This is a genomic window from Kordia jejudonensis (assembly GCF_001005315.1).
In the GTDB taxonomy this organism is placed as follows: Bacteria; Bacteroidota; Bacteroidia; order Flavobacteriales; family Flavobacteriaceae; genus Kordia; species Kordia jejudonensis.
The window spans coordinates 57,672-173,014 of record NZ_LBMG01000006.1; the positions used below are offsets into that span (position 1 = coordinate 57,672).

Sequence of the window (115,343 nt, forward strand, 5' to 3'; positions counted from 1 at the left end):
TAGTTCAAGTTTATCTTAAAAAATACTGTTTGAAAGTATCTAAATACATACTATTACTTCTTCTTTTGTGGAATACAGCTGTATTCGGACAAGAAACCTTTGCTGATTGGTCTGCTTTTGAAACTGCTTTTGTGAAAGACTTTAAGCGTTTGCATATTAATGAATTACAAATTTCTTACCGAGACAATCTAGAGCTTATTCAAAGTGAACGAAACATTATCAAGCAAGAAAAAGTATTTGTAAAGTATAAAAAAGCGTTGGAAACTTTTGATCGGACTGCGCTGACAAAAGCACAACAATTGGATTATGCGCTGGTTTTATATGAAATCAATTTGCATTTAGAGCGCATTTCCCTTGAAAAAGAATGGTTAACTGTAAAACCCAAACGAATTTCTCCAGAAGGTTTGCAATACGTTCCTATGGGAAAAGAATGGTATGTGTACTTTTTAAAAAAATGGGTTGATGCTTCCGTAACTCCAGATGAATTATTTCAATTTGGATTGTCGGAAATCCATCGTGCTAAAAAAGCCATGAAAACATTGCAAGAAAGTTCAGGTTTGGATAGTATTTCATATCAAAAACTGATCAACGCATCAAGCTTTTTTTATACGGATGTTGCTACGATTCAGGACAGTTTTGAAACGTATAAAAAAGAACTATTGCCTAAATTGATTCATGCGTTTCCAAAAGTAAACGAACTGCCAGATGTACACATTACACAAGGAAAAAATAAAGCTTATGCGCAAGTTCCTGCGTATTATGCGGAAACTCGAAATACATTTTATTACAATTATTTTGACAAACCATTCAACAAGCGACAAGTGGCGTGGATTTACTTGCACGAAGCGATTCCTGGACATCATTATCAAATAAAATTTGAAGAAACACTGGAGAAGTCAAAAATCAAGCAATTATTTTCATACAACGGGTATCGAGAAGGTTGGGCAGCATATGTGGAAGAAATTGGCAATGATTTTGGCGCGTACAAAACACCTTATGATGAACTCGGAAAGTGGGAATGGGATATTATTCGTTCGGTTCGAGTGGCAATGGACGTTGGAATCAATTATTATGGTTGGAGTGATGATGAAGCCTTGCACTTTTGGCAACGACATATCAACGGACAAGATGCGATCGCGCAACGCGAAATTGCACGCATGAAACGTTGGCCAGCGCAAGTAATTACCTATAAATATGGCGCACACAAAATAGTACAGTGGAAAGCGGATATTGATGCTATTTTATCTAAAGAAAAACCATTTCCTTGGTTGTCATTTCACACACGAATTCTTCAAAATGGCGCGTTGCCGTTTTCGGTGATGGATAAAGAGATTTTTGGAAATTAGTTTTTGGGTCGCTTTGCTTTTGGTAGGTTAGTAGTTTCAAAGTTACCAATTGACAACAAACAAATGGATAACTCTTTAAAATATTCACTAAGTTTATAGCATGCAAGCATTTCGTCATTTCTTACTATTCTTTTTTCTGCTTGGCGCGAAAGGTTTTGCACAGCATCAGGCTTCACATACAGTTGAAATATCGGAAGCAGTTTCTTCTGAAAATTATCAATCGATGACAAGTAATGGTGTTTGGAGTTGGTTTTCCGATCCGCGAGCTGTGTATTATGAAGGAAAATACAAACGTACCTACGCAGGTTGGATAGACAATTATGGCGACGTTCATATTGGTTTTTACGATCATGATACCAAAAAAGTTGCGTCAACCGTCATCTATGACAATTTAGAAATTGACGATCACGATAATCCTTCCATTCTGTTTGATGATGATGGAAGATTGCTCGTATTTTTCAACACACATTTACAAGACGATCGTCCGTTGTTTATGCGAACATCCACAAATCCAGAAGATATTCGTGATTGGTCTCCAATTAAAGAATTGTATTTGAATGATACTGAGAAATATAGGAATTCAACGATAAATAGACATACATACACAAATCCTGTACGCTTGTCCAAAGAAAACGGAAAACTCTATATTTTTTGGCGCGGAATTGATTTAAAACCTTCGTATTCAGTTTCTACAGATAATGGAAAAACTTGGTCAAAAGGTACAATTCTATTTATTCCTGATGAAACAGAAACATTGAAATCGCCATATACGAAAGTGTATTCTGATGGAAATTCTAAAATACATTTTACATTCACAGACGGACATCCAACCAAAGAAAAAAAGAACGGTTTGTATTATATGTATTATGAAAATGGCGCCTTTTACAAAGCAAATGGAACTAAAATTAAAACCATTTCACAATTACCGATTTTGCAAGAAGAATTGGATGTTATTTTTGAATCTGACACGGTAAAATCATGGAATTGGGATATTGCCGAAGATGCAAATGGCAGTCCGATCGTAACGTATGTAAAATTTCCCAAGAAAGATCAGCATGTATATTCGTATGCAACATTTGCTACAAACGAATGGAAAAGTTATGATTTGACAGAAGTGAACGGTTGGTTTCCAGAAACACGTCCTAATATTGCTGAACCCGAACCGCATTACGCAGGTGGAATTGTCATAGATCATGAAAATCCAAATACGGTGTATCTTTCTGTAAAACGCAATGGAATCTTTGAAATAGAGCAGTGGACAAGTCAAAACAAAGGGAAATCATGGAACGTGAAGGAAATTACTAAAAATTCTACAAAAAATAATGTGCGACCTGTTGCCGTTCGTGGAGCTCAACAAGGAAATCCGTTGCAAGTTTTATGGCTTCAAAATACAAAGTATATCTATTATGCGCATGATACACGTGGAAAAACAATTTCATTGCCGTTTAAAAATCGTTATCATACGGCTGTGAAGATGAATTTGCAGAAATCCGCTTTACGAATTGCAGTTACCAAGCAAAATTTGGAAAAACTATTACGAAATGTAGCAGAACGTCTGCTGGAAAATCCAGATCATTCTTTAGACGTGAATGGTTTTCGTTACGGAATTGCTTGCGCAGGATTGGAAGCATTTTATAAAGTTTGTAAGGAAGCTCGTTACAAAAATGAATTGTTAAACATAAAACAATATCAAACGGAAGAAGATGAAGATGAAGATGAAGAAAACTTCTATACTCTTGATATAGTTTGGTCATATTCATCAAAAAACAACCGAGAATATCTTCAAAAAATAGAAAAGGTAACTTCTAAAGAATTAAGTGAGTTTCGAGTAGATTTACAATGTGCTTCCATGATATATTTGCTTCGAAATTTTGAAGAAAACATTCTTGATAGTAAGCGGTTAAAAAACGAATTTAGTAAAATCAGTACTACAATCTTAGCAGAATTAAACGCTGAAGCATTCCATAAGCGATTTACAACAGGAAAAGTATTATTAATTTACAGTTTGGCAGCAGGAATAAATGATGGTTTACTTGATAAAAAACATACGGAAATTGTTGTAAGCGCATGGAAAGATATTCAAAAAGAAATACTTCCAGAAAGCACGATTATTAATTTAAACACAGAAACCAAAGCAGCAATTTTACTAGCTGGAAAAGAAATTTATCAAATTTTGAATGCTAAACACTGAATTTAAAATCATTTTGGCATTTTTATTGCTTTATTTAGCGTAGCATAACTTACACAATACATGACAACACAAAAGAAAGACAAAAAATTTTTAAAACTATTTCTAGGAATCATCTTTGATTTAATTGGATGCATTTCATACATACTTCCAGGTTTTGCTGAGGTTTCAGATGTTATTTGGGCACCGCTTTCCGCGTGGCTTATGACCCGATTGTACAAAGGAAATTCTGGTAAAATCGGAGCCGTAATTACATTTGTTGAAGAAGCTTTACCGTTTACGGATGCCATACCGACATTTACACTCATGTGGTTGTATACATATGTAATTCAAAAGGAGAAAAACGATGATGACGATGGAATTGTAATTGACGCTACAGAGGTAAAATAAAAACTCATGAGTTTTAAACTAAAAAAATCCTTTAGTACATAGCTAAAGGATTTTTTTATATAGTATTGTATGTGTAATCAATTACTGTATTGTTACATTCGTAAAGGTAGCCGATACGTCTGTTTCTCCGCCAGCATCTGCCAATCCTGTGTTTGGTTTTGTTGGTTCATGACGAAGTGTTACTGTAAAAGAACCTGTACTTGCAGCACCAGTAGTTAATTGAAATGTAGTTCCTAAAATATTACCAGCTGAGTCTAAATTGAAGTTAGATGTTGTCAAATCTAAATTTCCTCCTACAGTGTAAAAAAGTTGGTGTTCTAAATCTTCTTCTGTAACTTCAGTTGTAATATTTTCAGCAGGCGTTTCTGTTTCGTTTAATAAAACAACGCTTCCCAAATATGTAGTTGAAGCTGCTAAGTTTCCAGATATTGTAAAAACAGGATCATTTGGACCATCGCCATCTAAATCACGAGAAACTAGAGTAATTGTATTTCCTCCATTAGTTAGTGAAACCGTAACTGTAGTAATTACTTCTTCTTCATTTACTGGTGCAGGTGCATCATCGTCACTAGAACATGCTGTAAAAAGTAAGCTTGTAATGGCTAAAATTGTTAAAATTGAGAATTTGAATGTTTTCATCTTTGAATTTTTTTAATATGTTATTTTTAAATTAATTGAAAAGTTTCTACCCAAATCATCTGCATAATAACGCAAACGGTTTAAGTAATTTCGATAGTTGGTATCGAAAAGGTTTGTAACAGCTACACCAACATGTAACATAGAATTTTTTCCTAAGTTAAAATCTGCATTTGTACGCAAGTGTAGTAAATGGTACGCGTCTGGTGGCGTACTAACATCTACCAACTCTAGTGTGTTTGTTTCTGGAATAAAAGCTTCAAAATTGTTGTCAGGGAATTCATTTTGTCTAAATGTATATTCGCTCTGTAACTCAATACGAAGATTTTTTAATTCCGAATTTTGATACACCAAGCTATTTGTTGTATTTACCGGTGGCATATCAATTAATGGTAAATCGAGTGTTTCATCATATCCTTTTACCAATGAAAATTGATGTGAAAAATTCAAATTTTTCGTGAAGGTTACCGACGCGTCAATGTCAAGTCCCATAAGAGTTGCATTGGTTTGTCTGTATTCCCATACTTGGAAATTTCCACGAATAGTTTGTTGAATTTCTGTTGGTTCAATAATCATAAAATCATTAATAAAACTGATATATGGATTCACTGAAAAACCAAAGGTTGTTCCTTGTTTCTGTAAGGTAATCGACACTTTGTGTGCAATTTCTGAGTTAAAACTCAAGTCTCCTAATTCGATACGAGAAGCTGAATGATGCAATCCTTCACTAAATAATTCTGATGGATTCGGAGCCCGAGATGCCACAGAATAATTCGTAAATAGCGTATAGTTGTCATTAAATGTATAGCGTGTACCTAACGTTGCAGATACGTTTGAATAGTCCAATTTCGGATTCGTCAATAATTGATTACCAAACTCTTCCACTACGATCTCAGGAAATAATACATCGTAGTTTCTATCTTCCCAGAAAGAACTTCTATAAAACTTTTGGGCGTCTATATAAAAATAATCAAATCGACCTCCAACTTCGACCAAAAAGTTGTCCGTTATTGAAAAATCGGCAACACCGTAAATTCCTAAATTAAACCGTTCATAATCCGGAATTAATCTTCGTACACCTGTATTTGGATTGGCAACATTTTTTTGATATTGCCCCATAATTCCAGTATTCAGGTTAAAAAGTTCGGTATTGTCTGTATCTAAGTCCAAACGAATTGTTTGTGAGTTTAATGCTAAATCTAATGATGCTCTATCGTCATCATCACTACTTCTACGAACATCGAATTCGAGACGTTCGTTTCGTTGAAAATCATATTGAAGTGTTACTTTACCAATATTCTTAAAGTTTTTAAAGCCACGTATTTTAAATAAATGGTGTGTGACATCCTGTTTTGGAGCGTCAATGTCATACGTAAAATCTCTAATGATTAATGGAGTACCACTGTTAATAGCGCGCACTTGATCGCTTGCACCACCAATGTGTGATGCACGCAAAATGCCGATTTCATTTTTAAAGTAAGAATAATAAGCTTCTAGTCCGTGATCATAATGATTGATTCCAATTCTGGCAGAAATACTACGTTCAAAGATTCCTGTATTGCTTAATACATAATCTGGCGCTTCATAATCGCCAAAACGTTTCATACTTCCTTGAATAGAACCATACCAACCATTTGCATAGCTTTTGGTAAGGGTAGAAGTCAAATTTCCACCACGACCATTGGTCGCAGCAGTTACATGCGTTTTTCCATAAATAGTATCTTTTACAGGAATTTTGGCAGCTTCTGTAACGATGATTCCACCAACTGCATCTCCACTGTATTTTAAGGCGCCAGCACCTTTGATCAGTGTTATGTTTCCGATAGTGTTGACATCGATGCTTGGAGCGTGTTCAGCTCCCCATTCCTGATCTTCCATTCGGACACCATTATTCATTACAACCACACGACTACTGTGTACACCATTTATTATTGGCTTTACAACAGCATTTCCTGTGTTTAATGAAGAAACACCACTCATCGTATTTAGAATGTCTCCTAAAGAGCTACTACTAAAGCGATCTAACTGTTTTTCCGTTATTTTTTGTTCAAAAATCGTCTTGGTTTTATTGCCATAGATTTCTGCACTTAACGTGATAGCATTCAGTTCTTCTAAATGATGTTCGAGTTTAAAATTTCGTTTTACATTATCTGAAATTCGAACTTTGAACGCTTGTGTTTCACAGTTTGGATGTGATATTTGAATCGTAAATGTTCCTTTGCAAAGGTTTGAAAATGAGTAGTTTCCTTCTAAATCAGACGTCGCTACTTTTTCAAATCCAGCAATGATTAATGTTGCACCTGGAAGTACAGAATTATCATGTAAATCAATTATTTTACCAGATAGTGTATAGTTGCATTCATTGTTTTGAGCAATCATACCACTACATAGCAGAAACATAAATATATATGTACGCATGTATATTCTTAAAATTAAAAATAAAAAAATCTTACTTTAATTAAGAAAATATCGGTGGTGCACGTAATTTTTTGCTCGTAAGCGGTGAGTGATAACACAAAGGTGTAACAACACCTAAAGTAGTTTTCGAAATAATTGGAGGTACGTCTAATGCAGGGTAACTTGTGAATTCATAAGTAAAACTTGAAAAATGAAAACTACACAAGTCACAGTGTAAATTGACTTCATGAATGTGTGCTGCCTGTTCATGACATAACGTATACTCGTGTTCCTCTTCAAGTTGATGAGAAAACTGTATACAAGAAGGAAGCGCCAATGTTATGAGCAACAGTGCGGCTAAACTTATTTCTTTAATCTTGGTTACAGTATTCATGATTTGGTCAATGCATAAGTAGATGTTATGTTACTTATGTTGCAAACAAATTTAGTAAATGCTTATTTGTAAAAAAAATAACTTTCACATTATTTAACATACTATTTTAAAAGAAGTGAATCTGTAGCGGATTTTTATTTGATAATGCGCATGCGTCTGAGCATTTTCTTTTCAAATTCCCAGAAAAATTTAAACTGTCCTAAGAGTGTGCCAAAGATGAGCAATAGCACTTGATAGAGTGGAAGGATAATGATGATTCTAACAATCCAATATATGAATCCTCCTATAAAACCATCTGAAAATAGCGCTCTTGTAAAACCAATTGCTTCTAAAATAGGTTTTGCAATTCGTAACGAACTTGATCCTGTTAAGGCAAATACAATAAAAATTGCAATCATTTCCCAGCGGTATCTGGTAACCCATTTGTTTTCAAGCTTTTTAAAACACCAAAGAAAAAAGCGCAACATGAGGTAATAAAAAATAACAATCAATAGTACAACCAAGACATAATAGAGCCATTCGTACTCTTGTCTGTCAATAAAACTGCGGATAATTTTTTTTGAAAAAAGGTATGCTGTGTATAATAATCCTAGAATTCCTAAAATGGGAAAGGTTAGTTGCCAGTTGTTTTGAATATCCCATCTTTGTTTGAATGCTTTCATGTGTACATTTTACTTTCGCAAATATACACAACTTCTACATTATAAACGAGCAGGAAATACGCCTAACTTTTGTTTGTATTGTCGTTGAAAATAGATGAAATAATAATACAATAAATAATTTACTTCATAGCCATAATCAACACTTGGGCGGAAATCAATTTGCTGTTGATACAAATTTGCATCATAGCGACTTGGATCAATGACACGTAAGTTCCACTCGGTTACAAACAAAATATTACGCGTGCGCAAAAATTGTTTTGAATAATATTGTCGCGGTTGTGCATTACCAACTAGCCAAGCATTAAATCCAGGTTCGAAGATGATGATCTCATAACCATCGTCATCTGCGATACGAATACTGTCAGAAGCCTGCGTAACGTCGTCTGTTTTTTTCGTGATTGCTTTTTCTGGTGTAGCGCAAGAAAAGACGACAAGTCCTGCACAAGCAATTAATAATAATACTTTCTTCATAAAAAATTCAGTTTGTATAAAGGTACGATTTTTTTAAGAGCGACTTTATACAAACAAGCGAACAACACTTATGAATACGCAAGGCACACGTTTGAATGATTGTGATTTTTGAGAGCAGTAAGAAGATGCACTAAAACTTTATGAAGACCGCGTTTTTTTAAACCATAATAAACCAACGAATAGGAGCAAGCATCCAAAAGCAATTAAGTAGTAAATTGTATACTTATTTTGTGATTTGAAAGTAATGCTATCATTGTTCCCAATATGTGTCCAAGCTGCCCAATAAAAAGGTAGGCGAGAAGCGGGACTGCTGATTTCATCATTTTCTAAATATTCCAATTGTGCTTGTTGTAAGGCAACACTTTTTGAGAATCCTTGTTGTAGATTTTTATAATATAAAGTCATAATATGAGCCGAAGAAGCATCAGGAATACTCCATAAAGTCGCTGTAACACTTGGAATGTTTGAAAAATTAAAGGCACGCGCCAAACTCTGCAAACCTTCTCCTTTTTGGTATTTTCCAAAACCAGTATTGCATGCGCTAAGCGTAATCATATCTGCATTGAAGTTATGATTGTATATTTCGTCTAAACGTAATAAATGACTATTTGTATTGTTTGTTTTGGTGAAAATTAACGCAGATACATTTGGATTTTTAGTATTCAGCAAGGCATGTGTTGCCAAATGAATGCTTTTAGAATTGGTCGCATGTGTGATAAAATTCTTTTTTGTTGCGGCAGTATTTATCCAAGCTGTTCCTTGCATGAGCGCAGCGAGTTGTGTAGCTTCCTCATCAGCGAATGCAAGTTTTGAAAATATACCATTTCGCAGACTTTCCGTTTGGGTACTATTTTGAAGACTATCTTGTAGATAGGTTTGTAAATGCTGAATGGTTTCTTGATCCAATTCTAAACCAAAAGCAGTAAAGTTATTTGTTTGTATTTTAGTTTTGGGTTCTTGCAAGAGCATTTTACAAAAATAATGATAGCTGACAGCGTATTTTTTAAGAATGGAATGTTCGATGTTTGTCCACGAATCAGTTTGTTGTGTGATTAACGTCTGAAATGGAATTGCATGCAAAATACCATCAGGAATAATAATCAGTTGCTGAATATTCGTATTATTTTGATGATGTTGTATGGGTTTTTCCAAAATGGTTTTATAAATGTCAAAAGCTGTGGCAAGGAATTGCTTTTCAGCAACATTGTACTGTGATTGGATAAACGAAATATCGCTTAACGCTTCTCTGTATTGTGCAATTGATTCTTGAAACTGTTCAGGCAATTGAATTTCATCCACAAAAAAGTATTGTTTTGAAATTGAAAAGATATACAAGGTTTCAGCGCCTAAAAAGTACTTAATACATATGGTGTTGGCATCAATCTGATGTTGAATATCCGCAACGGAAACACCTTCTAAATCGTTTCTAATTTTGTCGAACTTTGGATAGTTTTTGGAGATTATAGCTTTTAGATATTCGAAATCTTCTTTTGCTTTCATCCACAATTCACGTGTGGAATCGATTTCAATTGAATCTTCTATTTTTCTGCTAAGAACCGCAATGTTTTTTAGGCTTTCTTGCCATAACGCAATAGTATCTTTTGGAATGTTTGCTACTTTTAATGCTTCTTGTTCATTTAATAATTCACGCAGTACAAAAGCATTGGCGCGTTGTGAAATTTTGAAAGCTTCTTGTTGATAGTTCGTTTCTTGTGTATGTGCATACAAAGCTAAATTTACTTTGATCAATTTTTCGTAAAATTCATTGCTATACGCGCCTAAATTTAGCTTAGTAGCAGCTTCTGTAAAATTCAATCGTTTTGTTTCGCTTGCATCTACTGCAAATTCATAATTTTCTACCGCTTTTGTGAGCCAGTTTCTATTGTTCGTTGTTTCGTATTTGGCAATGTAACAATCTCCTTTATTTCTAAAAATATCGAGTAACCAAATTTCTAGTGTCCACCAATCTTTTGGAGGATTTTTGCTAGGATCAACCTCTTTAAAACTCTGAATAAAAGTTTGCAGTGCTTTTTGATAGTTTTCTAAAGCTTTGTCATACTGTTTTGTAATTTTATAGGTATCTCCAATAAGAATATACAACTGCCCAATGTCTCTGGAATTCTTCAGCGATGCTACCAATGGGATACTTTTCAGAAATTCCGCTAATGCTTTTTCGGGTTGTTGTAACTTTATATAAATGTTGCCAAGTGAAATAGTAGCTTCGTTAAAGTTTCGACGACATAAATATTGATTTTTAGAAGCATCATTTTTGCAATTTTCTGTCAAGCGAATTGCTTTTTTTACAACAACTAGCGCTTCGTTATACTGTTCCGATACGTATAAAATATTGGCTTCAATAAGTTCAAATGTACCATCTTTATCGTCTTTGATAGCTTGTGCTTTTTTAAATGTTTGTAACGCTTTTTCATAATTACCATCATAAAAATAAGCATCGCCAAGCGCTTTTGTATTCTTCCAAATTGCGAGTGTGTTTTTAGCCGATTTCGCATAGGTAATGGCAATTTTAGAATAGTGCTGCGCTTTTTCATATTTACCTTGTTGTGTGTAAATCAAGCTTATATTTCCAAGAATCCGATCGAGTAGTTCTAAATTTTTGGTTGTTTTAAAACAAGCTACACTCTTTTCATAATATGTCAATGCATCAGCAATAGCACCTACAGCATCGTAGCAATATCCTAGCAGCGCAAACATTTTTCCCTGTGTCAAAACTTCTGTTTCTGGAAGCTGCAAAAGTCCTTTTTGAATCAGCTCAATGCTTGTTTCATGATCTTCTGCATAGAATCCATTAAGTAGAATGGCATAATAAGCTTTATACCATGCATCCCATTTTTGTATTTTCTGAAAAAGGGAAGCTGCTTCTAATGCCGTTTGGTTGGCAGCTTTATAATTTTTTACTTGTGAAAGACTTTCCGCTTTGCGTAGCAATTCTTTGCCTAAAATAGTATCATTTGCTATGGTTTGTGATACCGTTATTTGAATAGAAAAAACAATCACACAAACGGCGATTGTTTTTTTTGTAAGAAATAATAATTGTTTAATACTCAATTTTTAATAACTTTTCGTGTGTATTGTCCTTCATTATTTTTTAAAGTTATGAAATACAAACCGCTTGAAACATCTTTTAAGTCAATTATTTTTGTAAAAATTAAGGAGTTTTGTGTTGGAATTGTATAGGACTTGATCACTTTTCCAGAAAAATCGAGTAACGAAATGCTGAGTTCAGTAGTTTTTTGTGTGTTAAAATTCACTTTGATATTCAATTGATTTTTCACAGGATTTGGAAAGACTGAAAATTCCAAAGGTTTTATATTATTTACGGGTATTTCCATGTTACTTTTATTGGCATCTGCATTACAAAGATCATAATCTGTACAATCTTCATAAGCACAAACTTCAGAAATATCTGTTATAAATTCAGGCTGTGTATCAAATATAATACTTGCTTCATTTGAAATACAACCTTTTAGATTTTCTTTCGTACAGATTTTAAATGAAAAATATGTGAAAGCTTCATCATACGAATATACTTTTGGACTAGTTTGATTGGTTCCAGGCAAATTAATGTTTAAAAACTCAAAATCTAAAACGTCATCTTCTTCAAACCAACTGGGTTGTACTTCATAATCTACCAAACTAATTTTATTAGGATCCAAATCGCTAGGAAGATGATCTTTCACAAACACATCTTTTGCAAAATATTCTCCATCATTAAAAAAACCGATAGTGTAAATTAATTCTTGATGATCAGATAGTGATGATTTTACACATTGCTTATTTGCAATTTTGAAATTTGGATCATGCGGATATTTTCGCGAAAGAAAACTATGTGGACTGTTTATTCCTCTACTTGCGCAATCTGTTTTTAATTGTACATCAAGATGTATTGTTTGTCCTACAGGCACAAGTGTTTCTGCTGGTACGTATACATATCTTACTTCATTAGGCAGTAAGTTGAAAAAATTCCACGTTATTTTATGTGTATGCGTACTTGAAGGCAACGGAATACTTTGATTGCTTACCCAATTATTGTAAATTTTAGTGTTAGATTGATTTACAGAAATCTCATTGTTGTTGTAATGAAATTCAAGACAACCACCTGGATAGGTTGCAGCACTCGTATTTCTAAACGCGATGATATAAAAATTTTCATAATGTTGAGCAGTTGCCCAACTCGTCATTAAATCAACCTCACCAGTCATACTGATGGTTGGGTTTGTGAGGGTTCCAGTGTTTGTGCCAACAGGACTAATATTAGCTACTTTTTTGGGTGGTAAATTAGGATCGTACGCACGTACAAAATAGGATTCTGATATGTATCCAGATTGATTTGGCGGAAATATATGCGTTGGCATACTTTGCGAACTAAAAGTGCCGTCGCCAAACAAAGTAAACACAAAGGTGTTATCACCTGCATTATTGATATCGTACGCTACGAGACCACTAGCTTCTTGACTGATGTTAATTGTAGGACTGTACTGCGCATGAGTTGTAAAAATGAAACATATCCACAGTAAAAAGACGTATGTAAGGTATTTAGTAGTTTTCATTGCTTTTATTGTTTTATAGTATAGAAATATAGGGGATATTGTACTTTAAATATAAGTAAAAACTTAAAATAATATCACACAGCACACGTGTTACCATGTGATATTATACTGGTTAGCACTTAATTTTTGATGAGTTTTTTAACTTCCGTCGTATTTCCAACTGTAATCTTTAAAAAGTAAATTCCAGCAGTATAGTTAGTAATATCTAAATGATATGATCTGTTCAATGGAATAGTTTCTTTGGTAAAAATTGACTTTCCAGCAATATTGGTAATTGTAATTTCATAAGCTTTTTCGTTTACAGCAGTCTTAAAATTCGGTTGAATACTGTAATTTCCATTAGATGGATTTGGATAAATTACAAAATTAGAAGGCTTTTCAGAAGTACCATTCAGTTGATCGGAAGCCTTTTTTTCTGTTCGAGCCCATTCATCACAAACTACTTTATAAATCACAGTACAACTGCAACCTGTTTCCGAAATAAAAGTTACCGAATATTCTCCGCCAGGCACATAATCAACCACTTGAGATGATTGTGTTGACGATTCTCCAACACCATTTATAATATAGGAATAATAGCCATCTGTTCCACCACAAGCTTCCATAACAATTCTACCTTCTTCTTCAGGACAAACTTCTTTAATGATCACTTCATCCTCTTTGGTTACATTTACACATAAAAATAATTCACAGCATTCATAAATTACTTTTAATACAGTATTTTCTTGAAAATAAATAGGTGCCGTAGGTAGATAAGATACCTGACTCACTAAATCTTCGATACCTACAATATCTCCTTCACATGTGTCTGGAAAACTGATAGTATTTGGGTCAAATGGTTCGCCACAAGCAAGATCAACACACGAGGTATGTACTTCTTTTTTTGTAATATTGAATTTTCTTTTTATGATGTGTTTAATTCCGCAAGCATCCCAATATTCAAAAGTTACCGTATACGTTCTACCTGCCTGAAACCCATTCCAAAGGCTTCTAAAATCAATAAGGTTTACGTTTCCAGAAATTCCCAATGTAGCATGTTTCAGAACATTTCCACCATTAGTTACATCGTGAATCAACCATCGGTAAGACATCAAACCACTAGGAACGGCTATTGGTAGAATTGGGTCATCTTCACAATATTCATCTTTCATGGTAAAAATTGGAGTAACATTCGCTAACGAAATCACAACGTCATCAATATTCATTTCCGCTTGACTTACACCATTGCTTGGGTTTGCCATATACGGAAAAATCCATAAGCGACTATAATTATTGTCGGGTGTAAATTGTACATTAATGTTTGTCCATGTATTTAGATACGCTCCCATGGTATTCTGAAAAATAGGATCTCCAGAAGGATTTGGCGTTACAGGACCTGCATTATTTGTAGCGATAAGATTTACAATTGCATTATTGGCTACATTAGGATCGCCAGAATTACGATCGTCCGTTCTGATTCTGAAACAAATGTTGTAGGTAACACCTCGTTGGAAGTTCATTGGTGCAGAAATAGCTTCGCCGCCGCCGCCGTATGACCACATCCAAGCATTTGAATTGGACGGAAAATTACTGATACTTGCCGTTCCGCCTTCGTTTGCCCAACCAGGTACACAATTGTTACTAAACGCATTGTTTCCTCCGCAGGTAGCGGCGTTAAAGTTTCCATTGGTAATTAAGTTGTTATTCGGATCGCAGCAGATTTCTTGAGCGTTCGCAACACCAAATGATGCTAAAAAAATAATACTTAAGAATAGTTTTTTAATTTTTTTCATGGTTTAAAAATTTATTGGTTATTGACTTCTATTTGTTGTATAACCTTTTCAAAGCGCAAACGTGACATTATTTTTTAGTCACATTTTTCATAAATTATGTTTATAAGAGTAAAGCAGCATTTTTTTCTGTAATTTTGTAGTACAATTATGAAGTATAAGCCTACTCTAAATACTACAGATGCTACGCGTACCAACGTACAGCAAAATTTTGGATTGAATGAAGCATCATTTAATGAAATGCTTCAAAACATGAAGACAGGAAATGAAGAACTGTTTGAAAAGATATTTTTAGCACAGTTTGAAGAGACCATTTCATACATCATGAATCGTTACAAAGTCTCTCGATCGATGGCATATGATGCAACAATGGATGCTTTGCTAAAGTTTAGAAAACGTTTGTTAGAAGGAAAAATTACGTATTACAACATGCGGTTTTTGTTTACGCAAATGGCAGGACAGTTTTTAACAAATACGTTGAAGAAAAATAATAAATCGGTTGCCATTACAGAAAACGAAGATGTAGGCGAAATTGAAGAAACAATAGATGCCAACATTCTAGATTATTTAGATATCGCTTGGAAACAATTGGGCGATCAGTGTGGCAAGTTGTTGGAAAATTTTTATTATAAGAAAATCGCCTTAAAAGAATTGGCAAAAAAACTCGGCAAATCGGATGCAGCATTGCGAAAACAAAAACAACGATGTTTAGAAACATTGCGATCCTATTTTCTAAAACAATACAAAGGATAACCATGATTATCGCAGGCATGTGATATAAAGAAAGTATATGGATTATAAAAAATATACCGAAAAAGGAACACTCTCAACAGATGAATTAGAAGCAATTAGTGAAGAATTGATTCAAGCAAAGTTTGATAGAGAGAAACGGGAAGCATTAACAGCTCGGCTAAAAAATGAGTTTGGAGTTACGCGAGAAACGACTCCTAAAAAGAAAAACGTTCTCTTTTCAAAATTAGCAATTGCAGCAATTTTAGTTGGTTTTATAGGAATTGTAACGTACAGTGTTATTTTGTACACAACACCAAGCTATGATTCGGTTGTCAAAGCGTCAATTGAAAATTTGATTACGATAGACAATCAAGCTGTTGTAACGCGTGGAGATGAATCGGTTCATAAAGAGACATTAGCTGCAATAAACGCTTATAAGAATCAGCAATATGATGAAAGTATAATTATTTGGAAAAAAATAATTTCCGCAGAAAAGGTAGAAGGCGCTTCGTATTATAATTTGGCAATCTGTTATTTGCAAAAAACACCTCCAGAACCTAGTGTCGCAATCAACTTTTTAGTGAAAGCTAGGAACGCAAAAACTGTTCAAGAAGAAGCAAATTGGGCATTGGCTTTAGCGTATATACAAGCAAATCGAAAAGCGGAAGCAAAAGAAATTTTAGAAGAAATCATTCGCGCCAAAGCGTACAAATATAAAAGGGCAGAAGTACTATTGACAAAGTTGCAAAAATAAAGCGAACCGAAGTTCGCTTTATACGCATCAACTAAAATCCTACCCTACAGGACTGTCTACAGACGCATTTGCCGCTGCATCACTATGAACTGGTTCATATGGATTATATACACTTGGAGCTGCATCCAATGGAGGAAATTTTATTTCTTCACACAGTATTCCTTCTTTTGTTACGATACAAAGAGCTGGACAGTTGGAAATTTGAAGTCCAGAATTTGATACTTCTCCGCCTTTCAATTCATTTGCAAAGTTTGCAATAGATTTTTTGTTTAATGATAAACTGTTTACATTTCTTTTTTTCATAGTATAAAATTTTATGCCTAGAAGTCACTATGACTCCTTTCTATTGCTATAACTTTTTGAGATGTAAAACGTGACATTATTTTTTAATAAAAATTATGACATAAAAAAAAGCATCAACTTTCGTCAATGCTTTTCTATGTGTATTTGTAGTATTTTTTTATTTTCCTCCGAAAAGTCCGCCTAACAATCCACCAAGACCACCGCCGCTGTTTCCTGAGTTGTTATTGTTATCGTTTCCTTTAAAAATCATTCCTGCGATATCGTCAATAACGCTTCCGTCATTATCTGCATCTAAAATCGATTCAATAAAACTTTGTTGTTGTGGTGCTTGTGATGATCCGCCACCACCTAACAATCCGCCAAGTAAATCGCCGATTCCGTTAGAACTCTGTACATTTTGCTGACGTTTTTGCTTTCCTAAAACACCCATTAATATTGGAGCAGCCACTTTTAAGATTTCTCCAATAGAAGAACTGTCAACACCAGATTGTCTACTAATAGCATTTTCAACATTAGACCTACGATCTCCTAAAACATGACGTAAAATTCCGTCTCCATCTTGTTTTACTTCCTGATTTACGCCGCCGCCAAATAAGCTGCCTAAATTATCTAAAATACTACCATCGTGTTTATTTTCTAAAGCTTTGTTTAAGCCTTCTGCACCTTCATTTGTGCTTGCATTTCTTTTCATTGCTCCCATAAGTACAGGTAATGCCATACTTAATACTGAAGCCGTTTTGTTTTGATCTTGTCCCACTTCATTACTCACTCCGCCAATGATTTGTTTTCCTAAATCACTGTTTAATAAATCTAAAATTCCAGACATTTTATAAATGATGTTTATTGTTAATATGTTTACAAGATAGCAATATTCTGTAAGATTTTAAATATGACTATTTGTTTTTTAAGGGAACTGTATTAAATGCAGAAATATCGGTTGAATGGATTTTTTATTCGACTAGAAACACAAAAAACACTCATTTGAGTGCTTTTTGATGGTATGATATGTAGATACTATTACTTCTCAGTTTTGAGAATTGCTGCGATTTGTGACGCCAATTCCAACCCAATTCTATCTTGTGCTTCGTTTGTTGCCGCGCCAATATGTGGTGTTAATGATACATTCGGATTCATTAATACTTTGATTGCTGGCGTTGGTTCGTTTTCAAATACATCTAATCCTGCAAAGGCTAGTTTGTTATTGTCCAATGCGTCAATTAAGGCAACTTCGTCAATAATGCCACCACGCGATGCATTTACAATTCCAGCACCAGTTTTCATGAGTTCAAATTCTTTTTTCCCAATAATGTAGTCTTTTTGTGCAGGAACATGTAATGTGATAAAATCTGAATGTTGCAAAACGTCTTCCATAGGTTCTGTGTCAATTTCTACATTGATAAACTGTCCGTTGTAAAAATCAACCTTTACAGTAGCTTTGCTAATAAATTTATCAGCAGCAATAACCTTCATGCCTAGTCCTAATGCAATTTTAGCAACTTCACGACCAATACGTCCAAAACCGATAATTCCGAGTGTTTTACCACGTAATTCAGTTCCTTTTGCGTAGGCTTTTTTCAAATCTTTAAAACGAGAATCGCCTTCTAAAGGCATATTTCTATTCGCATCATGTAAGAAACGAACGCCGTTGAATAAGTGACCAAAAACCAATTCGGCTACAGAACTTGAAGAAGCCGCTGGTGTATTGATGACATGAATTTCTTTTGAACGTGCATATTCCACATCTATATTGTCCATTCCGACACCACCACGACCGATGATTTTTAAGCTTTTGCAGGCATCAATGATATCTTTGCGAACTTTTGTAGCACTTCTGACTAACAACACATTTACTTCGTTTTTATTGATGTAATTGATGAGTTGTTCTTGGGCAACTTTTGTCGTAATCACTTCGAATCCATCTTTTTCTAAAGCGTCAATTCCACTTTGAGAGATTCCGTCGTTTGCTAATATTTTCATGATTTAATTTAAATATTCAGAGATTAAATAATTGAAAGCTATGTTTTATTACGCGTTCTTTTCTAATGTTTGCATCACATCAACTAATACTTGTACGCTTTCTACAGACAAGGCATTGTACATGGACGCTCTGTATCCGCCAACACTTCTATGTCCGTTAAGTCCGTTGATTCCAGCTTCGTTCCACATAGTGTCAAACGTTTCTTTTAAGGCTTCATTTTCTAGTGTGAATGTAGCATTCATATGACTTCTATCTTCTGTTGCAACCACACCTTTGAATAGTGGATTTCTATCAATTTCGTTGTATAACAAAGCAGATTTTTGCTCGTTTACTTTTTCTATTGCGGCAATTCCACCTAAATTTTTCAACCATTCTAGTGTCAACATTGAAACGTATACTGGAAATACAGCTGGCGTGTTAAACATACTGTCTTTTCCAATATGTACTTTATAGTCTAACATGGAAGGAATGGTTCTGTTTACTTTTCCAAGAATTTCTTCTTTTACCACTACCAATGTTGTTCCGGCTGGTCCCATATTTTTCTGCGCTCCAGCGTAAATAAGATCAAATTTCGAAAAATCTAATTGACGCGAAAAGATATCTGAACTCATGTCGCAAACCAAAGAAACATTGGTTTCTGGAAAGCTTTTCATTTGAGTTCCGAAAATGGTATTGTTACTTGTACAGTGAAAATAATCAGCGTCAGAAGGAATTTCGTATCCTTTTGGAATGTATGTAAAGTTTTTATCTTTTGAAGAGGCAACTTCTACAACTTCGCCAAAAAGATTGGCTTCTTTAATGGCTTTTGTACTCCAAGTTCCAGTGTTTAAATAGGCTGCTTTTGTGTTTAATAAATTATAAGCAGTTGCTAAAAACTGTGTACTTGCGCCACCATGTAAAAAAAGTGCTTGGTATCCTTTTCCTTCTAAACCAAGTAATTCTAATGCCAAACTACGTGCATTTTCCATTACGTGTACAAAAGGTTTGCTTCGGTGCGATATTTCAATTAATGATAAATTGTCATTATTAAAATTCAATACGGCTTCAGATGCCTTCTGCAATACTTCTTGTGGTAAAATACAAGGTCCTGCGCTAAAGTTATGTTTTTTCATTTCAATGTATTTGTCGTGTGTTCTTAATTTCAATGCAAAGTTGCTAAATTATGAACGAATTGTTGTTATGATTATCCTAAATATTTTAGTTTGATGGGTCAAGAATTCTATAAAAGTTATGCTGCAAAGCATTCATTACTTATTCATGATCATCATGTTCTTCAATTTCTTCTTTTATAAGTTGAAGCAACTCGTTAAGCTCACTAATCGATGTTGCGTAAAAAGCCAATCCTTTGGCACGCATTGCCATTGTGAGTGTAAGTATGTTTCGAAACTTTGGATTTTTTGTAAGTTCATCGTAATTATTAGGTTTCAGAGCTATAGTTTCATCTTCAAGCAAATAACTGAGATGTTCCGTAATAAATGGCAAGGTTACATTTTCAAACAATACCCATTCTGCTTTGTCGTAGTCATTTACAATAAATCCAAGTGTCGTTTCGTGAAATTTTATAACGCCGTTTTTGATGTCTTTATTTTTAATAATACGAATGCCTTCCGTTTTGAAAATTTCATAGGTTGTAAAGGTTGCTAGCGGACTTTCCCAATTGGCAATCGCAGGAAATAATGTGTCTAAAGCACTTGTATAAGCTGTGTTTTGGTCAAGATGATGTAGCGCAATTTCAAGATATTGTTTTGATGTTTTGTTAGCTTTGATATCATTTTCTAGTTCTTCTTTTGTAGCCGATAAATCTCTGTACAAATTTTGAAGAATATTGTATTCAAGCGCATTGACATCTTGTTGTTCTTTCCAACCGTCAATTTGTAATGCGATTAAAATTCCAATAACCACCAAGATAATTTCGCCAATGGCATAGGTGAGGTATTTGCTAAGTTTACTGTCTTTTACGAGTTGTTGACGTATTTTTTTGAAGAAATTCATTTTTGGTTGCGGTTTTGATGACTATTTATGATCTAAATTTGTTAGAAACATAAGTGTATCAACACCATCCGCATAGTCATGTAATTCAGGATGTTGTGTTTGTCCAAATTGTATTTCGTTCTCAATTCCAAGATCAGCAACTACACATTGGATGTTGTCTGCTTCTGCGCGTAATTTTTCTTGTAAAGCATCTAAATTATCATAATATTCATAAAAAACAGTTGCAATAGGCGAAGCGTATTTTTCATCTTCTTTTATCATGAGAAAACCATTTTCCAAGATATCAAACAAACTCATAAGATATACCGCTTTGTTGTAATCGTAATTGTTGGCGTATTTGGCGCTGTTCATCACATCACTTTTATTGTACATACCACCAAAGAAGAGTTGAAAATCATAGTCTTTAGGAACAAATATTTTTGAAACACTTCGGCAACCCAACCCAAAATAGGTAAATATATCGTCGCTTAAACCAACGAGTTGCTCTTCCGTTTCGTCTCCTGTTAAGATAGCTACAGAATTTCTGTTTTTACGAATTATATGCGGTTTGTCTTTAAAATAGTATTCAAAATAACGTGCGGTATTATTGCTTCCTGTTGCAATAACGGCATCAAATTCTTCTAATTTTTCTTCGGTAAACGTAATTTTTCCTTTAAAACTTGGTTCTACATATTCTAAATATTTTGCCAAATAGGGAAGGAGATGCTTGTCGTTTGATGATTGTTTTATGAGTACTTCGTGTCCACAAAGCAAGACTGATAAAAAGTCATGAAAACCTACTAACGGAATGTTTCCAGCCATAATAATGGCAATTTTTTGAGCTGAAACATCCTCAATTGTATATTTTTTTGTCCAGTTTTCTAAATGTTCTTGTTGTAAAGCTTTTGCCCAATTGCCAATTGCAAAGCGAAGATTTTCCTTCGTAAACCAGCCATTATTTTCTTGCGTAAGCTTTAGTTGGTGCAACATTCCATCAAAAAATGGATCGTTTAGAAGTACAGCAAATTTGGGTGTTGGATTTTCTGTTGCGAATTGTTCTAAAAAAGCGCCCAATTTTACAAAAGCGTTAATTCTTTCTGCTAAAGCCATCTGAATTTGTTTTTGAATAGTTTTGGCGCTATTTTTGTAAAATATACGAATGACGCCAAGATTTATTTTTGGCGAATTTATAAAACTTTTACCGCATTTGTGGTAGTTGATAACAAGATTGTAAACGAAAAGAAAAAATAATGGCAATAATAATTACTGACGAATGTATTAATTGTGGCGCTTGCGAGCCAGAATGTCCAAATACAGCTATTTATGAAGGTGCCGATGATTGGCGCTATTCTGATGGAACTTCTTTAAAAGGTATTGTTGTACTTCCTGATGGGAAAGAAGTCAATGCAGACGAAGCACAGACACCAATTTCGGATGAAATTTATTATATATCTCCAGATAAATGTACAGAGTGTAAAGGATTTCATGAAGAACCACAATGTGCGGCAGTTTGTCCTGTAGATTGTTGTGTACCTGATGAAGATATTGTTGAAACTGACGAAGAATTACTGGGAAAACAAGCATTTATGCATCCTGAAGGATAGTTTTTTTTAATTCAGAATTTAGAATTATGAATTTTGAACACTGAATACTGAACACCGAACACCGAATACTGAACACTGAATACCGATTCTAAAACTAAAGAAGAGACGTTAAAAGTCACAGATCTGCATTACTTTTTCAACAATTCTGATAAGATATTGATGTTATTTGGTAATCTTCCCACATTTTGTAGTTTAAGTGCTGCAAGATTCAATGCAATATGCAAACAGTCTTCGATTGTGTTATTTTTTAAATATGCAAATAAAAATCCTGACCAAAAAGCATCTCCCGCACCCGTAGCATCCATGACTTTGTTAATTTTGATGGCTGGCATATGAATCAATTTTTTGTTGCGTTGTGATAATTTTACACCATCTTTCCCCAATGTTAAGCACACAATGTCCACTCCAAGATCGTGAAAAAAACTAAAGACTTCGTCATGGGTAAAAGTATCATCAAATAATCGTGCTATATCATCTTCGCTAATTTTCACCAACGGATTGTAGCTGCAATATTCTTTGATAATTTGTAATGCATTTTCTTTATCTGGCCATATTTTTTCAGAGTAATTGATATCGATACTGAATTTACATCCTAGTTGAAACGCTTCCTTTGCTTTGTTGATGATTGTTTTTTGCGCTGGATTTTTACTTAATGCAAAGCAAGTTGTATGAAAAATGCGAATCTTTTTTAGTAAACTCGTCGGAATTTGATCTTCAGTAATTAAAAAATCTGAATTCCGATAGGCAATAAAATCTGGCGTATCTAAAGAGCGTGATACAAAGATGATTGATGTGGGACTTGTCTCAATTTTTTTGACATGATCAATATTGATGGCAACTTCATGCAACCGTTCTAAAATATAGTCTCCTAATCCGTCAGTACCAATACTTGCCACTAAAGCCGTATTGAGTCCTAAACGTGCTGTGTTCATCGCCACATTGGTAGGCGAACCACCTAAATATCTATGATAATCTCTTGTATTATTGATAAGAACACCTTCTTGATGTCCTATAAAATCTACCAATGCTTCTCCTACGCAAAGAATATCTATGTCTTTATTTGTGATCAAACTAATAATCTTTTTCCGTTAATGTATTGTTCTACTAATAGTTCGCTAGCTGCACTCCATGCGCAATTTGGAACTCCGATGGCTTTTTGAGTTTTTGTGTTGAAATTTTCATAGAATCCAAAATTTTCTTGTGCGTTTAATGTTTTAATTTGGGCTAAAACATCTTTTGCAATTTCAACTTTATTTTGTGTTACTAAACTAATTCCGTAAAAGCCATTTACCATTTGCCAAGTGCCTCCATTGTGAAATTCGTACGGGAAATTTCTAAATTCATATTTACAGTTATTTACCAATAATTTCCAATCGTCATCTGCTTCCGTAATTGGTTTCCAAAAAGCTGGTAATAGTTGTAAAGGCAAACTTTGGCGTAAATTTTCTGTATAATTTGTCAAATCTTCTTGAAAGTTTTGATCGCCAAGTTGTAATAATTGCGCAATTCCATTTCCAAAGGCATCAAACATAGTTTGATAGCCAGAAGGATTTACTGAAGCCATCCAATACGAAGCATCTTTTAAATTGTTGTATGCTTTAGGATGGAAAGGTGTTTGGTATGCTGTTTTTCTATAATTTCCATTTACTTTTTCTGTGATGCGTTCAATTTTTGCTTGCTGCTTTTCAGATGGACGCAACTTTTGGATACATCGCAATGCCCATAATCGCAATACTTGATCGTACAATGTGTGTCCTTCTGTAATGTATTCGTCTGCCCAATTTCCCGATCTTGGTACGTATAACAAATCGTTGTTATTGAATTCCCATGCTTCTAATAAGTTGAATCCTTTGTCAATATTTGGCAGTAATTTTTCGAGTAATTCGTCGTCATGTGTCATCCAATAGTAATTACAAACACCAATGATAAACCAAGAAATGGTATCTACACGACCTGCCAAACCGCCAAAACTCACTTCCACTTCGTTAGTTGACTTAAAAAACACATTGGATGGAATGTGTCCTAATTCATGTTGATGATTGGCAAGCGTATATAAGGTGTTTTTAAACGTATTTATAAATGTTTCATCACCATCAAGCAATGCAGAAAGTCCACAAATAACGCCGTCTCTTGCCCAAACACGTTTGTAGTTTGTAATGTTTTCGGCACTTGCCAAGAAACCTTTTTCAGAACTCGCTTTGCGTAGCAATTCTTTAGCTTTTATATACGATTCGTTGCTCATGCAGTTGCTACTTTTTGTTTGGTTTTTGTTTGAATCATTAGTGTGCAGATCATACTAATTACTAATAATACACCTGCAAATGTGATCGCATTACGCGGATCGTTGTTTAGAAAGTGTTTTAAGATGAATCCAAAAGACACTGTTTGAAGAATCATTGGAATTACAATCATCATGTTAATGATTCCCATATATACACCATAACGTTCTTTTGGAATTTCCGATACTACCATTAAGTACGGAATTCCCATCATGCTTGCCCAACCAATACCAAAACCAGTGATGGCAATCAATAATATGTTTTTATTTTCGATGTGTGGAAATGCTAAAAAGCCAATAGCCGCAATGAGTAAACAAAAAGCATGTACTTTTTTAGGGCTGTATTTTTTGGCAAATCCTACTAAAGCAAACGCGACTAAAAATGTAACCACATTGTACCAACCGTTTACCAAACCTGTCCAGCTTACAGCTTCACTATACGCTTCTGTATTTTCGGGTGTTGCGTTCCAAACTGAAAGCGCTACACTTTTGGATGAGTTTTGCCAATAACAGAATAGGGCATACCATTGAAATAAGTAGACCAATGCTAATTGCCACATTACTTTTGGCATGTCTTTAATTGCTGAAAAAATTTCGATTAGTGGTTTTAAGATACTTCTTTTTTCACTTTTGAGTTTAGCTAATTCTTCTACTGTAGGAGGAATTTCCTTGGTTTTGCTCATGCTCCATAAAACAGACGCTATGGAACAGAAAGCTCCTAGGAAAAAAGATGCATATACCCAAGTTGGTAACGAACCTGTAGTTCCTATAAAAATGAGAGGAAAAATAAATAATGATACGTTTGATAATACTTGTCCCAAACCTGTAAAAAAGCTTTGCATTTGAAAGCCAAGTGGTTGTTGTTCGTCATCTAGTTTGTCGGCAATAAGCGCTCTGTATGGTTCCATTGCTGTGTTATTCCCAACATCTAAAATCCATAACAATCCTGCTGCCATCCATAAAGAACTACTGTATGGAAATATGAGTAGAGTTAAACTACAAAGTATAGCACCAATGAGGAAAAAAGGTTTACGTCTTCCAAATTTTGGACTCCATGTTTTATCACTTATTGCTCCAATAATTGGTTGTACTAACAAACCTGTTACTGGACCAGCAAGATGTAAAATTGGAATTTGATCTGGACTTGCGCCTAAGAAATCATAAATAGGTGTTACTGCACTTTGTTGTAGACCAAAACTGTATTGAATTCCGAAGAATCCAACATTCATGTTTAATATTTGCCAGAAACTTAATTTAACTTTTTTAAACATTGTGGTATTGTTTTTAATAATCTTTTTCAGAAAGTATGCTAGAAACTCAAGATACTATTTTGATAAAAAAAGAGCTAACATTAATTAACATTAACTCTTTTTCATTAATTTAAAAACTTATGAATTCAAATAATTAAAACATGTATTGTAGTGTAAGTGATATAGATCTTCCAGGTAAAGGTCTTGCTCTTACGATATTAGTTTGTCCTTCTACAATGCTTCCTTCTTCTGATTCTGTAATTCCTAAAGAATCAAATATATTGTTTGCTGCGATGTTTGCATTTAACGATTTTGTAATTCCGATATTGATGAAACTGTTTACTATAACAAATCCTGGCATAACTAGTTCGTTAGAATCTTGCGCATATGCTTTTGTTTGTCCTATAAAGCTTAAACCAACGGAGTTTTGCTTTTCTTTTCCAAAGTCATACGTTGGAATTATGTTGTATATGAAATCTGGTTGTCTTCTTGGTGTGTTTCCAGCATTGTCTCCAGAGTCTACTTCTGCATCTGTCCAAGTAACGGCTCCACGTAAGCTGAAATCGTCAAATTTGTAAAAACCTTCTACTTCTACACCAAAAGACTTATAGTCGTTTTCAATGATACTGTTTGTTGAAGCTTCAAATCCGCCTTCTTCTTCCGTTTTTGCATAGAAAGCTGTGGCATAAATAGCTCCGTTTTCAAAACCTCTTTTGTATCCAAATTCAGCTTGATTGATAAAATCCAACGCATTGATACGATCTCCATCTAAGTAATCTAATCCAGAGAATAAAATTCTGTCTGCTTTTGCAGAAGCGCCTCTACTGTAGCGACCAAAGATTGCTTGATTGTTTTGTAATTTATAGTTTAAACCTACAGAATATGATACGTAATCATAATCGTAATCAACCGCTGTAGGATTTGCATTATCAATAGCAAACACATTTTGTTCTGGCACAGAAATTACACCATCATTGTTTACATCAAATTCTCTTTCTGTTCCTGCGGTAAACGAACCTGAAACGCGTCCTTTATCATAACGTAAACTTGCATCAATGGTAAAGTTTTCAGAAGCTTCTAACGTAAGGTTTACGTATGGCGCAGATACATTGTAGTCTGTGTCATAGTTTCTGTGTAGATTTCCCCAGAAAGGTGTTCCGTACGCATACAAACCATTTTCACTTAAAGCGCCTCCAGAAGCATCAAAAGCATTGATTAAACGTGCATTATCATCATTTACTTCTTGTAAGTACGAATTCCATAACCATGACATAGAAATACTTTGAAACGATTTAAAATATCCTACCGTTACATCTAAGTTATCATATGATTTTGATAATTTAAAATCGTTCATGAAGTTATTAAAGTTGTTCAATTCTACATCAAACATATGAATTCTTGCTACCAAACTGTTTCCTCCAACTGGCGAACCATCTGTAAAGGCAAGTGTTGCACCTGTTCCGAAAGAATCGGCTATTGTAGTTGCATCAGCTACTTGCGAAGGAAATGGAGATACAAATGTTCCATTATTAGCAGAAAAACGTCCATTGTTGCTTACTTTCCAATTGTTTCCTAAATCAAAGTTTGCTTGCATTCCTATAGATGTAGAAATTGGATTCATTCCGTTTGTAACATCGCCTCTTCGCAATTGTCCATCAGCACCAAGTCCAACAGTTTGGGTTAGGTTTGCACTATGCAATGATCCTCTAGTAGCATCAAAGTTTGGCGCATTTCCCCAATCAGGATTGCTATTAGTTCCTGTTACTTGTATTGGCATTGGTAAATAGGCAGCTGCTTTGTCATTTAAATATTTTGCATATACGCGAATTGAACCTTTTTCAAATTCTTTTGTTAAGCTTACTTTTAATTGGCCACCATTATTGGCAGTATACCCTGTTTCTCTAACGCCTTCTCCAGCTCTGTAGAATCCACCCGTATGCAGGTATAAACCGTCTCCTATTTTAGAACCATAACTAAAGTCTGTTCGGAACGAATTAAAATCGATTCCAAATGTAGTTCCAATAGCGCCACCTTCTTTTTTTCCTGTTTTGCTAATGATGTTGATAATTCCACCAGGTCCGTTAGAAGTTAGTGTTGATGCTGAACCTCCACGAATCGCTTCAATTCTTTTTACATTGTAATCAAATCGTGTAAAAATATCTGCGGTTCCAAAAGAGATATCACCATATAATAATACAGGCAAACCATCTTCTTGCAATTGTACATATTTAGATCCACCAGAAGAAATTGGTACACCACGTACGGCAATGTTAGCATTTCCTTCTCCACCAGATGATTCTGCACGAATACCAGGAATTGTTCTAAATATTTCTGCTGTAGTTCTTGGAGCAGATTGCTCAATGGTTGCAGGTTGCATCGTTGTTACCGATACACTCGATTCAATTTTCGATCTTGGGTTTACCACACCAGTTATAATTACTTGATCTAGAGAGTTTTCATCTTCTGCTAGTGTAGCGTTTACGATAAGATCAGTACCATTAACAGTTATTACTTTACTAAAAGTAACATATCCAATAGAAGAAGCTTTTAATGTGTAGTTTCCGTCTTCTACATTGACAATCGTATATTTTCCATCAAAATCAGTGACAGCTCCTTTTGTAGTTCCATCAAGAATAATGTTTACACCAGGGATTGGCATTCCTTTTTGATCATTCACAGTACCTGAAATTTTGGTTTGTGCAAATGATATTGTTGTCACCAAAAGTAATAATAAGGAACAAAGACCTTTTAAGTTAGTATAGTTTTTCATTGTATTATTTATAGTTTTTTGGATTAATTTTTAGCTAAATTATATTTATAGTGCTACTATTTTACATTTTTCTCATCGAAAACGTTTTCGATTTTACCGAAAACGTTTTCGATTTCGTATTTTGTAATTTCTTTAATTAAAAAAACTACTTTAGTTTTCATGAAACCAGTTACTTTAAAAGATATAGCAGAAACATTAGGAATTTCTATTACTACAGTTTCAAAAGCGTTGAAAGGGTATCCAGATGTTAGCAAAAAAACACGTGCCTTGGTCAAAGAACTTGCCCAAACATTGAATTATAAGCCCAATGCTTTTGCGGTAAACTTACGAACCGAAGAATCTAAAACAATTGGTTTGATCATTCCTGAGATTGTACATCACTTTTTTTCTAGTGTGATTAAAGGAATTGTCAGTCAGGCAGAAAAAAAAGGATATTTGGTGATTATTTTACAATCAAATGAATCGTTTGAACTAGAAAAGAAACAACTCGATTTGTTGATGAATAAACGTGTGGATGGTATTTTGATTTCGCTGGCGAATGGAACGGCAGATTTTAAACACATTACAGACATCATCGCACAAGGAAAACCTATAGTAATGTTTGATAAGATTGCGAAAATTGTCAAATGTTCAAAAGTAATTATCGATGACCGAAAAGCTGCCTACACTGCTACACAGCATTTAATTGATACTGGATGTAAGCGAATTGCACATTTTAGAGGTCCATTATTACCTCAAAATTCTATAGATCGTTTTTTAGGGTATAAAAAAGCCTTGGTAGATAATAATATGGAATACGATCCGTCTTTAGTATATATTTTTGATGATATGACTTTTGAAGTAGGAGAGGAGTTTGCTCGGAAAATCTTAGCTGAACATACCAATGTAGATGGTATTTTTGTCAATACCGATTTGGTAGCTATTGGAGCAATTACGGAGTTTAACAGACAAGGAGTTAAAATTCCTGAGGAAATTTCTATTGTGGGTTTTAGCAATTGGTTTATGTCATCTGCAATTACACCTTCATTAACAACTATAAATCAACCAGGATTTGAAATGGGAAAAAAAGCATTTAAACAATTGTATAAAGAATTAAAAGCTAAGAAAAATAAAAAGTCGGTTGTACCAAAGATTCTTGAATTAGAGACGAGTTTGGTAAAAAGGAATTCTACAAGAAATTCTGAGTAAATATGTATTTATGATTATTTTATGTTGATGTTAAAAATAGAGAAATAGTACTAGAAGTTATAAATACGAGAAGTCATTCATGAACCAATGTTTTCGTTTTTTAATTCTTCAATCTTTTAATCTTGATACAAATCAAAAAGCCACTTTATCATATGTAAAAAGTGGCTTTTTTGGTTTTGGATTGGTTGTTAATTGTTTATATATCTTCAAAATTTACATCTGTAAAACTTCCTGTAGTTCCTGAATCGGCAATGTCGTTGGTATTATCAGCAACATATTCACGTTTGAAGTCTTTTTGATGACGTTCAGATATTACTTCTTCTCCTTTTTCATCTACAATATAGGAAGTCATTTCTCCTAAAATTTCTGTAAATGCAGCGAAATCTTCTTTGTATAAATAAATTTTGTGCTTTTTGTAGTGGAAAGATCCGTCGTCGTTGGTAAATTTTTTGCTTTCTGTAATGGTTAGGTAATAGTCGCCAGCTTTGGTAGCTCTGACGTCAAAGAAATAAGTTCTCCTTCCTGCCCTCAGTACTTTAGAGAAAATTTCTTCTTTCTCTAATAATTCTTTTTCACTCATAATCCCCTTTTTCTAAAGTTTAGTTGTTTGTTAATCTCCTTCAAAAATGTAAAAAAAAAATTAACTGAACAACAAAAACCTTACAAATCTTTTTCAGAAAGTTGTTTCAAATAAAGCTCTTTAAAATATCCATCTTCCAGTATTAGCGACTTGTAGCTACCATTTTGAATAATATGACCGTCATCTAAAACGATGATCTTATCGGCATTTTTTGCTGAAGAAATTCGATGACTCACGATAATAGTTGTCTTATCCTTGGTCATTTCTTGAATGTTTGATAAAATTGTTTCTTCCGTTTCCGTATCTACCGCAGATAAACAATCGTCTAATAATAAGATATTAGGATCTTTTATTACAGCACGCGCAATAGAAACACGTTGTTTTTGTCCACCACTTAGGGTAATTCCTCTTTCTCCTAAAATAGTGTCATATCCTTTATTAAATCCAATAATATTTTCATGCACGGAGGCAAACTTTGCAGCTGCTATGACTTCCGCGTCCGTTGCATCTTCTTTTCCAAACTTAATGTTGTCTTTTATCGTTTCCGAGAATAGAAATGCATCTTGCGGTACAATACTGATTGAATCTCGTAAGCTGTCTAAGTGTATTGCTTTTATCGGAATATCATCAATTAGAATTGTTCCTTTTTCAATATCGTACATTCTACTGATGAGGTCTAAAATAGTAGTTTTTCCCGAACCCGTTTTCCCTATAATTGCTAAAGTTTCACCAGATTTTAATGAAAATGAAACATTCTTCAAAGCTGTAATATTGGTATCGTCATATGTAAAGGAAACATCTTTAAATTCAATATTTCCAATAATAGTACTTTCTTCGTCAACTTCATTTTGAATTTCTGGAGTTACTTTTAGAAACTCATTGATACGTTTCTGAGAAACTTCAGCTTGTTGCACAATAGAAGTTACCCAACCAATCGTCGCTACTGGCCACGTTAACATGGTAACATACATGATAAATTCCGCCAACACACCAAATTCAATTTCTCCATTGATAAACTGCAAGCCACCAATGTAGATGACTAAAATGTTGCTGGCGCCAATTAATAAAATCATCATTGGAAAAAACCAAGCATTCACTTTTACCAAGTCCATACTTTTTTCTTTTCCTTCCACAGCCATTTCATTAAATGTTCGCTTCGTTTGTGGTTCAATTCCATAAGCTTTAATTACGGAAACACCCGAAAATGATTCTTGTGTAAATGTTGATAATTTGGAAAGAAACTCTTGTACTATTGTACTTCGTTTTTGAATAGCTTTACTCAATTTATATATAAGGAACGATAATATTGGCAATGGAACTAATGTATAAATTGCCACTTTTGGTGCCGTTATAAACATTAATGGTATCAAACAAGCAAATAGTGTAATGGTACGAATACTATACATAATTGCAGGTCCTGCATACATACGCACCTTTCCAACATCTTCACTGATACGATTCATCAAATCACCCGTACGATTCTTTTTATAAAAATTAGTGGAGAGATTCTGATATTGTTGGTAGACTTCATTTTTTAGATCATATTCCACATAGCGAGAAATATTAATAATCGTTTGTCTCATTAAAAATGTAAAAAAACCAGCTAACACCGCAGCGCCAATTAGCAATAAGATATTCATGAAAAGTTCTTCCTTCACATAGGCAATATCTGTAATTTCATTTCTAATGTACTTTTCAACAATCGTGAGTGAGTTTCCAATCAGTTTTGGTGCAAAAAGAGCAAATACTTGCGCTATAATGGTAATTAATATTCCTAAAAGTAGGCGTCCTTTGTATTTTGCAAAATATTTATTTAGATACTGTAATTCTTTCATTTTCTTAAATTAGCAAGCGTTTTCTTTGAATTTTCTTTGAAAAAAAATCATTTTAACAACAAGTTTATTGCATAATTTTTAATTATCACTATTTTTGCGGTCTATTTTTTATAGATAGTATAATCAAATATAATATACATGGTTTCAGACGTTATACACACAAATGAATTACACAAGGTAGATCCAGTATTTGGTCAGTTATCTTTTGATAACCACGAACAAGTTGTTTTTTGTAACGACAAAGATACAGGTTTAAAAGCAATAATAGGAATACATAACACAGTTTTAGGACCTGCCTTAGGTGGAACTCGAATGTGGCAATATAACAATGAATGGGAAGCCTTGAATGATGTGCTTCGCTTGTCTCGTGGGATGACATTCAAATCTGCCATCACAGGTTTAAACCTCGGAGGCGGAAAAGCTGTCATTATCGGAGATGCGAAAACGCAGAAAACTCCAGCATTAATGAAAAAGTTTGGAGAGTTTGTACATTCATTAAGCGGAAGATACATTACCGCAGAAGATATCGGAATGGAAACGGCTGATATGGATTTGGTACGCGATGTGACTCCTTATGTAACAGGAATTTCAGAATCTAGAGGCGGCGCAGGAAATCCCTCACCAATTACAGCATATGGCGTTTTTATGGGAATGAAAGCTGCTGCAAAATATAAATTTGGTACGGATGTTTTAGAAGACAAAACAATATATGTACAAGGAATTGGACATGTTGGAGAAGCATTAGTAGAACATTTAACGAACGAAGGCGCCCATGTTATCATTGCAGATATCAATGAAGAACGTTTGCAAACAGTTAGCAAAACGTACGGAGCCGAAATTTACAGAGGTTCAGATATTTATTCTGAAAACATGGATATTTACGCACCATGTGCTTTAGGAGCAACTGTAAATGATGCGAGTATCAGCAAATTAAAGGCAAAAGTAATTTCTGGAGCAGCTAACAATCAGTTAGCCGATGAAAAAAGACATGGAGCAATGCTGCGTGAAAAAGGAATTGCCTATGCGCCAGACTTCTTAATCAATGCCGGAGGTATCATTAATGTATACGCCGAATTGGAAGGATATGGCAAAACAGAAATCATGCGTAAAACTGAGAATATCTACAATACTACTTTGGAAATATTCACACATTCAGAAGTAAATAATTCTACAACACACAATTCTGCATTAAACATTGCTTTAGATAGAATTGAAACTAGAAAAAAAGAAGCTAATAAATAGTAGCTTTATTCAAAATAATTATATTTTTGCGGGGCGAAAGGATTTTATCTTTTCGCCTTTCATTTTTTAAAATTAAAGTGCCGACTTAGATGCTAACAAGAAGACATATTCGAGTTAAAGTAATGCAATCCATTTATGCATTGTCACAATCACAAAGTGATCAAGTTGATAAAGAGCTAAAATTTATCAATATGAGTATTGCGAATATGCACGACTTACACGTCCTAACTTTGGATTTATTTGTGAAGTTAAGTGAGTTGGCTACAAAGCAATTGGAGCTTTCACAGAAAAAATACCTAGCAACTTCTGAAGAGAAAAATCCGAATAAAAAATTTATTCAAAATGCCATCATTCGTCATTTAGTTGAAAATGAAGATTTAAAAGATGCCGTAAGTGCTAGAAAACTTGACGATTGGGAATTGAATGATGAATACATTCGTGTTATTTTTGATGCCATGATTGCAAGTGATGTATACAAAAAATACATGGCAACTACAGATACTAATTATGATGTAGACAAAACATTTGTAGTAAAACTATTTTCAGATGTTATTGCGCCAAATGAAAAACTCTACGAATATTTTGAAGATCAAAAATTAACCTGGTTAGATGATATTCCTGTAGTGAATACGTTGATTTTGAAATCTATTAAACAGGCAAAAAGAGGAAAAGAGAAAATTTTCTTATCAAAACTGTACAAAGACGATGAAGACCGTCAATTTGTAAAAGATTTATTTACAAAAACAGTTTTAAACGATGATCTGTTGACAAAAGAGATTGAAGGAAAAACGCCTAATTGGGACAAAGATCGAATTGCAAATTTAGACTTAATCATACTAAAAATGGCAATTTGTGAATTCTTGAAATTCCCGTCAATCCCAGCAAAAGTAACCATTAACGAATATATTGAGCTTGCAAAAGAATATTCTACCTCAAAAAGTAGTATGTTTGTAAACGGAATTCTCGATAAATTAGTCAAAGAATACAAAAAAGAAAATAAGTTAAATAAAATCGGTCGCGGTTTGATGTAACAAAAACAATTATTAAATTTACCATTCTAAATTTTAAACACTATGATCAGAAAAGGATTTATATTATTAGGAGCTATGTCGCTTGTCTTATTCACATCATGTAAAGACGACGCATCAAAAAAAGTAAAAAGTGAAAACGTTGCACAAGCAGCAGAAAGAGATGCAGCATCAAAGAATTTTGCAGCAATGTCGTTTGACAAAACAGAGCATGACTTTGGAACAATCAACGAAGGAGATCAAGTAGAAACTGTTTTTAAATTTACAAACACAGGAAGTTCTCCATTATTAATTACAAACATTAAAGGAAGTTGTGGATGTACAGTTCCTAACGATTGGCCAAGAGAACCTATCGCGCCAGGAGCAGAAGGAAAATTTACTGTAAAGTACAACTCTACAAATAAGCCTAACTTAAAAACAAATACAGTTACTGTTACTGCTAACACTGAAAAAGGGAGAGAAATTGTACGTATCAAAGCATTTGCTACGCCAAACCCTGAGTTAGAAGCAAAAAGAGCTAAAGCAAAAGCGGAACGTGATGCTAGAATGAAAGCACAGCAAGCAGCACAACAAAAAGCAGCAGCTACAAATCAAGCTGGCGCTGTAAAAACTGGACACGAAGGACACAATCACTAAGATGGAAGGATTTTTAGGACAATACGGACCTTTATTGCTTATGCTATTAGTAGTATACTTTTTTATACTATCGCCAAGCATTAAACGTCAAAAAAAGGAGAAAAACTTTATGAATGCCATTAAAAAAGGTGATCGAGTGATTACTAAAAGCGGAATTCATGGAAAAATAGTTGAACTTAATGATAAAGACCATACATGCATTATTGAAACTGGTGCAGGTAAAATCAAATTTGAGCGTGCAGCACTTTCAGCTGATGCCACATTAAGAGCAAACGCTCCTGAAAAAAAATAAATATGTTTCTATTAGCATATCAAAAAAAGCATCGTGAGAACGATGCTTTTTTGTTTTAGTTCATTAACGATACTTATCATTTAAGCCGTTTCCTGCCAAGATCATTGGAATTATTTTTTCTAAACGCTTCTCTCTTGTCGTTTGCCTTTTTGCGGTTTCAATATATTCAACGTATGCTTTTTGTTTGTAATTTGATAATGCGGCAAATGCTTCTTTCAGGGTTGAATTGGCTTTAAAAGCATTTTTAAAAAGCTCAGGAAGTTCCAATACAGCACTTTTTTTCATGGCAACTACATTGCCTTCTTTTTGATGCTGAACAGCTTCATCAACGTACAATTTTACCAAATCAATAGGAATTTCATCATCTTTATAAAACTTCCAATGGCGCATCGCTTGCGTCTTTCCTTCTTGTGCATTTATCAATACATTGGCTTTATCTTTTAACAAAGCACCTTGAAAAAACCACAATCCCACATGGGTTTTAAAAGCAGCCAAACCCAACACATTTTTTCCGTTTACAGTATACACAGGAATATTCCATTTGAACGTTTCCGTTACATCGGAATTTTCAAGAACAATGCGTTGTAATAAGCGTAGTGTAACTTCCCATTCAGGGAAACTTTGCAAATAGGCCGCAACGGATTTGTATTTCTTCATAAAAGGAAATTACTAAAGAACTACTTTTTATACTTTTCAGCAGTCAATTCTGCAATTTTTACAATCACGTCAATTGCACTCATGATACTTTCCACAGGAACATATTCATAACGTCCGTGAAAATTATGTCCACCAGCAAAAATATTAGGACATGGCAATCCCATAAACGATAATTGCGAACCATCTGTTCCACCACGAATTGGTTTGATAATAGGTGTAATATCTAAGGCTTTCATGGCTTCTTCGGCAATTTCAACAATATGAAAAACAGGCTCTACCTTTTCTTTCATGTTGTAATATTGATCTTTCATCGTCAATTTTACAGGATCGTAGGTATAACGACTATTAATGTCTGCGGCAATTTTTTCTAACAACTCTTTTCTAGCTTCAAACTTAGCCTTATCGTGATCGCGAATGATGTATTCTAAAGAAGATTCTTCAACACTTCCTTTTGTAGTGTGCAAATGGTAAAAACCTTCACGACCAGTTGTTTCTTGCGGAATTTCATGCTGAGGTAACGAATTGATAATTTCGTTGGCAATCAAAATAGAATTGATCATTTTTCCTTTGGCATACCCTGGATGTACAATTTTTCCTTTAATATCAATCTTTGCACTTGCAGCATTAAAGTTTTCATATTCAAGCTCTCCAATTTCGCTTCCGTCCATTGTATATGCCCAATCTGCGCCAAACTTTTCTACATCAAACTTGTGTGCGCCACGACCAATTTCTTCATCTGGCGTAAAACCAATACGAATTGTACCGTGTTTTATTTCAGGATGATTTATTAAATATTCCATAGCAGAAACAATTTCGCAAATTCCTGCTTTATCATCTGCACCGAGCAACGTGGTTCCGTCTGTAGTGATTAAAGTTTGTCCTTTATACAACAACAAATCTTCAAAATAATCTGGCGAAAGTACAATATCTTGTTCCGCATTTAAGACAATATCTTTCCCATCATAATTTCGCACAATTTGCGGATTCACGTTAGCACCTGTAAAATCGGGCGATGTATCAAAATGTGACACAAATCCAATCGTTGGTACCTCATGAGTTACATTGCTCGGTAATGTCGCCATGATGTATGCATTTTCGTCAATGGTAACATCAGACAAGCCAATTCGTTTCAATTCATCAACCAATAAATTGGCTAAATTCCATTGTTTTTCGGTACTTGGTGTGGTTTCGGATGTCGGATCAGATTCCGTATCAATCGTTACATAACTAATGAATCTATCTATAATATCTTGCATGTGAAGTCTTTTTTTCAAAAATACTAGATTTCTTAATATTCCTAAAATATGTGCTTGTGTATTTTTAATTCAATATAGATTTTATGACCGTATTACATGTTCTAAGAAAGAAATAAAAAATAGTGACTAAAAATATTCGCCTTTTGAAAATTAGATTATTTTTGCACAAACAAAACAACATGTACCAATTTCTTGTAAAACCTATCCTTTTTCTATTCGATCCAGAAAAAGTTCATCATTTTACCTTTTCTCTCATTCGAACATTGTGCAAAATTCCGTTAATGTCAAGCATTTTTAAAGGAATGTATGTTGTAAATGACAAACGTTTAGAGCGAACAGTTTTTGGATTAACGTTTAAAAATCCTGTTGGACTGGCCGCTGGATTTGATAAAGATGCCAAACTCTACAATGAATTGTCCAATTTTGGATTTGGCTTTATTGAAATCGGAACCTTAACGCCAAAACCACAAGCTGGAAATCCTAAAAAGCGACTATTTCGCTTGCAACAAGATGAAGCGATTATCAACCGTATGGGATTCAATAACGGCGGCGTTCATGAAGCTGTGGAACGTTTGAAGAAAAATAAAGGTGTATTGATTGGCGGAAACATCGGAAAGAATAAAGTGACGCCAAATGAAGATGCAGTTGAAGATTATAAAATTTGTTTTGAAGCCTTATTTCCACATGTAGATTATTTTGTGGTAAATGTAAGTTCGCCAAATACACCAAATTTACGCGCATTGCAAGACAAAGAACCGCTGACAAAGCTGTTGACAACCTTGCAAACGCTGAATAAATCAAAAGAAGTTTCAAAACCAATCTTGCTAAAAATTGCTCCCGATTTAACAAACGAGCAATTGGAAGATATCATCGAAATTGTAGCAGCAACTAAAATTGCTGGCGTAATTGCAACCAATACCACTATTTCTCGCGAAGGTTTACAATCGGAAGACAAAGGCGAAATGGGCGGATTAAGCGGAAAACCGTTGACCAATCGTGCTACGGAAGTCATTCGTTTCTTAGCTGAAAAAAGTAACAAAGCTTTTCCAATAATTGGCGTAGGCGGCATTCACTCCGCAGAAGATGCAATGGAAAAATTAGAAGCTGGCGCAGATTTGGTACAATTGTACACAGGATTTATTTATGAAGGTCCAAAACTTATCAAAAATATCAACAAACAACTGCTACAAAAAATGTAATTTACTATATATTGTAATAGAAAAGAGGCTGTCTGAAAAGCTAAATTTTCGTCAAGCCGAACTTGATTCGGTTTCTCATAATCATTGAAAATCAGCGTAATGAGATTCTAATTGACGTTTTTTTATACTTTATAGACAGCCTCTTTTTTTATATGATATTGTAGTTATTCAGGAACTTCTTCTTCAGGAGCTTTTCCTGCAAAGAATAATATGGCTCCTAAGACAATCAATCCTATTCGAATTCCCCATCCTACAGATGCTCCCCACATGTCTATCCACATTAAAATTCGGAGTTCCATGTTAAAAAAAGATAAAATGACGGAGGCAATCCCGAAAATGGCCAAATACGTACCTACTGTTCTCATAAATATTGAATTATTAGTTTCAATAAATATATAAAAAATAATAAAATTACGTAAAGCGCAATAAATCAGTTAGTTGTAATTGTTTGTCATGAAGAAGCGAACGTCACAGCTAAAATTAGCTTTCATAGAATGTTGTACAGTGTAGGGAAAGCATGTGAATTAAATTAAAAAAACATATTTTTATCAACTCAAAGAAACAAAAGTTTGAACATAGAAATACTCATAGGTTTTATCGCTGCAACTTCGTTATTGGCAATTACGCCAGGTCCTGACAATATTTATGTATTGATGCAAAGTATTGTAAACGGTCGTAAATACGGAATTGCAACCGTTTTAGGCTTAATGTCTGGTTGTATCATTCATACTTCTGTGGTTGCTTTTGGCGCTTCTACGATCTTAAAAGAAAATCCAACACTATTCTTTATCATCAAACTATTTGGCGCATCATATTTAGTATACTTGGCATACAAAGTTTATAAAAGTTCAGGAGATATAGAATTGGGAAATGATGCAATTCCCAAAAAAAGTGTTTGGCAACTTTTTAAACAAGGATTTATCATGAATGTGCTCAATCCGAAAGTAACCTTATTCTTTTTAGCGCTATTTCCAGGGTTTTTATTTAGTGATGAACTCAGTAAAGTCATTCAATTTTACATCTTAGGATTGCTATTTATCTTAGTTTCTTTTGTAGTTTTTGGTTCAATAGCTGTCTTAGCAGGAACCATTTCGGACACCATCAAAAAAAATAAAAACATAGGAATTTATATGAAATGGACGCAGATTATCGTGTTTATTGGTATTGCTATATTTATTCTTATATAAATAGGCGAATTCCTGAAAACTGCTCCTAGAAGCTATTTTTTAGCAAATTAAAAAAGTTTAAACGAGTTCATTGTACATTTAAAAGATAAAAAAAATTCATTACGGACTTTAGCAAATTGATAACTATAGATGATTTTATAAAAATAAAAAGCTATAAATCTCAAGAAAGTCCGTAACGAATCTACATAAATGATTCTTTTCACGTTTTTCGATTCCGAATCAATAATATGTGTAAACTACCATTGAAATGATAAATAAAATCGAAAATACTGAAAGAACCTTAATACGATTGTATCAAAAAATTATGGTTTTCTGATTTCATCATCACAACCTAATTTTGTTACACAGATAAGTACACATGATAATGTTGTAAAACAAAAAGGTACAATAGTAGAAAGTGACTCATCACGTCCACCTTTCATCTCTTGTAAATTAGAAATTGACTTCTTGTTTAAGCGTAGATTCTTTAAATTTCTTTTTTTCATAATAAATAAAGTTTTGATATTAATAGATAGTCTGAAATTACCTATAGATTGCAAAGAATACAAATTAAGCACCTTACGATTCTTAAATCACGAGTTCTTTTTTATAGATTTAAATGTATTTATATTGCTGTTAATTAGTGATTTATGTTTTGGTGTAAATAATAACAGTGTAAAGTATCTGTTTTTTTTAGATTTAAAATAAATACAGAATAAATTCAATTTTCATAAAAATTCAATCATAAAAAATAGTACCTAAAACGTTTTCGTTGATTATCTTTGACATTCTATGGAAAACATTAAAATAATAGAATGTCCACGAGATGCCATGCAAGGTATCAAGATGTTTATTCCTACAGAAAAGAAAATACAGTACATTCAATCGTTACTGCGTGTAGGTTTTGATACTATCGATTTTGGGAGCTTTGTGTCGCCAAAAGCAATTCCGCAAATGGTAGACACCGCTGAAGTTTTATCAAAATTAGATTTAACTTCAACACGAAGTAAACTACTAGCAATTGTTGCAAATCTTCGTGGTGCAAATGATGCAAGTACGCATCCTGAAATTCAATACTTAGGCTATCCGTTTTCCATTTCTGAGAATTTTCAAATGCGGAATACTCACAAAACCATTGCACAATCCATAGAAACATTACAAGAAATTCTAAATATTGCCGATAAAACCAACAAGGAAGTAGTGGCATATTTATCTATGGGTTTTGGAAATCCATACGGAGATCCTTGGAATGTAGAAATAGTAGGCGAGTGGACCGAAAAACTCTCTAACATGGGCGTAAAAATACTATCGCTTTCAGATACTATTGGTTCTTCTACGCCAGATGTCATTCATTATTTATACTCAAACTTAATTCCAAAATATCCAGAAATCGAATTTGGCGCACATTTGCATACCACTCCAAGTTCATGGCACGAAAAAGTTGATGCAGCTTACAAAGCTGGTTGCAAACGTTTTGACGGCGCCATTCAAGGATTTGGCGGTTGTCCAATGGCAAAAGATGAACTTACAGGAAACATGCCAACAGAAAAAATGGTTTCCTATTTTACCGCAGCAAAAGCAACTACAAACATTCAAGCCATGAGTTTTGAATCATCATATAATGAAGCTTCAAAGATTTTCAATGCGTATCATTAAGGTATTTTGTGTTGGTTTGCAAATTCGTTAATTTGAAAAATAATTCAACGATTAATATACCAAAAGTGTAGCGATACCACGGCAAAGTGTGTTTCGTAATCTAAAAGCAAAGTAATATCACTGATCATTAACAAATTGTTATCTACAACAGCAAATAGTATAAATTGCACAAAAAGTAGTATATTCGCATGCAATTATATTTTAATTGCAACATGACAGCACACAACAACAAAATTTTAGGCGAGGGATTAACGTATGACGACGTTCTTTTAGTTCCCGCTTTCTCCGAAGTACTTCCAAGAGAAGTTAGCATTCAAACAAAATTTACTAGAAATATAACCATCAATGTTCCGATTATTTCGGCAGCAATGGATACCGTTACGGAATCTTCTATGGCTATCGCAATGGCACGCGAAGGCGGAATTGGAGTTTTGCACAAAAACATGACTATTGCCCGTCAAGCGCAAAAAGTTAGAAAAGTAAAACGTGCGGAAAGCGGAATGATTATCGATCCAGTTACATTACCACTAACAGCAACTGTTGCAGATGCAAATGCCAACATGAAAGAACACAGTATTGGAGGAATTCCAATTGTGGACAATCATGGCACACTAAAAGGAATTGTAACCAATAGAGATTTACGCTTTGAGCATAACAATGATAGACCAATTGTTGAAGTGATGACAAGTGAAAATTTAGTCACTTCATCAGAAGGAACTTCGTTAAAAGATGCGGAAGCCATTCTTCAAAAACATAAAATCGAAAAGCTTTTAATCGTTGACGACAATTACATTCTAAAAGGATTAATTACGTTTAGAGATATCACGAAAGTGACGCAAAAACCAATTGCCAACAAAGATTCGTATGGTCGTTTGCGTGTGGCTGCGGCTTTAGGTGTTACTGCTGATGCAGTTGATAGAGCAGAAGCGTTGGTAAATGCAGGCGTTGATGCAGTTGTCATTGATACGGCGCATGGACATACCAAAGGTGTTGTCAATGTATTGAAAGAAGTAAAAGCTAAATTTCCAACCTTAGAAGTAATCGTTGGAAACATTGCTACAGCTGCTGCGGCAAAATATCTTGTTGAAGCTGGAGCTGATGCTGTAAAAGTCGGAATTGGACCAGGTTCTATCTGTACCACACGTGTTGTGGCAGGAGTTGGTTTTCCACAATTTTCTGCGGTATTGGAAGTTGCTGCCGCTATAAAAGGCAGTGGTGTTCCTGTGATTGCAGATGGAGGAATTCGTTATACAGGAGACATTCCAAAAGCAATTGCTGCTGGAGCGGATTCTGTTATGCTAGGTTCATTACTTGCAGGAACCAAAGAATCACCAGGAGAAACCATTATTTACGAAGGAAGAAAATTTAAGTCATATCGAGGAATGGGTTCCGTAGAAGCTATGAAACAAGGTTCAAAAGATCGTTATTTCCAAGATGTGGAAGCTGATATTAAAAAACTAGTTCCAGAAGGAATTGTTGGACGTGTACCATACAAAGGAAATTTAGACGAAAGCATTCATCAATTTATTGGCGGATTGCGTGCAGGAATGGGATATTGTGGTGCAAAAGATATTGAAACACTAAAAGAAACGGGACAGTTTGTACGTATTACAGCAAGTGGAATCAACGAAAGTCATCCACATGATGTAGCAATTACCAAAGAAGCTCCAAACTATTCAAGAAGATAATACAATCAATAGTATAACATAAAAAAGGCTGTTACATAACCAAATGTAACAGCCTTTTACATATTCTAAACTAGAATTATGGATTTGTGTATGTTGGAGGACATTGTGCTGCACAAACGCCACCAAAACTTGTTTGTACTCCATAACATAAGTCAATAAAACGACTGCCATAAATATCAGAAGTAGTAATTCCTCCTTTTATTGCTTTTTCAGCAAGTGTTGAAATTGTCGTCTTTTTAAAATTTAAACTGTTTTTTACGTTTCTTTTTTTCATGATTTAAAATATATAATTAAGGTTAAAGTTTATATGTTGAAATAGTATACTTAAATTATACAGGAAGCGTTCCTGTACCACAATTTACGGCACAACGAATTCCTTGGCTACTTATTGAACCACCACCGTCACAAACAGTAGGGTGATACGAAGGACATTCTATTGATCCCATACTTCCTCCTTTAATGCTATCTCCATTAAAATTTGCGATTGAAGTTTTTTCGAGCCTCAAGACTTTTAAGTTCTTTTTTTTCATGATTTAATTATTTTGGTTTCTGTTATAAAGATATTGAATCGGAGATCGTTTTAGAAGAAAATCAAGGAAAGAAAATAGACTTATTACCTCAAATTTATCAATTTGACTTAGCTAATGTGCATAAAAAAAGCCTTGTATCTAAAGAGATACAAGGCTTTTCTATATAGTTGAGGAGTAAAAACTACTTTTTTTCCTCTTTTAGATCAATTCCAAGTTTTGCAGCAACTTTTAGTGTCAAATCATACACAGGACTTGCGTATGCCAACTCGTTTCCGTCAAGCGTAAAAACTTGTGTGAATTTTTCTTCTTTAGCAATTTCAGCTACTGTAGCACCTACTTTTTGATACAAAGGACGCATTAATTCATCCTGTCGTAACTGTACCAACTGTGCAGCGTTTTGTCTGAACTTTTGGATATCATTTTCCAAAGCAAAAATTTCTTCTTGCTTCTTCTTTTTATTTTCAGGTGTCATAGCTTCAAACAATTTATTTGCTGCTTCAACTTCTACTTTGTAAGCTTCTAGTTTTGAAGTTAAATCTGCCTGTAATGTCTTTTCATACTCGGTAATTCCAGTTTTCACTTGGGCAATTTCAGGTAATTTAGAAACAAGAATGTTAATATTAACCGTTCCTACTTTCGATTGTGCCGATGCTGTAAAAGAGCAAAGTACAATGGCTAACGAGTAAAGTAAATGTTTAATTTTCATCTAATTGATATTTTATTTTTCAAAGTTGGCTAAAGTAATGAAAACATCATACCAAAAAAACGTTATTACATAAAATTAACGTTTTTTGTGCCATTATTTTACCAACTGACCTCTATGTGGCTTTAGTTTTTCGCGCATAAAAGTAACATCTTCTTGATTGATAATCATAGAAGCACTTGCAAACATCTCAGAAAAAACTTCTGTCGTAATCGCTTCTCCTGCAATACCTTCCATTGCAATGAAGTCCTTTAAGTGAATACAATGATGCTCAGCAGTACGTTTTGCAGCAGGACCTCTAAACTCCCAAATCAATTTTACTTTTGCCATGTCTTTATTTTTTTTGCAAAAATATCATTCTTTACTACAACATGGTAAAAAAAAGGCATAAAAAAAGCGAATGATAATTTCATTCGCTTGTAGACATTTATATTTTCTAATTATTATTTCGCTACGATTTTAAACGTTTTTGAGAAATTTGGCGACGTTATTTTTACGATGTAAATATTATTTTTTGGCAAATCTAGATATTTACTAAATGTTCCGTTAATGGCAACGTTTTTCAAATCGATTACTTGACGTCCTAATAAATTGAAAATTGAAATATTAGAGATTGTATTTACGCCCGTAATTGTCAATTTTCCACTACTGTAACTCGTGTTTACTTTTGTTGCAGCGATGTCATTAGTACTCAATGTACTCGCATTCAATGGAGCATCAACCAAATCAATAAACAGATCGCCCGTTTGGTTATTTCCACCGCCACCAAACTGATTTTGGAATAAGAAATCAATTCCTAAAATTGTTTCATTCACAAGCGAAGGAAACAATTGTCCTGGTATAAATGTGATGGAATACGTATTTGGTCCATTTGCGGCATCTCCGTCAGTTAAATTTAAAACTGGTTGCCAGCTCAAATCATTAAAATCTCCTGGAACGGCTTGAAAACTTCCTGAAGCTGTTCGCAATCCTACATACATATGAATAAACGTCTGATTTTCTGAATAGAAATTGTTTATAATATCAAGATCTTCAATTTCAATAGTGATTGCATCATTAATATCTGCGGTAGCTGCAACTAAAGAAGCAGATCCGCCATCATAACCTGTAAATGTAAAGGTCTCTTCTTGCGCAAAAAGGAGCGTGGAAGTAATTAAGAAAAAGATTAAAAAGTAAAGTTTTTTCATACTTGGGGTATTTTCTTTATTCGTTTTTTGTTTTAAAAATAGTAAAATCAAAAATGAAATACACGTTTTTATACAAAAATTAACAAAGATCACGCCATACTTGTTAAAAACTATCACAATCCGTATTGGAATTACTTGTGAAATATTGTTGAATTCTTATTTTTGTCTTTCCCAAAAAAATGGCAATGAAATACGCCACGATAATTCGTTCATAGTATTTTAACACAATTCTAAACGAATACCATTTGATGGCTTTCAAAACATAAAAACTAATAGATGAAACATAGCATACAATTATTCCTCACTCTTTTCGTATCGCTTACTACGTTTGCGCAGTCAGAAAAAGACAACGTATTATTTACTATAGAAGGCGAACCAACATATGTGTCCGAGTTTTCAAGAGTATACAAAAAGAACCTCGATATCATTGACGAAAAGGATCAAAAAGAAATCAACGAGTATTTTGATTTGTTTGTGGAATACAAGCTGAAACTAAAAGAAGCTTACAATCTTAATCTTAACGAAAAAGCTAGCTATAAGAAAGAATTAGCAGGATATAAAAAGCAACTTTCAAAAAACTACCTTACGGATAATACGGTAACGGAAAAGCTGGTACAAGAAGCGTATGATCGTTTACAAAAAGAAGTAAAAGCAAGTCATATACTCATCAAAGTATCGGCAGAAGCTTCTCCAAGCGACACTTTAGCAGCTTATGAAAAAATCATGAAGCTTCGCAAATCAATTATAGATGGCGCAGATTTTGGTGACGTTGCAGCACAAAACTCCGACGATCCTTCTGCAAAAGGAAATCAGACAATTCCAGCAAACAAAGGTAATCTAGGTTATTTTTCAGCTTTCAGAATGGTATATCCGTTTGAAACGGCAGCGTTTAATACACCAAAAGGCGAAATTTCGATGCCAATTCGTACACAATATGGATATCATATCATAAAAGTAACAGATGTTCGTGAAAATGCGGGCGAAATTACGGTAGCGCATATTTTGCTATTAAACAAAGAAGATAGTGAAAACAAGGAAAATCCTGAAGAGAAAATCAAAGACATTTACTCGCAAATCAAAGCAGGAAGCGATTTTGGCGCCATGGCAAAACGCTACTCAGAAGACAGAAGTTCTGGAGTGAACAATGGAAAATTGCCAAAATTTGGTCGTGGTCGTTTGCGTTCAAAGAAATTTGAAGAAGTAGCTTTCTCTTTAGACAATGTAGGTCAAATATCAGCACCGTTTCAATCAGAATTTGGCTGGCACATTGTACAATTGGTTAGCAAACATACTCAGAAAAGCTTTGAAGATGAAAAATACAACTTAGAGCAACGTATCAAAAGAGACAAGCGCGCTAATGTAATTAACAGTTCAGTAGTCAAAAAAATAAAAAAGCTTTACACAATTACCGAAAACCCAGAAGCTAAAAAAGATTTTCAAACGCTGGCAGCAACAGACAACTTCTTTACACGTTCATGGCAATTACCAACAGATCCAGCATTTTTAAACAAAACATTGATTCAAATAAAAGATACAAAGATTACATATAATGACTTTGCAACCTATCTATCGAAAAATAAATCGAGAGTAATGCAAAAAAATATTGATCCGAAAGCTTTTATTAATGCCAATTACGCACAATATATTGATGGGAAACTATTGGCTTTCTATGAAAATGATTTGGAAAATGTAAATGAAGAATTTGCAGCAATCTATGGCGAATACAGAGATGGTTTGCTTTTATTCGATTTAATGGAACAGCAAATTTGGGAAAAAGCGAAAAACGATACGCTTGGTTTAGAAGCATATTTCAACGCGAACAAAGAAAACTACAAATGGAAAAACCGTGTAGAAGCTGTCATTGCTACGTGTACAGATGCAAATGTGGCTAAAGAAGTAAAGCAACTCTTAGCAGAAGGAAAACCATTAGATGAAATCAAAAATACGGTAAACAAAGATGCAAAAGTAAACGTCATTTTTACAATGGGTGTTTTTGAAGAAGGACATCGAAATCTTCCAAAAGAATTTCAACTCAAAAAAGGTGTGTCTGACGTTATAAAAGAAGCAGAAGGCGATTATACCATTATAAAAGTCAATGAGGTAATTCCTGCCGATTACAAAGCACTTTCAGAAATCAAAGGAAAAGTCATTAGCGATTATCAAGTACATCTTGAAAAAGAATGGATTCAGCAACTGAAAGAAAACTATAAAGTGAAAATCAACAAAAAAGTATACCGAAAACTAAAAAAACTCGTTAAATAAAACATAGTGAGAAAAATAGTTGTCATCCTTAGTGTCCTTTTATGTTGCTCTTGCGAATACTTTCGGTCGTCGCCAGATGGAGATGTTATTGCCAGAGTTGGCGAAAACTATCTATACAAAAGCGATATTGCCGCGTTAGTTTCTGAAAATATGTCGAAAGAAGACAGTACAATTATTGTGACGAACTATATCAATCGTTGGGCGACACAACAATTATTCATTCAAAAAGCAAAAATAAACCTTCCGCAAGAAAAGCAAACTACTTTTGATGCTTTGGTAGAAGATTATCGTAAAGACTTATATGTTGAAGCATACAAAGAAGCTGTCGTAAAAAAAATGATTGATACGACGGTAACAGGATTTGACGAAGCGGCATATTACAACACCAATAAACAAAACTTTAAGCTCAATGAAGAATTGTTAAAAATACGATACATCAATATCAACAAAGACAATTCGAATCTAGAAGAAATTACGGAACGATTTCAACGTTTCAATACCGAAGATAAAACCGTATTAGATTCGTTGGCAATTCAATTTAATAACTACTCATTAAACGATTCTATTTGGGTAAAAGCGACACAAGTTTTCAATAAAATTCCTGTCATAACTAACGAAAACAAAGAGAAATACTTAAAAAAATCACAATTTTCTAAAATAGAAGATTCAATAGGACTATATTTGGTGCGAATTGAGGATATTATCGGTAGAAACGACATTGCGCCACTCGCGTATGTACGACCAACAGTACAACAAATTATCCTTAACAAGCGAAAGCTAGAATTTATCAGAAAATTAGAAAAAGACATCACAAAAGATGCAGTTAAGCGAAAACAGTTTGAAATTTACAATTAAAATGAAGAAAAGTATATACTTGTTTGTAATACTTGTGGGAATAAGCATGCAGGCACAAGTACAAGAAGAAACGGTTTCTGAATCATCAATGATGAAGGCCAAAGCGAAAGTAAACGATTCTACTAAAACGACTTCAAAACGTGTCAAAATCGATGGTGTAGCCGCAGTTGTTGGTGATCACATCATTTTAGAATCAGACATTGATAAAACATTTTTAGACTTACGTCAACAAGGCGCTTCTATAGAAGGATTGACACGATGCAAACTTCTAGGAAAATTAATGGAAGACAAACTCTATGCTCACCAAGCTGTACAAGACAGTTTAGTAGTATCTGAAGGAGAAATAAGCGATCGTGTTACACAAACCATTGAATACTTTAGTGAACAAATAGGTGGAATGGACAAATTGTTAAAATTCTACGCCATGGAAGATGAAGCTTCTTTGCGTCAGCGTTTAACAAAAATTACCAAAACACAGTTTCTAACACAACGTATGCAATCGAAAGTGGTAAGTGAAGTAGAAATTACGCCAGAAGAAGTTCGTTTGTTTTTTGAAACAATTCCAGAAGATCAACGCCCAAAAATAGGTGTAGAGCTAGAAGTAGCGCAAATCATCATTGAGCCAAAACCTTCAGAAGAAGCTGTTAAAAAAGTAGTAGACAAACTAAAAGCAATAAAGTCAGAAGTGGAAGCTGGTGCAAGTTTTGGTACAAAAGCTATTCTGTATTCTAAAGATAGAGCTTCTGGTCGTCAAGGTGGATTTATGTCTATAACGAAAAGAATGCCACTCGCAAAAGAATTCAAAGACATGTCATTTACGTTGCAAGAAGGAGAAGTTTCTGAGCCTTTTGAAACAGACTTTGGATGGCATATTGTACAAATTGATAAAGTTCGTGGACAAGAAAGAGATGTGCGTCATATTTTGTTAATTCCTGAAATTACAAATGAAAAACTTGATGAAGCACGTAAAAAAATTGATACATTACGTCAACGTATCTTAGCAGAAGAACTTACGTTTGATGAAGCAGCTCGTTCGTTCTCAGATGACAAAGACACACGTAACAATGGCGGGAAACTGATCAATCCTGCAACATTAGGAACACATTTCGAATTGACCAAAATGGATCCAGAGCAATACTCACAAATAGAGCCATTAAAAGGAGACGAAATTTCTATTCCTTTACTCGATGAAACACGTACAGGTCAAAAACGATACAAAATTATCAAAGTAACCAACCGTTACAATGAGCATGTTGCAGACTATTCTAAAGATTACATCAAAATCAAAAGCTTAGCACTCAAAAATAAACAGTTACAAGAAGTTGAAAAATGGATTACGGAGAAAATCAAAGAAACATATATCAATGTGAACTCTGGTAATCGTGATTGTGAATTTCAAAATAACTGGTTAAAAAAGTAAAAGCCTATGTCAGATGTTGCTGCTATTGAAAACCTTGTAAAAAAACACAAGGATCTCAAGAACGAAATCGCTAAAATTATTGTTGGTCAAGAACGTGTAGTAGATCAAATATTACTTTCTATATTTTCTGGAGGACACGCGTTATTAATCGGTGTTCCAGGACTAGCAAAAACGTTAATGGTAAACACCATTGCAACAACGTTAGGGTTAGATTTTAAACGTATTCAGTTTACACCTGATTTAATGCCAAGTGATATCTTGGGAAGTGAAATCTTAGATGAATCGCGTAATTTCAAATTCATCAAAGGACCAATTTTTGCAAACATCATTCTAGCAGATGAAATCAACCGTACACCGCCAAAAACGCAAGCCGCTTTACTAGAAGCCATGCAAGAACGTGCAGTAACGGTTGCGGGACATCATTACAAATTAGACTTACCATATTTTGTATTAGCAACACAAAACCCAATTGAGCAAGAAGGAACGTATCCGTTACCAGAAGCGCAATTAGACCGTTTTATGTTTGCCATTCACTTAACATATCCAACATTTGCAGAAGAAGTTCAGGTGGTAAAAGCAACTACCACAGACGTAGAAGCTTCTGTAAAAGCACTATTCAATGCGCAAGAAATCATTGCAATTCAAAAACTCATTCGTAAAATTCCTGTTGCAGATAATGTGATAGAATATGCAGTACGTTTGGTTTCCAAAACGCGTCCAAAAGAAGACAGTGCAACCGAATTGGTAAAACAATACGTAGATTGGGGCGCAGGACCAAGAGCATCACAAAACCTTATCTTAGCGGCAAAAGCACATGCGGCAATCAATGGAAAATTTTCTCCAGACATTGAAGATGTACAAGCTGTTGCTATCGGAATCTTATCGCACAGAGTGATCCGAAACTACAAAGCGGAAGCGGAAGGAATTACGATTGAAAAAGTTATCGAAAGCTTGTTTTAACTCTCTACACCGACTATAAAATTTATAAAAAAGCTGTTTCAATAAAACTTGAGACAGCTTTTTTACATTTTGATCCTTGAAACATCCAAATACAGTTCATTGTAAAAAGTAAGTATTAAATGAAGTCAGCTATTATTAAATTTTTTTAGCACACTATATGATTAGCTCTCATAATCAAATTCATTTTTTTTGTCTATATTTAATGACAGTCATCTATTTTTCAAGTAATTGGAATACTGTAATTGCAAATTTTTAAAAATAATAAGGATGTATAAAAAATCACAAAAAGAACATCGTAATGGAATTACAGCGGTAGCAAATGCTGTTTCTCAGCATAAAAGCAACTTAAAAAAAGGATTTGAGCTAAAGGATAACAGACCACATGAACAGGTAATTCAAAATATGGCTGCTAATAAAGAAAAAGCTGCATCTGAAATCAAAGTAAATAATACTTCAAATGTGATTCAAAAGAAAGGTGTTATTCAACTTGTATGTGGTAAATGCGGTAGTGCTTATCATGGGCAGAAGCAATGTACTGCATCAGAAGAAGAAGTAAATGCTTATAAGAATCAAAGAATGGCAAAGAACCATAATGGAGGACAAAAAACCCATGGTTCGAGTAGCAGTCGCCCAAAGAAAAGACAAGACAAATACGACAAGCAACAAAAAAATAGCTATTCCAATAACAGGAATAGAAGAGGTGGCGGTGGTGGAGCAGGAGCTGCTGTTTAAAAGTTTTTTACATCAAATTATGTCAAAAAATAACGAAGTATTTTTCTTTTAAGTAAGCTGTTTCAGATAACAGCTAAAAATACACTTCGTCTAAAAATATCAGTATTATCAAAAAATAGCATCTCAAATTATGAAATTCGTAATTGGAGGTGCTATTTGTAGTTTATTTTAAATTTAATGCAATAAAATCATTAAATCGGTAAAAATAATTAGCTTAAAATAAAGGTATACTGTTAATTTTTAAAAATGAAGATAATTTCGTAATTTCGCAAGACTTTCAAAACACTAAAAAAACGAACATATGGCCTTCGATATTGATATGATAAAAAAGGTTTACGAAACAATAGTGGAACGTGTTGATAAAGCACGTGAAGTTACTGGTAAACCACTCACACTTTCAGAAAAAATTCTGTATTCACATTTATGGGATGGAACGGCAGAAAAAGCATTCGTTAGAGGAAAAGACTATGTAGATTTTGCTCCAGATCGTATTGCTTGTCAAGATGCAACTGCACAAATGGCATTACTACAATTTATGCAAGCAGGAAAATCCAAAGTAGCAGTTCCAACAACGGTACACTGTGATCACTTAATCCAAGCAAAAGTTGGTGCAAGTACTGATTTACAAGCTGCCATGAATAATAGTAGTGAAGTTTTTAATTTCTTAGAGTCAGTATCAAACAAATATGGGATCGGATTCTGGAAGCCAGGTGCTGGAATTATTCATCAAGTAGTCTTAGAAAACTATGCTTTTCCTGGTGGAATGATGATTGGAACCGATTCTCACACCGTAAATGCTGGTGGATTAGGAATGGTGGCGATTGGAGTTGGTGGAGCTGACGCCGTAGACGTAATGGCTGGAATGCCTTGGGAACTAAAATTCCCGAAACTGATAGGTGTAAAACTAACAGGAAAAATTTCTGGTTGGGCAGCGCCAAAAGATGTCATCTTAAAAGTAGCTGGAATAGTTTCTGCAAAAGGAGGAACAGGAGCTATCGTAGAATATTTTGGACCTGGAGCCGTTTCAATGTCTTGTACAGGAAAAGGAACTATCTGTAACATGGGAGCCGAAATTGGAGCAACAACTTCAACATTCGGTTACGATGAATCTATGGAACGTTACTTACGCGCTACAGACAGAGCAGATGTTGCTGATGCAGCAAATGAAGTAAAAGATTACTTAACAGGAGATGCAGAAGTATATGCAAATCCAGAACAATATTTTGATCAAGTTATTGAAATTAACTTATCAGAACTTGGACCGTTGCTAAACGGACCATTTACGCCAGATTTATCTACAACGGTTGGTACTGAAATGACAGGACGCGCGCAAGAAAATGACTGGCCACTACAAGTAGAATGGGGATTAATTGGTTCATGTACCAACTCATCTTACGAAGATTTATCAAGAGCTTCTTCTGTTGCACAACAAGCATTAGACAAAGGAATTAAAATGAAGTCTGAATTAGGAATTAATCCAGGATCAGAACAAGTACGCTACACCGCAGAACGTGATGGAATTCTAGACATATTCGAAAAATTAGATGCAAAAATATTTACCAATGCATGCGGACCATGTATCGGACAATGGGCACGTTACAGTGATCCTAAAAATGCACCAAAAAACAGTATTGTACACTCGTTTAACAGAAACTTTGCAAAACGTGCTGATGGAAACCCAAATACACACGCTTTTGTTGCTTCTCCAGAAATTACAGCAGCCATTGCGATTTCGGGTCGTTTGGACTTTAATCCGATGACAGATACGTTAATCAACGAAAATGGAGAAGAGGTCATGTTAGACGAACCAACAGGATGGGAATTACCACCAAAAGGGTTTGATGTAAAAGATAACGGATATCTAGCACCAGAAGAAGATGGAAGTCATGTTGTGGTAACTGTAAGCGACGATTCAGAGCGTTTACAATTATTAACACCTTTCACACCATTAGGCGAAAGCATTACAGGCGCAAAACTATTAATAAAAGCTCATGGAAAATGTACAACAGATCACATTTCTATGGCTGGACCTTGGTTGCGTTTCCGTGGACATTTAGACAACATTGCAAACAATACCTTAATTGGCGCAGTGAATGCATTTAACATGAAAACGAACTTTGTAAAAAGTCAGTTAAGTGGAGAATACGATGCAGTACCAAAAACACAACGTGCATACAAAGCGGCAGGAATCAAAACAATTGTAGTTGGAGATCACAACTACGGAGAAGGTTCATCACGTGAGCATGCAGCAATGCAACCGAGACATTTAGGTGTAGCAGCAGTATTGGTAAAATCGTTTGCACGTATCCACGAAACAAACTTGAAAAAGCAAGGAATGTTAGGATTAACGTTTGCCAATGAAAGTGATTATGATTTAATTCAAGAAGACGATACATTTAACTTCCTAGACTTAAACGAATTTGCTCCAAACAAGCCGTTGACTATTGAAGTTGTACATGCTGATGGAAGTAAAGATACTATTGTAGCAAACCATACGTACAATCAAAGTCAAATTGACTGGTATAACGAAGGTTCTGCTTTAAATTTAATTAAAAAGGAAAACAACGCTTAATATTTTAAGTGCGTTTTTATCATACAAAGCTCTGGACAAAAGTTCGGAGCTTTTTTTTTGTGATTAAAAGATTGAAGAATGGAAAGATTGAAGAATGAAATCATTCATGTGTGATTTTGAATGACAAATAAAAAAATCCAATAACAAACAAATCTACGAACTTGCAGACAAACCCATAAACATTTGGCAATGCCAACATTAATTAGGAAATTTGCAACTTAAACTTGAATTCTTGAGAGTCACGTTAAAAATTACCCTAGATAATCCTCAAATTGTAAAACAACAACTGTTGTTATGGAGTCAACACTCCCATGAGGTCGTTTGGCTCGATTCTAACAATTACCAGCAAAAATATAACGAATTTGATGCAATACTTGCCGTAGATGCGTTTACCGTATTGCAAACAGATTATACAAATGCCTTTCAACAATTAGACGAATACCAACAAACGACGAAGGATTGGATTTTTGGCTATTTGTCCTACGATTTGAAGAACGATGTAGAAAATTTAGTTTCCCAAAATCATGACGGTTTGGCGTTTCCTGAACTCTATTTTTTTCAACCTAAAAAACTATTCTTTCTAAAAGGAAATGAATTGGAAGTTCAATATCTGAATATGGTTGATGATGAATTAGAAGTAGACATTGAAGAAATTCTTCAGACAGAAATACATACAGAAATATTTGAAAAAGGAGTTTCCAACAAGGAACATCGACCAAAAATAAAATTGCGGATTCACAAAGATGAATATCATGAAAAAGTAACCAAAGTATTGGCACATATTCATCGTGGCGACATCTATGAAGCGAACTTTTGTCAAGAATTCTATGCGGAAAATGCAACGATTGATCCTGTATCGACCTATGCACATCTAAACGCAATTTCAAAACCACCATTTGCAACCTATATGCGTTTGAGTGATAAATACATCTTATCGGCTTCGCCAGAACGCTACATCAAGAAAAATGGTACGAAAATCACGTCGCAACCGATCAAAGGAACTGCAAAACGTGTGAGCAATCCTGTGGAAGATAAAAAGTTGGCAACCGATTTACAAAACGACGAAAAAGAACGTGCTGAAAATGTAATGATTGTAGATTTAGTTCGAAATGACTTAGCAAAAACTGCCAAAAAAGGAAGTGTGAAAGTTGAAGAACTATGCAAAATTTACACCTTTGATCAAGTACATCAAATGATTTCTACGGTCACTTCGGAAGTATCAGAAACGCAAAATCCTGTTGAAATTCTTCGAACAACCTTTCCAATGGGAAGCATGACAGGTGCACCGAAAATTTCAGCCATGCAAATCATAGAAAACTTGGAAGAAACCAAACGTGGCATCTATTCAGGCGCTATAGGTTACTTTGCACCAAACAACGATTTTGATTTCAATGTGGTCATTCGTTCTATCTTATACAACAGTACCAAGCAATATGTTTCCTATTCGGTCGGTGGCGCAATCACAGCAAAGTCCATTCCTGAAAAAGAATACGAAGAATGCTTAATAAAAGCCAAAGCCATGCGAGAAGCGTTGGAGTTGTAATCTAACTTTATGTTTGAAACAATTTCGGTTTTCTAATATAAGAAGCAAATATTGTAGCCATTACAATAAGCATGGCAACTTCAAAAGGCTTTCCTATATACATGTGAATCAATACAATAAAAATCATATATAATGACAGCATAGACGTGCCAATCAGTATTGTATTTTTATATAAATATAAAGCTGTTGCTATCAAAAGATAGATTCCAGTTACAATCATAATTATGTTACTTTCAACAACTTTTCCTGTTTGATTTGGATCTAGTAGTTTATTCAATGCATTTGGAATATAAAAAAGTGTAATCATGGTAGACGGTAGCCACGTCAAACTTCTCTTAAGGTATTTCTTTACGCTCATTGTTTCATCGTTTAAGTTTGACCAAATCTATTCTTTATTTCGGCAAAACGTAGCTATAAATAAGTATCTGTAGATACCAAAGAAGTAAACGTCGGTTATAAACTATAAAGCGTCTTAATCCTCTTCTTCCATCAATTCAATCTCTTCAGGTTCAGGTGGTGGCGGTGGCATTTCAGAAATAGATATTCGATTGTGTAACCAAATTTTTAAATCTGTTTTTCCTGAGATATCTTTATAAGCTTTGGTGAGTAGATGTAAGATATTGGGTAATTTTTCGATACCGTTTTCATCGTAAGACACATAAATCAATAACTTTTCAGGACTGTCACATAAATGTGGAATCTTTCCATTATTCTCTAAATCTCTACGTAGTACATTCGTTAAACTATCTAAAGGATAAAAATGTTCATCCAATTTATGAATCGTATCGTTATGAATTTCAATACTATTTTTTTGTTTGATTAAAATGCACGCATACTTTTTCCAACATGGATTTCGTAAATACACATTTGTGATCTCATTCTGATGTTTCAATGTTATTTTTGGCAAACTATCATTGCAGGCAATTGCTTCTGTTCGCTCAATTAAAGCCTCAAAGTCTTCAAATTGATCGAGTTGCAATGTGACACTCAAACTATCATTAAAATCAGGGATCATTCCAAAATTTTGAACAATTGGTTCAGCAGGAACAGTCTCTTTAGTAGTATTTTGACAACTGATAAGTATCAAAATCATAAAAAAGTATAGAGAAATAGTAAATTGAATTCGCATAAGTTTAAAATGTATTGCAACAATTTGTACAAATATTATTCCATATTTTGAGCGTTTACGAATGTAGTAAATACTAATTGATTATGCTTTAATATGCTATTTATTGAAGTAATATTCAAGGTAAATCATAACATTTGGATAATATTTTCAACCTCTATTTTTTATAAACTTTTTTTAAGTTTTCTCTAACTACAGAAATTAGGTCTATAGATTTGGATAACTCATTATATATTCTCAATCCATCTTCTATTAATTTTTCTTTATCTATTGATTGTCCATTTATTAGTTTATCTAATTCAGAAAGAAATAGTTCTTGTTGTGCTTTTTTTGTTTGATGTATTTTATCAATTATATATTCTGCATGTGAAGACATTTCAGCATTTATATATGGAGTAACTTTAGCAAGTCTAGTTGAGAGTTTTTCAAGCTTTTTTTTGAGTTTCGCAACAAGAGGTTTAGTTTTTACATTATCAATCACATAATTATTTTGACTTATATAATCCATAAGCTTTTTTCGAGTTTTCAGATATTCTCTTAAGTCATTCTGAAAATAGCGTAGATTCCTCTCTACATTTTTTGCTTTTTCTTTATCAAAAAAAGACACAATATTATCATTGAGATTATTTATGAAAGAAAAAATTTCTGATGATAATGATTTAAATTCATTTATTTCAACATCCTGCGCAGAGATTATACTGCTGTAAAATAAAAGCAAAAACAGACTGATAGTTAATTTAAGTTTAGTCATTTTTTTTAGTTTTTGTTAATAAAAAAAAACCTATAATTAATAAGATTGTTGGTAGAATTAATTCAGAAATATCTAGTTCATTAATATCTCTACCTTGAAGTAATTCAATAATAATATCTCTTCTGTAATATATTATAAAACAATTAATGACTAAAATAATTATTCCCGAAAGCCTTTTATATTTCATATGAAATTTCTTTTATTTTCGAAATAGTATTTCCAACTAACTATTTTTTAATGAAGTTTTTGTTTTAACTCAATAATAAAGCGTAAAGTTTTACTTTACTAAAGTTAAGGGAATCTTAACTAAAATCAAAATCTTATATTTCATAACACTATAATAACATTTCTAAGCGGTTTTTATTGATAATTCGGCTATTTAATTATCTTTGGCAATACTAAGTTTCATAAGGCTTGAAGTCTCTTTAACCTATTCGTTTGCTAGAGAATTTAAAAAAACATATTGCTAAAAAGTTACCGTTTTTACAACAACAAAAATTGCTAATTGCCATTAGTGGCGGATTGGACAGTGTTGTAATGGCACATATGTTTCATGCACTTCACTACAATATTGCCTTTGCACATTGTAATTTTCAACTTCGCGATGCAGAAAGTGATGGCGATGCGATTTTTGTGGAAAATTTAGCAAAAACATTGCAAGTGGAATGTCATACCAAAAAGTTTGATACTGAAAACTATGCAAATCAGCAGAAAGTTTCTATTCAAATGGCAGCACGTTCGTTACGATATGCTTGGTTTGAAGAACTAGCGACTACTTTTGAATACGATTACATTCTAACAGCGCACCATGCAGATGATGCGTTAGAAACGTTCATAATCAATCTGTCTCGCGGCACAGGAATCGACGGCTTAACGGGAATTCCAATGCAAAACGGAAACATTATGCGTCCGTTATTGCCATTCACGCGAATTGAAATTTTAGCGTATGCAAAGCAGCACAAATTAGCTTGGCGAGAAGACAGTAGCAATGCGTCTACAAAATACATTCGCAACAAAATACGACATGATCTTGTGCCAATGCTAAAAGAGTTGCATCCAACATTTATGGAGAATTTTCAAGCAACACAGCAACATTTACAAGAAAGTAAGCACATCATTACGGCTAGTATTGAAAAATTTCAAAAAGAAGTCATCACGGAAACTTCAGAAGGCGTTTTTTCAATTGATATAAAAAAAGTACAAGACAATCTATACCCAAAAGCATATCTATTTGAAATATTACGTCCATATGGTTTTACAGCTTGGAAGGATATTGTAGCTTTACTCAATGGACAAAGCGGAAAGCAAATAAATTCTAAAACCTATCGTTTGATAAAAGATAGAGTACATTTGTTATTGCAACCGTTGCATGCAGAAGAAAATATTGAAGCAGTCGAAATTACGGAGCATGCAAGAAACATTACGAATCCGATACAATTACAGTGGGAAGAAGTTTCAACTGTGACAACAACGGGAAATTCAGTTTTGTATGTTGATAAAGCGTTGTTAAAATTTCCGCTAACCGTAAGAAAATGGAAAAATGGCGACTATTTTTATCCGTATGGGATGAAAGGCAAAAAAAAATTAAGCAAATACTTCAAAGATGAAAAGTATTCGTTGATTGATAAAGAAAATCAATGGTTGCTTTGCAATGAAGGACAAATCGTTTGGGTTATTGGAAAACGTTCTGATAACCGCTATAAACTAACTCAACCAACCAACTCAATTATTAAGTTTACACTGAAATGAAAAAACTAATTACGTTATTATTTTTATGTGTTTCCAGCTTTGCTGTACATGCACAAATGGACGATCCTGTTCAATGGACTTCAGAAATAGAACAACTTTCGGATACGGAATACAAGCTTATTTACAAAGCTGAAATTATAGACAAGTGGAAATTGTATTCGCAATATCTAACTGAAAATAGCGGATTTCCAACAGAATTCATGTACGATTCTATTCAGAAAGCCAATGATTTTAAATTGGTAGGAAAAAATGAAGAGAGTGAAGGAATAACAAAGTTTGACAAAGTATTTCAAGCGGAACTTACGTTTTTTAAAGGTACGGCAACATTTACACAAAAAATAGAAATCACAAATCCTGATGTAAAAACAATTACTTCTGAAGTCATTTATCAAAGTTGTGATGATGAAAAATGTGTATTGGGTGATAAAGAGTTTACATTTCAATTGCCAAGAAAAAGTAATACTGACAACGCTTTTGGCGGACAATCTAATGTATTAGAACCTGTAAAATGGGCAACTTCGGTAAACAAACTTTCAGATGATGAATATGAAATTGTCTTAAAGGCAAAAGTTGACAAAGGATGGCATTTATATTCGCAAAAAAGTTATGGTGATTTAGGACCATTTCCAACAGAATTCAATTTTGAAGATGCAGGAAAAACCTATGATTTGGTTGGTAACGTGCAAGAATCGCCAACAAAAGATGTATTTGATAAGATATTTCAAATGGACATCTCTTATTATGAAAAAGAAGCAACATTTACACAAAAAATAAAACTCAAAGACAAAAACACCAAGATCATTAACGCTGAGGTTGTCTACATGGTATGTGATGATGAAAAATGTTTGCCACCAACAGGAGTTGACTTTGCCATTGCTTTAGATGGTAAAACGGCTGTACCTACGCAAAATGCAGAATTGACAGCAAAAGACATTCAACTTTCAAAAGAATTAGATTTACAAATTACTGGAAAAGACGAATTTAAAGATGACACAACCATTGCAGAAAAAAGCAATCTGTCTATCTTCTTTCTTGGATTTTTAGGAGGATTAATCGCATTATTAACACCTTGTGTATTTCCAATGATTCCGTTAACGGTATCGTTTTTTACCAAAAGTGGTTCCAACTCCCAAAAAGGATTGTTTAACTCTATGTTGTACGGTTTCTTTATCTTTTTGGTGTACTTTTTACTAAGCTTACCATTTCACGTATTAGATTCGCTCGATCCCGAAATACTCAACAACGTCTCCACAAACGCAACCTTAAACATCATATTCTTTGTTGTATTTGTCGTATTTGCGTTTTCATTCTTTGGATATTTCGAGCTGACATTACCAGCGTCGTGGAGTAACTCATTAGACTCAAAAGCAAATAATATTGGAGGTGCCATCGGAATCTTCTTAATGGCTTTGGTATTGGTAATTGTGTCATTTTCATGTACAGGCCCAATTTTAGGAGCTTTGCTAGGAAGTACCACACTAGCCGCAGGCGATCCTGCCATGAAACTTACCATGGGAATGAGCGGATTTGGACTTGCATTAGCGCTACCATTTACACTATTTGCCATGTTCCCAAAATGGTTAAACTCATTGCCACGTTCAGGCGGTTGGCTAAACTCTGTAAAAGTTGTTTTAGGATTTATAGAATTGGCATTGGCCTTAAAATTCCTTTCAAATGCTGACTTAGTATCACATTGGGGATTCTTAAAAAGAGAAATATTTATCGGAATTTGGGTACTATTAGGAATAGGATTAGCATTGTATTTATTCGGAAAATTAAAGTTTCCACATGATAGTCCAATCAAAAAACTAAGCTTTAGTAGAATTTCCTTTGGAATCTTAGTCGTAGCTTTTGTTGTGTATTTAATTCCTGGATTATCAAACACAAAATATGCAAACTTGAAACTATTGAGTGGATTTCCGCCACCATTATTCTATAGTTTATACGATCAGCAAGCTGGTGTAGAAAGTACGGAACACGGCGATTGTCCGTTAGGATTACCATGTTACAAAGACTTGGAGGAAGGAATTGCAGTTGCCAAAGCAGAAAACAAACCAATCATGTTAGATTTTACAGGTTGGGCATGTGTAAATTGTCGAAAAATGGAAGAACAAGTCTGGAGTCAATCAGCCGTTTTTGATATTTTAAACGAAGATTACATCTTAATTTCTTTATATGTAGATGATAGAAAACCATTGCCTGAAGCGGAAAAGTTCCGTTTTGACAAAGGAAATGGAAACATCAAAAAAATTAAAACCTACGGAGACAAATTAGCTACATTACAAACGTTGAATTTCAATAACAATTCGCAACCGTATTACGTACTCATATCTCCAAACATGGAAATGCTACAAAAGCCAGTAGGTTACACACCAGATGCACAAGAATATGAAGATTGGCTGCAAGTTGGTATTGACAACTTTAAAAAGAAAAGTAAATAAGTTACCTTTACAATTATGAAAAAAATTATCAAATACATAAGTGTACTTACGCTAATTACATATTTTGTAGCATGTAAAGGGGAAGATAAATCTTCTGAAAAAGCACATACTGAAGCGGAAGTAACGGAACATTCGACGCGACTTAATGATTGGTTTCAGGAGCAATTTAAGCTTGACTTAAAAGATTCGCCACAAATGCAAACTCGTATTGGTGACAAAACTGATTATGGCAAATGGGATGATATATCGCCAGCAGCCGAAGCAAAGCAATTACAAATTTCAAAAGATCGCTTAAAGTGGCTTAGTGAAAATGTAGATGAAACGTCTTTAGATGAGTTTACGGCGTTGAGTTACAAACTATTCAAACAACGTTTGGAAAATCACATAGCAGATCATACCTATAGATTGTATAACTATCCATTGAATCAAATGCATGGAATGCAAGCGGAAATCCCAGCGTTCTTAATCAACATGCATCAAATAAAAGACGTAAGTGATGCAGAAGCATATATTGAACGATTAAATGGTTTAAAAGGATTATTTAATCAAGTAGAAGCAAACCTAAAAGAACGTCAAGAAGCAGGCATTTTACCACCAAAATTTGTGTTCAGTCATGTTATCAATGATGCTAAAAATATCATCAAAGGACAACCTTTTGACAACAGCAAAACAAACAGCACGCTTTGGAACGATTTCATGTCAAAACTTGAAAAACTTGAAATAGCTGATGAAAAGCGTAAAACCCTAGAAGATGCCGCTAAAAAAGTATTACTCAATTCTGTACAACCTGCTTACAGTTCCTTAGTTGTATTACTAGAAGAGCAGCAAAAAATAGCAACTACGGATGATGGTGCTTGGAAATTTCCCAACGGAGATGCATTTTATAATGTAGCGTTGGCAAGAACAACGACGACAGACATGACGGCTGATGAAATTCATCAATTAGGTTTAGATGAAGTAGCGCGTATTCACAATGAAATGAATCAAATAAAAGAGCAAGTTGGTTTCAAAGGATCATTGCAGGAGTTTTTCAAATTCATGAAAAATGACAAGCAATTTTACTACGATGCAACGCCAGAAGGAAGAAACGCATACATGGACAAAGCCACAGGAATCATTGATTCTATGAAATCTCGTTTGGACGAATTATTCATCACAAAGCCAAAAGCAGACATTCAGGTAAAAGCAGTAGAAGCGTTCCGTGAAAAATCGGCAGGAAAAGCATTCTATCAGCGTCCAGCATTAGATGGTTCACGACCAGGAACGTACTACGCCAATATGTACACAATGGAAGCAATGCCAAGTTATCAAATGGAAGCTTTGGCATATCACGAAGGAATTCCAGGACATCACATGCAAATTGCCATTGCGCAAGAATTACAAGACATTCCGATGTTTCGTAAACTAGGCGGATACACGGCTTATATTGAAGGTTGGGGATTATATTCTGAGTTCATTCCGAAAGAAATGGGCTTCTATAGCGATCCATATTCTGACTTTGGACGTTTGGCAATGGAATTATGGCGCGCATGTCGTTTGGTGGTCGATACAGGAATTCACGCTAAAAAATGGACACGCGAAAAAGGAATTGAATATTATGTAACAAACACACCAAATGCAAAATCGGATGCAGTTAAAATGGTGGAACGTCACATTGTAATGCCAAGTCAGGCAACAGCGTACAAAGTTGGAATGAACAAAATCATTGAACTTCGTACAAATGCAAAAGAAAAGCTAGGAGACAAGTTTGACATTCGCGAATTCCACGAAGTCGTATTGAGCAATGGCGCAGTGCCACTTAACGTACTGAGCGATTTAGTTGACGTTTGGATTGCGAGCAAAAAATAATCATGCTTACATAAAATATAGAAGAAACGAGTGCTGAAAAGTGCTCGTTTTTTTATTCCGAAAACCTAAAACCCTAAAACCCAAAACCGAATTACCTATTATTTTTTCACTTCCGTGAGATTGTACACGTTTCAATTAAAATATTGTAAACAGATATAAAAGTATAGTTAAAAATAGTACCATTCTCTTTGTTTTCGTTCAGTTTGAAGCAACTCAGAACATCGAAAACAGGGAAGAAGTTGATAAGCTTAGAAATAGTAAGACACAAAAAAAAGCGGATACCATTGTATCCGCTTTTCAATTTCATATAAAATCAAGAATTATTTGATAATTAATTTCTTGGTAGTTGAAGCGCCATCATTAGATGTCAAATTCATTAAATAGATTCCTGTAGTCAGTTTCAAACTTAAATCAACATTTGTAGTAACACCATTCATCTGATTAGAAGAAAGTGTACGACCGTTTAAGTCAGTAACAGTAACATTTTGTAATGCTACACCAGAATTACGAATCGTAATATTTCCATTTGATGGATTTGGATATACTGCAAATGAATTGCTTAAAAACTCATCGTTTGATAAAGTCGTAATATCTATTGCGGCTGGGATATTTGCTAAGTTGTTATTATAGGTAGTATCACCAGTTCCGTTAGTATTAGTTGTATAATAATTTGCAGGATCAGTAAATGAATTTTTAGCTGCGACTAACGCTTCTGCTTCGGTTGCAAATCCAGAAAAATCATAAGTTCCGCTATATATTACATTATCATTTTCATCTTCTACACCAGCGCTATTACCCAATCCTAAAGCGGTTCTCGGCATAGTTACATCACTCAGTCCCAATGGTAAAGAACTTTGGTTTGTATCCGTTGGATTTCCAGTAAAGCCAGTTGAAGAGTTATGAGCTATAAATATAAAATTGGCGTTATTACCTGCATTAGTTCCACCAGCAGCATTTGTAGCATCTTGAAATACAGTTATTTGATCTCCATTTCCAGAGAGGTTAAGAGATCCTCCAATTCTAGAATCTGTGTATGTTGCAAAATTTGGATTAGAAGTTCCGTCATCGAATTGTATAATTTCACCAGCATCTAAACCACCAGCAGGAACAGTGTATTTTTGAGCTCCTTCATTACATGGCGTCGTAAAAACACCGCTAGCAGTTGCGCCACAATCAGAGAAATAGATCCCTGTTCCTTCGTTAATGTCTACAAAAGTAATGAAGGCAAATCTATCGGGACTATCGCTTCTCACGTGTATTACTGCAATATCTCCAGCAGCAAGTGTCGTAGCTTGGCTAAATAAAGCCGATGTAAAAAAAAGCATTGGCAATAAAACAAATGCAGAAAGTAATTTTATTTTCATAATAATGATTTTATAGTTTTGTGTAAAGATACTAATTTAAAGTATATACTGTATTTACGGTAGGAATAATTAATATTGAGTTTACGTAAAGTCCTTCTAAGCTTAGCAATGCTCAGAAGGACTTTGTGGGTTTATAGTGTTTTTTAATTAGCTTCTAGAAGGAAAAGTACCTTGCATTGCAATAATATAGTTTATTCCTAAAAAAGGATTTCTTATATTAAATGGTTGATTATTACCGCTAGATCCTGTATTTCCTGTAATTCCAACAGAATTAGGCGCCATTGTTACAGTATTAGTAGATGAATTGAACATCAGTGTAGTATCTGGATCTATTAATCCAAAGTTCTTCCCATTAGGGTCATTAGATTCTCCATCATCTTCATTTGCCATGATACTACCTTTCATAGTTCCTGCATTGTGAAAGTGATTTGGTAATTCTAATAAAGTAAGTGTTTTTGTTTCAATACCACCTCTTTGTCCTAATTTGATGTCAGAGAGTCCTGGTCCACGACCAGCATGAATTGGACTTCTACTTCTTAAATCTGGCAAAGCAAAAGTAGTTCTTCCATCACCACCATAGGTAGTTCCTAGAAGAGAAAATAATGCTTGATTTGCATTTATTGGTAGTAATTGTCCGTCACATAATGCCCAACCTCTCGGAGCAAAATTTCCGGCGAACATTACTATTTGCGCTAAAAATGGATTCATAATATATTTTTTAATGTTAATTAATTTAATTTTTATAAAGCCTAATTCTTAGCTTCTTGATGGATACACTCCAAGCATTGCAATGATAAAGTTTACACCTTCAAAAGGGTTTCTAATGTAGAAAGATTGATTTCCTCCGGTTGCTAATGTATTTCCAGTAATTCCAACTGAGTCAGCAGACATAGATACCGTATTAGTGGATGAATTAAACATTAGTGTGGTATCTGGATCTATTAATCCAAAGTTTTTCCCATTAGGATCGTTAGACTCCCCATCATCTTCATTTGCCATAATACTACCTTTAAGCGTAGCTCCACTATGCTCGTGGCTAGGCATTTCTAATACATTTAATGTATGATACTCAGCACCGCCTCTTTGTCCTAACTTAATAGTAGTCAAACCTGGGCCAGTTCCTGGGTGAACAGCACTTCTACCTCTTAAATCAGGTAAAGCAAATGTAGTTCTACCGTCACCACCATACGTTGTTCCTAAAATAGAAAATAACGCTGAATTTGATGAGATAGCTAATAATTGTCCGTTGCATAATGCCCAACCACGTGGTGCAAAATTACCTCCGAACATAACAATTTCTCCGATAAATGGATCCATAATAATATAGTTTATAAGGTTAAAAGAATAAAGATAGCATTTTTTAACAAATACTAACATTTCAAAAATATGAGTATTACGTCAGTAATCTAATGGTTTATACACTTAAAATTAAAAACAGGTAGAAGTACGTAATTATAAATATAAATTCTTCTTTTAAGTAAGAATTGTAGAAAATAGAATGATATATTTTACTATTTTTAAGCCATACTAACTACAAAAATTATATAATTATGGATTCAAAATTCGAAGATCAAAGTAAAAAAATCGAATACCCACTTAAAGCAATTCCCTTAGCAACAGCTGCGATATGGACACAAAATTGGAGAGAGAGAAAAAAAATAGAAGATATCAGAGGTTATTTTATCCCCATGGAAGATATCAATGAAGCAAGAGTTGAAATAGGCATAGATAATATGAGAGGCTATTTAGGAATAGACGATAAAGGAGAAAACCACCTTTTACTTGTAGGTGTAGATGCTAAAGGAAACGATATGATTGATGAAGAAAATGGTCAATTTGTATATGACTATACGAAGCCATGCCCACAACAATGTGGCAATGGAAATGTATTAAATGGAGAAGGAAATTAATACATGTCATTATTAGATATTTTTTCTGATAGTTCAACGGTAGTTTTGATACTAAACGCTGCATTATATGCAAAGTTCATAGTATCAAAAGATTTTGCCTATAAATATTTTGCGATTTACTTGATATTAATGGCAATAAATCAAACATTGGTTACCATTTCTTTTGAGTTAGAAATAGACAATACACTACTTGCAAATACATATATGATATTTCAATTTGTAATGTTGAGTCTTTTCTATTATGCAATTTTTAAAGAACAGAAACAGCGAAAATATATCCTAATAATTTTATTGGTAGTAACAATAATCTTAGGAGTTCAATATGCTTGGACTCCTAAATTATTTCATGAATATAATCCTTATGGAATTATAGCCACATCTACAATACTTATATTTTACGCAATTACATATTTTTTTCATCATATTTCTGATAAAGAACTAAAATTATACCTCGTAAATAGTGGAATATTAATTTATTTATTAGGAACTATTTTACTATTTTCTATAGCAAAAGCTGGATTAAAAATAGAACCAGAAATAGAAGTTGCATTATGGATATTAAATGCTTTCATTTATTTAGTCTTTCAAGTAATTATTACTACACAATGGTTCTCCGACCGTAGAAAAAACAAAAAAATATAATGGATGGTCCCTTTTTAGAAGATAATGGAGTGATAGCAATTGTTATTTTTGGTGTCGTATTACTGTTAGTTATGGGGCTAACATTGATATTATTCTTCTATCTGTCTCGAAAAAAAATCATTCAAAAAGAACTAGAGAAAAAGACCTTAGAACTAAATCATCAAAAAGAAATGCTGAAAGCTACCATTGTAGCACAAGAAGCAGAACGCAATCGCATAGCACAAGATTTACACGATGCCATTAGTGCAAAACTCAATGTAGTGTCGCTGAGCGCCAATTTTCTCTTAGAAGAAGAAAACGTAACACCCAAAGAAACAGATGAAATCATCAATCATATGCTGCGTGTTACCAACAAAACGATTGAAAGTTCTCGGAAAATTGCACATAACTTACTACCACCAATACTTGAAAAATTTGGTTTGGGTGCTGCTTTAGAAGAATTATGTGATGAATTTAGCAATAGCAAAAAAGTAAATGTTACCTCTAAAATAGCATATGAAGCGAAACGATTAGACAAAGATGAAGAATTACACGTATTTCGGATCGCACAAGAATTAATGAACAATTCTATGCGTCATGGAAAAGCAAAAGAAATAGAACTAAATTTTGAACCCAAAAAAGAAAACTTATTGCTATCTTACAGAGATGATGGAGTAGGGTTCGATACTGAAAACATAGGAGTTCTAAAGGGCTTAGGTTTACGAAATATTGAAAGTAGAGTATCACTTTTAAAAGGTACTATCGTGTACGAAAGTGAAGAATTAAAAGGAGTCAAAGTACAAATCACAATTTAATATACAAAGGATCATGGATACAGAGATTATAAAAATAGCCATTGCCGATGATGAAGCCTTATTTAGAGCAGGAATATCATTTATATTAACACGCGTTAAAAATTTTGAAATCGTCTTTGAAGCAGAAAATGGTGCAGACCTAATAGAAAAACTAAAAACACATGAAAAGCCAGATGTTGTGTTGATGGATTTAAAAATGCCAATGCTTAATGGTGTTGAAAGTACTAAAATTCTACAAAAAGAACATCCAACAATCAAAGTCATTGCGGTAACGAGTTATGATGGTAAGTCATTTATAACGAATATGATAGACGTTGGAGCATCTTCATATCTGCTAAAAAACACATCACCAAAAGTAGTAGTACATACCATAAATGAAGTGTTTGCAAAAGGATTTTACTATGATGAACGTGTGCTAAAAATCATTCATGAAAATCTATTATCTGCCAAAAGCAAACGCATCAAAAGTGATTTGGACAATAACTTACTCACAAAACGTGAAAAAGAAATTCTTGAACTCATCTGTAATCAATACACAACCAACGAAATTGCAGACAAACTATTCATCAGTCCACGAACAGTAGAAGGACATCGAAACAATTTACTCTTAAAAACAGAATCTAAAAATGTAGCAGGATTGGTTATCTATGGAATCCAGAAAAAACTCATTGAATTATCTCCTGATTTTTAAGAAAAATACCGAAAGCGATTCCCCAAAATCTATAACTTCACACAAAATAACTTCATACAAGATTCAAAAAAACATACTTTTCAAATATATAATAGAGTAAATCTACGCTTACTATGAAATTCCTATAATTAATGTTTATTTTTGGCAACTAGAAGTCAACATTCATGAAAAAAAATCTATTCATAGCGATTGAAGGAATCGATGGAAGTGGAAAAAGTACACAAGCTAAAAACATAGCAAAACGCTTAGAGGCAGAAGGTCACAAAGTATATCTCACCTTTGAACCTACAGACATGCGTATTGGAAAAATGATTCGAAATACATTTCTAAGTGGAAAAGAAAAAGCTGATGAAAAAGTAATAGCAGCATTATTTGTAGCTGACAGATTGGATCATTTATTGCATGAAACTGACGGAATTCTCAAAAAACTAGCAGAAGGTTACACGGTAATTACGGATAGATACTACTTTTCTTCCTATGCGTATCATGGCGCACACATTGACATGGATTGGGTTATAAACGCTAACAAAATGGCAGCAGAAACGCTCAAACCAGATGTAAACCTATTTGTAGATGTTTCTCCTGAAGTTGCAATGAAACGTATCAACGCAAACAGAGAAAGTATAGAAATCTACGAAACCCTAGACAACCTAAAAGCGGTACAAGCACAATACCTACGTGCGTTTGAAAAACTGAAAAATGAAGAACATATTGTGGCTGTAAATGGAGACGATTCTCCTGAAAAAGTGACAGAAAATCTTTGGGAAGCTTTACAAAAGGAAAATCTTATTCAAGAATAAACAATACTATGAAATCATCATGATTTTTGATATTAAATAATTCTATTTTTATTTAATAAAGTTGAATTTATCAACGCTCATTGATTTTTAGCAACGCTTATGAAATAAATTTGTTATTACTTAAATTAAAAATTACTTTTATTTTAATATCAATTTAAAATATTAAAATCATGAAGAAATTCTTTTTTACAGCAGCTGCTTTAGCTGGAATGTTTTTATTTTCTTGCTCAGAAGAGTTAAAAGAAAATACAGAAAATGTGATAGCTACTGAGTTATTGACGAAAACGCAAAAAACTAATTGGGTTGATACCAAGATTTCAAACGAAATTATTAACAATCAAAAAAGTATTTCTCATTATGAATTTAATGTTAATGAATTAAAAGAACTTGTTGGTAATGAGAATGTTAGTTATGTGTGGTTTGATTTAGGATTAAATGATGCAAATCAAATTACTTTTACTGCAACAGGAGAAAGTACCTCAGGGTATACTGTTATGCAAGTGTCTTCAAAAATAATTTCAACAAATGAATACAAAGAAGATTTTTCTGTATTCACTAGAGTAGGGAATGTAGCATTAAATACTAATCCAGAGTTGGATCATATTTTACAAAATAGCGATGCATATGAATATCTTACTGAGATGAAAAAAGCATACGACGATTTTGAAGAAACATTAGATCAAGAAGGGCAACGTGTAGAACGATTTGGATTGGATGTAATAATCGTAAAACGCATGTTAATGACTCATGATATTAATTCTTTAGGATTGTTTTTAGGAAAAAATAAACAAGGAAAGATGACTACTGTATTCATCGGAAAAGATAAAAATGACAATTTGCTAATTGATGCTCAAGCTGCTGAATCTACAGCAGGTATGGCTTTTGATCATACTTTACCTTGTCCTCAACAATGCGGTTGTACTTGTGATGATGGAGAATTTAGTCCAACTTGTAAATGTGATGACGATCAAGAAGTGATTGAAGATTAATACAGTATTTTCTATTAAATAATATAGTTTAAAGCCATTATCGTAGGATAATGGCTTTCTTCATTTACAATAATAGTATTATATAAACAACCGTGTTTTTCCTATATAAATAATAATTTCTTCCTGTATTAAAATAGTGTTTTTCCTATTACTAATTAGCTATTTGACTCTAACAGTTCCGCTTGTCTATCGGTAGTTTTGTTTCATTAGTATTTCAACCAGAACGAAGCAGGAAACATGATCAACAAATTTGTAGACAAACTTACCACTGACGGACTTGCCACGTATATTAACACGTTACAGGGAATTTCTGTAAAGTTAGGCGCGCAAAACATTGGCGATTATCAATCTGACGATAATGATTTTGACGGAGAAAACTTAGTGGTAACAATTGTACGAATTGACGAAGAAAGCACACTAAAAAACTTTCCGAATCAAAAACTGGTACAAAGCGGACAAACTTTTAAAGTGGACAAGCGTTTTCCAAAAATCTATCTGAATTACTACTTACTATTTTCATGTACGCTACAATATGACAAAGCAATTGCTGTCATTTACAAAGCAATAAAGTTTTTTCAACATCAAAAAAAGTTTGTCTTTACCGCTGATGATGATGACATTGAATTAAACATGGAACTCTGTTCGCCAAGTTTTGAACAACTTAATAATATCTGGGGAATGCTCGGTGGAAAACAAATGCCAAGCGTACTATACAAAGCAAGAGTATCTGCTTTAGAAAGAGACATTGAAACATTAACAGCTATCATAACATCCATTGGAGCTATAGAAAAACAAGATGAGTAGATTCAATTACATATACGATCTGTTAACAACCGTGAAGCTAAATCATAAAAATGACAAAGTAGCTGAAAATCATGTAAAACTCTATCCAAGTAAAGCAACAGCAGCGCTCATTGAGCAATACAAAATGGTCATTAAAACCATTCCAGAAGGAATAGTCATTTTATACAGAAAGCAAGAAGAATTTGTGGCAGAAACGGTAGACAATGTGCTCATTATAGATGATGTTGAAGTAATTGACAAAAAAATAGTCGGTTACGTAGCAACTTCGCCAGACAGAACTTTTACAAACTGGCTTCCAGATCCAGTAGAAATTGACTTAGAATTTTATGCAGTGACTGATCAAAAATACAGAAACGATACAAAACTAGCTGCATTGGCGCTCAACGAATTCATCGTGTATAGTGCAGATGAACTAGAAGGAACAAAAGAAACCAACAATACCATCAACGAACGGATAAAGCCAGATGGTATCATACAAATACACATCGAAGAAGCAAACCTTACGACACCAATTACATTAACATTTGAAATCAAATAAAATACTAACAAAACTTTTTAAATCATAAATATTATGGCTAGTACATTAAAAACACCAGGAGTTTACATAGAGGAAATTGTAAAATTTCCGCCTTCTGTAGCACAAGTTGAAACTGCTATTCCTGCATTTATTGGATATACAGAGAAAGCAACAAACAAAATCAACGGAGACCTAAACATGGTTCCAACACGCATCACATCGTTGTTGGAATATGAACGATTTTTTGGATTCTCAAAAGCAGAAACCTCTATCGAAGTAACCATAACTGACGATGTTGCAAACAATCGTTCCATTGTAGTAACGCAACCAACAAGCAAACAACCGTTTTTAATGTATTACTCATTACAACTATACTTTGCAAATGGCGGTGGACCATGCTACATTACTTCAGTAGGTCGTTATGGAAGCGATTTGCCAGACGGAGAAACAGCAATTAGTACTATTGGTGACACGGATGCGTTAAAAGACGGATTAGATGAAATCGGAAAAGTAGACGAACCTACATTAATTGTATTTCCAGATGCAACACGAGTGAACGGAATTGACGCAACAACATTCTACGGTCTGTACAATGACGCGTTAACGCAATGTAACAAACTTCAAGATCGTTTTACCATAATCGATACACTTGGGTATGATGGAAGCACTTCTGTAGATCCAAACATTGGAGCACTTAGAGATGGTATAAACCTTGGAAAAGACTTCGTAAAATACGGAGCAGCGTACTATCCATACCTAGAAACAATCTTAAACTACAGCGTTGATACATCTTCTATAGATATTTCTCACTTCAGCAAAGCAGATGCAAATGCAAAAACTGCGATCAAAGAAGAAATGGAAAACCTTGAACCAGATGTTGCTATAAAATCTGCAGACGTAGTTGGATTAGCTTCTGGTTTCCCAGGAACATTCACAGGAAAACTAGCAGATGTAATCAGCTACCTATACGAAGACAATGTTGGAGTCAATGAAGGTTTTGACATGAGTGGAACAAAAAACTACGCTTCTCCACGTCCTGAAAACTTACGTGATAGTATGGATGATCTCTTAGGAGCAATGGGAAGTCTAGTTGAACTCAAAAACAAAATCAAAAAAGAAGCAGATGCAGCCTTAAGCGCACTTGCCGATGAAGCTGTAGATACAACGGACTTATCAACACACAGACAAGCGTTCTTAGACGATTTTGAAGATGGTGGTAAAATTGAAGAAAAATACAATGAACTAGTAACGCTTCAAGCAGACTTAAAAAAGCACATCACAAGTGGCGATACTGCTAAAATCAAGAAAACAATTGATACAGCAGCCACAAGTATTCACAAAACAGTAAAAACAATTGCTGTCTTGGCAGATTACAAAGCGCCAGCAAACACAGATTCTACATTATTAGACACAGTGGTTTCTAAATTTGCAACACTAAAAACGGAACTCGATACCGTAATTGAAGCTGATACAAACAACGGAGAATTACACGGAAGATCACTAAGTGATTTAGAAACTAAAGACAACGATACCTACAATAAAATTAGAACTGCCATCAACAATTTGCCAATGGAATTACCACCAAGTAGTGGAATTGCAGGAGTATATGCAAGAGTTGACAGTACAAGAGGTGTTTGGAAAGCGCCAGCAAACGTAGGATTAACCTATGTTGTAAAACCAACCGTACGTATCACAAACGACATTCAAGATGGACTTAACGTTGATACAACTTCAGGTAAATCTGTAAATGCAATTCGTTCCTTCACAGGAAAAGGTGTAATGGTTTGGGGAGCAAGAACCTTAGCAGGAAACGATAACGAATGGCGTTATGTATCTGTAAGACGCTTCTTTAACATGGTGGAAGAATCTGTGAAAAAAGCAAGTGATCAATTTGTATTTGAGCCAAATGATGCCAATACGTGGGTACGTATCAAAGCAATGATTACCAATTTCCTTACCAACCAATGGAAAGCAGGAGCTTTAGCAGGAGCAACAACTGACGACGCATTCTACGTAAAAGTAGGACTAAACCAAACAATGACAGCAGACGATATCCTAAACGGAATCATGAACATTGAAATTGGAATGGCAGTAGTACGTCCAGCGGAATTCATTGTATTAAAGTTTTCTCACAAAATGCAAGAATCATAGGCAATAAGCAATCTTAAAAAAGCACAAAAACACAAACATTTAAAAACAAAACATTATGTCAGCAATATATCCATTACCAAAGTTTCACTTTCAAGTAGAATGGGGAGGAACCAAAATTGGTTTTCAAGAAGTAACAGGGCTCGATAAAGAATTTGAAATTTTACAATACAGAGAAGGTTCAAGTCCTGAATACAACAAAATTAGCATGCCAGGAATGGTAAAATACACAGACATCGTATTAAAAAGAGGTGTATTCAGAGGCGATAATGAATTCTACGCGTGGATGCAAGAAAACAAACTCAACGTAGCCGAACGCCGTGATATTACCATTAGCTTACTCAATGAAGCACACGAACCAGTTGTGGTTTGGAGAGTGAAAAACGCTTGGCCAATGAAAATTCAGTCAACTGATCTAAAAGCAGAAGGAAATGAAGTAGCTATTGAAACACTAACAGTGGCGCACGAAGGTGTTGAATGGGAAAACTTAGGCTAATATGGCACTCTTTGACAACTTTAAATATCCAGTATCAGGGTTTCACTTTGTAGTCTACTTTAACGGATTACTGCCAAACCCTGTAGATCTGAGCTTCCAATCAGTATCAGGACTAAGTGTCACTGTAGAAACAGAAGCGTATACAGAAGGTGGAGAAAATAGATTTGTCCATGAAATACCAAAAGGATTAAAATTCAGCACGCTTACGCTAAAACGAGGATTAAAAGCAGCGCCTTCATCCATTACAAAATGGTGTGAAGATGCCTATGAGAGCTTTACTTTCAAACCATTGAACCTAATTGTGATGTTGCTAAATGAAAAACATATTCCAATCAAAAGCTGGAACATCGTTGGCGCTTATCCCATCAAATATGAATTAGGAGATTTCAATGCCGAAACCAACAGTATTCTCATCGAAACCTTAGAACTCAAGTACAACTATTTTAAAGCATTACTATAATGGCAGTAGAAATAAAAAACTTACGAATTAAGGTCAACGTAAATGCTCAAAAAAAAGAAGAAACGGCTGAAATAGAAGAAGCACAAACCAATTGGACTTCTGGCGATATCATCAATGCAGTATCAAAAATAATGACCAATAAAAAAGAACGATAACATGGCTTTTTTAGGAGAATTAGAAAAAATGATCATCACCATAGTTGATAAGGATGGCGTAGAAAAGGGCGAATCAATCAAACTTTTAATCAATCCAGAAGGCTATAAAGAATCATACACTGTAGAATACAATGAAGACCAAGAAAATAATTCTGGAGGAAAAAAACCAAAATTTTACAAAGTAAAACCAGGGAATTTTACCTTCAAATTATTATACGATTCTACAGGAATATTTGAAGTAGTCGATCTAGATCTGAAGGAAACACTCACAAGCATTGCGGATGACATCTCAGGATTTATTCCTTTTCAAGACGATGAGGCTGAAAACAACAACATCGTTGAAGAAATTAATAAGATCAAAGAACTTGTCGCGTATCAAGGTGATATTCATAAAACATATGAACTGCGCATAAATTGGGGAGCGTTAGAACTCAAATGTATTCTAACGAAATTAGACATTGATTACAAACTCTTCAACCCGCAAGGATTTCCAATACGAGCTGTAGCGACACTTACGTGTAAACAAAATACAAGTGAAGTATTACGTTTGGCAAAAGAGAAAAAATCTTCGCCAGACCTTACTCACATCAGAACCGTAAAAGAAGGCGACACGTTACCACTAATGACATACAGAATCTATGGCGATTCCAAATATTACCTAGAAGTTGCCAGAGCAAACAATTTACTCAATTTCAGAAGTCTTGAACCAGGAACGGAACTCATATTTCCACCATTAGATAAAACACAAAGTGCATGAGCTTAGTTGCAGACATATCCACACAAGAAAACAGTTTGGCTACCTACAAAGTCTTAGTAGGCAGTGGACAAACTGATATCAGTGCCACCTTAGGTATAAAAACGATCACGGTAGAACGTACCTGCAATCGCATACCAACGGCAACGATAGTATTAGTCGATGGAGATGGAACAATTCAAGAATTTGAAGCAAGCAATAGTGACGATTTCAAACCTGGCGAAAAAATTGTCATCGAAGCTGGATACGACTTTGAAGACAAAACCATTTTTGAAGGAATCATCACAAAACATGCCATCAAAGCTTCTGCAAAAACAAGTTATCTGCTCATTGAATGTAAAGATGAAGCGTTCAAAATGACGCTTGGGCGTAAAAATAAAATCTTCTATGAAGTAACAGAAAGTGATGTCATAGACGAAATTATAAGTGAAAATGGTCTCAGTGGAAGTGCTGAGTCCACATCGCACTCGCACAACGAAATCGTACAATACCAAGCAACAGATTGGGATTTCATACAATGCAGAGCACAAATTAATAACATGTTATGTTTTGTAGAAAATGGAACGGTAGACGTAAAAGCTCCTGAACTCTCTGGCGCAAGTATATTTACAGCAACATACGGAGACAATGTGTTCTCGTTTGAAGCCGAAATTGACGCACGTAATCAATATGATACATTTGAAGCTTCTGCATGGAACTATTCTGATCAAGAAGTAATTACCAAAAGTGCTGAAAACAAAAATCTAAACACTGCTGGAAACCTGAGTTCAGGCGATTTATCTGAAGCAGCTGGAAGCAAAAGTATTTCACTAACACACACTGGAAACATTCCTGATGAAATACTGACCTCTTGGGCAGAAGGAAAAAGCATGTATCAACAACTGGCAAAAATCTGTGGAACCGTACAAGTACAAGGAACAGAAGTAATACTACCAGGCACAATGATCACACTTGCAGGCATGAGCGATCGTTTCAATGGCGATGTATTTGTAAGCGGTGTACACCATACAATTACCAAAGGAAACTGGACAACAACGGTAAAATTTGGATTAGAACCTGAATGGTTTGCAGAAACCTACGAAGTAAGTCAATTACCAGCTTCTGGAATGTTACCAGCAATTGGCGGATTGCAAATCGGTGTCGTTGCTGCCTTAGAAGGCGATCCAGATGAAGAACACAGAATTCAAGTAAAATTACCCATCATAAGTGCTGAAGAAGAAGGCGTTTGGGCACGTGTACTAACAATGCATGCAGGCGAAAACTACGGAGTTCATTTCCTACCAGAAATAGGACATGAAGTATTAGTAGGTTTTCTAAACGACGATCCAAATCAGGCAGTCGTATTAGGTTCGCTATTCAGTAATACCAACACGTCTCCAATAGAACATTCAGACGATAATTTCGAAAAAGTCATCATGACAAAAAGTGAAATCAAAATCACCATGAATGACGAACTCAAAAGTATCACGCTTGATACGCCAGCGGGAAAACTCATCACACTTGATGAAGATGAAGCATACATAAAATTGGAAGATGAAAATGGTAACAGCATCATTATGAATACAGACGGAATCACAATAGAATCTGGAAAAGACATTATCATGACAGCAAGTGCTGGCGATATAAAAATGGAAGCCATGAACATGGAAGCCGTTGCTTCTATAGATTTTACAGCGGAAGCCGTAACAGCAACCGTAGAAGGTTCGGCAACAACAACCATAAAAGGAGGAATAGTACAAATCAACTAAAAAACTAACACATGCCACTAGCAGCCCGAATAACAGATATGCACGTTTGTCCTATGACAACAGGTCCAGTACCACATGTTGGAGGACCAATATTACCGCCAGGAGAACCAACAGTACTCATCGGAGGTTTACCAGCAGCAAAAATGGGAGACATGTGTGTGTGTACTGGTCCGCCAGATAGCATTGTAGCTGGTTCAGCAACAGTATTAATTGGTGGAATGCCAGCAGCACGCATGGGCGATTCTACAGCGCATGGAGGATCAATAGTAATAGGATGTCCAACCGTAATGATAGGATAACATGGATGTAACAGCAGCAACATACTTAGGAAAAGGATGGGATTTCCCTCCAACATTTCTAGAACGAAAAGGAGAAGTAAAACTAATTTCTGATGTAGAAGACATTGAAAAAAGTTTACAAACCATTATCACAACACGAAAAGGTGAGCGTGTCATGCGTCCATTATTTGGATGCGATCTTACCGATAAAATCTTTGAAAATCTCAATGCTACGCAAATCAACATTATGAAAAATAGAGTTGAGGAAGCTATCATCTTATTTGAACCACGAATAGATGTCATCAAAATAGCATTAGACACGCAAAATATACTAGAAGGTAAATTTTTAATCAAAGTAGAATACATCATAAGGGCTACAAACACTCGAAGAAACATTGTTTTCCCTTATTACCTAACTGAAGCAACAGACATATAATCATGCAAAACGATTGTACAGAAAATACACTAATAAAGTTACGCGAAGGCACTACGCAGCAATCGCGATACCATGCTTTACTCGATCCTGAAAGTGTTGAGCTTATGGGATTCGATGTAAAAGATTGGATGAACTTTGCGGAAGAATTTTCTAAGCATGTCAATCTATATAACAACAAAAATTACACAACACCAACAGGAACTTGGGAACCGTTTCACAATGCTTCCGAAGAAATCAAAGAAGTCATAGAAACCTATGCAGAAGGAGATGTAACGCCACAATTGGCACTCTTTATTGCGTTTCTAAAACTACTCAATCAAAGCAAAGAACGATTCAACAAAATCACAAAACGACACTTAGATTTCTATTACAAAAAAGTATTACAGCTTGATAAAAATGATGAAAATGCAGATCATGCATACATCATATTTGAATTAGCAAAAAATGCAGAACAACAATTTCTAAGTGATGAAACCTTACTAAATGCAGGGAAAGATGCTGATGGAAACACGATTCATTATCAGCTTGAAGAAGAAATTGTCATCAACAAAGCTACTGTCTCCGCATTAAAAAATACATACGCACATGAAGATGCCGCAAATTGGTATGCTTCTCCTATTGCAAACTCTGAAGATGGCGAAGGCGGCGAGTTTGAAACTGGAAGTACATCTTGGTTACCTTTTGGAGATACCGACAGAAACCTAGCCAAAAAAGGATTCTCTGTAAGTTCTCCTTCCTTATTATTGACAGAAGGAAAACGAACGATAACACTAATTGCATCTTATAACAAATTAGTGCTAAACACAAACTTAAAACCACTTCTGACAGTTGAACATACTGGAGAAAAAGGCTGGGAAACTCCAACTGTAAAATCTGCAGTTGTAAAAAACAATAAAATTACGATTGAAATAACACTGAATGAAGATGATGAAAAAATAGTAAACTACGACACGGAAATTCACGAAGGAAACTACACTACAACACATCCAATCATCCGTGTATTATTTGACCAAAACGACAGAAAAGAAACAACTTTTGAAACCTACACAACAATTTCTGAAGCAACTTTAGAAAGTGTAGAACTTGCAACAACAGGAATCTACAAAACAGGTATAACGGTGAAAAACGATTTGGGAAAAGTAAACACCGAAAATCCATTTTTCCCATTTGGACCATTAGCCAAAAAACGTGCGAAACTAAAAATTTCTTCCAAAGAATGGATTGGTAAACGCATCAGTGATGTAACTGTTTCCTTAGATTGGAAGGACAATCCAGATAATTTTGAAACGCATTACAAACATTACATTCAACAATACCTAAACATAACGCCGCCAGAAACTTTTATTTCTGTACATGCTGGATTAAAAACACCAATCGTAACAGGCGCAAACGGTTCACAACGTTTTAGAGTACTTACAGACTATATCGGAAGTACCAAAGATATCGTAGAAAGTGTTGCTGAGGTTGATAAAGTACTGTTGTCAAAAGAAGAACAATTTGCGCAAGAAGTAGACGTACGTTTAAAAACGGCAGACAAAAATAAAGATGCTGCTTTTGCACGTCCATTCAACCAAGATGAAGCTGCTGCACTAAGCTATGACTACAGTGCCGATAGAGATGACGCACAAGTTAATGTCACTTCTGACGGATCAGACAGTGGAAGTGTTTCAGACGATCTTTCAAATGGTACATCACAGCAAGATCAGCAAATGTTTACAGGAACTTCTACGGTAGAATTCAAACACTTCTTACCAACAAATCGCACGTATGTTCCAAAAATAACGGATGATTATTTCATTCAATTATCATTACAAAATAACTTTTTACATGATGCGTATGCAAAAATATATACATACTTGGCACTTCATAAATTTGCGTTGCCAAATGCACCATATGCACCATTTGCAGAAAACTTAAAAGTTGCAATTACCACAAAAGAAGTCTTTTCAGAAACGAAAAACGAGCTAGAATTATATCATGAGCTTCCTTTCGGAATCAATAAAATAAAAACAAGCAACGCAACGTTAGTTCCTCAGCCAGAAAATGGCGGACAATTATACATCGGAATTGATAAAGCAGTAGCCGATCAAAACATACAATTACTTTGTCAAATAGAAGAAGGTTCAGAAAATCCTGATGCCATTGAAGCCTATCAATTAGCAACGGTTACATGGCAATATTTATACAAAAATACATGGATTAATCTAAAACCAATCTTCTTACTCAAAGACCAAACCGACAACTTTTTAAAAGCAGGATTGGTAGCCTTTACTGTGCCAAAACGATTTGGAGAAAATACACTTTTTATAGAAGATTACTTATGGATTCGTGCCACAATTGACGAACCATATGATACAGTATCTAAGTTTACAAACATTCACGCGCAAGCAGTAGAAGTAAAATTCTTAAACAAAGAAAACACCTTAGATCACTTAGAGAACGGAATGCCTGCGGAAACAATTTCCAAACTCAAAGATCGTTTGGCTACAGTAAAAAAAGTAACGCAACCGTATGCTTCTTTTGACGGTTTTCCGAAAGAAAGTGACTTGGATTTTTACAGAAGAGTTAGCGAGCGTTTACGTCACAAAAATAGAGCCATCACGCTGTGGGATTATGAACATCTTATTCTTCAAGAATTCAACTATTTGCACAAAATAAAATGTCTAAATCACAGTACACGCTCCAGTTTCAAAACGCCAGGAGAAGTTCTATTGGTTGCGGTTCCAAACATAAAAGACCAAAATGTATACGATATCTATAAGCCAAAACTAAGTCAAACAAAACTAAACGCTATAGAAACGTACATCAATAAACTCAACACATTACACGTAAATGCAAAAGTAATATCGCCTGTATATGAAGAAGTACGAATCGGTTTAAAAGCACGATTCTACGAAGGATTAGATGCTAACTTTTATGCAAAACAATTGCAACAAGACATTGCACAATACCTTTCGCCTTGGGCGTTTGACAAAGATCAAATGATTTCTTTCGGAAACGCTATGTATGCAAGTGAAGTCATCTTTTACATTGAAAATCTCAACTACGTAGACTACATCAAAGATTTCAAAATGTTGCACGACGGAGAAGAAAAAGACGAAATCATACCAACAGACCAAAAAAGTATTTTAACCTCAGTATTGCCCGAATTGCATGCTGTAAACGCCATAACAACAACACTATGTCAATCTTAGATCAACATATTACCATACCGAGCAATGTACGCTACAATGACGATCTGGACTTTCAGTTTCTAAGAGACACAGGACAGCAATACATTCAAGATCTCAGTCGCAAACTATGGACCGACTATAACATTCACGATCCAGGAATTACCATCATGGAACTGTTATGTTATGCCATTACAGACTTAGGTTTACGTATTGATCAGCCCATTGAAAACTTGGTCGCTTCCGCAGATGACAACTTTGCTAAAATGCACGAGCAGTTCAAATCGGCAAAAAATATACTTACCTGTAAACCTGTTACGGTTTTAGATTATAGGAAACTATTCATAGACATCAAAGGTGTGCGAAACTGTTGGTTGGCGATTCACGATATATCGCTGTACGCTGAATGTAATCCTGAAGCACCAAAAATAGCATTTACACCATTTACAGATTCAGAATACAACTCAAAACCATTCAACATCAAAGGATTGTATACAATCTTGGTCGATTTTGAAGAAGGAGAGGAATTTGTTGAAGAAGAAATCATTGAAAAAATATTCACCAAATATCACAGCAACAGAAATCTATGTGAAGACTTGGTAGAAGTTAAAAAAATACCAAAACAATGCATAAGAGTTTGTGCGCAAATTCAACTTGAAAACCATGCAGATGAAGAACGCATTGATGCGGAAATTCAATGGAAAGTTGGTCAATATCTATCGCCAAATGTAAAAGCAAATACGCTCCACGAAATGCTCGATAGCGGACTTTCGTCAGATCAAATATTTGAAGGTCCAATCTTAGAAAATGGTTTTCTAACCACAGAAGAATTACAAAAGTCAGAGCTTCGAAAAGATGTACGTTTATCAGACATCATGAATATTATCATGAAAATTGATGGTGTAAAACTCATAGAAGATATCAGTATTGACAACTGTCCGCCAAAAACAGGAGACGAAGAAACGGAGTGCAATCAAAACATAAACGCAAAAAGTGATCCTTGGATTATTTGTGTGGCAGACAATCATTTGCCAGTATTATGTGATGAAAGTACCATAAAATATAAAAAAGGATTCTTGCCAATTGGCGTTAATCGCGAAATCGTAGCAGAAAACTTAGCACAACTCAAAGCCGAAGCCAAAGCAAGTCAGGAAAAATCATTTGACGATTTGCCAATGCCTTTAGGTGTGTACAACGAAATAAAGTACCAAACTACACAACACGATTTGCCTGAAAACTACGGAATCTCAAAATATGGATTATCAAATACAGTTTCAGACGAACGCAAAGTAAAAGCAAAACAATTACAAGGATATTTAGTATTTTTTGATCAAATTTTAAGTACATATTTCTCTCATTTAGAGCATATAAAAACACTATTGTCAGCTGATGAAGACTTGCAACAAACGTACTTTTTCAAAGCGGTAGAAGGCATCAATGGAATAGAGACATTACTCAAAGACTTTCCGGATTACAAAGAAAATGTGGAGAACATCATTGACAAACTAGAAGATTTCAATGCACGTAGAAACGAACTCTTAGATCATTTAATTGCTCGTTTTGCAGAAGTATTTGAAGATTATACCAACACGATGTACAAACTTTTTGGACGATCGAAAAACAGTGTAGACAACAACATCATCAAAACAAAAAATAGATTCATCAAAGAATACGATACCATAAGTTCAGAACGTGGATTGGCATTCAATTACAGAAAAACAAACCAGTGGAACACTACAAACGTTTCAGGTTTTCAAAAACGAATTGCATTGCTTTCTGGGTTAGACGATTATTCGCGTAGAGACTTATTTAACGATAATATTACGGTTGAAACGCTAAAACGCGTAACCATAAGTGAAGGCGTTCACATAGAATATCGCTGGAAAATAAAAAGCGATGACATGGTATTTCTATCATCTCAAAAAGATTTTGCTTCAAAACAATCAGCAATCAACGAATTACTCATAGTACTCAAACTAGTTACAAATCGTGAAAACTTTGTACTGCGCAGAACACAAACGCCTTCAAGACGCTATTACATAGCATTAGTTAATGAAAAAGATGAGGTAATTGGCAGACAGTACAATCACTATTACGATACAAAAACTGAAGCCATAGAAAAACGATTAGAAACCATTAAATTCATTGAAAATTTACTCTTTGATGAAGGATTCTATCTCATCGAAAACATCCTAACATTACCATACAAACGTGAGGAAATCAATGATATAAATGATTGTTTGCCATTATGTATAGATGAAAAATGTTTGGGTTGTAGTGAAATTGATCCGTTTTCGTATCAAGTAACCATCATATTTCCAGGATATACAGCACGATTTTCCAATATAGATTTCAGAATCTTTATGGAAGACCTAATTCGAAGAGAATTGCCAGCGCACATTCTTCCAAGAATATGTTGGGTAGGACACATTGATGGCGCCATGACGCAAATCGAAAGAATTCCGAAAGAAGATAATCCTAACATAAACATTTCGGATGTGGTGATTTCAACGCCCATCAATTTAGACGAAGTAATCATTGATAAAGTGTCAGAAGAAAATACAGAGAAAGAAATAACTAAAAACACAAAAGCATCTGTCTTTCGGTCAGGAGAACTCATGGAAGATGAAAATTACACCTACAAAATAATAGAAAACGACGAATTGTACGACATGAAATACGTGCAAAAATATTGGAAAGCATTTCTAAAATCAAAAGGAAGAGTTTCCAACGAATACATGGCAACGCATACAAGTACCAAAAACCTTTTATGTGCTATCAACCGAATGAATACCATATATGCAACAGGAACATTACACGATTGTAATGATGAAGATGGCGAATTGAAAAACAGAATCATACTCAACAGAAGCGCACTTGGATCACTCTAAAAGCGCAGTAGTTGTGAGAAGAAACAAACAATATCATAATAAATACGAAATCACATTTTGAAACACTAGCAATATGAAAATATTGAAACAATCAAAATGAAAAAAATACAATACAGATGAAAACAATAGAAAAAAAAGAACCGTATTTACATATATTAAACACACGAGGTAATATTTATGAAGAATTTTTACCAGATCAAGTGTTAACACACAAAAACCTAAATAAAATCGTAAATTACTTCGAAGATCAAGATCGATTAAGTCGAATTTACCTTACAGGAGTTGGTGTCGGTTGTGGTTTAAATATTGTTTCATCATCAACAAAACATATAGAAATTGGCCAAGGTGTAGGAATTACCACCGATGGCGACATCATAAAATCAGAAACACGTAGATTTCAATACTATTCAGCCCTTACGGACAAAGCAGAATACGATCTCTTTACAAAAGGTGACATGAAAGTATATGAACTCTACGAAAAAGGGTCAGCGGGACGTGAAAACGAGCTTCCGCTGGCTTCTTTTAGCACTAATGAAAGCACTACGCTAAAAGATTGTATTGTAATAGCGTATGTAGAAAGTTATACAGAAGATGAAGGATTATGTGGCGGTTCTGGCTGCGACGAAACTGGAAACAAAGTATTCAGTAATCTCAAATTTTTAATCACACACAAAAATAATAAAGACATACTAACTAGTGACGACACCATTTACCAAAGTCACGATGTATTGGACTATTATGACAAACTTCCAGATTTATGTTTGCCAAGAATCATTCTGACACCAACCAATACGAATGTTGGAATGCCAATCATTAAACAATACAAAGATACATTTATCTTAAAAGGCGATTTATATGTTGGAATATCTACCATCATCAGAAACTTTAGTCAACGCATCAACTTTCAAAAATATGGTGTATTAATCAGCGACATTGCCATCTATATTGATACCATTTTTAGCGAATTAGATGATGAATATGTACAATACAGATACGACTTACTAAAAGACTTAATTGATACATACAACGAAATCAGGTCATACATCTTGCACTCAAAATTTGAATGTGTACCTAACATTAAAGCATTCCCTAAGCACTTACTATTAGGAACTCCCGAACCAACCACACGATTAGAAACACGACACGACTTCTATCCGTCGCCAATGGTTTCTGAAAACGATGAAAACCTAATTGCCATCAGAACGTTGTGTATCAAATTTTTCTACCAACTCAAAGATTTCAATATCTTAAATTTTGAAAGTGCCCAAATAAAAATAACACCTTCTAAAACATACGATTTCAAACTAAGCGAACGTAGCATTCCATACTACTACAAAAGTGGAAGTTCGTTGGTAAACAACTGGAATCCTGAAGCAAATAAAAATCGAAGATCAAGCTATCAATTGGGCTATACAACGACCAATCTAAAAGATTTAGCGTGTATAAAAGATCCATTAAACTACAATCATCTCGACAAAGATTTCTACAGAATAGAAGGACATCAAGGGAAAAATTTTGTGCTCGCACTGCGAAACATTCTCAAAAAGAAAGCACAATACAACTTACCTTTTGATGTAAAAGCCATCAGTGTTGGCTATCCTGTAAACAAAATTTCGTTGGATGAAGATACTTGCGAAACAAAAGAATATGTAACGCTCATAAAAACGTGGGAAGAAGAATTTAACTGCACTGCCAACAGAGCAATTGATTTCTTCAGACGTTATCAATATACAGTTTTAGGTACAAATGATACTGTCTCCAGTGTACACACAGTACTCAAAGCAGCGCAAGCAGAAAATGACAAAGAAGAAGCCGTCAATGTAAAAACGCCAATAGGTATCGTAGAAAGCTTACAGGATAATCTAGCTGTAGCAGTTACAGAAACAAAAAATGTAAAAACAAGTTTTAAAACTGCAGCCAACCAAAAATATGCAACAGCAAAAGACAGAATTGTTCTCGGTGGCGATGTTGCCGCAAACTATACAACTCGTACCAATAGTGGCTACAAATACTCACTCGCTTTTATCATAGAAAATGTAGTTGATGGTATAAATCCTGAAAACTTAACGGCTGATTATGTAGTTTCACAAGTAGTTGCCGTGCTTGATAGAAGATCAAACAACCAAACAATTGATACAGATAGTAATGAATTCAAACTATACTTTGAAATTCCTATGCGACTCATTACACATCTTGAAATTGTAAAATACAGATTCATCAAGCAACTGCAAGATGTATATGTTACCGAGCGTTGGACAGCATTTCATAGTGCTTTCGCAGACTTATGTACAGAAGTAGAAAAAGTATTAAATACACTTTCAACCACAACCGAAAACGGAACATTTGGAAAATTAGTACATGACAAAATGTATGAATTTCTAGTTCATAAAATTGCAGGATTGTGCTGTATAAAAGAAAAATTTAATTGGCTCAAAACACAATTAGATGACATTCGATTAAATCTATACAAAGAATTAATTCTATCAAAATTTATAGAACAACATCCAGGTTTAGAACACATGGCAGGAGTTCCAAAAGGAGGAACATTCCTGTTAGTATATTTAGGTGAACGACAAGTGAAGCTTGAAGATGAAGATACCATTGTTGAAAAATTTGATAGAAAAGTACTCTTCGATTTTGCATTACCATACATGTGCATGTCAGAATGTGCACCAAAAACCATCGTATACAGCGATCTTGTAGATCCTGTAACTTTGGCAATAGCACGCAAAAAATTCTGTTTGCCATCAGATTCGGATCAGGTAGATTTTATTGTAGAACCAGAAAGAGGCGTGGTAACATCGCCAGACGGAGAAGCATTCATCATCACAACAGCACAAGGATACGCTTTTGATCCTACACAAGTGCCAGATGAACTACTCGGAGAAGGAATTCGTTTCCTCGTTGATGGAAAAATTCCAACCATTCCTATTGAAACCATGGTGTACAAACTACCAGAAGATGTAACGGCAAGTTACGAATTTGTCGCTTGGACAGAAGATGGTTTGGTTATCAACCTAAATGTAACACACGAATTAGAAGACTTACTGTACTTACAACACACTTGGAAACGCAACAACGGTTCGGAAATTGCCTTAGGTAAAAATCCGTCAAACATACTAATTCTTACAGAAGCAACACTTTTCCAAGAAGACATTACCATTCTAATTGATGTCATCGGAAATCCAGTACCATGTAGTTTGGAAATTCCGATAACGATTGATGAAGAACAAGAAATCATCGAAGTTGGTGTGAATATGACAGAAGAAATATGCTACAATGTACAAGAAACAACTCCAATTTCTGAAACAATAACAGTAACTCCTTCGGATGGTGTATTAACATCGCCACAAGAACCTGCAAATGGACAAAGCTTCATTGAATTCTTTGATGGCGTGTATACGTTAAATCCACTATTTGTTCCAGCGGCATTAGCAGGCGAACCAATCACATTTGAAGTCAATGGAATTCCTGTAGAAGACTTCGCAACTAGAGTATATTTCATACCAGGAACCATGACTACAGGAAGTGAAGTAATCAGTTGGGATGATACTGGTGTAAATATAAAACTTGGAGCAACGCATGCATATGATGACAAAGCATACTTCGCATACGAATGGGTAAATGAAAACGGAGAAGTAATTGCTAATACGCGAATAGTAAACACACGTTTTGATTCGCTTGATGGCGATGTAAACAGATCACTTTGTGTACGTGCTCAAGTCATTGGTTCAGAAGACGAATTATGTATCTCAGAAGAATTCACATTAGAAATCGCAGAAGTACGACCAGATATTACTGTAAGCATTCCTCCAGCAATTTGTTGGTTAGAAGATGAAGAGCTTGAACCAATAAACATTGTCGTTTCTGACGATCAAGCAGTATTAAAATGTCCAATAGCAGAAGAAATTGGGATTGAATTATTACAAGGCGATTCAGGAAACTATGCATTTAATAGTATTGCGGTTCCTAATGAGTTAATCGGAGTTCCAATCGAGTTTCAAATTGAAGACGAGCTAGTAGCTTCAACCGTTGTATACAAAGTTCCATCAAGTATAAATGCGAATTATGACAATCCTTCTTGGAATGGCAATACACTCAGTATCGATCTGAAAGCTACACATAGTTTAGAAGATCAAATAGATACCATTGAAGAATACTTACAATACATATGGAAAGATGCGCAAGGAGCAATTATTCTAACGGAAAAAGAACAAATTAACTTTGAAATCATTACCAACAACGGAAGTATTAACGAAAACTATACACTCGACGTTCAAGTTAAAGAAGAACTCATCGAAAATTCTTGCGAACATACAAACATAGAAATGGTTATAGAAGAAAATCGTCCAGATGTGACGGTAACTATAGTTCCTGAAATCTGTCATGTGGAATCGCAATCGGGAGTATTGAGATATGAAATCACCGTGACGCCTTCATCATTTAGTGTTTCATCTCCAGATGGAGTTGACTTTATACAAGGATCATTAGGAAACTACATGCTAAATCCTGCATTAGTACCAGAACAATTGCTTGGAGAAGACATACGTTTTGTGGCTGATGGCGAAGTAAAAGCCACAACCAAAGTCTACAAAATACCTGAACTCGTACAAACAAACATAAGCATTGCAAATGAAAGTTGGGAAACAGGAGGATTAGCTGTCGATCTTACATCAAACATTACCAATAGAAGCTATTACAAGTACGAATGGTTTATGCGTAAAGACAACGTAGATACACTACTCGATAAAGTAAGCGAACCGAACAGATACCTAATTCCTGACAATCAAAATGGTGTAAATGTTCAAGTATTCTTACGACTTTCAGCAAATACAAACGGAATCCTATGTTCGCAAGAAACCATAAAAACAACAGTACGTCGTTCGCGACCAGTAACGGTTTCAAAAAGTAGATTCTGCTTACCAGATGCACCAGTAATATTTAGAGGAGTTTCTGAAGATACAGGCGTGTTAAAAAGTACAAACAGCTCACTTCCTAGCAACGTTATAACAATAAACAGTGGACGTTATCAATTTAATCCTGATAGAGTACCGCAAACATTATGGGGAACAACGCTGCGTTTCAGTGTGGATAATATTACACAAAGTGGCTTGTCAATAATAGTGTACAAAACACCAATCAAAGAGACCATAGTGCAAGATATTCCTGCGTCAAAATGGATTCAAGGTGGATATGAATTTGTATTTACACATGACCTCATTGATAAAAACTATTTCTCATACCAAGTCATTCTAAAATCAAATCAAACTGTATTACAAAAAGTAAGAGAACATACCTATCTCGTACCAACAAATGACGATTTAATAAATGACCAAATAGTCGTGATGATCTCAAGTCCAGTAGGCGGATGTGTAGAAGAAAACACAATACCTGTTGCTACTACACGACCTGACGATCAACCTTTAGCACGATTAGAATGTTCAACTCCTTACGCAGACAGACTGCAAATATTAGGAGCAGATAGGGCACTAAATTCGCTCAAATTGAATTTCAAAGGACAACCGTTTGAAGATGTGCTCAAAAACGAAATTCTCGATCCGTTAGATCAAGTAATCATAGCCATCTTAAGCGCCAGAATTGTATCTACTCTTGTAGTTCCAGCTACGGCAGAAATAAACAGATTGAGAGGATTACTCATGAGCAAATATTACAATAACACTAATATCAATCCTGCGTTCAATCAGTTATTCCTAGAACTCGATGAAATCATGGAAGTCATCGTATTAGAATTGCTACGATGTGTAACCAATGTAGACGACAATCTGAACAATGAAATAAATACCTTCTTTACAGATTCAAATGCTAGAAATGCAGTATATGTAGAAAAACCTAGAACAATCATTACCAATACCTATGTAACTGGTTTCGTGCCTAAAGCTTCAGTGTTAAAACCAAAATTTGATACAGTATTCGCTGTAACAAAGACGAAGCGTAAATAACAGATGCATACGGTTCATAACATAGCATTTGAAGTAGAAGTGAATCATGAAGGACAGCACATTTCATGGGAAGAATACTATAAAGATTTCTTTCAAGATCGGCTGCTGCCTAAAATAGAACGCCTTTGTAACAATTGGGATACAAAATACCCAAACACAAAATGTAGCATAGACGAAATTGACATAAATGTAGAAGTTGAAAGTGTACATCTTGAAGAATTACAAGAAAAAATCATCACAAAAATTCAAGATCAATTAAATCAGATCAATACAAACAATACAGCGACTAACGGAAGTGTACGGGCAACCATCACTTCCTTAGCGTCTCCGTTTGATGCGCTACGCAGCTATCTAAAAAATGGCGTTTTACCAGCGTATATCTCTGTAAAAAATTTCAAAGAATGGTTGGGCAATATCGTACAATTTACAAGTGCTGAAAAAGAAACACTTACCACACTATTTGCGGCAAATGCACTAACTATAGAACGAATGTTATCGCTGTTGCGAAACGACTATGAAAAGTTTGCAACCATACTTGATACGAATCAAAAAATAACCAATCAATACCTGAAAATTGAAGCATCTTTCTTTAAAAAACTTCTAAAAGCAATCTGTGAAAAAACACAACTCAACTATCAAGAGGCTCAGGCAGAAATTTGGTTCAAAACGCTAGGACTTAGTAGCTCATTAGCACAATTCTCAAAAACGTTCATTCAACTACTAAAACCAAAAGCAACTACAGAACAAAAACACCTAAAAAATACCAACGAACATCAATTCGCGGTAACCATGTTGCAGGCAATTGTACAACACGATTTGCAACAACCAATCCGTATTTCAATTGACAAAATATTCGATATCACTAAAGGAACCACAAAAGAAACAAAGGCAGCAAATACGGTTCTAACGAAACATACATCAACAAAAAACAACGCTGAAAATGGTAAAATTGCACAACACGAAAATAGCGTAGATACAACAACAGAAAAAATAGGAAAAATAGCGAAATCTAACACGGATCAAACTAAACATACAATAAAACCTTCGCAAAAAACTACAACTGCTAACGAAACGCAGCAAACCGAAAATAATGTTCAAAAAAGTGAAAAAGCAGGCAAAAAGATAAAAGCAATCACGAATAATGTTGAACCGCAAGAGCTAAAAGACAAATCGGCTAACGAAATTGCAGCACAAAACGCCGAAAACACAAAGGTTTCAAAGGAAGCAAAACAGACCAAAACTACTGAAAAAACAGCAAATCAAAGTGAAGTAAAAAATGATGTAAAGGACAAGTCTAAAACAAGTCAAACATCGGAAAACAGTACAGAATCATCAAATAAATCAATCCAATCATCTGAAAAAACAAGGCAAGAAATTACAGGTAAAAATGTTGCCAAAGCAAATTCAAACCTACAAAAAACACAACAATCAGAACAATCGCAAACAGATGCAAAATCAACGATACATGATGCAACTTCAGAGAACTCAGTAAATTCAACAACACAAGGCAATTTAGATCAAAATAATACGATCAAAACTTCAGAAAAAGAAATTGACAATACCATTTTTGAAAGGCTTGCAAGGAACAACAAACCAATGCGAGAAATTCCACTAACAACGGAAAAAGCGGGACTAATTTTACTAAATCCATTCCTTGCACAATTCTTTAACGGAGCAAAATTAGTAACCGAAAACAATGAAATTTCAGACAACGGAAAAGCATGTATGTTACTTCATTTCTTGGCAACAGGAACAGAAAATGTAACTGATGTAGAACTTACGTTAGAAAAAATATGCTTAGGAATTCCGCTAGATACAATCATAAACTACCAAACGCCACTCACGGACGAAGACAAAGCTTTATGCGAAGAACTACTGCAAGCTGTCATACAACATTGGTCAGTACTAAAAAACAGTTCATCAAACACAATACGCGATATGTTTCTAAAACGTGAAGGAAACATAACGGTAACGGAAGACAGTATAAAATTAGTTGTAGAACGTTTTGCACAAGACATTCTCTTAGACAAAATTCCGTGGAGTATAGGATTATTTCAACTCAAATGGATGGACAAAATGATGCATGTTCAATGGTAATTTCAATGACAAAATCACTCTAAAAACACTATGGTTACAGCACGCGCTCAACAAAATACAACTGAAAAATCGAAGGGAAACAACACTCGATCAAGTCTGTTTATTGCGCCAACGCAACTAAAAAAAAATAGTGAAAATACAAATGAAGACAAAGAGATCGATTTATTCATAACACCAACAAAACAACAAAGTCTCCAACAAGATGCCGAAAAAGGCAACACAGAAACCGTTGAAAATACTACCGAAATAGCAGCGATACCAACAAACAGTAAAAATCTAGAAGAACAAAAGGAAGAAACAGCAGCAGAAACACAGGAAACACCACAAAATGAAACTGAGAAAACACCAACAGTAGTAAAAGAAGCTGCAAACAGTGATGTTGCCACAACATCGGAAACCTCTGGAGACGTAAAATCACAAACACCACAAAAGAGCAAAGCCAAAACTGGCGGCGGTGGCGGTGGCGGAAAAGCATACAACGTACCTGATGCTCCGCAAGCTGGAGTAGCTGAAAAAGAAGCTATAAAAGAAGAAGAAGGACCAGTAGCATTGCCAACTGAAAACAGTAAAGTATACGCAGACGGTTTGGCAAGTCAAAAACCAACCAACTTTATCAGAGGCGTAAAAGAATCAAGTAAAACCATTTCCGAAGTACAATCAAACGAACAAAATACGCTCAAAGAATCACTTCCAGAAATAGAGCAACCAACGGGAATTCCAACCAAATCTGCAGTACAAAAACAAAAAGCAAAAGCATCTTCTGAAAAAGCTGGCGAACAAATAAAAAGTGACAAATCGATCTTACCAGATTTAAGTCCGAAAGGAAAAAAAGAAGGCGCACAAATATCGACCAAAAGCGTTCAACCGCGAAGCTCTGCAATGGCACGAATTCGTAGTTTCTTCGGTTTAGGAAGAAGTGGAAGCGAAGAAGATCGAAAATCGCAAATAAAAAGAGGAATCAGCAAACTGCCAACTTCCGAAAGTGTTTCTACAAATCCAGGAACAAAGCCAAAAGTTGATCTTACCGGACAAGCAGATCCAAACAAAAACAAGAAAAACTTAGACGAGTCAACTGCAACGACAACGAAAGAACAACAAAAAAACATAGCGGAAAGCAAACTCTACAAAGGCGAAGACGACATCTATCCAGAAATGGAATTAGAAATGATGTCGCCAACGGTTGAACTTTCTACACCACCAAAACCAACAGCGCTTGCAGATGAAATGCCGCAATTATCTGCCGAAGTAAAAAATAACTTTGATGAAAATGCCAAAGCAAAACTTGATGCCGATTTAGCACCACATATGGAACGCCAAAATGCCGAATATGCTAAAATGGAAGCGGATCAGGAAAAAGAACGTCAAAAATCTGAAAAAGACATTGATAAAGAAACGGAACGTGTTAAAAAAGAACAAGAAAAGGCGCAAAACACCGCAAAATCTGATGTCAACACGCAACGTGGAGCTTGGCAAAAAGAAAATGAAAATGTCAAAAAAGAATACAGCGAAAAATCAGGTGCTGAAAAGAAAAAAATTGATGGTAAAATAGATGCGAAAGTCAAAGATGCCGATACAAAAATTACCAAAGAATACAATACCGCTAAAAAGAAGGCAGATAAAGAAGTAACCAAAACAGACAAAGAAGCGGCACGCAAAAAAGCACAAGCCAAGAAAGATTCGGAAAAGAAAAGTTGGTGGGACAGAGCCGTAAGCGCGGTCAGCAACTTTTTCGACAAGTTAAAAGCAGGACTCAACAAGCTCTTTGACGGACTTCGAAAACTTGTAAAAGGACTCATTGAAGCGGCTAAAAAGTTTGCCAACAAACTCATTGATCTTGCCAGAGATGCCATTGTAGGAATGATCAAAGTATTTGGCGAAGCTTTAAAAGTATTAGTAAACGTAGCATTAGCCGCATTCCCGAAACTTCGGGACAAATTTAATGCAGCCATTGACAAAGCCGTAAACTTTGCTGTTGAAGCGGTAAATACGTTGGCAGAAGGACTCAAAAAAGCGGTAAATGCCTTGCTCGATTTACTTGGAGCCGCATTAGATGCAATTTTGGCAGCGTATCAAGCAATATTCAATTTATTATTAGATGCGATGAAATTCCTTACTGTCGGTCTCATCAAAATAATGCAAGGACTCGCCAATTTGGTAAGTGCCGCGATAGAAATGCCTGGGAATTTTTGGGGACAACTCTCAGAAGAATTCTTGGGAATGGACGTCACAAAACCATTGCCATTTGAGCGAAACACTCCGTATACAATTCCTGGCGCACCTGACGTAGCAACAGCGACTGCCGATCCTGTACAAAACTATGTAGATAAAGGCGAGTACACACCTGAAGATTTTATGGTAGAATCTGTGCCAAACAATATGGAACTCTCAGACGAACTAATGGCGAAAGTGGCAATGTTACCAGAAAATGGCGAGATGGAGTTTGGAGCTTCCAATGTAGAAACCATGGAGCATTTAAACATAGCGGATACCGCAAATTCTACAGCTACTACAACTGAAGATCCAGGAGGAATTACAGAAAGTGTTGGCGATGCTGGCGGTGGCGGAATGGTAATGCCACCAGAATTATATGGAAACACTACAGGACAAATAGATTGGTTTATAAACAAACAAAGCGCGCAGGCTCCGAAAAATGTACCAGATTCAGCAGAAGGAAAACAGGCGGCAACTCAAGAAGCTATTCCTGCAGGAATGCGTGTATTAGAACCGTTGGGCGTAGGAGATAGACTCTATTACCTAAAAACACAAATGATGACCGCCATTCAGAAAAAATGGGAAGAAAATAAAGCCCTATACATTACCATTGGTACGTTGGTTGTTTTAGCAATCACAGCATTGGCAATTGCTACAGGAGGCGCAATATTCTCGCTAATTCCACCAGCATTACAAATATTTGCCGCACTCATGGCAGGAGCCGCATTGCTAAAAGCTTCAGGCTTCTTCGGAACATACATGTCCGAAGGTTGGGCAGGAAATATCGTAAAAGGTGGAGCCGCGTTAGCAAGAGCCATAGGAATCCTGTTAGTAGAATTGATCTTCATTCTATTATTTGACATGTCTTCACTCTTAAAAGTATTAAAAGCAGGTGTAAAAGGTTCTGTAAAAATGGCAATTACAGGAACCAAAAATACATTCAAAGCACTTGGAAGCGGACTCAAAGCTTCAGGAAAAGGACTGATGAAAACAGGTTCTAAAGTTGTTACAGGTGTTAAAGGAATCGGAAAAGGTGTTGGAAAAGGTGCTAAAACATTGGATGACTTTGCAAAGCGAATGATAAAGAAAGCGAAATTCAAAGGGTTCAAATTTACACGTAAAGGCAAATGGTTCCAAATCTACGGAAGTGTAAATCCTTGGGTATTATTGGCAAATGGAGAAGTGAAGGAAGTAAAAACGAAAGGAAAACGAATAGGAGAACCAAAAGGGCCTAGTCTTAAAGTCGGACAACATGGGAAATTCGTCACAAAAGAAGGAGATAAAACTATAGAAGGAATTTTAGTTGGAGTTAACAAAAAAGGTGGCGGGCCAGGAAGCTACGTACAGGGATTAAAAAATACCGAAGATGCTGCAAAAAGGCTCTCCAGTGCAGATGAAGTTGCCAAAGCTTTAGAAGTAAATAAAAATATCTATAAAAAATTATTTGATGAAATAACAAGATCAACAGATAATATTGCAAAAATTAATAGTAAAGGAGTTGCCCGAAATCCTCATTTTAGAAAAAATTTCTTTGATTATTTAACAAGTATGGGAGCTAATCTTTCCACAAATGCAAGAAAGTTTTTAGCGGTTCATCATGTCGTACCAAATGCTTTGAAAGGAAATGAAAAAATCTATAACTTATTATTAAAATTAGGGCACAATATTGATGAAGTCGAAAATGCGATTGGATTACCGAGAATTGATATGAAATTACTTGATGATTTAATTAAACAATTAGATAGTGTAACTGATGTAGTGAAAAATGCAGATGAAGTAGCTGAGATTACCAAACAAATAGATGAAATAAAAACTGCATTAAAATTGCCAGCTGATGTTGATTTAAACCAATTAAAGAGTATATTAAAAGAATTAGAAGATTTAAAAGGATCAACAATTCATGCAATTAATAGTTATCATCCTAGATTTAGCAAAGCAATAAAATCTAAAATGGAGGCGTTCTTAAAAAATTATGAAACTCTTGTAAAACAATACATTGACGATGGTTTGGAAGCTGGGTTAGCAGAAGCAAAGGCTTTAGAAGTAATGAGACCTAAAGTAACGATTTTCTTAGATAAAGTTATTGATGGTTTGTTAAAATCAGGTAAAGAATTAAAATAATACTTATGAATAATTACTACATATTAAATTTTGAAATATCTTCAAATTCATATACCGCAGAAGAAGTAACACTCTCTGATATGAGTGTTTATGATCAATATGCGGACGGAATTTCCCTGAAAGAAAAAGATATAAAAATTACATATCATAAAAACAGAGGAGAAGTTCAACATTTTATAGACAATCTCTATTCATTACCAACATTGTCAGAACAAGTAACTGAAATACTCTTGAAACACTGTAAAAATGAAATAGAATTATATCCTGTTCATCTTGAAAAAAAAACAAACTTAAATTTTTTCTTCGTTAATCTATTGCATTTAGTAGATGTTATCGATTTTGAAAAATCAGACTGTGTATTATTAACTCCTGATGTTAAAATTATTGAAGAAGTTGAAAAATTAGTGTTATTTGAAGAAAAGATTCAAGGATTAAATATTTTCAGATTAAAAGGGCTAAAACTTCAAATTGTAGTCTCTGAAAAACTAAAAAATGATTTAGAACAACTAAATCTTTCTGAACTAGAATTTATTCCAATAGATGAATTTACCTATGATATGAATTCTTTTGAATGGTAATCTTATGAAAATAACAGAACTGATACTACTTATTTGCGGAGGAACATTATTTGTATGTTCATTAGTCTTTATGTTTATGCTCTTCAAAAAAGACAAACCCATGATGAAAATGATTTGGTTTATGATTCTATCCTTTATTATGATGGGATTTTCGGTCATATCAAAAGCAAATGTGGCAGGATTATTTGAATATGAAAAAGCACAAGTATTATCAGATGTAGAATCACTTACGAATGCTTTGGCAACATGTCCTGAAAATGAAGAACTAAAAGAACAACTAGCCAAAAAAGTAGATCTTTTTGTCAAAAAAGAAGAAACTGTGGCAACTGAAAAACCAGAAGAAATTAAAAAAATAGGAAAAGCATTCTTAGCTCTCGGAAATGATGAAAAAGCAATTTCGTATTCCGAAAGAATTCTTGCCAAAGACACTTCAAATCAAGCAGCAAAAGATGTAAAGAAATTTGCACAAACACACCAATTTATCAAAGAATTGCCAAAATATGAAGGCGATAAGCGCACAATGGCACGCCAAATACTCATAAATATCAAAGAATTACAAGAATCGTCCACCATTCAAGAAGAACAATTACTCCAACTCAAAAAAATGTATCGAGAACAAGTAACTGACATGCGCAAAACGGAAACTCAATAATACCTATATGTAGTTAATAATAGAAAAAAACTATTTTTGTATATTTATTTCTTACAAAACTAACCAACAATTTTTATGGAAAAAGTAATCAAATGCCTTAAAAATTTCCCCACCTGTGCCATTAACGGAATTTATAAGTTTTCCGCCTCATTCAATAAATTCAGGCGGGCATCTTTTTTAAGTCTGATCATTTTAGCCATCATATTTCTACTAGTGCTAGCGCTCGATCAAGCATATACGCTTTTAATTGACATGATCGAACGTGGACCATTTTCGTTAATACTTTGTTACGTAATTATTTCCGTATTTGCCTTGGTCATTTCGCATTATCCAATTTACATTTACTATGCAAAAGATATCAATGACAGTAAAGATGAAAATTATTGGTACGTACAAAAATGGTTGAAATTCTATAATATTTACGTTTACAAGCCAAAACCACCAAAAATAGATCCAAATGGAGAAGAATACAACCAAGATTACATGGCAAAATACCTGCGGTATACGTTGGGATTATTCATATTCTGTATTTGGCATTACTACATTCATGAAACTTTCAGATCAAAGCTGTTATATGCAGAAATCAATAGATATGTATTAGTCATTACTAGAATCATTTGGTTCTTGGCACCTTTTATCATCATGGGATATTTACTTAGCAGGAAACAAAAAATTGACAAAGAGAATAAAGCTCACAAAAAAGTAAATCCAACTTCAGGCGAAACGGCGGCATACATAAAGTTCAACAAAAAGGGAGAATATTTCTTTCTAACAATTCTTACAGTAACCGTTTTAATGCTCATCGGAATTGCCATTTTTGGCGGATTCAACGCAACAACCTATTTCCTATTACAAATCCTCACATTTTTTACAGCAATAACGTACATATATTTTCGGCTATTCAGATCAAAATTATACAACAACAGTAAAGCACTAATCATAAAATACATCAGTATAGATTTTAACTATATTCTATTCTTTTTTATAGTTGCCATCGGAATATGTATACTATTGATACAAAGTAATTTGGCGGTTGCCTTCGGTTGGAAACATATAAATGCCATGCCAATTTTACTCGCTTACATTTACATCATTTACTACGCATTGGCATGTGTTCTGAAATATTTATTTGTGATGCAAGCCATAAAACGTCAGGCAGATGCGTTTGATAAAGGTAAAATTGATGTTAAAGAATACAAAAACACCTTAGGGTATACAAGTGACAGAATTTCCCAAGTGATTCCCTTAGAAAATCAACAAAATGTCGTATGTCGAAGTCAGCAAGTAATATCCTGCGTCATCTTTTTTATGGCGTTAGGTATCGCATTAACCTTAATTTTTAACGAACGCAAAGTACATCAACTGGATACGGAAAGTACTGTAATGGGCAATTCTATTGACATAGAAACCTATAAAGATGCCATTACGGCACGTATTGACAATGACAAACCTTTGTTCTTTGTGGCTTCGCATGGAGGTGCTTTAAAAGCAAACATTTGGACAATGAAAGTGTTGAATGAAATACAAAAAGAAACAGAAGGACGTTTTTTAGATCAAACGGCTTCTTTTTCAGGTGCTTCAGGTGGAATGATGGGACTTTCCATGTATTCCGTATTGGCAGGAAAATACCAAGATCAATATGATAAAATTGAACATCAAATTCATGCAGTTGCCGATGAAAACTTTGCTTCTTCTGATATTTCATACACGCTAGGTTGGGATTTTATTCGAAAAGTATTTCCATTAAACAAACTGGCAGCGCCACATAAAGACAGAGCGTATTATTCAATGGTAAACTACCAAAATATATTGGAAAGTAAAACCGATCGTGTTTTAGATACAAATTCATTTTTATCCTATTGGAAAAACAACATATATGATACCAATAGCTACTTTCCTGTATTATTAGTAAATACAGCTAAAACCAACGGACGACGTGGCGTATTTTGTTCCGTTTCCTATAAAGATCCAAATGTGTTTCTAAATGCGGATAACTTATCACAATTGGTCAACGGCAAAGCAATTTCTTTCTATCAAGCAGTTTCCTGTACCAACAGATTTCCAGGATTCAGTCCAGCTGCAAAAATCAAAAACTATGGGCATTACATTGATGCTGGCGCTATAGACAATAGCGGATTGCTCACAAATTTAGATTGGTATGACAATTTAAAACGTGGTAAAAATAAAGTCATCCAACCAGAAACCAATGTGGTATTTGTAGAAATTATCAATGGAAAAGCAAATTACGTAAAATACATACTGGAAGATTTTAAAGAACTTCATGGAATAGATTTTCTTGAATTTGATGAAAAAGAACAAGGAAATTTATCAGCTGTCATTAGTGCAGGAGCCAATTTAGACAAAAATCCTGATTACTTTAGTGATTTGGTAAAACGGTTGGAAGAGCGTGGTAGAAAACAAGAAAATCAACTTACAGATTCCGTTAGAATAGTAGAAAACAGTAAAAAATATAAAATCTCGCACATTCCCATCTATCTTCCTAGAGTGTTGACCATTAAAGATGTAGAAGGATTTATTGGTGGTAGAATTCAAAATAAGGCGATTAGAGACAAACTTGTTGATTTTCTAAAAGAAAGAAATCAGAAAATATACAAATATGCAGAAACGAATGATAACAAATGTATATGGGAAACTTACGAACCCACGTTGGCGCGACATTTAAGCAAAAGTACATTACGTTACTATGAACGAGTGTTGGAAAACGATTCGTTGGTATTGGCTAACATGAAGAAAATCAACACAATGTTGCAAGGAGTAAGCAAGAAAACTATCAAAGAATAGGTGTTTTTCCCGTGGTATAGGTAAAGAATTCTTCCGTACTTTAAAATTTGAAAATCACAAGCAATGTGAATCTTCAAAAAACGATAACAAATTCGTGTACATATCATGACGGTAGAAATCATTAATTACATAAAACAAGCAGTCCGATTCAGACTCGTACAAGATTCAGGAAGTGATGAAGTCATAGATTTTCCAACATTTGACTTTGCATCCGATGATTCTGAATTCTCAAAATTTGTCATAGAAAACAACTTGCAAATCTATGAAATATTAATCCTGCTTCTCTCTATATTGCCGCACGTTTCTCCTGGTTTCTTAACAAGTATTCTTTCTGAATATTTTCCTAATGGAAGCGATTTTCCAGAATTTGGAGGTGTAAAAGGAACCAACTATCGTGGCATAATTCCAACAGGAGAAACCGCGCTATACATCATTTCTGGCGATAATTTTGTAGCAAGAAACTTTATTGTAAAAGCATTCGACGAAAGTCATATATTTCATAAAAAATCAATTCTTTCTTTAGGAAAAGCACCAGAAGGTGAACCAAAAATTAGTGGAAAACTAATGTTAGACAATGAATATATTGAACTCTTTGTATACGGATCAATTTCAAAACCTAAATTAAGTCAAGATTTTCCTGCCGAACTCCTCGAAACTACTATGGAATGGGACGATTTAGTCCTGCAAGAAAAAACACTCAATGAAGTCAACAATGTCCTTGTTTGGATGGATCATAACAATACTTTACTAGCTGACTTCAACATGGAAGGGAAAATAAATCCAGGATACAAAGTCATGTTTTTTGGTGCGCCAGGAGTTGGTAAAACGCTTACAGCAAGCCTCATGGGGAAACATACTGGCAAAGATGTGTACAGAATAGATTTGTCATTAGTCATCTCAAAATATATTGGAGAAACGGAAAAAAATCTGTCACAACTCTTCAACAAAGCAAAAAACAAAGATTGGATTCTCTTTTTTGATGAAGCGGATGCCATATTTGGAAAACGAACAGGCGTGCGTGATGCGCATGACAAATATGCCAATCAAGAAGTTTCCTATTTGCTACAACGGATAGAATCGCATGCAGGTTTGGTCATTTTAGCGTCAAACTACAGAAGTAACATTGACAAAGCGTTTACCCGAAGATTTCAATCGATTATAGAATTTGAAAATCCAGGCATTCCTGAACGCCGTATACTTTGGGAAAAATACATTCCTGAAGCATTTGTATCAGCGTCACTCGACTTAGATCGAATTGCAGAAGATTACGAAGTTACGGGAGCAAACATTGTCAATATTGTACAATTTGCATTATTGAATGCGTTGGCTAATGAAGAAACCAAACTCTCCAATGCCTCATTAATAGCGGCAATAGAACGCGAATTTATCAAAGAAGGTAGAATGGTTTAGTGTAAAACTACTCAGCAACTTCAGCATCTTTTCTAGCCAAACGTGTTCCAGAAAGTAAATCATGCAAGCCGTTATTCTTTCCAAAAAGATACGACAACGCATCTACGGGAACGATGCGTAAAAACGAACGCATAAAAATTCGGATCACACTAGGTTTGGTACCATCTTTCATGACAACTTTTGTATTTGTAATCATCTTACCAATGGTTTGCTTTGTAAGCGATTCTAGCACAAAATAATAAACAAAAGTCACGATCCAAATTAGCACTTTTTCAGATCCTGTAAGCGAACCAAATACAATGGTAACTACTATTGTAATCATTACAATAACCACAAGATCAATTAAAAAATTTACGAACCGTATGGATTTATCAATCTTATTCATCTTTTAAAATTGGAAAAATAGAACGAGATGTGCAAATATATTTCTTTCAAAAGTAAATTCTTCAGCTTGTTTGCACACAAAAGAAATCTTTACAGCAAACTTAATTTTCCTTCCGTTCCCGAATTGGTCAACTAACAAGTAAAAGCATGGTTTTGTGGAGGTTTGTGACTAAACTTCAATGAAAAAAATAGTAAGTATCTATAAAACACGTAAAATTTTTTTTACAATGGAGTATTTTTTAAGAATCAAACTTCGTTACTGTACATTTTTGGGTTTCACATTTGTATACTATCAGAAATTTTAGTATTCTTAAATCCCCAATAAAAGAAAATCAACTAAACTAGTGTTGTATTCAGTGTATTCATTTTAGGTTGTAAACCAAAGCTTTAAATATTCACAATACTGCGTTATAGGCGAAATTCTTTTCAGACAAAAAATTATCGACTTTTTCTAAATCAATAAAATCAATTGTTTTAGGCCAAAGCGACTACAGTAGAATTGAAAAAGAAAAGACATAATTTAAAATTTTAGATTTTAAAAAAAAGATTACTATGAAAAAAAAATTACTATTCCTTTTTACTCTATTAACTACTCAATTTTCTTTTGCGCAATTAGGATTTGAGAAAATTGATATTGCGAATTCCATTTACCCTCCTAGAGATATTCATTCTGTAGATATTGATAATGATGGTGATATGGATATACTCTCTTATTCTGCTAGCATAATAGTTTGGTTTGAAAATACAGACGGTAATGGTAATTTTGGAGCCTACAAAGTTATTGCTGCTGGAGTAGACAATGTACAATCGATTTATACAGCTGATTTAGATGGCGATGGCGATATGGATGTTTTATCTGCCTCATCGAATGATGATAAAATTGCTTGGTACGAAAACACGGATGGTCAAGGTACTTTTGGAGCTCAACAAATTATTTCAACAATTGCAAATAATGCAAGATCGGTTTATGCGACAGATTTAGATGGTGATGGCGATATGGATGTTTTATCTGCCTCAGAGGAGGATGATAAAATTGCTTGGTACGAAAACACAGATGGTCAAGGCACTTTTGGAGCCCAACAAATTATCTCAACAATAGCATATAATGCACAATCGGTTTATGCTACAGATATAGATGGTGATGGCGATATGGATGTGCTTTCGGGATGTCATCTTAATAAAATAGTTTGGTATGAAAATACAGACGGTCAAGGAACTTTTGGAGCTGAACAGGCCATCACGACTTATCCGAATTATGTAAGTGAGGTGCATGCGAGTGATTTAGATGGTGATGGTGATATGGATGTCTATGCTATATATGGTTCTGTTATATTCTGGTTTGAAAATACAGATGGTCAAGGTACTTTTGGAGCCCAACAAATTATCGGATATACATTTAGTTATGCTGATGTTTATGCTACAGATTTAGATGGTGATGGCGATATGGATGTACTTTCTACAACTCCTACAAATAGTAATGAACAAAAAATAGTTTGGTATGAAAATACAGATGGTCAAGGTACTTTTAGTGCCAATCAAGTTATTACAACATTAGAAGTTTTTCCAACTTCGGTTCATGCTAGTGATCTGGATGGTGATGGCGATATGGAAATGCTTTTTACTTCTTCTCTTTCGACTAGTATAATTGCTTGGTACGAAAATATTGATGGTCAAGATGCCTTCGGTGAGCAACAAGTAATTACTCCATTAGCAAAAAATGCAGGTAAAGCTTATCCAGGTGATGTAGATGGTGATGGCGATATGGATGTGATTTCTGAAGGAAATGGTGTAAGTTGGTACGAAAACAGAGATGGTCTAGGAACTTTTGGAGCTCCTAAGACTATTGCATTATCAACTAGTTTAGCTTACACGAGTGATTTGGATGGTGACGGTGATATAGATGTTATTTCTCGTAATAGTGTAGGTCTAAGCTGGCAAGAAAATATAGATGGTCAAGGCAATTTTGGTGCCCAACAAATTATCACAACATTAATAAATTACGCACATTCAGTATTTGCAAGCGATCTAGATGGCGATGGCGATATGGATGTACTTTCAACATCTGGTAGTGATAATAAAGTAGTCTGGTATGAAAACACAGATGGTCAAGGCACTTTTGGCGGCCAACAAATTATCACAACATTAGTAAATAGCCCTCAATCGGTTTATGCGATTGATCTAGATGGCGATGGCGATATAGATGTTTTATCTGCCTCAGAGGATGATCATAAAATTGCTTGGTACGAAAACACAGATGGTCAAGGCACTTTTGGCGGCCAACAAATTATCACAACATTAACAAATGGTGCCCGATCGGTTTATGCGAGTGATTTAGATGGCGATGGCGATATGGATGTACTTTCAGCATCTAGATATGATGACAAAGTAGCTTGGTACGAAAATATAGATGGTCAAGGAACATTTGGATCACAACAAATTATTTCAACATTAGCTGATAATGTGCAATCGGTTTACGCAACAGATCTAGACGATGATGGAGATATGGATGTACTGTGTGCTATTCGTGATGATGATATAATAGCTTGGTATGAAAATATAGACGGTCAAGGTACTTTTGGTACCCAACAAGTAATCACTTCTGAAACAAATGGTCCAATATGGGTGTATGCAAGTGATATGAATAGTGATGGTAATATGGATGTTTTATCAGTTTCTGCTTCTGATAATACTATAGCTTGGTATAGAAATATAGGAACAAATGCTAATGAAATAAATGGAGAAATTACAATGGATACGAATTTAGATGGTTGTGATAATGGTGATAATTCAATTGGAAACTTACTAGTAGAAACAACAGATGGAACTGTGAACTTATCTACTTTTTCACTCAATAGTGGAGTGTATCAATTGTTTCCAGATTCAGGTAGTTTTACGACTTCCATAGTATCACCACTAAATAATTATTATACAGTAAATCCCATAACAGCGACATCCAACTTTACAGGAATAGGAAATGTGGATACTGTAGATTTTTGTATACAACCAACAGGAACTTACAACGATTTAAATATCGCGATTTATCCAAACATAGACGATCCACGCCCAGGTTTTGATACTTCGTATCAAATTGTATATAATAATATAGGAACTACACAACTTAGCGGAGACATTATCTTTGAGTTTGATGACGCTAAAATGCAGTTTTTAAATGCTAATAGTTTTGTCACTTCACAAACAAGTAATACAATTACATTCAATTTTACGAATTTAAATCCGTTTGAAACCAGAACAATAAATTTACGGTTTAATGTGTTTCCACCACCAACGACCAACATAGATGATGTACTATTATCCAATGCAATCATAAATCCAATTAATAATGACGAAACTCCAGTTGATAATTTATTCAAATTACGACAAACTGTGATAGGCTCTTACGATCCTAATGACATTCGTGTACTAGAAGGCGATCAAATTTTACTGGAAGACATAGATAAGTATTTACATTACATTATTCGTTTTCAAAACACAGGAACGGCAAGTGCCATAAACGTACGCGTAGAACACATATTGGACAGCAAATTAGATTGGACTACAATGCAATTGCAAAGCATGAGTCATGCTGGTCGAGTAGAAATTACAGATGGTAGCAATGTAGAATTTATTTTTGATAATATAAATCTTATAGATAGTACAACCGATGAACCCAATTCTCACGGATACATCGCTTTTAAAATAAAACCTAAAACGAATGTCGTTATCGGAGATATTATAAATGGAGTAGCAGCTATCTATTTCGATTTCAATCCACCGATAATTACCAACACCGCTATGACGGAAATTGTACAACGCTTGTCCGTAGGTGAGTTCGAAGCTAATAAAATATTGATGTATCCTAATCCAACAAAAGAAACATTACATATTCAAGCAAAAACTCCTATTTCTGATATTTCAATTTTCGATATAAACGGCAGATTAGTCAAAACGGAACAGCCAAACTCAAGTAGTTTAGATCATCAAATGGACTTAAAAAACATATCGCAAGGTATTTACTTTATAAAAATTCAAACCAATTCAGGAATTCAGACACAAAAACTAATAAAAGAATAAACAAAAAACACCTACCAAACAAAAACCTTAGTTTCGAAAGAAGTTGAGGTTTTTTCTTTTAAAAATAACGTTCACAAAAAACACACAACGCTTACAAAATCATTCTAGGATTCTTTCGCATAAAAAGATAGTTTTATAAAAAACGAATCAAAAAAATGCTCAAAAAAGTCTTTGGAAGTGCAGTATTTGGTATAGAAGCGACTACAATTACAGTAGAAGTAAACATCGCGAAAGGAATTGGTTATCACTTGGTCGGTTTGCCCGATAATGCAATTCGAGAAAGCAACTACCGAATCGCTTCCGCGTTACAAAATAACGGTTACAAGATTCCAGGAAAGAAAATTACCATCAATATGGCACCTGCCGATTTGCGCAAAGAAGGCAGTGCGTACGATTTAACACTCGCTTTAGGAATACTCTCAGCTTCCAATCAAATACAATCGGAAAACATAGAAGAATATCTCATCATGGGCGAATTATCTCTAGATGGAAGTTTGCAACCAATCAGTGGCGTGTTGCCAATTGCCATCAAAGCGCGCGAAGAAGGTTTCAAAGGATTCATTCTTCCGAAACAAAACGCCAAAGAAGCGGCAGTTGTAAACAATTTAGAAGTCTATGGTGTAGAAAATATCAAACAAGTTATCAATTTCTTCGACAAAGGCGAACCGTTAGAACAAACTATCATTGATACACGTGAAGAATTCTTAAAAAACTTAGCATTTCCCGAATTTGATTTCTCCGATGTAAAAGGTCAAGAAAGTATCAAACGATGTATGGAAATTGCGGCTGCTGGCGGACACAACATCATTCTCATTGGACCACCAGGTTCAGGGAAAACGATGCTTGCCAAACGACTACCATCAATTCTTCCACCATTAACACTTCATGAAGCGTTAGAAACGACTAAAATTCACTCTGTAGTTGGTAATATAAAAGACAAATCAGGATTAATAGCTGAGCGACCGTTTCGAAATCCGCATCACACAATTTCCGACGTCGCATTAGTTGGTGGTGGCAGTTATCCGCAACCTGGAGAAATCTCATTAGCGCACAATGGTGTGTTATTTTTGGACGAATTACCTGAGTTTAAACGAAGCGTTTTAGAAGTCATGCGACAACCGCTAGAAGACCGAGAAGTAACCATTTCACGTGCGCGTTTTACCATAACCTATCCAAGTAGTTTTATGTTGGTTGCCAGTATGAATCCGAGTCCAAGCGGATTCTTTAACGATCCAAATTCGCCAATGGCATCATCTCCAATGGAAATGCAGCGCTATATGGGGAAAATTTCAGGACCTTTATTAGACAGAATCGACATTCATATAGAAGTGACGCCAGTTCCTTTTGAAAAACTCTCCGAAGAACGAAAAGGTGAGGAGAGCAGCGTGATTCGTGCGCGTGTGATCAATGCGAGAAGCATTCAAACCAAACGTTTTCAAGCATCTGAAATTCTACATTACAATGCACAAATGAACACCAAACAAATTCGAAAGTATTGTAAATTAGACCAAGAAGCATTGAATCTTCTCAAAAATGCGATGGAACGCTTGAATCTTTCCGCAAGAGCGTACGACAGAATTCTAAAAGTAGCCAGAACGATTGCTGATTTAGACACGCAACCAAACATTTTACCAAATCACATCGCAGAAGCCATTCAATACCGAAGTTTAGACAGAGAAGGTTGGCTTGGATAATACCAAAAAAAGTAATTTTGGTGCGCATAATTACTAAAAAAATCAAATAAGTAAGTAATATCCTGTATTTGGTATACTATTTTATGTAATCAAACGTTTGCTTCTATAATTACTGACAAAAAAACACTCATAATTAATCAATTATAACTTATAAAAAAGTAGATATTTAAATTCATATTTTTTATTCTTTACTAATACAGATATGAAATCATAAAATTGGATTAATTTTTCTCTTTTTTTGACATTAAATAAAATTATTATATATATTTACATCAGTAAAGAAAGTCTGTATCCTAAGTAATATCTGTTCTAGTATTACAACATCCCCCTGTTAAGAATAGACTCTCTAGTAATAAAGGGGAATTTGCCAAATTAAAAATTCCAAGATAACATATTGATAAAATGAAGCGTATTTAATTACACAATTAAACACGTCTTAATTCATATTTTTTAAACTTTTTAAACGTATGAATTATATGCAAAATGATTGATAGTCAATCCTCAAGATTCATTTTATTTTTTTCAAGTTTGAGACACAGAATGTGACTCGGAGTAGCGATAGCTATGCTTAAAAATCAATACAAAATAATGGAAAAACAGAGTTGCTGGTATGTCTTATATGTAAGATCACGCCACGAAAAAAAAGTATGTAATTTACTTAACGAAAAATCTATTGAAGCTTTTCTGCCAGAAGTAAAAACGATTAGAAAATGGAGCGATCGTAAAAAGATGATCATGAAACCTCTATTTCCTTCATACGTTTTTGTCAATATCAAAAGTCCATCTGAATTTCATGATGCACTATCAACTTATGGAGCATGTGCCTACATTCGTTTTGGAAAAGAATATGCAAAAGTGCCAGGAAACATCATTGACAAAATAAAATTACTAGTCAATGTTGATGGAGTCACTGACATTGAAACAAATGTACAATTACCAAAAATTGGCGATATCAAAAAGATAACTATGGGCGCATTGAGCGGATTAGATTGTGAAATACTGAAAGTAGATAATGCCAAAAAAATTATTGTCCGAATAGATTCACTTCGACAAAATATTACGGCTACAATTCCTTCTTATTTTTTATCGCAACAAACACTCAATGCTTCTTAAACTATAGATTTTTATAAGATTACCCATATGTAATAGATCAAAAGTTCAAAAATTATTTTTTGATCAAATACTTGCATTTCAAAACTTTATAAACAACACACAAAAGCACAACCGATGTTACACTAACGCATCATCGGTTTGCCATACACTTTTATTTTTTTACCTAAAAACTACACCACTTCGTTTACACATCACAAAATCATGATAAAAGATATTTTAAAATTACTAAGAGAAGCCAATGAAAAAGGAGTCATCATCTCTTATGAAAATGAAAAATTGTTAGTCAGCATTTCAGGAGACAAAGAAATAGAAGCCTCTTTTTTACAAACATTAAAAAGTGAAAAGGAAAATTTAATCAAGTACTTTCAAGATCATCAAACAAAAACGGCTGTGTCTTCCATTCAAAAAATAGCACGTCCAGAACGTATTCCATTATCTTTTTCGCAGGAACGTCTTTGGTTTTTAGACAAACTACAAGGCGGAAGTTTAGAATATCATGTACCGATGGTGTTGCGTTTTCATGGTGTTTTAGACAAAAATCACTTAGAAGCTGCTTTTCAAAATGTTGTAAATCGTCATGAAGTATTACGATCGGTGTATCTAGAAGATGAAGATGGTATAGGATATCAAAAAATACTTCCAGAAAATATGTGGTCGCTAAAAAATATAACATACAATACAGAAGTTGATGCGCTCGATACCATTATCACACAAGAAATCAACATGCCATTTGACCTGAGTAAAGATCATATGGTACGTGCCAGTTTGATACAAATTGACGCTGACGAACATGTTTTAGTATTAGTTACACATCACATCGCAAGTGATGGTTGGTCACTTTCAATATTTATAAACGAATTGGTGGCGTATTATCAACACCATAATGACGGAACTGCGTTAAATTTAGCTCCCTTAGAAATTCAATATGGCGATTATGCAATTTGGCAACGAAACCATCTAAAAGGAGAAGTGCTCGAAAACAAACTTCGCTATTGGAACGAAAAACTAACTGGCGCACATGGCGTAGATTTTCCATCAGATTATAAAATAACAGGACCGAGAACATATGCTGGAGATGGTTACCGATGCACAATAAGCAATGAAATTTTAGCAGGTTTAAAAAAAATCTGTCAAGAAGAAGAAACCACACTATTTATGATGCTGTTAGCGTCATTCAAAGTATTACTGTACAGATATTCAGGACAAGATGATATTACGGTCGGAAGTCCTATAGCCAATAGAAGTCAGACAGAATTAGAACCGTTAATTGGATTTTTCTTAAATCCACTCGTATTGCGTAGTGACCTTTCTGGAACGCCTGAATTTAAAACACTACTTCACAAAGTAAAAAAGACGTTATTAGACGCATACACACATCAAGACATTCCATACGAAAAAGTCATAGGAATCATTGAAGATGAACGCGCTTCCACGAGTCGATCTACCATTCAGGATATTGTATTTGTACTGCAAAACACAGCAAAAGCTGAAGCCGTAGAATTGGATGAACTTCGCTTATTTCAAGAGCCAATAGAAGAAGTAAAAGTCGATTTTAACCTTCACTTTAGCGCACAAGAAACACCAGAAGGAATCAAATTTATTGTAACCTACAGTAAAGAACTCTACGCGCCTGAAACCATTTCACGATTCATGATGCATTATGAAAATATTCTGAAAGCCATCATCAAAAATCCAACAACAAAAATACATGAGTTGGAAATGGTCGCTGAGGAAGATTTGGCATTGTTACACAAATTCAACGATACAAAAGTTGCTTACAATTTAGAAAAAACCATCGTTGATCTATTTGAAGAACAAGTTGAAAAAACACCAAATCATATTGCTTTAATTGATGGAGATTCAAAACATACCTATTCAGAACTCAATGCGAAAGCCAATCAACTTGCACATTATTTACGATCGGAATATGAAATAAAACCAGATGATTTGGTCGGTATCATGATGAATCGTTCCGAATGGATGATCATTTCCATCCTAGGAATCTTAAAATCTGGCGCTGCGTATGTGCCAATTGATATCGAATATCCAGAATCGCGCAAGCAATACATTATTGAAGAATCTGGATTGAACTTAATGATGATCAATTCTGAAAGTCTCTTTGATATTTTAGAATTTGGAACACAAGCGATTTCCATTGATATCGAATTTGAAAACATTCCAAACACGGCAGCACATCAACAAAATCCTGTGTCTGTTGCCAAAAGTCATCATGCCGTATATGCAATTTATACTTCTGGATCTACAGGAAATCCAAAAGGAATCATGGTAGAACATCGAAATCTTACCAATGCAATTTTAGATCAAAAAGATAGAATCGAAGTCACGGAAAACGACTGTTTATCACAATTCATATCACTTTCGTTTGATGTATCGTGTAATGAAATATTTACCAGTCTCATTTCTGGTGCAAGCTTGCTATTACTTCCAAAAGAATTAATCAAAAATGGAGAAAATTTCATTGAGTATCTAAAAGAAAACAACGTTACAATTGCACACATTCCACCTGCATATTTAGTAAGTTTAGAAGTTGAAAAACTTCACTTTTTACGAGCATTAAAAGTTGGAGGAGAAGCCATCAACATGAATATTGTATTGGCATGCGCCGAACATATGAAAGTATTCAATGAATACGGCCCGACAGAATGTACCATATCTTCCAACATTCATCAAATAGAAGCTTCGGACAAAAACAGAAAACAATTACCCATCGGAAGACCAATTGCAAACACCGAAATTTTCATGTTAGGCGCTCATGATGAATTATTGCCAGTCGGAATCGTTGGAGAACTCTGCATTGGTGGCGCCGGATTATCGAGAGGATACATCAATAACGAAGCACTGACAAAAGAAAAATTTATCCAAAATCCTTACAAAAAAGATGCATTATTATACAAAACAGGCGACTTAGCTCGCTGGTTGCCAGATGGTAATATAGATTTTGTGGGAAGAAAAGACTATCAAGTCAAAATACGAGGAAATCGTATTGAACTTGGCGAAATAGAAACCATACTACAAAGTGCACCACAAATAATTCAAGCGGTTGTATTAGTTAGAGAAAGTGAAACACTAGGAAAACGTTTAGTAGGATACATCACAACAGAAGAAGCTTATGACAAAGCAACTGTACAAAACTTCCTTGAAGAACGTTTGCCACAATACATGATTCCTTCGCTGTTGGTCGAATTGGAAACAATGCCATTAACACAAAATGGTAAAATTGATCGCAAGCAAATACCTGAAACAAGTATTCCAGAATCGCAAACAGTCACATACATGGCGCCAAACTCAGCAGTTGAAACCACTTTGGTAAAACTCTGGGAAAACTTACTCAACGTCACAAAAGTTGGGATTGATGACAATTTCTTTGAATTAGGAGGCGATTCTATCATTACGATTCAATTGGTAAGTAGAGCCAAACGTGAAGGCTATTACTTTACACCAAAAGACGCTTTTGAAAATCAAACCATACGCGCACTTGCTGAATTTCTAGAAAACAAATCTGAAAATGAAGTGGTTACAGAGCAAGGATTATTACAAGGTTCATTTGAATTGACGCCAGTACAAAATTGGTTTTTCGATAGCGAATTTCCAGAAATGTCACATTACAATCAATCACTATTGCTCGATGTGACTAAAAAAGTAGCGCGAACCGATTTAGAAAAAATAGTAACGAAACTTGTAGATCATCACGATGCATTCCGTTTGCAATTTGAAAAAAAAGAGGGCAAATGGGAACAATATTACTCCGTTCAAGATGGAAAACTAACATATGAAAACATTCAGCACGTTGCAGAAGAAAATCTCGCGGAAACCATTACAGAAATATGCAGCCGTTCGCAAAAAAGTTTAGTATTAGATGGCGGAAGTTTGGTACAATTTGTTTTCATGGAAACACCTGAAAGCGAAACGGCTAACCGACTTTTTATTGCAGCGCATCACTTAGTCATCGATGCGGTTTCATGGCGTGTTTTACTAGACGATATCGGCGAATGTTTCACGCAACTCTCTGCTAACAAAGAACTCGATCTTGGTCAAAAAGGAAGTTCGTACAGACAATTCAACTCTGCGCTTATCAAATATGCGGAAAGTACTGCGATGGAAACGCAAATTCCCTATTGGAAAAATGTAGTGAATGGTTTGGTACAACTTCCTGTAGATATGAAAAGTGAAAAATCGTTGCTAAAAGACGTCGAACACTACAAAATTTCATTACACAAAGATGCCACACAACTGCTCTTAAAAGAAGCAAACAAAGCGTATAATACAGAAATAAACGACTTGCTTTTAAGCGGATTGGCAAGCTGTATTGGCGAATATTTCAACATGTCCAAAATCATGGTCGGATTAGAAGGACACGGACGTGAAGATATCTTCAATACTATTGATATTACAGGAACAGTAGGCTGGTTTACGAGTTTTTATCCTTTACAAATAGATATTGATTCGGTAAAAAACACAAGTGATCTTGTAAAATCGACCAAAGAACAACTACGATTAATTCCAGACAAAGGAATGGGATACGGCGTATTGCGTTATTTCCATCCATCAGAAACGGTGCGTGAAACCTTGGCAAATGTTCCGTGGGATATCGGATTCAATTATTTAGGACAATTTGACAATACTATGAGTGGCGGAACCAACGATTGGCTCATGCGATCTTCGGAAAGTATGGGAGAAAGTCTAAGTCCAGAAACACCATTCAGAACACGTTTGGAAATCAATTGTTCCATCACGGGCGGACAATTGCACATCGCATTTGGATACGCGCCAACAGAATACAAGCAAGAAACCATTGCGGCTATCGCACAAGGATACGTGCAAAAACTTCAAGAAATCATTCAACACTGTAGCGAAAAAGAAGGTGTCGATTTCACACCAGCAGATTACGGACTCAATGGAAAAATTGACTACAAAGAATTAGAAGAATTCTTAGAATCTGATGAAGCAGAAGGAGATGAAATTCTGAAATTCTAAAAGCAGAAAACCATCAAATAACAACCGAAACAATCAAAAAATAAATGTCTAATTTAAATTTAGTAATGTGAAAAATTCATTTCTAACACCCAAAATGTTAAAAATCGGAACCGATGTATTAGCATGGTCAAATGCATATTTGGCACAAGAAAATGAACATATAAATCGTCCCAAAGGAAGTCAGGTAGTATGTCCTTTTGTAAAACCAACTATTGATAATAATACCTATTACATCACTTTTGCTTCTGAAATAACAAATGGAAACATCAAAGAAATTGAAAAAATAGCTATTCAACACATCAAAGAATTTAAAGACTTAATTCCAAACGGAGACAACAGCGTATACAAAAAAGGACTCTTAGTTGTATTCGATAAGCTATCTGAAAAAGATGCATATGCACTAGATGAAGTACACGAAAACGTAAAAGATCAGTTTGTCGCTAACGGATTAATGTTAGGGCAATTTCATGCAAACTGTGACGAACGCGGTGCATACAATCCAGATTTCAAAGTATCAATAGCGCCATATCCACTATTTGCCATCAGAAGTTTGGCAGTACACGATGTACTATTTCTAAAACAAAAACGAGAATGGTTTGAAACATTTGACAAACTATATGGCGATCGTTTCAAAAAAGAAAAACT

92 protein-coding genes (2 of these 92 cut by a window edge) are annotated in these 115,343 nt (G+C 34.6%); 56 read left to right on the forward strand and 36 right to left on the reverse strand.

The window, feature by feature from the left end; genetic code table 11:
• From folE to AA089_RS04680, 4 genes are all read left to right on the forward strand, one after another.
• Window positions 1–19, forward strand: partial view of a GTP cyclohydrolase I FolE gene (gene folE, locus AA089_RS04665; RefSeq protein WP_046755763.1) — the 3' portion only. It extends 578 nt beyond the left edge of the window; the window shows 19 of its 597 coding nt (coding positions 579–597); its start codon lies off the left edge, out of view; its stop codon occupies window positions 17–19.
• Between the two features lie 10 nt (window positions 20–29).
• Complete coding sequence (locus AA089_RS04670) at window positions 30–1,346, forward strand: DUF885 domain-containing protein (RefSeq protein ID WP_046755764.1); 1,317 nt, start codon at window positions 30–32, stop codon at window positions 1,344–1,346.
• 100 nt (window positions 1,347–1,446) lie between these two features.
• On the forward strand, window positions 1,447–3,537 hold the full coding sequence (locus AA089_RS04675; RefSeq protein WP_046755765.1) for a BNR-4 repeat-containing protein: 2,091 nt from the start codon (window positions 1,447–1,449) through the stop codon (window positions 3,535–3,537).
• A gap of 60 nt (window positions 3,538–3,597) precedes the next feature.
• The gene (locus AA089_RS04680) at window positions 3,598–3,924 is read left to right on the forward strand and encodes a hypothetical protein (RefSeq protein WP_046755766.1); all 327 of its coding nucleotides are present in this window, start codon (window positions 3,598–3,600) and stop codon (window positions 3,922–3,924) included.
• Between the two features lie 81 nt (window positions 3,925–4,005).
• On the opposite strand, the gene AA089_RS04685 is transcribed toward AA089_RS04680, so the two are convergent.
• The 8 genes from AA089_RS04685 to AA089_RS04720 form a co-directional block, all read right to left on the reverse strand.
• Window positions 4,006–4,563, reverse strand: coding sequence for a hypothetical protein (locus tag AA089_RS04685; RefSeq protein WP_046755767.1), 558 nt, complete (start codon window positions 4,561–4,563; stop codon window positions 4,006–4,008).
• 12 nt (window positions 4,564–4,575) lie between these two features.
• A complete protein-coding gene (locus AA089_RS04690; RefSeq protein WP_046755768.1) occupies window positions 4,576–6,978 on the reverse strand; it encodes a TonB-dependent receptor in 2,403 nt (800 codons plus the stop codon).
• Between the two features lie 40 nt (window positions 6,979–7,018).
• Window positions 7,019–7,351 (reverse strand): hypothetical protein, encoded by a 333-nt coding sequence (locus tag AA089_RS04695; RefSeq protein ID WP_046755769.1) that lies wholly within the window; start codon window positions 7,349–7,351, stop codon window positions 7,019–7,021.
• A 134-nt stretch (window positions 7,352–7,485) separates the two neighbouring features.
• On the reverse strand, window positions 7,486–8,013 hold the full coding sequence (locus AA089_RS04700) for a DUF6787 family protein (protein ID WP_046755770.1): 528 nt from the start codon (window positions 8,011–8,013) through the stop codon (window positions 7,486–7,488).
• Window positions 8,014–8,052: 39 nt separating this feature from the next.
• Complete coding sequence (locus AA089_RS04705; RefSeq protein ID WP_046755771.1) at window positions 8,053–8,484, reverse strand: DUF6146 family protein; 432 nt, start codon at window positions 8,482–8,484, stop codon at window positions 8,053–8,055.
• A gap of 138 nt (window positions 8,485–8,622) precedes the next feature.
• A complete protein-coding gene (locus AA089_RS04710; protein WP_156168902.1) occupies window positions 8,623–11,499 on the reverse strand; it encodes a CHAT domain-containing protein in 2,877 nt (958 codons plus the stop codon).
• Between the two features lie 47 nt (window positions 11,500–11,546).
• Entirely contained in the window at window positions 11,547–13,052 is a 1,506-nt protein-coding gene (locus AA089_RS04715; protein ID WP_046755773.1) for a T9SS type A sorting domain-containing protein, read from the reverse strand.
• Between the two features lie 119 nt (window positions 13,053–13,171).
• Window positions 13,172–14,824, reverse strand: a complete 1,653-nt coding sequence (locus AA089_RS04720) for a T9SS type A sorting domain-containing protein (RefSeq protein ID WP_046755774.1) — start codon at window positions 14,822–14,824, stop codon at window positions 13,172–13,174.
• A gap of 147 nt (window positions 14,825–14,971) precedes the next feature.
• On the opposite strand from AA089_RS04720, the gene AA089_RS04725 reads away from it, so the two are divergent.
• Together AA089_RS04725 and AA089_RS04730 are read left to right on the forward strand one after the other, a co-directional pair.
• A complete protein-coding gene (locus AA089_RS04725; RefSeq protein ID WP_046755775.1) occupies window positions 14,972–15,574 on the forward strand; it encodes an RNA polymerase sigma factor in 603 nt (200 codons plus the stop codon).
• A 37-nt stretch (window positions 15,575–15,611) separates the two neighbouring features.
• Window positions 15,612–16,307, forward strand: a complete 696-nt coding sequence (locus AA089_RS04730) for a hypothetical protein (protein WP_046755776.1) — start codon at window positions 15,612–15,614, stop codon at window positions 16,305–16,307.
• A gap of 39 nt (window positions 16,308–16,346) precedes the next feature.
• Here AA089_RS04730 and AA089_RS04735 read toward each other — a convergent pair whose 3' ends face one another.
• From AA089_RS04735 to AA089_RS04760, 6 genes are all read right to left on the reverse strand, one after another.
• Entirely contained in the window at window positions 16,347–16,610 is a 264-nt protein-coding gene (locus tag AA089_RS04735; protein ID WP_046755777.1) for a hypothetical protein, read from the reverse strand.
• Window positions 16,611–16,767: 157 nt separating this feature from the next.
• Complete coding sequence (locus AA089_RS04740) at window positions 16,768–17,436, reverse strand: DUF937 domain-containing protein (protein ID WP_046755778.1); 669 nt, start codon at window positions 17,434–17,436, stop codon at window positions 16,768–16,770.
• 191 nt (window positions 17,437–17,627) lie between these two features.
• Window positions 17,628–18,587 carry a D-2-hydroxyacid dehydrogenase gene (locus tag AA089_RS04745; protein WP_046755779.1) on the reverse strand — a complete coding sequence of 320 codons (960 nt, stop codon included), beginning with the start codon at window positions 18,585–18,587 and terminating at the stop codon, window positions 17,628–17,630.
• Between the two features lie 48 nt (window positions 18,588–18,635).
• The gene (gene serC / locus AA089_RS04750; RefSeq protein WP_046755780.1) at window positions 18,636–19,700 is read right to left on the reverse strand and encodes a 3-phosphoserine/phosphohydroxythreonine transaminase; all 1,065 of its coding nucleotides are present in this window, start codon (window positions 19,698–19,700) and stop codon (window positions 18,636–18,638) included.
• Window positions 19,701–19,839: 139 nt separating this feature from the next.
• A complete protein-coding gene (locus AA089_RS04755; protein ID WP_046755781.1) occupies window positions 19,840–20,580 on the reverse strand; it encodes a hypothetical protein in 741 nt (246 codons plus the stop codon).
• 21 nt (window positions 20,581–20,601) lie between these two features.
• Complete coding sequence (locus AA089_RS04760; protein WP_046755782.1) at window positions 20,602–21,669, reverse strand: acyl-CoA reductase; 1,068 nt, start codon at window positions 21,667–21,669, stop codon at window positions 20,602–20,604.
• A gap of 140 nt (window positions 21,670–21,809) precedes the next feature.
• Between AA089_RS04760 and AA089_RS04765 the strand changes: the two genes are divergently transcribed.
• Window positions 21,810–22,163: a 4Fe-4S dicluster domain-containing protein gene (locus tag AA089_RS04765; protein ID WP_046755783.1), complete on the forward strand. Its 354-nt coding sequence runs from the start codon at window positions 21,810–21,812 to the stop codon at window positions 22,161–22,163.
• A gap of 128 nt (window positions 22,164–22,291) precedes the next feature.
• Here the strand turns inward: AA089_RS04765 and AA089_RS04770 are convergent, their stop codons facing one another.
• The 4 genes from AA089_RS04770 to AA089_RS04785 form a co-directional block, all read right to left on the reverse strand.
• A complete protein-coding gene (locus AA089_RS04770) occupies window positions 22,292–23,230 on the reverse strand; it encodes a carbohydrate kinase family protein (protein ID WP_046755848.1) in 939 nt (312 codons plus the stop codon).
• Window positions 23,230–24,405 (reverse strand): glycoside hydrolase 100 family protein, encoded by a 1,176-nt coding sequence (locus AA089_RS04775; protein WP_046755784.1) that lies wholly within the window; start codon window positions 24,403–24,405, stop codon window positions 23,230–23,232. Before AA089_RS04775 ends, AA089_RS04770 begins: the two co-directional genes overlap by 1 nt.
• Entirely contained in the window at window positions 24,402–25,712 is a 1,311-nt protein-coding gene (locus tag AA089_RS04780; protein ID WP_046755785.1) for an MFS transporter, read from the reverse strand. Before AA089_RS04780 ends, AA089_RS04775 begins: the two co-directional genes overlap by 4 nt.
• Before the next feature lie 133 nt (window positions 25,713–25,845).
• The gene (locus AA089_RS04785) at window positions 25,846–28,461 is read right to left on the reverse strand and encodes a TonB-dependent receptor (protein ID WP_053002196.1); all 2,616 of its coding nucleotides are present in this window, start codon (window positions 28,459–28,461) and stop codon (window positions 25,846–25,848) included.
• Window positions 28,462–28,620: 159 nt separating this feature from the next.
• Between AA089_RS04785 and AA089_RS04790 the strand changes: the two genes are divergently transcribed.
• Window positions 28,621–29,649 carry a LacI family DNA-binding transcriptional regulator gene (locus tag AA089_RS04790; protein ID WP_046755786.1) on the forward strand — a complete coding sequence of 343 codons (1,029 nt, stop codon included), beginning with the start codon at window positions 28,621–28,623 and terminating at the stop codon, window positions 29,647–29,649.
• A gap of 196 nt (window positions 29,650–29,845) precedes the next feature.
• Here the strand turns inward: AA089_RS04790 and AA089_RS04795 are convergent, their stop codons facing one another.
• Both AA089_RS04795 and AA089_RS04800 read right to left on the reverse strand, forming a co-directional pair.
• The gene (locus AA089_RS04795) at window positions 29,846–30,229 is read right to left on the reverse strand and encodes a PUR family DNA/RNA-binding protein (protein WP_046755787.1); all 384 of its coding nucleotides are present in this window, start codon (window positions 30,227–30,229) and stop codon (window positions 29,846–29,848) included.
• 80 nt (window positions 30,230–30,309) lie between these two features.
• Window positions 30,310–32,064, reverse strand: coding sequence for an ABC transporter ATP-binding protein (locus AA089_RS04800; RefSeq protein ID WP_046755788.1), 1,755 nt, complete (start codon window positions 32,062–32,064; stop codon window positions 30,310–30,312).
• Window positions 32,065–32,202: 138 nt separating this feature from the next.
• On the opposite strand from AA089_RS04800, the gene AA089_RS04805 reads away from it, so the two are divergent.
• From AA089_RS04805 to yajC, 4 genes are all read left to right on the forward strand, one after another.
• Entirely contained in the window at window positions 32,203–33,306 is a 1,104-nt protein-coding gene (locus tag AA089_RS04805; protein ID WP_046755789.1) for a Leu/Phe/Val dehydrogenase, read from the forward strand.
• An 89-nt stretch (window positions 33,307–33,395) separates the two neighbouring features.
• On the forward strand, window positions 33,396–34,337 hold the full coding sequence (gene nusB, locus AA089_RS04810) for a transcription antitermination factor NusB (protein WP_046755790.1): 942 nt from the start codon (window positions 33,396–33,398) through the stop codon (window positions 34,335–34,337).
• A gap of 42 nt (window positions 34,338–34,379) precedes the next feature.
• A complete protein-coding gene (locus tag AA089_RS04815) occupies window positions 34,380–34,970 on the forward strand; it encodes a DUF1573 domain-containing protein (RefSeq protein ID WP_064972214.1) in 591 nt (196 codons plus the stop codon).
• A 1-nt stretch (window position 34,971) separates the two neighbouring features.
• On the forward strand, window positions 34,972–35,262 hold the full coding sequence (gene yajC / locus AA089_RS04820) for a preprotein translocase subunit YajC (protein ID WP_046755791.1): 291 nt from the start codon (window positions 34,972–34,974) through the stop codon (window positions 35,260–35,262).
• 63 nt (window positions 35,263–35,325) lie between these two features.
• On the opposite strand, the gene AA089_RS04825 is transcribed toward yajC, so the two are convergent.
• Complete coding sequence (locus tag AA089_RS04825) at window positions 35,326–35,919, reverse strand: YdeI/OmpD-associated family protein (protein WP_046755792.1); 594 nt, start codon at window positions 35,917–35,919, stop codon at window positions 35,326–35,328.
• A 20-nt stretch (window positions 35,920–35,939) separates the two neighbouring features.
• On the reverse strand, window positions 35,940–37,175 hold the full coding sequence (gene pepT / locus AA089_RS04830) for a peptidase T (protein WP_046755793.1): 1,236 nt from the start codon (window positions 37,173–37,175) through the stop codon (window positions 35,940–35,942).
• Between the two features lie 179 nt (window positions 37,176–37,354).
• Here pepT and AA089_RS04835 point away from each other — a divergent pair, with 179 nt between their 5' ends.
• The gene (locus AA089_RS04835; protein WP_046755851.1) at window positions 37,355–38,374 is read left to right on the forward strand and encodes a quinone-dependent dihydroorotate dehydrogenase; all 1,020 of its coding nucleotides are present in this window, start codon (window positions 37,355–37,357) and stop codon (window positions 38,372–38,374) included.
• Between the two features lie 164 nt (window positions 38,375–38,538).
• On the opposite strand, the gene AA089_RS04840 is transcribed toward AA089_RS04835, so the two are convergent.
• On the reverse strand, window positions 38,539–38,739 hold the full coding sequence (locus AA089_RS04840; protein ID WP_046755794.1) for a hypothetical protein: 201 nt from the start codon (window positions 38,737–38,739) through the stop codon (window positions 38,539–38,541).
• Window positions 38,740–38,943: 204 nt separating this feature from the next.
• Here AA089_RS04840 and AA089_RS04845 point away from each other — a divergent pair, with 204 nt between their 5' ends.
• On the forward strand, window positions 38,944–39,561 hold the full coding sequence (locus AA089_RS04845) for a LysE family translocator (RefSeq protein ID WP_046755795.1): 618 nt from the start codon (window positions 38,944–38,946) through the stop codon (window positions 39,559–39,561).
• 302 nt (window positions 39,562–39,863) lie between these two features.
• Here the strand turns inward: AA089_RS04845 and AA089_RS04850 are convergent, their stop codons facing one another.
• Window positions 39,864–40,046: a hypothetical protein gene (locus AA089_RS04850; RefSeq protein WP_046755796.1), complete on the reverse strand. Its 183-nt coding sequence runs from the start codon at window positions 40,044–40,046 to the stop codon at window positions 39,864–39,866.
• Window positions 40,047–40,332: 286 nt separating this feature from the next.
• Between AA089_RS04850 and AA089_RS04855 the strand changes: the two genes are divergently transcribed.
• Window positions 40,333–41,196 carry a hydroxymethylglutaryl-CoA lyase gene (locus AA089_RS04855; protein WP_046755797.1) on the forward strand — a complete coding sequence of 288 codons (864 nt, stop codon included), beginning with the start codon at window positions 40,333–40,335 and terminating at the stop codon, window positions 41,194–41,196.
• Between the two features lie 212 nt (window positions 41,197–41,408).
• Window positions 41,409–42,884 (forward strand): IMP dehydrogenase, encoded by a 1,476-nt coding sequence (gene guaB, locus AA089_RS04860; RefSeq protein ID WP_046755852.1) that lies wholly within the window; start codon window positions 41,409–41,411, stop codon window positions 42,882–42,884.
• A gap of 76 nt (window positions 42,885–42,960) precedes the next feature.
• On the opposite strand, the gene AA089_RS04865 is transcribed toward guaB, so the two are convergent.
• From AA089_RS04865 to AA089_RS04885, 5 genes are all read right to left on the reverse strand, one after another.
• Window positions 42,961–43,158, reverse strand: a complete 198-nt coding sequence (locus tag AA089_RS04865) for a hypothetical protein (RefSeq protein ID WP_046755798.1) — start codon at window positions 43,156–43,158, stop codon at window positions 42,961–42,963.
• 55 nt (window positions 43,159–43,213) lie between these two features.
• A complete protein-coding gene (locus AA089_RS04870) occupies window positions 43,214–43,414 on the reverse strand; it encodes a hypothetical protein (protein WP_046755799.1) in 201 nt (66 codons plus the stop codon).
• A gap of 181 nt (window positions 43,415–43,595) precedes the next feature.
• Window positions 43,596–44,120, reverse strand: a complete 525-nt coding sequence (locus AA089_RS04875) for an OmpH family outer membrane protein (protein WP_046755800.1) — start codon at window positions 44,118–44,120, stop codon at window positions 43,596–43,598.
• 93 nt (window positions 44,121–44,213) lie between these two features.
• The gene (locus tag AA089_RS04880) at window positions 44,214–44,447 is read right to left on the reverse strand and encodes a hypothetical protein (RefSeq protein WP_046755801.1); all 234 of its coding nucleotides are present in this window, start codon (window positions 44,445–44,447) and stop codon (window positions 44,214–44,216) included.
• 113 nt (window positions 44,448–44,560) lie between these two features.
• Window positions 44,561–45,304 (reverse strand): T9SS type A sorting domain-containing protein, encoded by a 744-nt coding sequence (locus tag AA089_RS04885; protein WP_156168903.1) that lies wholly within the window; start codon window positions 45,302–45,304, stop codon window positions 44,561–44,563.
• Between the two features lie 276 nt (window positions 45,305–45,580).
• On the opposite strand from AA089_RS04885, the gene AA089_RS04890 reads away from it, so the two are divergent.
• The 7 genes from AA089_RS04890 (at window position 45,581) to pabB (ending at window position 55,648) form a co-directional block, all read left to right on the forward strand.
• Complete coding sequence (locus AA089_RS04890) at window positions 45,581–47,566, forward strand: peptidylprolyl isomerase (protein ID WP_046755803.1); 1,986 nt, start codon at window positions 45,581–45,583, stop codon at window positions 47,564–47,566.
• 6 nt (window positions 47,567–47,572) lie between these two features.
• Window positions 47,573–48,421 (forward strand): hypothetical protein, encoded by an 849-nt coding sequence (locus tag AA089_RS04895; RefSeq protein ID WP_046755804.1) that lies wholly within the window; start codon window positions 47,573–47,575, stop codon window positions 48,419–48,421.
• A gap of 1 nt (window position 48,422) precedes the next feature.
• Window positions 48,423–49,841: a peptidylprolyl isomerase gene (locus tag AA089_RS04900; protein WP_241479972.1), complete on the forward strand. Its 1,419-nt coding sequence runs from the start codon at window positions 48,423–48,425 to the stop codon at window positions 49,839–49,841.
• A 6-nt stretch (window positions 49,842–49,847) separates the two neighbouring features.
• Window positions 49,848–50,801 carry an AAA family ATPase gene (locus AA089_RS04905; protein ID WP_046755805.1) on the forward strand — a complete coding sequence of 318 codons (954 nt, stop codon included), beginning with the start codon at window positions 49,848–49,850 and terminating at the stop codon, window positions 50,799–50,801.
• A 267-nt stretch (window positions 50,802–51,068) separates the two neighbouring features.
• Window positions 51,069–51,533 carry a hypothetical protein gene (locus tag AA089_RS04910; RefSeq protein ID WP_046755806.1) on the forward strand — a complete coding sequence of 155 codons (465 nt, stop codon included), beginning with the start codon at window positions 51,069–51,071 and terminating at the stop codon, window positions 51,531–51,533.
• 301 nt (window positions 51,534–51,834) lie between these two features.
• The gene (locus tag AA089_RS04915) at window positions 51,835–54,105 is read left to right on the forward strand and encodes an aconitate hydratase (RefSeq protein WP_046755807.1); all 2,271 of its coding nucleotides are present in this window, start codon (window positions 51,835–51,837) and stop codon (window positions 54,103–54,105) included.
• A gap of 232 nt (window positions 54,106–54,337) precedes the next feature.
• Entirely contained in the window at window positions 54,338–55,648 is a 1,311-nt protein-coding gene (gene pabB, locus AA089_RS04920) for an aminodeoxychorismate synthase component I (RefSeq protein WP_046755854.1), read from the forward strand.
• Between the two features lie 7 nt (window positions 55,649–55,655).
• Here pabB and AA089_RS04925 read toward each other — a convergent pair whose 3' ends face one another.
• From AA089_RS04925 to AA089_RS04935, 3 genes are all read right to left on the reverse strand, one after another.
• A complete protein-coding gene (locus AA089_RS04925; protein WP_046755808.1) occupies window positions 55,656–56,006 on the reverse strand; it encodes a hypothetical protein in 351 nt (116 codons plus the stop codon).
• A 114-nt stretch (window positions 56,007–56,120) separates the two neighbouring features.
• On the reverse strand, window positions 56,121–56,741 hold the full coding sequence (locus AA089_RS04930) for a hypothetical protein (protein WP_162200410.1): 621 nt from the start codon (window positions 56,739–56,741) through the stop codon (window positions 56,121–56,123).
• A gap of 190 nt (window positions 56,742–56,931) precedes the next feature.
• Window positions 56,932–57,525 (reverse strand): hypothetical protein, encoded by a 594-nt coding sequence (locus AA089_RS04935; protein WP_046755810.1) that lies wholly within the window; start codon window positions 57,523–57,525, stop codon window positions 56,932–56,934.
• A gap of 438 nt (window positions 57,526–57,963) precedes the next feature.
• On the opposite strand from AA089_RS04935, the gene tilS reads away from it, so the two are divergent.
• The 3 genes from tilS to AA089_RS04955 are packed head-to-tail and all read left to right on the forward strand — an operon-like array spanning window position 57,964 to window position 63,563.
• Window positions 57,964–59,274 carry a tRNA lysidine(34) synthetase TilS gene (gene tilS, locus AA089_RS04945; RefSeq protein WP_046755812.1) on the forward strand — a complete coding sequence of 437 codons (1,311 nt, stop codon included), beginning with the start codon at window positions 57,964–57,966 and terminating at the stop codon, window positions 59,272–59,274.
• Window positions 59,271–61,715, forward strand: coding sequence for a protein-disulfide reductase DsbD family protein (locus AA089_RS04950; RefSeq protein WP_053002198.1), 2,445 nt, complete (start codon window positions 59,271–59,273; stop codon window positions 61,713–61,715). Before tilS ends, AA089_RS04950 begins: the two co-directional genes overlap by 4 nt.
• Before the next feature lie 15 nt (window positions 61,716–61,730).
• Window positions 61,731–63,563: a DUF885 domain-containing protein gene (locus tag AA089_RS04955; protein WP_046755813.1), complete on the forward strand. Its 1,833-nt coding sequence runs from the start codon at window positions 61,731–61,733 to the stop codon at window positions 63,561–63,563.
• A 320-nt stretch (window positions 63,564–63,883) separates the two neighbouring features.
• Here the strand turns inward: AA089_RS04955 and AA089_RS04960 are convergent, their stop codons facing one another.
• The 3 genes from AA089_RS04960 to AA089_RS04970 form a co-directional block, all read right to left on the reverse strand.
• Window positions 63,884–64,927, reverse strand: a complete 1,044-nt coding sequence (locus AA089_RS04960; protein WP_046755814.1) for a T9SS type A sorting domain-containing protein — start codon at window positions 64,925–64,927, stop codon at window positions 63,884–63,886.
• Between the two features lie 147 nt (window positions 64,928–65,074).
• The gene (locus AA089_RS04965; RefSeq protein ID WP_046755815.1) at window positions 65,075–65,635 is read right to left on the reverse strand and encodes a phage tail protein; all 561 of its coding nucleotides are present in this window, start codon (window positions 65,633–65,635) and stop codon (window positions 65,075–65,077) included.
• 48 nt (window positions 65,636–65,683) lie between these two features.
• Window positions 65,684–66,244: a phage tail protein gene (locus AA089_RS04970; RefSeq protein WP_046755816.1), complete on the reverse strand. Its 561-nt coding sequence runs from the start codon at window positions 66,242–66,244 to the stop codon at window positions 65,684–65,686.
• Between the two features lie 233 nt (window positions 66,245–66,477).
• On the opposite strand from AA089_RS04970, the gene AA089_RS04975 reads away from it, so the two are divergent.
• The 25 genes from AA089_RS04975 to AA089_RS05090 all read left to right on the forward strand — a co-directional run bounded on the left by AA089_RS04975 (window position 66,478) and on the right by AA089_RS05090 (window position 102,441).
• Window positions 66,478–66,837, forward strand: coding sequence for a hypothetical protein (locus tag AA089_RS04975; protein WP_046755817.1), 360 nt, complete (start codon window positions 66,478–66,480; stop codon window positions 66,835–66,837).
• Window positions 66,838–66,840: 3 nt separating this feature from the next.
• Window positions 66,841–67,479: a hypothetical protein gene (locus tag AA089_RS04980; protein WP_046755818.1), complete on the forward strand. Its 639-nt coding sequence runs from the start codon at window positions 66,841–66,843 to the stop codon at window positions 67,477–67,479.
• Window positions 67,479–68,273 carry a sensor histidine kinase gene (locus AA089_RS04985; RefSeq protein ID WP_046755819.1) on the forward strand — a complete coding sequence of 265 codons (795 nt, stop codon included), beginning with the start codon at window positions 67,479–67,481 and terminating at the stop codon, window positions 68,271–68,273. The genes AA089_RS04980 and AA089_RS04985 overlap by 1 nt, the downstream gene beginning before the upstream one ends.
• Before the next feature lie 13 nt (window positions 68,274–68,286).
• The gene (locus AA089_RS04990; RefSeq protein ID WP_046755820.1) at window positions 68,287–68,964 is read left to right on the forward strand and encodes a response regulator transcription factor; all 678 of its coding nucleotides are present in this window, start codon (window positions 68,287–68,289) and stop codon (window positions 68,962–68,964) included.
• Between the two features lie 164 nt (window positions 68,965–69,128).
• Window positions 69,129–69,764, forward strand: a complete 636-nt coding sequence (gene tmk / locus AA089_RS04995; RefSeq protein ID WP_046755821.1) for a dTMP kinase — start codon at window positions 69,129–69,131, stop codon at window positions 69,762–69,764.
• 170 nt (window positions 69,765–69,934) lie between these two features.
• Window positions 69,935–70,753 (forward strand): hypothetical protein, encoded by an 819-nt coding sequence (locus AA089_RS05000; RefSeq protein WP_046755822.1) that lies wholly within the window; start codon window positions 69,935–69,937, stop codon window positions 70,751–70,753.
• A 237-nt stretch (window positions 70,754–70,990) separates the two neighbouring features.
• Window positions 70,991–71,557, forward strand: a complete 567-nt coding sequence (locus AA089_RS23480) for a DUF4255 domain-containing protein (RefSeq protein WP_053002199.1) — start codon at window positions 70,991–70,993, stop codon at window positions 71,555–71,557.
• On the forward strand, window positions 71,550–72,095 hold the full coding sequence (locus AA089_RS05010; protein WP_046755823.1) for a hypothetical protein: 546 nt from the start codon (window positions 71,550–71,552) through the stop codon (window positions 72,093–72,095). The genes AA089_RS23480 and AA089_RS05010 overlap by 8 nt, the downstream gene beginning before the upstream one ends.
• Window positions 72,096–72,128: 33 nt before the next feature.
• The gene (locus tag AA089_RS05015; RefSeq protein WP_046755824.1) at window positions 72,129–74,225 is read left to right on the forward strand and encodes a phage tail sheath C-terminal domain-containing protein; all 2,097 of its coding nucleotides are present in this window, start codon (window positions 72,129–72,131) and stop codon (window positions 74,223–74,225) included.
• A 55-nt stretch (window positions 74,226–74,280) separates the two neighbouring features.
• Complete coding sequence (locus AA089_RS05020) at window positions 74,281–74,718, forward strand: phage tail protein (RefSeq protein ID WP_046755825.1); 438 nt, start codon at window positions 74,281–74,283, stop codon at window positions 74,716–74,718.
• A 1-nt stretch (window position 74,719) separates the two neighbouring features.
• On the forward strand, window positions 74,720–75,178 hold the full coding sequence (locus tag AA089_RS05025) for a phage tail protein (RefSeq protein WP_046755826.1): 459 nt from the start codon (window positions 74,720–74,722) through the stop codon (window positions 75,176–75,178).
• A complete protein-coding gene (locus AA089_RS24570) occupies window positions 75,178–75,333 on the forward strand; it encodes a hypothetical protein (protein WP_156168904.1) in 156 nt (51 codons plus the stop codon). The genes AA089_RS05025 and AA089_RS24570 overlap by 1 nt, the downstream gene beginning before the upstream one ends.
• A gap of 1 nt (window position 75,334) precedes the next feature.
• Entirely contained in the window at window positions 75,335–76,090 is a 756-nt protein-coding gene (locus AA089_RS05030) for a CIS tube protein (protein WP_046755827.1), read from the forward strand.
• On the forward strand, window positions 76,087–77,835 hold the full coding sequence (vgrG, locus tag AA089_RS05035) for a type VI secretion system tip protein VgrG (RefSeq protein WP_046755828.1): 1,749 nt from the start codon (window positions 76,087–76,089) through the stop codon (window positions 77,833–77,835). Before AA089_RS05030 ends, vgrG begins: the two co-directional genes overlap by 4 nt.
• Window positions 77,836–77,846: 11 nt before the next feature.
• Entirely contained in the window at window positions 77,847–78,134 is a 288-nt protein-coding gene (locus AA089_RS05040; protein ID WP_046755829.1) for a PAAR domain-containing protein, read from the forward strand.
• Between the two features lies 1 nt (window position 78,135).
• Complete coding sequence (locus tag AA089_RS05045) at window positions 78,136–78,549, forward strand: GPW/gp25 family protein (protein ID WP_046755830.1); 414 nt, start codon at window positions 78,136–78,138, stop codon at window positions 78,547–78,549.
• A 2-nt stretch (window positions 78,550–78,551) separates the two neighbouring features.
• On the forward strand, window positions 78,552–81,743 hold the full coding sequence (locus AA089_RS23485) for a baseplate J/gp47 family protein (RefSeq protein WP_053002200.1): 3,192 nt from the start codon (window positions 78,552–78,554) through the stop codon (window positions 81,741–81,743).
• Window positions 81,731–84,610 (forward strand): hypothetical protein, encoded by a 2,880-nt coding sequence (locus AA089_RS05055; protein ID WP_053002201.1) that lies wholly within the window; start codon window positions 81,731–81,733, stop codon window positions 84,608–84,610. Before AA089_RS23485 ends, AA089_RS05055 begins: the two co-directional genes overlap by 13 nt.
• 116 nt (window positions 84,611–84,726) lie before the next feature.
• Window positions 84,727–90,570: a hypothetical protein gene (locus AA089_RS05060; RefSeq protein ID WP_046755831.1), complete on the forward strand. Its 5,844-nt coding sequence runs from the start codon at window positions 84,727–84,729 to the stop codon at window positions 90,568–90,570.
• Window positions 90,571–90,573: 3 nt separating this feature from the next.
• Entirely contained in the window at window positions 90,574–92,667 is a 2,094-nt protein-coding gene (locus AA089_RS23490) for a contractile injection system tape measure protein (RefSeq protein ID WP_053002202.1), read from the forward strand.
• 30 nt (window positions 92,668–92,697) lie between these two features.
• The gene (locus AA089_RS05070; RefSeq protein ID WP_046755832.1) at window positions 92,698–96,999 is read left to right on the forward strand and encodes a hypothetical protein; all 4,302 of its coding nucleotides are present in this window, start codon (window positions 92,698–92,700) and stop codon (window positions 96,997–96,999) included.
• 5 nt (window positions 97,000–97,004) lie between these two features.
• Window positions 97,005–97,577, forward strand: a complete 573-nt coding sequence (locus tag AA089_RS05075) for an imm11 family protein (RefSeq protein ID WP_046755833.1) — start codon at window positions 97,005–97,007, stop codon at window positions 97,575–97,577.
• Window positions 97,578–97,581: 4 nt separating this feature from the next.
• Window positions 97,582–98,229: a hypothetical protein gene (locus AA089_RS05080; protein WP_156168905.1), complete on the forward strand. Its 648-nt coding sequence runs from the start codon at window positions 97,582–97,584 to the stop codon at window positions 98,227–98,229.
• Window positions 98,230–98,304: 75 nt separating this feature from the next.
• Window positions 98,305–101,031 carry a hypothetical protein gene (locus AA089_RS05085; protein WP_156168906.1) on the forward strand — a complete coding sequence of 909 codons (2,727 nt, stop codon included), beginning with the start codon at window positions 98,305–98,307 and terminating at the stop codon, window positions 101,029–101,031.
• Between the two features lie 105 nt (window positions 101,032–101,136).
• On the forward strand, window positions 101,137–102,441 hold the full coding sequence (locus tag AA089_RS05090) for an ATP-binding protein (protein WP_046755836.1): 1,305 nt from the start codon (window positions 101,137–101,139) through the stop codon (window positions 102,439–102,441).
• Between the two features lie 7 nt (window positions 102,442–102,448).
• On the opposite strand, the gene AA089_RS05095 is transcribed toward AA089_RS05090, so the two are convergent.
• Window positions 102,449–102,826, reverse strand: a complete 378-nt coding sequence (locus tag AA089_RS05095; protein ID WP_046755837.1) for an RDD family protein — start codon at window positions 102,824–102,826, stop codon at window positions 102,449–102,451.
• Window positions 102,827–103,377: 551 nt separating this feature from the next.
• On the opposite strand from AA089_RS05095, the gene AA089_RS23495 reads away from it, so the two are divergent.
• From AA089_RS23495 to AA089_RS23500, 5 genes are all read left to right on the forward strand, one after another.
• Window positions 103,378–106,896: a T9SS type A sorting domain-containing protein gene (locus AA089_RS23495; RefSeq protein WP_053002203.1), complete on the forward strand. Its 3,519-nt coding sequence runs from the start codon at window positions 103,378–103,380 to the stop codon at window positions 106,894–106,896.
• Between the two features lie 155 nt (window positions 106,897–107,051).
• Complete coding sequence (locus tag AA089_RS05105) at window positions 107,052–108,590, forward strand: YifB family Mg chelatase-like AAA ATPase (RefSeq protein WP_046755838.1); 1,539 nt, start codon at window positions 107,052–107,054, stop codon at window positions 108,588–108,590.
• Window positions 108,591–109,178: 588 nt separating this feature from the next.
• Complete coding sequence (locus tag AA089_RS05110; protein ID WP_046755839.1) at window positions 109,179–109,703, forward strand: UpxY family transcription antiterminator; 525 nt, start codon at window positions 109,179–109,181, stop codon at window positions 109,701–109,703.
• A gap of 201 nt (window positions 109,704–109,904) precedes the next feature.
• Window positions 109,905–114,698: a non-ribosomal peptide synthetase gene (locus AA089_RS05115; RefSeq protein ID WP_046755840.1), complete on the forward strand. Its 4,794-nt coding sequence runs from the start codon at window positions 109,905–109,907 to the stop codon at window positions 114,696–114,698.
• Window positions 114,699–114,792: 94 nt separating this feature from the next.
• A protein-coding gene (locus tag AA089_RS23500; RefSeq protein ID WP_053002204.1) for a DUF6875 domain-containing protein crosses the window boundary here: on the forward strand, window positions 114,793–115,343 show its 5' portion. Its footprint extends 73 nt past the window's final position; only the first 551 of its 624 coding nucleotides appear in the window; it begins with the start codon at window positions 114,793–114,795; the stop codon falls past the right edge of the window.

Bases quoted from the DNA above. Each gene is read 5' to 3' on its own strand.
- AA089_RS04675 (WP_046755765.1), top strand. From the start codon at position 1,447: ATGCAAGCATTTCGTCATTTCTTACTATTCTTTTTTCTGCTTGGCGCG.
- AA089_RS04680 (WP_046755766.1), top strand. From the start codon at position 3,598: ATGACAACACAAAAGAAAGACAAAAAATTTTTAAAACTATTTCTAGGA.
- AA089_RS04685 (WP_046755767.1), bottom strand. From the start codon at position 4,563: ATGAAAACATTCAAATTCTCAATTTTAACAATTTTAGCCATTACAAGC.
- AA089_RS04690 (WP_046755768.1), bottom strand. From the start codon at position 6,978: ATGCGTACATATATATTTATGTTTCTGCTATGTAGTGGTATGATTGCT.
- AA089_RS04695 (WP_046755769.1), bottom strand. From the start codon at position 7,351: ATGAATACTGTAACCAAGATTAAAGAAATAAGTTTAGCCGCACTGTTG.
- AA089_RS04700 (WP_046755770.1), bottom strand. From the start codon at position 8,013: ATGAAAGCATTCAAACAAAGATGGGATATTCAAAACAACTGGCAACTA.
- AA089_RS04705 (WP_046755771.1), bottom strand. From the start codon at position 8,484: ATGAAGAAAGTATTATTATTAATTGCTTGTGCAGGACTTGTCGTCTTT.
- AA089_RS04715 (WP_046755773.1), bottom strand. From the start codon at position 13,052: ATGAAAACTACTAAATACCTTACATACGTCTTTTTACTGTGGATATGT.
- AA089_RS04720 (WP_046755774.1), bottom strand. From the start codon at position 14,824: ATGAAAAAAATTAAAAAACTATTCTTAAGTATTATTTTTTTAGCATCA.
- AA089_RS04725 (WP_046755775.1), top strand. From the start codon at position 14,972: ATGAAGTATAAGCCTACTCTAAATACTACAGATGCTACGCGTACCAAC.
- AA089_RS04730 (WP_046755776.1), top strand. From the start codon at position 15,612: ATGGATTATAAAAAATATACCGAAAAAGGAACACTCTCAACAGATGAA.
- AA089_RS04735 (WP_046755777.1), bottom strand. From the start codon at position 16,610: ATGAAAAAAAGAAATGTAAACAGTTTATCATTAAACAAAAAATCTATT.
- AA089_RS04740 (WP_046755778.1), bottom strand. From the start codon at position 17,436: ATGTCTGGAATTTTAGATTTATTAAACAGTGATTTAGGAAAACAAATC.
- AA089_RS04745 (WP_046755779.1), bottom strand. From the start codon at position 18,587: ATGAAAATATTAGCAAACGACGGAATCTCTCAAAGTGGAATTGACGCT.
- serC (WP_046755780.1), bottom strand. From the start codon at position 19,700: ATGAAAAAACATAACTTTAGCGCAGGACCTTGTATTTTACCACAAGAA.
- AA089_RS04755 (WP_046755781.1), bottom strand. From the start codon at position 20,580: ATGAATTTCTTCAAAAAAATACGTCAACAACTCGTAAAAGACAGTAAA.
- AA089_RS04760 (WP_046755782.1), bottom strand. From the start codon at position 21,669: ATGGCTTTAGCAGAAAGAATTAACGCTTTTGTAAAATTGGGCGCTTTT.
- AA089_RS04765 (WP_046755783.1), top strand. From the start codon at position 21,810: ATGGCAATAATAATTACTGACGAATGTATTAATTGTGGCGCTTGCGAG.
- AA089_RS04775 (WP_046755784.1), bottom strand. From the start codon at position 24,405: ATGAGCAACGAATCGTATATAAAAGCTAAAGAATTGCTACGCAAAGCG.
- AA089_RS04780 (WP_046755785.1), bottom strand. From the start codon at position 25,712: ATGTTTAAAAAAGTTAAATTAAGTTTCTGGCAAATATTAAACATGAAT.
- AA089_RS04785 (WP_053002196.1), bottom strand. From the start codon at position 28,461: ATGAAAAACTATACTAACTTAAAAGGTCTTTGTTCCTTATTATTACTT.
- AA089_RS04790 (WP_046755786.1), top strand. From the start codon at position 28,621: ATGAAACCAGTTACTTTAAAAGATATAGCAGAAACATTAGGAATTTCT.
- AA089_RS04795 (WP_046755787.1), bottom strand. From the start codon at position 30,229: ATGAGTGAAAAAGAATTATTAGAGAAAGAAGAAATTTTCTCTAAAGTA.
- AA089_RS04800 (WP_046755788.1), bottom strand. From the start codon at position 32,064: ATGAAAGAATTACAGTATCTAAATAAATATTTTGCAAAATACAAAGGA.
- AA089_RS04805 (WP_046755789.1), top strand. From the start codon at position 32,203: ATGGTTTCAGACGTTATACACACAAATGAATTACACAAGGTAGATCCA.
- nusB (WP_046755790.1), top strand. From the start codon at position 33,396: ATGCTAACAAGAAGACATATTCGAGTTAAAGTAATGCAATCCATTTAT.
- AA089_RS04815 (WP_064972214.1), top strand. From the start codon at position 34,380: ATGATCAGAAAAGGATTTATATTATTAGGAGCTATGTCGCTTGTCTTA.
- yajC (WP_046755791.1), top strand. From the start codon at position 34,972: ATGGAAGGATTTTTAGGACAATACGGACCTTTATTGCTTATGCTATTA.
- AA089_RS04825 (WP_046755792.1), bottom strand. From the start codon at position 35,919: ATGAAGAAATACAAATCCGTTGCGGCCTATTTGCAAAGTTTCCCTGAA.
- pepT (WP_046755793.1), bottom strand. From the start codon at position 37,175: ATGCAAGATATTATAGATAGATTCATTAGTTATGTAACGATTGATACG.
- AA089_RS04835 (WP_046755851.1), top strand. From the start codon at position 37,355: ATGTACCAATTTCTTGTAAAACCTATCCTTTTTCTATTCGATCCAGAA.
- AA089_RS04840 (WP_046755794.1), bottom strand. From the start codon at position 38,739: ATGAGAACAGTAGGTACGTATTTGGCCATTTTCGGGATTGCCTCCGTC.
- AA089_RS04850 (WP_046755796.1), bottom strand. From the start codon at position 40,046: ATGAAAAAAAGAAATTTAAAGAATCTACGCTTAAACAAGAAGTCAATT.
- AA089_RS04855 (WP_046755797.1), top strand. From the start codon at position 40,333: ATGGAAAACATTAAAATAATAGAATGTCCACGAGATGCCATGCAAGGT.
- guaB (WP_046755852.1), top strand. From the start codon at position 41,409: ATGACAGCACACAACAACAAAATTTTAGGCGAGGGATTAACGTATGAC.
- AA089_RS04865 (WP_046755798.1), bottom strand. From the start codon at position 43,158: ATGAAAAAAAGAAACGTAAAAAACAGTTTAAATTTTAAAAAGACGACA.
- AA089_RS04870 (WP_046755799.1), bottom strand. From the start codon at position 43,414: ATGAAAAAAAAGAACTTAAAAGTCTTGAGGCTCGAAAAAACTTCAATC.
- AA089_RS04875 (WP_046755800.1), bottom strand. From the start codon at position 44,120: ATGAAAATTAAACATTTACTTTACTCGTTAGCCATTGTACTTTGCTCT.
- AA089_RS04880 (WP_046755801.1), bottom strand. From the start codon at position 44,447: ATGGCAAAAGTAAAATTGATTTGGGAGTTTAGAGGTCCTGCTGCAAAA.
- AA089_RS04885 (WP_156168903.1), bottom strand. From the start codon at position 45,304: ATGAAAAAACTTTACTTTTTAATCTTTTTCTTAATTACTTCCACGCTC.
- AA089_RS04890 (WP_046755803.1), top strand. From the start codon at position 45,581: ATGAAACATAGCATACAATTATTCCTCACTCTTTTCGTATCGCTTACT.
- AA089_RS04900 (WP_241479972.1), top strand. From the start codon at position 48,423: ATGAAGAAAAGTATATACTTGTTTGTAATACTTGTGGGAATAAGCATG.
- AA089_RS04905 (WP_046755805.1), top strand. From the start codon at position 49,848: ATGTCAGATGTTGCTGCTATTGAAAACCTTGTAAAAAAACACAAGGAT.
- AA089_RS04910 (WP_046755806.1), top strand. From the start codon at position 51,069: ATGTATAAAAAATCACAAAAAGAACATCGTAATGGAATTACAGCGGTA.
- AA089_RS04915 (WP_046755807.1), top strand. From the start codon at position 51,835: ATGGCCTTCGATATTGATATGATAAAAAAGGTTTACGAAACAATAGTG.
- AA089_RS04925 (WP_046755808.1), bottom strand. From the start codon at position 56,006: ATGAGCGTAAAGAAATACCTTAAGAGAAGTTTGACGTGGCTACCGTCT.
- AA089_RS04930 (WP_162200410.1), bottom strand. From the start codon at position 56,741: ATGATTTTGATACTTATCAGTTGTCAAAATACTACTAAAGAGACTGTT.
- AA089_RS04935 (WP_046755810.1), bottom strand. From the start codon at position 57,525: ATGACTAAACTTAAATTAACTATCAGTCTGTTTTTGCTTTTATTTTAC.
- AA089_RS04950 (WP_053002198.1), top strand. From the start codon at position 59,271: ATGAAAAAACTAATTACGTTATTATTTTTATGTGTTTCCAGCTTTGCT.
- AA089_RS04955 (WP_046755813.1), top strand. From the start codon at position 61,731: ATGAAAAAAATTATCAAATACATAAGTGTACTTACGCTAATTACATAT.
- AA089_RS04960 (WP_046755814.1), bottom strand. From the start codon at position 64,927: ATGAAAATAAAATTACTTTCTGCATTTGTTTTATTGCCAATGCTTTTT.
- AA089_RS04965 (WP_046755815.1), bottom strand. From the start codon at position 65,635: ATGAATCCATTTTTAGCGCAAATAGTAATGTTCGCCGGAAATTTTGCT.
- AA089_RS04970 (WP_046755816.1), bottom strand. From the start codon at position 66,244: ATGGATCCATTTATCGGAGAAATTGTTATGTTCGGAGGTAATTTTGCA.
- AA089_RS04975 (WP_046755817.1), top strand. From the start codon at position 66,478: ATGGATTCAAAATTCGAAGATCAAAGTAAAAAAATCGAATACCCACTT.
- AA089_RS04980 (WP_046755818.1), top strand. From the start codon at position 66,841: ATGTCATTATTAGATATTTTTTCTGATAGTTCAACGGTAGTTTTGATA.
- AA089_RS04985 (WP_046755819.1), top strand. From the start codon at position 67,479: ATGGATGGTCCCTTTTTAGAAGATAATGGAGTGATAGCAATTGTTATT.
- AA089_RS04990 (WP_046755820.1), top strand. From the start codon at position 68,287: ATGGATACAGAGATTATAAAAATAGCCATTGCCGATGATGAAGCCTTA.
- tmk (WP_046755821.1), top strand. From the start codon at position 69,129: ATGAAAAAAAATCTATTCATAGCGATTGAAGGAATCGATGGAAGTGGA.
- AA089_RS05000 (WP_046755822.1), top strand. From the start codon at position 69,935: ATGAAGAAATTCTTTTTTACAGCAGCTGCTTTAGCTGGAATGTTTTTA.
- AA089_RS23480 (WP_053002199.1), top strand. From the start codon at position 70,991: ATGATCAACAAATTTGTAGACAAACTTACCACTGACGGACTTGCCACG.
- AA089_RS05010 (WP_046755823.1), top strand. From the start codon at position 71,550: ATGAGTAGATTCAATTACATATACGATCTGTTAACAACCGTGAAGCTA.
- AA089_RS05015 (WP_046755824.1), top strand. From the start codon at position 72,129: ATGGCTAGTACATTAAAAACACCAGGAGTTTACATAGAGGAAATTGTA.
- AA089_RS05020 (WP_046755825.1), top strand. From the start codon at position 74,281: ATGTCAGCAATATATCCATTACCAAAGTTTCACTTTCAAGTAGAATGG.
- AA089_RS05025 (WP_046755826.1), top strand. From the start codon at position 74,720: ATGGCACTCTTTGACAACTTTAAATATCCAGTATCAGGGTTTCACTTT.
- AA089_RS24570 (WP_156168904.1), top strand. From the start codon at position 75,178: ATGGCAGTAGAAATAAAAAACTTACGAATTAAGGTCAACGTAAATGCT.
- AA089_RS05030 (WP_046755827.1), top strand. From the start codon at position 75,335: ATGGCTTTTTTAGGAGAATTAGAAAAAATGATCATCACCATAGTTGAT.
- vgrG (WP_046755828.1), top strand. From the start codon at position 76,087: ATGAGCTTAGTTGCAGACATATCCACACAAGAAAACAGTTTGGCTACC.
- AA089_RS05040 (WP_046755829.1), top strand. From the start codon at position 77,847: ATGCCACTAGCAGCCCGAATAACAGATATGCACGTTTGTCCTATGACA.
- AA089_RS05045 (WP_046755830.1), top strand. From the start codon at position 78,136: ATGGATGTAACAGCAGCAACATACTTAGGAAAAGGATGGGATTTCCCT.
- AA089_RS23485 (WP_053002200.1), top strand. From the start codon at position 78,552: ATGCAAAACGATTGTACAGAAAATACACTAATAAAGTTACGCGAAGGC.
- AA089_RS05055 (WP_053002201.1), top strand. From the start codon at position 81,731: ATGTCAATCTTAGATCAACATATTACCATACCGAGCAATGTACGCTAC.
- AA089_RS05060 (WP_046755831.1), top strand. From the start codon at position 84,727: ATGAAAACAATAGAAAAAAAAGAACCGTATTTACATATATTAAACACA.
- AA089_RS23490 (WP_053002202.1), top strand. From the start codon at position 90,574: ATGCATACGGTTCATAACATAGCATTTGAAGTAGAAGTGAATCATGAA.
- AA089_RS05070 (WP_046755832.1), top strand. From the start codon at position 92,698: ATGGTTACAGCACGCGCTCAACAAAATACAACTGAAAAATCGAAGGGA.
- AA089_RS05075 (WP_046755833.1), top strand. From the start codon at position 97,005: ATGAATAATTACTACATATTAAATTTTGAAATATCTTCAAATTCATAT.
- AA089_RS05080 (WP_156168905.1), top strand. From the start codon at position 97,582: ATGAAAATAACAGAACTGATACTACTTATTTGCGGAGGAACATTATTT.
- AA089_RS05085 (WP_156168906.1), top strand. From the start codon at position 98,305: ATGGAAAAAGTAATCAAATGCCTTAAAAATTTCCCCACCTGTGCCATT.
- AA089_RS05090 (WP_046755836.1), top strand. From the start codon at position 101,137: ATGACGGTAGAAATCATTAATTACATAAAACAAGCAGTCCGATTCAGA.
- AA089_RS05095 (WP_046755837.1), bottom strand. From the start codon at position 102,826: ATGAATAAGATTGATAAATCCATACGGTTCGTAAATTTTTTAATTGAT.
- AA089_RS23495 (WP_053002203.1), top strand. From the start codon at position 103,378: ATGAAAAAAAAATTACTATTCCTTTTTACTCTATTAACTACTCAATTT.
- AA089_RS05105 (WP_046755838.1), top strand. From the start codon at position 107,052: ATGCTCAAAAAAGTCTTTGGAAGTGCAGTATTTGGTATAGAAGCGACT.
- AA089_RS05110 (WP_046755839.1), top strand. From the start codon at position 109,179: ATGGAAAAACAGAGTTGCTGGTATGTCTTATATGTAAGATCACGCCAC.
- AA089_RS05115 (WP_046755840.1), top strand. From the start codon at position 109,905: ATGATAAAAGATATTTTAAAATTACTAAGAGAAGCCAATGAAAAAGGA.